The organism is Vibrio sp. THAF64, from assembly GCF_009363455.1.
Lineage (GTDB): Bacteria > Pseudomonadota > Gammaproteobacteria > Enterobacterales > Vibrionaceae > Vibrio > Vibrio coralliilyticus.
The window spans coordinates 1,440,913-1,556,255 of sequence record NZ_CP045356.1 but is presented as its reverse complement, the minus strand read 5'-3'; the positions used below and the strand labels follow the sequence as shown (position 1 = coordinate 1,556,255).

Genomic DNA, 115,343 nt, shown 5'->3' with positions numbered 1-115,343 from the left:
AAATTTGATAACTAATTGAAACAGCTTAATTGCATTCACAACAGCGATATATCCAAATATGTGAACCGATGCACCAAAGTAAACAAATATCAAGTGTCTCACTTTTGAGCCAGCGCACTATATAAATATGTAACAATATGAATACAAAATATTCATGACAGAAATCAATTTTCAACTTTGGAACATTGAATAGCCTTTCTACTCACCTTCAAAATCAAAACATAAACTATAAGAATGGCTTAACGATGAAACTCAGCGATCTCACCGTCAAATATAAACTGGCGACCATTGTTGCCTTGGCAATAATTTTTATTGCGATGGCGTGTACCTATAATTTGATCCAACAACGGACAAGCTCCCTGAATGAACGAGAAGACAAACTCAGTGCTCAAGTGGAAGCGACCGTGAGTTTGGTTCAGCACTATTACGATCAGAGACAAACTCTTGGGGAGGAAGCTGCAAAGCAGCAAGCATTGGACGCGATTAAAGCGCTGCGTTATGACGAGTCCAACTATTTTTGGATTCTCGACCAGAAGATGCAGGTGGTCATGCATCCGATTAAACCAGCACTCAACGGGCAAAATGCCGAGAACTTTAAAGACGGTGCTGGTAAATTTCACTGGCGAGAAATGGTCGCTATTTCTCAAACAAGCGCGCAGAAAGGGTTCCTTGACTATCAGTGGAAGAGCCCGCAAGGCGAGCTTAAAGATAAGATTTCCTACGTTCAACTTTTCCCTGAGTGGGGCTGGATTATCGGTTCAGGTCTACTAGTGGCTGATATTCAAGAGGCATTTTATGCACTTGCCTTAAAGGAGGCGTTTGTTGCTTCTATCCTGTCAGCCATCTTGCTCGCCATGGGCTACACAATTTCAAACAACATCATCACACCATTGCACCGATTGATCGATAACACCCACAAGATCGCGGATGGCGATCTTCGTGTACGTATGAATATGTCGAGGAAAGATGAGCTGGGCGAAATGAGCCAGCAAATCGACAAAATGCTGAGCAAGCTTCAGGATACTTTACGCACTGCGCACCAGTCTGCAGAACAGTCCAGTGCTATGGCATGTAATATTGCTCAAGCCAGTGAAGAGGCCGCAACCAGCGTAAATTCTCAACATGCACAGTTAGAGCTTTTGTCGACAGCAATGACTGAAATGAGTGCGACGATTTCAGATGTTGCAACCAACGCAGAGAACACCGCAGTAAGTACTAACAAAGTGGTCGAACACGCTCATCGCAATGATCAAACTATGCAAACCACTTCAAATACGATTGCGGAGGTGTCTCGCAATATTTCTACGGCTCATGATTTGGTGACGGATCTCCAAACTGGCGTCAACGAAATCAGCAATGTGGTCGGTGTGATTAGAGACGTTTCTGAACAAACAAACTTACTCGCCTTAAATGCCGCCATTGAAGCAGCCCGTGCAGGTGAACAAGGCCGTGGTTTTGCGGTAGTCGCTGATGAAGTGCGTAATTTGGCTAGCCGAACACAGAATTCCACAAACGAAGTCCAAGTGACGATTGAAAAGCTTATTGAGCAAGCTGGCAGAACCTTTACGGCAATGCAAAGCAGCAATGAAAAAGTTGACGAAAGCGTCTCGGCATCGAACAAAACTCGCGAGCAGCTTGATGTAATAGTGTCAGAGATGCAGAATGCCAACGATATGGTGGCACAGATTGCTGCTGCTTCGGAACAACAAAGTACTGTGGCCACAGAAATGAACGAAAATGTGTCTGGCATTCACTTGGCAGCCAATGAGGTACTTCAGGCTTCTCACTCTCTAGCTGAAGACAGTCAACTGATGGCTAATACAGCTGAGCACCTCACAGACCAACTAAAATATTTTAAAGTTTAATCCACCGCGATCAAAAAGCCGCTGCCAGATGAATCTGGCAGCGGCTTTTTATTGTTGGCTATTTTTACTTTTTAGCGTTCACTGCTTTTACGAAGATTTCCTGAGCACCTTCAACATTAAGTGCCTTCGCTTCTTCCAACAGACTGATTGCCTTGTTCAAGTCATTCGACTCAACCGCAGCGGTAATTGCCTGATGATAGTATTTTTGAGTTTCAGGCTGTACAACTTCAACACTCTTTGCCATTACTGGTTTGGTGTTGGTCTCTGCTGAGCTTGAAGAGCCCAACTGCTTGAAGAAGCCTAAACGATCAATAGAAACTTCCACTTTGCCGTACTCAGAGTTTGGAATGGCAATATCTTTTACTTCTGGTAGATAGTTTCCACGCCCCTCTGCATCTAATCTTGCAGGGTGGGCAACCATGGTCGCTTTACCCAATTCACTCTTATCGGTGTAGACAATCAGGTAAACAGACTCAGTATGAGTTGGCGGAAAGAAATCAACTTCTGCAACTAAGCGGTTACCAAGATTCAGGCGAGGCTTAGTGTATTCAAATTTTTCGCTTCCGTAGTTTTCTAGCTCACGACCATTTTTATCGACAATTAGCGCTCTAGGAACAAACGCCGTATCCCCAATCATACTAGTGATGGTGATTGAGTACTCACCACGGTCTGCAGGTAATTCAAACATCGCAACAGGGCTGTTGATGTCTTGGTACTTTAACGTCTGAGACTTAGGGGTAATTTCTACGATGGTGCTACTTGGCAACTTCATCGTCACAGCCTGCAACGCAGAGATTGAGTCTACTTGCTCAGCTTGTGCAGTTTGAACTTGTTGGATTACTTCAGGAGATTGGCAGCCTGCTAGTGCAACGCAGCCACTAAGGACGAGGGCACGAAAATACATAGGGTTTTCCTTATTTTATTTTTTTAAATACTCAGGGGGAAAAGTGCTTAAAAAAATAGCCGACAATTGTCGGCTATCATAATCGGACTTAGACAATTAGGACAGTAATTTGTCTATTACCACCAAGCTTCTACCTGAACACCAACAACGTATTCAGAATCTTCGCCTGTACCAAATGCGTTGTCGTTTTCTGTATCAGTGATGTAAGAACCGTACACGCGTAGTTCTGGACGAGCCCAGAAGCTGTCACCCATCGCCCAACCTTGAGCAACAGTCAGTTTAGTGTTGCCGAAGTCTTCAGTCGCAGTACCTGCAGAGTTGATCTTCTCACCTGAGTTTACACCCGCTTCAAAGATAGTACGCATTGTGTCGTTCCACTTATACATAGGGCGAACAACTACCGAGTACTGGTCAATGTCAAACTTAGAAGAAGTTGTCGTGTTACCGATATCGCTACCTGCTAGGTATGCTAGTTGGTGGCCCATTTCCCAGTTTTCACCAAGGTTCATTACACCCCAGTTGATCAAGCGGTAACCAGATGCGTCATTCTGTGAATCATTACCACGGTTGTAGTATGCGCCAGAGCCGAAGTTAGCAACTTGAGTACCGTAACCATTTGTACCAAATTGAAGCACAGTCTGGTTGAAACCGTTAGACATACCTTGGTGGATAATTGCAGACGCTAATAGACCGTCGTCTGCCGCTTCTGTACCGTCAGCTGTTTCTGTAGAGAAGTTGTAAGCTAGTGCTAGTTCAAGAGATGCATCTTCCCAAAGGCCAATGTTTGCAAGACGTGTATCTAGAATGTAGCCAGCAGACTGTTTTACATTGTTTGCCGTGACTTCGCCGTCTTGAATAATCGCAACAGAAAGCTTCTGGTTACCTACTGAAAGGTTTTCAATACCACCACCAGTACCAGATGTGTTTAGGAAGTAGAAGTCAGTGATGTGGATATCTTTACGTTGGTAGTACGTTTTACCCGCCCACATGGTTGCTTCTTTATCTGAAGCAATCAGGCCTTTTGCTTTAACAGCGAACTGAGCGACGTTTATATCTCCAGCTTCCCAGCCTGATTTACCATCATCATTACCTTTCGCTAACATTGACTCAACGCGCCAAGTTTGTTCACCCGTTTTCAGCTCTTCCGCAAAACCAAACTCGTAGTAGTTGTCGTTTTCGTTACCTAGACGACCAATACCGTTTTTGCTTACAGAGACATCACCACCAGTGTTGTCACTGATACCAGTGCCAGCACGGAAGTAACCATTGAAATCTACTGCGAAAGCAGAACCAGCCGCTAATGTCGCAGCCACTGCGGCAGCAATTACACTTACTTTTTTCATTTTTAACTCCATTTAGGGTTTATTATTCTTTTAACTCGCTCGTTGATTCGCTCTGAAAAGGCAGGAACAGAACCCATCAAAAAGAGAGGTAAGATGGGCCAAGCTATATTGCCTAAACCCCATTTGCTTCAACTGCTGACAAGATTACCGATAAGGCTCAAGGATGACTTCCTCCACCTAAAACTTATTTTGGGGGGATGAGAAGGGATGAGAAAAATAACCGCACGACGTACATTAGGCTTATGTCACAAATATAAGGGGGAGGAGGTATAAGATTCTTTTATAGCTACCTCACAAAATGTCACATAGCTCACCTTTTAAACAAAAAAACATCTCCGCCATGAAATAAAATTACATTTTTATTTTATACATAAGGTTCTTGACGTCTCTTCGACAAAGCTATTTACTTACTTGTAGTTACTAAATTACAAACTAATACCAAATATTAACGATGCCTTGTTCTCGCCCCTATCCTCTTGGTGCTACGTTGAATCACGAAGGCTGTAACTTCGCGATTTACGCACCTAAGAATAAAGATCTCCAACTTGCGCTTTTTGATGAAAAAAATAATTACCAAACCTTTTCACTCACCAATGAATATGCAGGGATAAAACACACTTTTATTCCCGGAGTGAAGGCTGGGCAAAGATACGGTTTTATAATTGGTGACGAAGATAACCTTCAGTTAATTTCAGACCCGTATGCAAAAGCGCTGGATAAGCCACTTTTTTACGAAACCCCTTTTAATTCAGCAAAGAGCTTTGATTTATCCAAATGTGTGGTCATTCAAAATGAGTTTGATTGGCAGGGCATAGAGAAACCATATCGACCACGCGAAGAAATGGTGTTATTTGAAACTCATGTTAAAGGAGTCTCAAAGCTAAACCCCAACGTACCAACGCAATACCAGGGGAGCTATCTTGGTTTAGTTAGCGATGCAATGCTTGCGTTCTACAAAGAGCAGCAGATTAATACTTTACAACTGTTGCCCATTGCCGCTTGTATGCACGAGCCGCACCTACTCAAGATGGATAAGGTCAATTACTGGGGCTACAACCCTTATGTGTTTATGGCTCCGGACCCTCGCTACGCTGCTCAAGATGCAGTAACTGAACTCAAAACAGCGATTCGTGAACTTCACCGACATGGTATCGAGGTAATCCTCGATGTTGTGTATAACCACACTGCAGAAGGCGATGAAAAAGGCCCAGTGTTTAACTTAAAAGCACTGGATGATCGTTACTACTTTAAGTACGGTGAGCATTTTGCAAATTTTACAGGTTGTGGGAATACCCTCGACTTATCCTACCAACCAGCTCTCAATCTAGTGATGGATACCCTTAGGTATTGGGTTGAAGAGTATCAAATCGATGGTTTCCGCTTCGATCTTGCGGCAACTTTGGGGAGAGAAGGCGAAGACTTCAATCCAAATTCTGGCTTCTTCAAAGCGGTGGCTCAAGACCCAGTCCTCAAAGAAGTCAAGCTTATCGCTGAGCCATGGGATATCGGCCCTAACGGCTATCAAGTGGGTAACTTCCCATTTGGCTGGAATGAATGTAACGACCGACTACGGGATATTACTCGCAGCTTCTGGCGAGGCGATCAAGGTTACCTGAAAGAGTTTGCGACGCGGCTGATGGGCTCACGTGACCTATACAGCGCTGCAAACTGGCCATACAAGCTGACCGTTAACTACATTACTTATCACGATGGCTTCTCGATGCAGGATCTGGTGTCTTACCGTCACAAACACAATGAGGCCAATGGTGAACAAAACCGAGATGGCCACGGAGACAATCGTTCCGATAACTATGGCGTTGAAGGTGACACTGAAAACCCAAGCATCATCGAAAAACGTGAGAAGCAAAAGCGTAATTTTATGGCCAGCCTACTATTCGCTTTTGGTATTCCTCATATACTGACCGCTGACGTGCTTTCACATAGCCAAAAAGGCAACAACAATGCCTACTGTCAGGATAATGAACTGAGTTGGCTGAATTGGCAGTCCTCTCATGAAAAAGACGAATTCAAAACCTGGCTAGCGAATATGGTTCAGGCACGACAAACTTACATGGTGCCATTTATTCGAGCATTTAGTGGGGAGAACAGAAACGACAATCGCATCCATTGGCGACGCATTGACGGCACATTCATGGAACACGACGATTGGAATCAGCTTAGTTCGGTTGCCCTTCAGTTGGGTATCGGCAAACATGGTGACGAGTTATTCTACTGCATCAACCAAACCAACGCGCCAGCACGCTTCAGTTTACCTAGCGAGAATCAGCAGCAATGGACCATGGTATGCAATACTGACAATCACGAATTGCATCAGACCATAGATCACAAGCAAGTCCTAATCGCTCCCAGTTCAATGGCCATCTTCCACGCGAAAGCTTAATCCTTCGCTGTTCTGATAAGTCACCATCAGAACAGCGACTATCTACTTGATTAGATAACCTTTTTCTCCAACAATATCCCTAAGCTGGTAACACTGGCAAAGGAGGACACATGGCTGAAAAAATCTCTACAACTGCACTGGCAAAATTGCGTCAAACTGATGCTAAGCAGTTGTTTCAGGAGCTTAAGCTGGCGGGTTATATCAATCGCTCAGAGGATGCGTGGGTATTGACGGAGCTTGGGGAAAAGTTTGGCGGAGAGTATGTCCAGCACCAGAAGTTCGGTCAGTTTATCGTCTGGCCAGAAAACCTCCTGATAGATACCGCCGCAACGAGCGGTAAGTCTTTAAGTGCGACCCAAATTGGCGAGCGTTTCTCGCTCAATGCTAAGAAGATCAACCAACTCCTTCAGGAGCTGGGTTGGTTGCAAAAGGTCAACGCAGGCTGGGAAGTTACAGCTAATGGTCTCAAAGTCGGTGGCTACCAGAGAGAAGACAAAGAGAGTGGTAATCACTTTGCTGTCTGGCATGACTCCATCATCCGCAACAAACGCCTGAAACAGTCGGTAATAGAATTTTCCGGCCAAGATGCTGAAGCTCACGCAACAGACAAATCCATATCGAGTTTTCGACAGAAGTTCGAAGCTAAACACCGCACGCTGGATGGGCACTACGTACGCTCAAAAGCAGAGTTGAAGATTGATAACTGGCTCTATATGAATGGCATTGTTCACGCCTATGACCGTCAATTACCTATTGAAGAAGATGTCCTCAGCGATTTCTATCTGCCCACGGGCAAAGTCTACTTGCAATATTGGGGGCGTGATGCCGGAGCATTCCCCGAGAACGAAAAAGCCGACATCAAACGAATATACGAGCAACATCAATTTGATTTGATTGAAGTCGAGCCTGAAGACATCGACAAACTTGACGATGTCCTCCCTGCTAAATTAAGAGAGTTTGGCATTTCGGCATACTGAGCGAATACCTACCTCAGGCAGCCAACTTAATATCCTTACTCAGAACGTAAAAATCCGATATTGGTCACCCAATATCGGATTTTAAAATTCAATCAAATACTATTTATTTTGAAAGATTAGCCACGGTAGTAACGTTGAGGAACAAATGGCATTTTTTCAATAGTCATAGGCAGCTTCTTACCACGAACATCTGCGAACAATTCAGTGCCGATTGCTGCAAGATCTGCACGTACATAAGCCATTGAGACAGGCTTACCTGCGTTTGGACCCGCTGTACCACTGGTCACGACACCGACTTTGTTGTCATCAGCATCAAACAGCTCAGCACCCTCACGTACTGGCGCTTTCGTCTGACCTACTAGACCAACGCGCTTACGTGATACGTCTTTAGTTTCAATCTGCTTAAGGATGATATCCGCACCAGGGAAACCACCAGCGCGCTCACCATCTGTACGACGAACTTTCTGAATACCCCAAAGAAGGCTTGCTTCTACAGGTGTCGTCGTTGTATCAAGATCGTGTCCGTATAGGCACAGACCACACTCTAGACGAAGTGAATCACGTGCACCAAGACCAATCCACTCCACTTCTTCTTCCGCTGTTAGCTTCTGCGCAAGTTCTTCAGCATGCGTGTTCGGCACAGAGATTTCATAACCGTCTTCACCTGTGTAGCCACTACGGCTAACGATGCACTCAACACCTAGGATGTCTAACTTCTTCACATCCATAAATAGCATCTCGGCTACTTCTGGGTTGAAACGCTTAAGCACATCGACTGCTTTAGGACCTTGAAGAGCCAGCAATGCGCGATCATCGATGATCTCTAGCTCAACACCCGTTGGTAAGTGAGCTTCAAGGTGGTTGATGTCCTGCTCTTTACACGCTGCGTTAACCACAACAAATAGGTGGTCGCCTAGGTTTGCCACCATTAGGTCATCCATGATGCCGCCTTCTTCATTAGTAAAGAAAGCATAGCGCTGGTTGCCCTGTGGTAGGTCAATGATGTCAACTGGAACTAACGACTCAAGAAACGCTGCGGCACCTTCACCGTGCAAACGAAGTTGTCCCATGTGAGACACATCAAAAAGACCCGCAGCGTCGCGAGTATGTAAGTGCTCTTTCTTTACACCCAGTTTGTATTGGACTGGCATGTCGTAGCCTGCGAAAGGAACCATTTTCGCACCAGCTTCTACGTGAAGCGTATGAAGTGGTGTTTTGAGTAGATCTTGAGTCATTGTTGTCTCCATTTAATCAGGTTCGTTTCCCGTTCAAGGAAACCTTGTTTCCAATAATAAACACGAGTGGAGAATTTTTGCACCATTAACAACAAGGGAACAGTCTAAAGTGTGACATTTAACATCATATTCACATTCAAAGGGGCAAAAAGAAAGCGCCATCTCAGACTGATTCTGTCCGAGATGGCGCTATTGTACTCATCTAAATCGCAAAAGCAAACGTTTGCCTTCACTATACGAAATTCTTTATAAATCGTGTTATTTAGCGGTCACCCACAAAATATTGGCATCCTGCTCACTGGTTGAGATGAGCATATGGCCCATGTTTGCGTCATAATAAACACTGTCACCTTCACTCAATTCTACCGGTTCGTAAAACTCCGAATAGAACATGACAGAGCCAGACAAAATCAGCAAAAACTCTTCACCGTCATGACGTACCCAATCACCGTACTCTTCAAAGTTTCGCGCATGAACTTGGCTTTTAAAAGGCATCATTTTCTTATTGGAAAGCTGAGTCGCCAAGAGCTCATGTTCGTAGGTCGGTGTCGGGTGTGGTTTTCCCTGCTTATTCTTAGTGATATCCCTACGTCCTGTTGCCACCTTTTTTCTAGGCGGTTCAAATAGTTGAGGCATATCTATCTGCAATCCAAGCGCCAGTTTCTGCATCGCCTGAAACGTAGGAGAAATCTGCTCATTCTCTATCTTACTTAGGGTCGAACGAGCGAGGCCAGTGCGTTGACTTGCCTCTTCAAGAGTAATCCCTAACTTACCGCGAATATCCTTGATTCTCTCACCCAATTTTAGGGGTTCGATGTTTTGATCGACGGCCTCTTTTGCCAGAGTCAAAGATGGGTACTCATCATAGATATCTTCGGGCATGCTTCCCTCTTATTAAACGTCCACTTCCTGTTCCATTTTCATTGTGCACGAACCCATTCAGAGAGGAAAGATAACAATAGGAAATAAAGCGTGCTCTCGGTAACAGTTTTAGAAACCATGTTTCCAATAGGAAATTTTTGGTTGATTGTTCCTTCGACAACCGCTATGTTACCAACTTGTTAGTTGTAGAGATGCTATTTCCGAACTGACTGATAAAGTGATTTAACAGTGAGATTCGGCTTTTCCCCAAGATTTGACACATCGCTTAGGGGTATAGAATTCACCCTGTCTTCGTTTTTGAGGGCAGTAAATAGAAAGAGGACTAACGAGAGCGATAACCCTATTAATAATCTCGTTAGCACGAATGGAAGGTCATCTACCATGAACAACACTTACCAAAATCACAGCCTAGAGAACTTTTTCTCGACTAATCTTGCTGCTACAGACGACGCGGTTTTCGCAGGTATCCAAGCGGAGAACACTCGTCAGAACGAACAAATCGAGCTCATTGCTTCAGAAAACATTGTTTCAAAAGCAGTGATGCAAGCTCAAGGCACTTGCCTAACCAACAAATACGCAGAAGGCTACCCTGGTCGTCGTTACTACGGCGGTTGTGAACATGTTGATACCGTAGAAGCAATCGCGATTGAGCGCGCTAAACAGCTGTTCAAATGCGATTTCGCTAACGTTCAGCCTCACTCTGGTGCACAGGCAAACGGCGCAGTTAAACTTGCTCTGCTTCAACCTGGCGATACTATCCTAGGCATGTCTCTGGATGCTGGCGGCCACCTAACTCACGGTGCGCGCCCTGCTCTTTCTGGTAAATGGTTCAACGCTGTTCAGTACGGTGTGGATCGTGAATCACTAGAAATCAACTACGAAGACGTTCGTGCTCTGGCACTTGAGCACAAACCAAAAATGATCATCGCAGGTGGTAGTGCTATTCCTCGTACTATCGACTTCGCAAAATTCCGTGAAATCGCTGATGAAGTTGATGCGATTCTAATGGTCGATATGGCGCACATCGCAGGTCTGATTGCGACTGGTGCTCACCCTAGCCCACTGCCACACGCACACGTTGTTACAACGACAACGCATAAAACATTGCGTGGCCCACGCGGCGGTATGATTCTGACCAACCACGAAGACATCATCAAGAAAATTAACTCAGCGGTATTCCCAGGCCTTCAAGGTGGCCCACTGATGCACGTGATCGCAGCTAAAGCCGTCGCTTTCGGTGAAGCTTTAGGCCCTGAATTCAATACTTATATTGATTCAGTGATCAATAACGCAAAAGTTCTGGCGGAAGTATTGCAAACTCGCGGTTGTGACATTGTGACTGGCGGCACTGACACGCACCTGATGCTGGTTGACCTTCGTCCTAAGGGCTTGAAAGGTAACAAAGCAGAAGAAGCGTTGGAGCGTGCAGGGATCACATGTAACAAAAATGGCATCCCATTCGATTCAGAGAAGCCTATGATTACATCGGGCATCCGTTTAGGGACGCCTGCGGGGACAAGCCGCGGCTTTGGCGCTGAAGAATTCAAACTCATCGGTAACTGGATTGGCGATGTACTGGACGGATTGGTGAACAACCCTGAAGGTGACGCAGAAGTAGAACAACGCGTTCGCAAAGAAGTGAAAGCGCTGTGTAATCGCTACCCACTTTACCAATAAACAATTTAATCAAAGTTATATTTTTGGAGATTAAGCAATGGACAACACACTGAAGTTTGCAGATAGCCACGAGTGGGTACGTGACAACGGTGACGGCACAGTAACTATCGGTATTTCAGAGCATGCACAAGAAATGCTAGGTGACGTTGTATTCGTAGACCTACCTGAAGTTGAAGCAGAAATCGAAGCGGGTGATAGCTTCTCTTTGGTTGAATCTGTAAAAGCAGCTTCAGATATCTACGCGCCAATCACTGGTGAGATTCTAGAAATCAACGAAGAGTTAGAAGATAGCCCAGAGCTAATCAACGAAGAACCTTTCGAAGGCGGTTGGATTGTTAAAGTGAAGATGTCAGATGCATCAGAGCTAGACAATCTGAAAAGCGCAGAAGAGTACCTAAACTCGATCGAAGACGAGTAATTAGGACGAGTTTAAAGCTGCCCCCAAACGGGAGGCAGCTTTTTTTCAAAGTTCGGACGTATAATTATTTATATCAGTAATGATATCCGATACCCGAATGATGGAGTAGGTAAAGGACAATGACTGAATTACTTCAAAGCCTCAGCACACAAAATGAGTTCGTTGCTCGCCACAACGGCCCAAATAAATCTGACCAACAAAAAATGTTGGATGCGATCAATGTTGCCAGTCTTGACGCACTGATCGACGAAACCGTACCAGCTCAAATTCGCCTAGAGCAGCCAATGACAATGGCTGAAGCATTGAGCGAAGCAGACATGCTGGCTGCGATGCGTGAATTCGCAGATCAAAACCAAATTAAACGTACATTCATCGGTCAGGGTTACTACAACACCTTTACGCCAAACGTGATTCTACGTAACGTATTGGAAAACCCAGGCTGGTACACAGCTTATACCCCTTACCAACCAGAAATTTCTCAAGGCCGTCTAGAAGCATTGCTGAACTATCAGCAAATGGTGATGGACTTGACGGGAATGGATATCGCGAACGCATCTCTTCTTGATGAAGCGACGGCGGCTGGTGAAGCGATGACGCTTTGTAAGCGTGCCGGCAAGAGCAAGAGCAACGTCTTCTTCGTAGCAGACGATGTTCACCCACAAACGCTAGAAGTGGTTAAGACTCGCGCTAAATACATCGGCTTTGACGTACAAGTTGGTTCTCTCGAATCTCTTCCTGAGCAAGATGTCTTCGGTGCATTGGTACAATACCCAGGTACTACGGGTGAAGTGCGCGACCTAACGGACATCATCGCCAAAGCACAAGCCAACAAAACACTAGTTGCCGTAGCCACTGACCTACTTGCTTCAGCGCTATTGAAGCCAGCAGGCGAAATGGGTGCAGACGTTGTCATCGGTTCTGCTCAACGTTTCGGCGTACCTATGGGTTACGGTGGTCCACACGCAGCCTTTATGGCAACACGTGAAAAGCACAAGCGTACAATCCCAGGCCGTGTTATTGGTGTGTCTATCGATACTAAGGGCAACCAAGCTCTGCGTATGGCTATGCAAACTCGTGAGCAGCACATCCGCCGCGAGAAAGCGACATCAAACATCTGTACGGCTCAGGCGCTACTGGCAAACATGGCTTCATTCTACGCGGTTTACCACGGCGCAGAAGGTCTACGTACTATTGCTCGTCGTACTCACCACATGACAGCTATTCTTGCAGCTGGTCTGACTAAGTCAGGCTATGAGCTCGCGCACAACAGCTTCTTCGATACCATAACTATCAACACTGCTGGTAAGACAGAAGAGCTGTACGCGAAAGCACAAGCAGCAGACATCAACCTACGCAAGCTAGACGGCAAGCTAGGCGTGAGCTTCGATGAAACAACGACAACGGGCGACATCGAAGCACTATTTGCCGTATTCGGCGTAAAAGAAGAAATCAACGCGCTTTCTTCTGAAATTGCAGGCAACGAGTTCGCGGCCATTCCTGAAGCGCTTCGTCGTACTTCAGAATACCTAACTCACCCAGTATTCAACACGCACCACAGCGAAACGCAGATGATGCGTTACCTGAAACAGCTTGAGAACAAAGACTTCTCGCTGACGCACGGTATGATTCCACTGGGCAGCTGTACAATGAAGCTGAATGCTGCGGCTGAGATGATCCCTGTAACTTGGCCTGAATTCGGCTCAATTCACCCATTCGCGCCAATCGAACAAGCTGCAGGTTACTCAGCTCTAGCGAAAGACTTGAAAGAGAAACTGTGTGAAATCACAGGTTACGATGCATTCTCACTACAACCAAACTCTGGTGCGTCTGGTGAGTACGCTGGTCTTATCGCGATTCAGCGCTACCATGACAGCCGTGGTGAAGGTCACCGTAACGTTTGTTTGATCCCAAGCTCTGCGCACGGTACTAACCCTGCGACAGCATCTATGGTGTCAATGAAAGTAGTCGTGGTGAAATGTGATGACGACGGTAACATTGATATCGACGATCTAGCGGAAAAAATCGAGAAGCACAAAGATAACCTTTCTAGCATTATGATCACTTACCCTTCTACGCACGGTGTGTACGAAGAGCAAGTGAAAGAAGTGTGTGAAATGGTTCATGCTGCTGGCGGTCAGGTTTACCTAGACGGCGCAAACATGAACGCACAGGTTGGCTTGACGTCTCCAGGCTTCATCGGCTCTGACGTTTCTCACCTGAACCTGCACAAAACCTTCTGTATCCCACACGGTGGTGGCGGTCCGGGTATGGGTCCTATCGGTGTGAAATCGCACCTAGCGCCATTCCTTCCTGGCCACATCGAGAACGGTGTTGAAGGCGATGACTTTGCTATCTCGGCAGCTGACCTAGGTAGCGCTTCTATTCTGCCTATCTCTTGGGCTTACATCGCCATGATGGGTGAAGCTGGCCTTACAGATGCAACTAAAGTTGCGATTCTGAACGCGAACTACATGATGGAGCGCCTACGCCCTCACTACCCTGTTCTTTACCGTGGTACGAACGGCCGCGTAGCACACGAATGTATTATTGATATTCGTCCGCTAAAAGAAGAAACAGGTATCAGCGAAGAAGATATCGCGAAGCGTCTGATGGACTACGGCTTCCACGCACCAACTATGTCGTTCCCTGTTGCAGGTACGCTAATGGTTGAGCCAACAGAATCCGAAGATCTAGAAGAGATCGACCGCTTCTGTGAAGCAATGATCGCAATTCGCGAAGAGATGGCTAAAGTGAAGAATGGTGAATGGCCACTAGAGAATAACCCTCTGGTTAATGCACCGCATACTCAAGTTGATCTTTCTGCTGCAGAATGGGATCGCCCATACTCGCGCGAACTTGGCTGTTTCCCTTCACCTGCCACTAAGTCTTGGAAGTACTGGCCTACCGTTAACCGTGTAGATAACGTATACGGTGACCGTAACCTAATCTGTTCTTGTCCTAGCATCGAGAATTACGAAGACTAAGTTCATTTTTCCTATACAGATAAATCAAAGGCGAACCTCAAGGTTCGCCTTTTTATTTTCTTTTTATCACCCTGCCAATACACCACTAAAAACACATTCATCACTTAAATATATAAGTTCTGTGCTTTAGAGCTAAAACTCACCAAATTGCATATAAAAACACATAACTCATTATTTTATAAAGTGAATCTCATCAATATAATCCCACTCAATTTATATTGAGAGAAATATTTAATGATGAAATCTAAAGCCTATTTATTACTTTCGATTCTCACCTGAACACTCTCTTTCGAAAAAACACCCTTGTCTATTCACTAGTGTTGTTTCAACTCAAAACTATCTATCAGGAAAAATAACAATGAAAACATCAACGTTAGCCAGAAAGGCTTTGCTAAGTTGCGCTTTGCTTGGAATAAGTAGCACAGCCTATGCAATCGACATTGCGGTAAAGTGCCCCGATGCACCCGTTAACTCAGTGATCCTTGATAAAGGATACGTGTACGTAGTGGTTGATAACCAACTAATCAAAAATAAGACGTTATTGGATAACCTAGAAAAAGGCCATATCCGTTTCTGTACCAGTCAAGTCACTGATATGTATGAACTCTTCAAAGATCGCCAATCTTTCAATGGCGAAATCAGTGATTGGGATACATCTAACGTAACTAACATGAGTAGAGTATTCATGAATGCAAAGAGTTTCAACCAAGACATCGGCCACTGGGATACGTCTAGTGTCCGAAGTATGGCGTATACGTTCTCGGGTGCATCCAAATTCAACCAAGATATCGGGCATTGGGATACCTCCAGTGTAATAAGTATGCTGGGCACGTTCAGTTTCGCTTCAAACTTCAACCAGGATATCGGCCATTGGGACACGAGCAACGTATACGATTTTAGAACGATGTTTCAGGGTGCTTCATCATTCGATCAAGACATAGGCCACTGGAATACATCTAACGTAACTGACATGGGCAGAGCATTCATGAATGCAAAGAGTTTCAACCAAGATATCGGCCATTGGGATACCTCAAACGTCACTAATATGTTGTGGATGTTCGGTGGTGCTAAGACGTTCGATCAAGACATTGGCTACTGGGACACATCAAAAGTAACCAATATGATGCATATGTTTTATGAGGCTAAAGCGTTTAATCAAGATATTGGAAGCTGGGATACCTCTAACGTCACAGATATGACTAACATGTTCGCTCGAACAGCGGCATTTAACCAAGACATTGGCCGCTGGAATACCACTAAAGTAAAAAATATGAGAGGTATGTTTAATGCTGCAACAGCTTTTAATCAAGATATCGGTCACTGGAACACTTCAAGTGTGACTAATATGTCGAGTATGTTTAGCTCAGCTAGAGCTTTTAATCAAAACATTGGCAGATGGGACACTTCAAAAGTAACTAATATGATAAGCATGTTCAACTATGCAAGGAGCTTCAACCAAGATATTGGGAATTGGGACACATCAAAAGTTACTGATATGCGAAACATCTTTTACTATGCTGATGTTTTTGACCAACCTATTGGGCAATGGAACACATCTAATGTTACTACCATGTCTAACATGTTTTACCACGCTGAAAGCTTCAACCAGAGCATAGCTCAATGGGATACATCAAACGTCACTGATATGAGCAATATGTTCAGGTACGCAAAATCGTTTGACCAGGATATTGGGCAGTGGAATACGTCTAATGTGACCACCATGTCGAACATGTTTGACAGTGCTGAGAGCTTCAACCAGAGCATTGACCAATGGGATACATCAAACGTCACAAGCATGATCCAGATGTTCAGAAATGCATACAGATTCAATCAAGATATTGGCCGCTGGGACACCGCTAATGTGACATCTATGTCTTCCATGTTTAACTTCGCTAAAAACTTCAACCACAACATTGGCCAATGGGATACGTCAAATGTCACGGATATGAGCCAGATGTTTAGCACTGCACATAAATTTAATCAAGACATTGGGCAGTGGAATACCGAAAATACAACCAATATGTTCCGTATGTTCAGCAGCGCAAGTAGCTTTAACCAAGATATTAGCCACTGGAATACCTCAAACGTCACAAATATGTCTTTAATGTTCACTTACGCCACCGAATTTAATCAGGATATTGGTCGATGGGATACTTCCAATGTTACTGATATGGGGCATATGTTCTATTTCGCCAAAAACATGCATCAGGATATTAGCATTTGGGACGTAACCAGCGTCAGTGAGCACAGCAACTTTGCCAAAGCTAGTGCCCTTACCGAAGAACAACTTCCAGTCTTTGTTCACTAGATAACAAGCCCTATATCGAATAAAAGGCTAGTTCTTGACTAGCCTTTTCTACATGCTAGCACTACGGCACTAACAGCAGTTTACCCATTACTTTTCCTGCTTGAAGTTGTTCATGGGCTGTGCCCGCCTCCGATAGAGGTACTGTCGAATAAATAGGGGTCACCAACCCTTTATCCAGTAGTGCATAGATAGATTCCATAGATCGTTTCACTAGCGGATAGTTACTAAAGTAAGTCGCATAAATTTCTGAGTACGAAATGGTTGGAGCTTTGGCAAAATGCTTAACGACTTCAGCCTGAGTGTTTGTTTCACCCACTCCCGCCAGAAAACCAAAGATCACGATATGGCCTAACGTTGCCAGCACTTCTAAATCATCAGAGATACTGTCTCCTGCCACTGGATTGAAGATATAGTCCACTCCATGACCGTTAGTGACTTCTTTAACTTTATCAACCCAGTTGCCAGTCGAATTAAACGCGAAATCTGCGCCTAAACTTAGCGCCTGCTCTACCTTGCTATCTTTTCTGTCAAGTGCAATAACGGTAATCCCAGCAGCCTTTGCCAACTGAATCAGTGCCGTCCCCACCCCGCCAGTAGACGCATAAATCAATGCTGTTCGACCCTGCTCAGCTCGCACAACATTGTGTAGCATGTGATAAGCCGTAAAGTAAGTCACTGGCATGGAGCCCGCTTGCAACAAATCGGCAGATTCTGGCAACGCAATTAACTTATCAGCCTCAACCGCAGTGTATTCCGCATATGTTGACAAACCTATTGGGCCAAGAAACGCAACTTTTTGCCCTTGTTCCAATTCAGTATCATTGGCATCAACAACAATGCCACTACCCTCTACTCCAGAAATAAATGGAAGTTCTGGCATCATACCAGGAGGCATATTCCCTTCTCTGATTATGGTATCGATGAAATTCACTGGTGCGGCATGTACCTGTACCAACACTTGTCCCGGCTTTAGCTCGGGTTTTGCGACCTCTTTGTATAAAAGTTTTTCGCTGCCACCAGTCTGTTCAATTACAATCGCTTTCATGCTTTCTCCAAAATTCGTTTAGCTTTTGCTCGCAGGAAAATACTAAGTGATATTTTTAAGCTGCGTAATTGGCATAACCGGATAACAGAATTGCAAAAGTGGGATTATAAAGATTAACTGATCTCTGAATAACGCTCTTTTATATAGCTGACAATGTGCTTAATTTGGCTTTGCGCATGTCGCCTACCAAAATAATAAGCATACATCGAGCGTGTCCTTGGCTGAAGAGAATCAACCTTTACTTCGAGTAAGGATTGGTTTCTTATCATTGAAGTTGGCAAGTATGCCAAGTACCTCCCACTCATAACCGCATGGAGGGCTAATTCCAAATCATCTACGAGCAACTCAGCCATAGGGCTGAGGCTAACTTCTCCTTTCTCCTGAGTAACAAATGCCCATTGTTTTGCGGGCAAAGAAACAACCGCAGGTAAAGACTCAATCAGTGCTGAAGATACATACCCAGTGAGTTGGTGTTTTTCAATAAATGAAGGGGTTGCACAAACACTGTAAGGTATGTCCCAGAGGTGAAGTGCTATTGCTGAAGAATCCACTAAGGGACCAACTCTGAACGCAAAATCAATATCATCTTGTATCAGGTTTAAATTGGTATTAGACAGAGAAACGTCAAGTTTGAGTTCAGAGTGCTGACTAGCGAAATCAATGAGCCAAGGCCCCAGAAAGTCTAGGCCCGCTCTAACTGGCATAGATACTTTTAAACTACCTTGAAACGACACCTCAGCATCAACCGCGTGATTGATAGATTGTCGAATGGAACCAAACATTGGCGCGCAGTCTCGGTAAAGCTCATACCCACGGGACGATACCTTGACTTCTCGTGTTGAACGATGAAGGAGCTTTAACCCCAAATTATTTTCTAACGCATCAATACGTCTACTGACGGTACTGTGTGGCATGGACAACAACTCAGCCGTTTTTTTCAAACTACCCGTTTCGACCACACTAAAAAAAATGTTCAAATCATCCAATACTCGTTTCATTCTGGCTCCATGAATTAAACAACTAATTAGATATTATCCCATTTTTGCGCATCTAGGGTTAGTTATACCTTGGATATCAGTTCGAAGGTATGCCTTAGATCTTCATCACTTATGTTGAGCAGATTATCGCCCACATACCACTCAACAACCGACTGGTGTGGGTGACCTGTAACCTGCGGATGCCCAATCCAGATCCCCTTTTCTTTCGCCAGCTGCTTTTGCACTTCTAACGCTTTTTCATGACTAAACGGCAGTATCAAATGCAGCATATTCGATTGTGGTTGTATCGGATTGGCGACAAGCGTCGGATACTCTTCAAGGATTCGGTAGATTTGTTTGGTACGCTCAAACAGAGTTGGGAGCTGCTTAAGCCTCTGATCAAACTGCATGGCCGCTGAGACAACATAAGGGGTACGATGATAAACATTGCCTCCCTGACGCTTCATCCAAATCGATGCTCGCTCAACAAATTCCTTTGAGCCCAGCAGCATAGAACCACCTAAACCATTGATACCTTTGTAAAGAGAAACATAAGCCGTATCAAAACCTTTAGCGATTTGATGGTGCTCTTTCTGATAGTAGGCCGCGGTTTCCCAAAGCCTTGCACCATCCATGTGTAGATGAATGCCATTCGTCGCGCAGTAGGACTTAATCTCCTCCAGACTTTCCCAATCAGGCAATTGCCCGCCAATTTCACGCATAGGCAGTTCATACAATACCGCCGCAATTTCATCAGGCCACGCTTTCAGATCTTTCAGTGACCATGTTTGATATTGGTTACCAATCGGAAGAATACTGAAACGATTTTGCAACTGATAACCTTGCCTTTCATGGATATAGATATGGCTGGAAGGATGCATTGCGACCACTGGGTTGCGCTTCTCTTTAGTGACCAATTCCAATACGGTGGGCTGCGTCATCGTCCCCGTAATCACGAACAAAGCCGCCTCGTAACCAAGCAAGTCCGCAATTTTTTGTTCAAACGCCTGAATGGTTTCTCCTTCGCCATAAACGTCGTGAGCCACATTGTGTTCTTCACACCATGCGGCCATTTTGGCAAAGTGCTCTGCCGGCGTGTCTTCTTTGTTACCGGGGAAAATCGTATGACAAAGCTGTTTCAACTGACTGCTCATTATTATTCTTTCCTTGAGGTTGTAGAGGTATTTGTCTTTCTGCCGTCACCTATGGCTAAGCGTTATCGGTCCATATGCTTAAACTGCAATTCAACCAAACGCTGGTAGAGCTCACAGCTTTGCAGTAGCTCATTATGGTTACCCACATCCACAAGCTTGCCGTGGTCTAACACGGCAATCTGATCGGCATGCTGAATTGTCGACAAGCGATGAGCAATGATGATGGTGGTTCGGTTGCGCATCAGCTCTTCCAACGCCTGTTGAACATGATGTTCACTTTCGCTGTCCAGTGCGCTGGTCGCTTCGTCTAACAACAAAATATTCGGGTCTTTGAGAATGGCCCGTGCAATTGCAATACGCTGGCGCTGGCCGCCAGACAAGCGCACTCCACGCTCACCAAGGAAGCTATCGTAACCTTCTGGTAATTTCATAATGAAATCATGAGCGTGTGCTTTTTTCGCCGCTTCAATCACCTGCTCATCGGTCGCATCTGGGTTGCCATAACGGATGTTGTGAAGGACATTATTACTGAACAATGCAGGTTGTTGAGGCACGAGAGCCATTTGCTGGCGCAGTTCATTAGGATCCATTTGGCGAACATCAACGCCACCCAAAGTCACTTGCCCTGATTGCGGATCATAGAAACGCTGAAGAAGTTCGAACAACGTGGTTTTCCCTGCCCCAGAAGGCCCAACCAATGCCAGTACTTTTCCTTCTTCAGCCTTGAGAGCTAAGTTCTCAATCGCGGCATGTTCAGGTCTCGAAGGGTAATGGAAAGTGACATCATCAAATATTACTTCGCTGGCGAGTTGTTGGGTCGATACCACCTTATCACTAGGAGCAACAATGTGGCTCTCAACCTGCAGAATCTCAATAAGCCTTTCGGTTGCCCCTGCCGCTCGTTGCAGTTCTCCCAACACCTCAGAAATGGTTGCTAATGAAGAGGCTACCATAATGGCGTAGAAAACAAACGCACCAAGATCACCACCAGACATAGTGCCATTGATGACATCACTACCGCCTACCCAGAGCATACCTGAGATCGCGCTGAAGACGATGACAATCACACCCGAAATCAATATCGCGCGCTGCTTTACTCTTTGTCGGCCAATCTCGAACGCTCGCTCGACTTCCGTAGCAAATGACGCTCTTTCCTGGGCTTCATGGCTGTAGCTCTGGACGGTTTTGATATGTTCAATCGCTTCACCTGCATAGCTACCTACATCAGCCATTGAGTCCTGACTTTGACGAGATAAGGCTCGCACCCGTCGGCCATAAAACAAAATAGGTACAAGGATAAAGGGGACCGATGCTAAAACAATGAGCGTCAGTTTGATGTTAGTGGCGAACAGCATGATCACTGCGCCAACGCACATCAACGCGCTACGCATCGCCATTGAAAACGACGACCCAATGATGCTTTGCAACAATGTCGTATCTGTTGTGATTCGCGACATAATGTCGCCGCTGCCATTGGTTTCAAAGTAACTAGGGTGAAGGGTAATCACATGGTTAAAGACCGCAAGCCTGATGTCAGCACTCACCCTTTCCCCTACTGAAGAAACAAGGTAGAAGCGAAAGAAAGTGCCGATAGAAATCATCACCGTCAGTGCAAGAATGAGTTGAATGGCGCTACTGAGCTCTTGCGTCGACTGCTGAGCAAAACCTTCATCGATCAACAGGCGCACACCTTGGCCAACAGACAGTGTTAATGACGCAGTGAAGACCAATGCCACCAACGCGGCGATGACCTTCCATTGATACGGTCTGATGAATTTAATCAGTTCTAGAAGAATACCGAGATTCTTACTTTTTCCTTGAGAAGATGAGCTGGTTTGTTGATTAAGAGTGGAACTCGTCTGATGCTGCTCAGCACTTTGCATAAATACGCCTTGGTTATTGGGCAGTTCAGGTCAAAAGCAAAGGCTTGCTTCCACCATACTATGCGAGAGAACTGTCTCTGAGATTACCACTGGCTCTCGATATCATTCAATACCTGTCACCTAGGTAACCAAGCTCAACGCCAGATCGCTACCTCTTCGAATAACCATCATTTCTTCGCGTATCACGTATTATTTTGTTACATCCGGTCTGAAAATCTATTCGTTTTTTGCATAAAAACCACTTGAATATGGATGCAACTACCTGACTGAGAACAAATATCATTTCCCTAATAAGCCGTTACAATTGTGTGCTGGCGAATACGTTTCTTGATTGGTTAAAATTTACCCAACACCAAGGAGGTATGTATGAAACGATTCGAGAACATACTTTTTGCTACACAGGGATTCCCCGGCCACAGCGACGCCTTAGGTCAAGCTCTTCGTATTGCCGCCAGCAATCATGTTCATGTCTCAGGCTTAGTTGCCTGCCCTGAGTTTCCAGATGACATGCAACAATACCAACAAACCTACCAGCAAGCTCTGCACAATTCGGTACAACAGAGCATTGAACAGCTTCGAGACCAACAAGACATTTCAGCTGAGCAGGTTCCATTTCCGCTCACCATCCGAAGCAGCGAGCAGCCCGCGGTTTGTGTTATTAAAGAAGCCATTGCAGCGCATCATGATTTGGTTATTAAGGAAGCAGAGCCTCTCAACGAAGGCGCTGAAGGTTTTAAAGCGATAGACATGACACTACTGCGTAAGTGTCCATGCCCGGTCTGGCTACAAAGGCCAAGTGAAAAGCCAAGAGGCGCAAGGCGGGTAGCTGTCGCAATTGATCCCATGACCGTAGATGCAGATCATCACGCCCTCTCTCTACGATTACTGGAACTCTCCCGTTCAATTGCAGATACATGTGATAGTCGACTCCATATCATTTCATGTTGGGAACATTACCTAGAGAGTTACCTCGACAATCATGTCTGGATCCAAGTAGATGAGGCACAACTTGCCAGCGACGTGCTAAGTGCGAGAAGAAACCATGAGCAGGCTCTTCAAGTTCTGATAGACGAAGCAGGAATATCGGGAGAAATGGTTATACACCACATTCACGGCAAGCCAGACGAGAAGATCCCTGAAAGCGTCGATGAACAGGAAATCGATGTGTTAGTCATGGGCACATTGGCAAGAACTGGTATTTCAGGTTTTGTCATCGGCAACACCGCGGAGAACATACTGCAATCCATCAATTGTTCTTTGGTAGCACTTAAGCCCGAAGGCTTCATTTCCCCTATAAGTTAGAACGCACCAGTACTGTTATTGATGAAAACAACCCATTTCGTGTTTTGAACATTAGCTTACTAAAGCTATTCAGGAGGAAGGTATGAAACCATTATGCCCACTTTGCCATACGGAAATGCTTGAACGCTCAAACATCCACATCTGTCCAAGAAATGACATCGGTGATTGCTCATATGATGCACTTGGTATGGAAGAGGATGAGCCAGCGATTATCTTCAATCAAGAAACAGCCATGAGTGAATTGCGCTCGTACTCGGTATCCGAATGTAAGTAATTCTTAGCGAGGAGTACAACGTAATTGGGCCGCCCGCAACTCGTTTCGGCGGCCCTGAGGTAAAGCAGATTAAACGTTCTTAATCTCCATCATCAACTCAATGGGTGGTGCTATTGAATAAGCTAATTAACGGTAATCACACTCATAGTTTGACAAGCCAATCTCTCGTTTGGTTGCTGTTCCCCTTACTGCCGATAGCCATTTTTTCTGCGCTCATCAGCCTCTATCAATCGGGAGGAGTCAACTGGCAAACGAACTGGGTTCCTGGACTGGGTATAAACTTCAGTTTCAAGTTGGACGGATTATCGTTCTTATTCGCTTGCTTGATTAGCGGTATCGGTGCACTTATTCAGATATACGCACTAGCTTACCTCAAGGACAACCCCTCTCGGTTTTCATTCCATGTCTATCTAACGCTATTTATGCTCGCAATGCTAGGTGTGGTTACGAGCGATAACGTTCTTCTTCTCTTTGTTTTCTGGGAGTTGACGACCATTACCTCTTACCTCCTGATTGGCTTTAATCATGAGAAAGAAAAATCACGCAAGAACGCACTGCAATCTCTGATCGTCACTGGCGCGGGGGGCCTTGCCCTATTAGCTGGCTTGATCCTACTTGGCGAAATGGCAGGCAGTTACGAGATAAGCGAGATTGTGAGAAACAGTGCAGCGATCGCACAACATGAGTGGTTTATTGCTTCACTGTTACTGATTTTGCTCGGCGCATTTACTAAATCAGCACAATTCCCGTTTCATTTCTGGTTACCCAATGCCATGGCAGCCCCAACACCAGTGAGCGCCTATCTACATTCGGCCACCATGGTTAAAGCCGGTGTTTACCTGCTTGCCCGTGTTTCGCCCGTTTACTCACACAGTGATATTTGGTTTTATACGCTGGGCATAGTTGGTGGATTCACTGCCATTTGGTGTGCGCTACTTGCACTCAAGCAAACCGACCTAAAGCTGATGCTAGCGTATAGCACTAACGTTGCACTGGGAAAATTAGTCCTTCTGATTGGCATGGGGACCGAGTTTGCGATCACAACGGCGCTGCTGTTCATATTGGCACATTCGTTCTACAAAGCAGCCCTGTTTATGGTCGTGGGTAACATAGATAAAGCGACCGGAACTCGCGACATTCGACGACTTCACAGCTTGAAAGCTGTGTTGGTACTGAGTTTCAGTGCTGCCGTTATCGCGGCACTATCAAAGTCAGGCGTCCCTCCTTTGCTCGGTTTTTTGAGCAAAGAGTACATGTACAAGTCGGGGCTAGAAGTAAATATTCTCATCACCACCGTATTTCTTATTGTTAACATCACTATGGTGGCGCTTGTGCTTGCTTTACTCGTAAAACCCTTTTTCAGCAACCATGAAGAAAACCCTATTCCAGCGAAGACCGTAGAAGTAAGCAAAGGGTTATGGATACCAGCAATGCTACTTGCCATAGGAAGTGTGCTCGTGCCGACGCTGGGTTTAGATTGGATCAACAACAAGATTGTCATACCTGGTATTTTGTCGAGTTTGCCAAATTCAACACCAGAAGCGGCCAAACTGTGGCAGGGGGTTAACCTACCTCTGGTATTGAGTGCTTTCACCTTATTGCTGGGTTATGCCTTATATCGTGTATACCCAAGGTTATTGGAAAGTTGGCACCACAAAATACCCCCATTGCTCAAAGCAGAGTCTGTGTTCGATAAGATCATGTCGAGTATGATGCACTTCGCGAAATGGCAAACGCAGTTACTGCAGCAAAAACGGTTGAGTCACTACGTGCTAATGTTCTTTTTTGTATTGGCTGGTGTGTTGTTAAGTAGTCCGCTGTCGATACCACAAGAACGCTTCGCCGCTTTGGGTAACATCAGTTTTTATGAGAGCAGCATAGCTTTGCTGCTCATCTCAGCAGCCTTGGTATGTACGTTTACCACGTCTCGCTTATTGGCCGTTTCAGCACTAGGCGTGGTGGGCTTTATGACAACGTTGGTTTTCATGCTTTATAGCGCACCAGATGTTGCCAAGACCTTGCTGCTGGTGGAAACCTTGATGGTCGTATTTGTAGTGCTCTTGATACGTCATATTCCAGGCTTACTCACAGTCCCCCAGCATCCAATCCGCCGTAAGCTACTGCACGGTGCTATTGCGATTGTTATTGGTGTATCAGTAACAGCACTACTCATCCACATTACATCACAACCTCTAGATTCGACACTCGCAAGCTTCTTTGCGCAGAACAGCGTACTAGGTGGACATGGTCGCAACATAGTAAACGTGATTCTAGTGGATTTTCGTGCCTTTGATACGTTAGGGGAAGTGATCGTCGTCGTCATGGCTGGCATTGCTGCCGTGAGCTTAGTAAAAACGCATTATCACAAACGCAACCGAATCCACTCTCTCATCTTTGCAACGACAGCACACATCGTAGCGGCGTTGATGTTGGTGTTCTCCCTTTATCTCTTATTACGTGGTCACAATGAACCCGGCGGAGGTTTTATCGGTGCACTGATTGCGGTAATCGGTTTTGCACTCTTGATGTTTGCAGAATCTCCACAGTACGTGCGAGACCGCTTGTATTACTCACCATTTAGGATTGCTCTGTTTGGTATCTTTATTAGCTTTATTGCGGGCTTGATGAGCCTTGCTTTCAATTTACCCTTCTTAACCGGTTTATGGTGGAAAGACATTTTGCCACTCGGCACACCGTTAATATTCGATGTGGGCATTTATCTCGCCATCTTTGGTGGCGTCATGGGTATGTTGCTGCGCATTAATGAGGAGCTAGAGTAATGGAAATACTATGGAGTCTCGTTGTGGGTGTGTTCGTTGCCGCCAGCATTTACCTCATGCTGGAGCGACACATACTGCGCTTGCTATTCGGTTTGATCTTATTAAGCAGCGCTATAAACATCGCAATTTTCACCGCAGGACGATTAACACCAGGATTGCCTCCGCTGATAGATGCGCATTCCGTACTGCCACCAGAAGGAGCTGCAAACCCTCTCCCTCAAGCCTTAATCCTGACTGTAATTGTGATCGGCTTCGGGCTGCTGGTTTTTGCATTGATGCTATTTTACCGCGCCTATTCAGAGGCAGGGTCGGCGGATATCGATGCTATGAGACGCTCAGAGGAGGATGAATGACCACGATTTGGCTGACATTACCCGTAGTAGTATCACTCCTCACTGCTGTCGCTATATTTTGCGCAAAGCGCAGAAACGATCTGGTCGATGTGATAAGTAGCACGAGCGCAGTCTCTGTTCCAGTGATTGCCGCCTTGCTGACACATGACGTGATTCAAAGTGGGCCGCAAGCAGTAGCTTTTGGTCAATGGGCGGCTCCATTTGGCATCGTCTTTGTTGCAGATTATCTAGCTGCGGCCATGGTGATGGTAACGTCCATCATTGGTGTTATCAGTGTGTTTTATACAAAGGCCGATCTTCAAGATAAGCGCTCATACGGCACTTTCCATGCGCTCATACACGTATTGCTTGCAGGCGTGTACGGTGCGTTTCTTACAGGAGATATTTTTAATCTCTATGTCTGGTTCGAGGTGATGTTGATTGCATCATTTGGTTTAATGGTGTTGGACGGTTCAAAGAAACAAGTGGATGGAGCCGTCAAATACGTGATGCTCAACTTGATTTCAACGTTAGTCTTTTTACTGGCGATCGGCTTGCTTTATGGCGCAACAGGTACTCTGAATCTCGCCGATTTACACGCCAAAACTGGGCTAATACCACCAGATACAAAAACCTTACTCGCGGCACTATTTTTATTTGCTTTTGCTATAAAAGCGGCTCTGTTCCCTGTTTTTGCTTGGCTTCCAGCCTCTTATCATACCTTGCCGAGTGCTGTTGTCGCCCTGTTCGCTGCCTTACTAACCAAGGTTGGGGTGTACGCTCTAATCCGTACATTCACTTTAGTTTTCCCATTATCAGAAAGTGGTTGGCAACCCACGTTGATGTGGGTTGCAGGGCTTACTATGCTGACTGGCGTGTTAGGCGCAGCGAGTCAGCAAAATATCAAAAAGATCCTATCATTCCATATCATTAGCCAAATTGGTTACATGATCATGGGGTTAGCCGTCTACACCCCGATTGCAATCGCGGGTGCGGTTTTCTATATCATCCACCACATATTAGTTAAAGCAAACTTATTCCTAATTGGTGGGTTCATAGAGCGTAAATATGGCTCTAGCAACCTTAGGCAATTAGGTGGCGTATATAAAGCGATGCCATGGCTCGCCTTTCTGTTTCTTATATCTGCGTTTTCTTTGGCGGGCTTTCCACCTCTGTCTGGGTTCTGGGGGAAGTTTCTTGTTATCAAAGCCAGCTTGCAAACCGAGCATTATTGGCTGGCTGGGTCAGCGCTTTTAGTTGGTCTTTTAACGGTATTTTCTATGACCAAAATCTGGAACGAAGTATTTTGGAAAGCCGCGCCACAAGGTGTAGAAGAGAAACCAATAGCTCAGCCCACAAAATGGCTCTACTGCGCACCCATCGCAATATTAACAGCGCTGAGTCTGACCATCGGTTTAGCCGCTGAACCACTGTATCAGTTTGCTGTTGAAGCAGCAGAACAGCTACTTGATCCGCAAGACTACATTCACGCCGTCCTTGGGGAAAGCCGAGTCGAACATGATTCTGGACTAATACGTTTTGTCGAGAGTACGACGGGAGGAAACCAATGATTTACCTTTTTTTGAATCTCTTCCTCGCTCTGGCATGGATGTTACTCAATGGCGACTACACTAGTTTTAACTTTATTGTAGGGTTTGCTGTCGGCTTCGTTGCATTGAGACTAAGCCAACCTTTCGGTTTGAAAACCAGTTACTTCCGGCGTTTTCGGGCCTTGGTTGGTTTACTTCTCTACTTCTGTTACGAGATGGTGATATCCGTCGCCAGGGTCTGTTGGGATGTCATCACTCCGACGCATCTAAGTGATCCAGATATTGTTCATGTACCGCTGGATGTTTCCACCGATTTAGAGATATCCCTACTGGCGAATATGGTCTCACTTACACCGGGTAGTTTGAGCCTAGATATCACCGCAGATAAAAAGCATATGGTGGTGCATGCGATGTTCGCTCCTGAACATGAAAAGGTGATCAGGGAAATTAAAGATGGTTTGGAGAAGCGAATTTTGGAGGTGACTCGTGGCTGAATGGTTACAAATAAGTGACTGGCTACAAACCAGCACGACGATAGCTTACACAGGGTTACTACTCAGCGTCGTCATGGCGTTCATCCGTTTGATTCTTGGGCCAACACTGGCAGACAGAGTTATCGCACTTGATTTGATTGCATTTATCACAGTGGGATTCATTGCCGTTTATACGTTGGATAGTGGACAACAGTCATTGTTGGATGTCGCAATTACACTCGGTCTGGTTGCGTTTCTGGGAACTATCGCGTTTGCAAGACTGATTTTCAAAAGAAAAGGAGAGGCATCATGAACATTATCGTGGGTGTACTGCTTTGCCTCGGTACCCTGTTTATTCTCATTGCGAGCCTGGGTATTTTGCGAATGCCAGACCTTTATATGAGAATGCACGCAGCTACAAAGGCGGGAACAGTCGGGTTGGCCTCGCTTCTACTGGCTGTGGCAATAGCGATTCCGGATATCACCGTCATTTCCAGAGTAATCGGGACCATGTTGTTTATCTTTATTACCGCTCCCGTCGCTGCACATTTGCTTGGTAAGGCAACGAAAGAAAGCGGTTATCAAATCTGGCGCAGGATGAAATAGGCGGATAATCTAGGGCAAGCGTTTTGGCAATCGGATCGTAAAACTCACACCTTGGTTAGAGGTAAATTCCAGCGTTCCTTTGAGCTTCTGAGTCACCAGATTAAACACCAAATTCAAGCCAATGCCCGTCCCACCGCGTGCTCTTCGGCTGGTATAGAAAGGCTCAAATATCTTTTTGTGTAGCTCTGGTTCCACACCGCAACCATTATCGTCAAACTGAAACACCACCATGTCGCCTTCAAGCCGCACATCTATGTCAATCCGAGGATTAGGCTGCTGTTCAAACGCATGGTGGATACTATTGAGAATCAGATGAGAAAATACTTGTGTCAACGCACCAGATAAACTGTGCATCGTAAGACCTGGTTCAACAATTAGTTCCGGCTCTACCCCAGCTTTATGAGTCTCTGGATGTAGGCTTGCGAGAAGCGCTTGAAGCACTTCAGTAACCTCGAAATCCGTGCAATCTTCAGAAACCTGATTCACTGCCGTTTGCTTAAAGCTCTGCACCAGTTTAGAAGCCCGATTCAAGTTATCCATAAGTAATTCGATGGCCTGTGCCTGCTGCGTCACATAATTATCAAACTGTTCGCTGGTCAGAGACTGAGCTTCGAACGCAGCCTTGAGCTTGGTATTTGATTCGTGGATTAGCGACGATGACGTGATCGCGATACCTAATGGTGTATTGACCTCATGAGCAATCCCCGCGACTAATCCACCCAACGCCGACAGCTTTTCTGATTCGATTAACTGCTCTTGCGTTCTCTTCAATTGGTCCATGCTTTGCTCTAAAGCCAGAGTTCGTTCTGTGACTTTCTCTTCTAGTGTCTCATTGAGATTTTCTAGCTTACTCTGAGCATTGACCCTCTCTTGAATCTCCTGATAAAGCTCTTGGTTTGATTTTTCCAGCTCCGAGAGAAAGTGATTAAAGTAATTTGCCAACTGAGCTAACTCATCATTCGAGCCCGAATTATCTTCCACTCGCACGCTATAGTTACCATCAGAGGCCTTACCTATCCACTGCATGACATTTTTCAACGGCAATACGATAGAGCGACTGAGAAGTAAGTTAGACGGTACGATGAGCAAAATGGAGACTAACAGCACAATGGCATGAATAACCTTAAGGTCGAACAGCGGTTGGTTAAGTTCTTGAACATAAGTAGAGGAAACGATGTACCATTTGTACTCGGGCAAATATCGAAAAACTGCGATTTTCTCACGATGTTCCGGCTCTTGTGGGTTCTTCCACGTATATTTAATTGTACCGTTTTTTTCTTTAAGCATTTGTTGAACGAACAACTGACCTCTTGAGTCACGCACGTTATAGAAGTTGCCATCGTAATAAGGGTGAACAATGGCGTCTCCTTGATCGTTGAGCACGTAAGAATACCCAGTTTCATCAAAGTGAAGCTTGGATATTGATTCACTGAAATCCTCGATGTCCACCAAACTGGCAAACTCTTCACGATAAGAAGATGAAGTGATGATCCAATCCCACGGCTCAAAATACACCATGTACAGCGCCTTTGGTCGCTCAACGAGCTCATCAGGGTTTTTCCACTGATATTCAAGATAACCTTGTCTGGCCGCTACTTGCTTCTGAATAAATTCGTACTTCATCAAGCTCACGTCAAGCAATGGCTGCTTTGGATGGACTCGGATGATCCCTTCGGAGTCGACAACATAAGGATACCCTGTAACACCGATTTGTTGATTTAGTAGGAAATTAGCGGCGCGTTGCTTCGCTTCTTGCTCAGACAGATTGCCTGACTGATATTGACGATACTGCTGCTCTACATATTGCAGATTGAACTCTGAGATACCTCGCAAGTAATTCCTGATCGTAATATCGACCGTAGTCGCAATATTATTGGTGATAGACTCAGTTGCCGTTGTGAGCTCTTTCTCTACGCCTTTTTCTACAAGATCTCGCATCAAGACGTAATTCGAGAGATTGGCGATGTTAAGGACGAGCAAAAACAGTAGCAGATAACCGAACATGAGTCGGTTTCTAATAGAAAGTTTACGAAAAAAGGTCTGAAGCAGCTGCATAACCATCCGCTATTGGCATATCGGTTAATAAAGCATAGACCTGATTCTACCGAGCTGTGTACACAAGTCAGTGGTAAAGCGCCAAAGAATCTAGGTTAACGATGTTCACCAGCGAAGATGCCAAAAGTCAGAACATTGAGCGTATCGGTCACACTTTCCAGTGAACTTAGAATTTGCCGAGTCGGCTCATTATCGAGGAGAGCTTGTCCATCAATACCCTTGCCTTTTGACTCAGGTTTGTCTGCGGTCGTTACTTCTTTGATATCCGTTGTTTCTTCAACGATATGTTCTTCTGTCACTTTATCTGAAGAGATATCCTCAGTACTTGCACAGGCTGTAGCCGTACAACAGAAACTACACAAAAGAAAGAACTTAGTACGAAACATAGCGGCTCAACAGAAATAAAACATCGTTCAATTGTATTGCAACAAATGCTTTCTATCCAGTGTATTAACCAAATACCTCACAGCAGTTGCTGCAGAAAAGCCAGTTGCTGCTTTTCCTGCTCTGTCATTTGGTACTCTTCATCCGTCAGCGTACCGGAATCAAATCGACCAACTGGATAACTCTCGGCATCGCTCTGTCCATAACCTGCTTTTTCTCCAGGGTGACCTGACATACGTTCAATCACCACATCACGTAGCTCTAGATCGATCTCGCCCTCTGGCAAGACTCGTTTAAACGCTTTTAACTCCACTGTTTGCTCACCCTCTGACAATCGTTGCTTCTCAACTAAAGACGCAATGGCTTTACCGCCTTGCTGATAGAGGTTCGCGCGGAGTCTGAATATGCCTTCTTTATCGATTTGTAACGTGACCGGAATCTTCATATCAGGCCCCTGAGCATATCCTTCTGATACTGACACCACGCTCGCTACTGAATGATATAAACGCACATCGGCACTAACAATATCTATTCCTCGTTCAAAGTCGACACGTGCTATTAGTCTCAGTTCTTCTGGCCAATCGTTACCCGGCGTGATTTGCCACTGCATTTCATCCGAAGGCAATGTCGTTAGGACTTGCTGCGTGGCAACAGAAACGACATCCAATGAAGCGCCAAGAACGGTCTGCTGCGTTTTGAGCTCAACCGCAATCTGTTCGGGGTAAAAATGCCGAAACTTTTTAATGCTCAACGAAGCCGTAGACTTGCCGTCCAATATCGGAGTCTCTACCACTTCAAATGCATTCCAGTTCAAGTAGGGACTGCTCTCATTAACTATCGGTTGAGAGTATGATGGGTATTGAAGAATTTGTTGATGTTTGATGGCCACTTGCTTTAACTTCAATGCCACTGCCTTCGTCTCGATAGAGTTTGCTCTCTCTGTCGAGGCCTGCTTTGAAACAACCAAGCGATTGTCCGCTTCAGGAAGGGGAACTGCATCATGACCCACTTTGCCCCTAGGCTTGGCGTATTCGGATGTCTCAACGGGGTTTGGCCAAAAAATGAAGCCTGCTGCTGTCAACGCAGTGATGAAGCTGAATACCCATAACTTAGTCTTCATAAGGTTCTCCAGAAAATCAGGGCTGAGTCGTCTCACTCAGCCCTGCATACGATCAGTTTAGGCCAACCGCAATTTCGGACATGGTGTCTTTATTAGACCCTTGTACGTACAGATATTTGGTTCCCCACCAGCCGTTTTCCTTGTAAGTTGTTACCCCGACAGATTGGCCATTGGCTAGCGTCACATCCGTCACACTGGAGGTAACTTCTCCTTTGTGTTTCGGACCCACTACATCACTGTGGCTGTAGTCGTCTCCCATGATCAAGGGATAGTGCTCAGGCATCAAGTTAGAAACGCCTTTGCTTTGAGAAGCTATCTTACCGTTCATCGCTAAACTTGTTGAACAGCTGTCGTAACTTCCTGACTCTGCTGCGCCACAAGCGGAATGCGCCGCCACAACACCGTCATCATTGCCGGGAAGAAAAACCGACGTCGTTTTGAAATAGTCAGTCCCGTTCCCAATAAACCGAATTCGTGGGATGCGGTGCTCTGACAGACGTGCTATCTGGCGCGCATTGGAAACTTTTAGATCATTGAGTACACCTGAGTTTTCCTGATTAGGCATTTCCCCCAACCACAGTGAAATAGCGTAGCGCATCGCACTGTTTGCCCAGCCTCCCCCTTCGATGATGTTGACCACAATATCCCCAAGCTCAGAGCCACCACCAGCACCAGCAAAATCGTAAGTAGCGACAACATTGAGAGGCTCTAATCCAGCGTTAGTCAGCCAGTTTTCCTGATTATCTAGCAGGTATCGTGCAACAAGATCGCCAGCGGAGTGCGTCACAAAAATACACCCTGACTGGCAGGTCCCGTTGCGGGAAAGCTCCTGGAGTTTAGGCCAAGCGTATTCGCTGGAGATTTTGCCTTCAACACGTTCATAAGCAGGCCAGTCAATCCGAGCGTCAGCGTATTGGAGCCAGTACTCTTTCCAGTAATCTTCACCTTCCAGCTCAACCTGAGCGGCATCAGGTTTGGACTGTAATTGATCCGATTGAAAGCCGTGAATCAGCACGACCTTGTAGTTTCCTATGGCAGCATGTGTAAAACTAGAAAACGCAATTGCCACTGCAATGGAGGCAATCTTTGTCATTATTTTCATGATGTTATTAACCTTTTCGTCCTGAAATTAGCGTTATTTGCTTTGTCATCAGCGAGCAAAATTCCAAACATCGAAACCACTTTTGCTCGTTAAATAGGATTAGTCTTCGGCTCTCTTTTATTCAACTCATCCGATGAGAGCCTTTGCACTAGGTTAAAAAAACAACACATAAATGTTAACAATTTGAGATCTAAGACAGATTTACAATAACTATTGATATGAATTTTATTGCTTATCGTTTAGGTGTCACTAAAACGACATGTTTTACTGATATGAGGATCAACCCACGAAATGCTTAACTATCCGGAATGATTGACTTTTTATACTACACTGATAAGTAAGAGCACTTTGCTAGGTTACCGTGTTATCACGTAGACTGTTTAGTAAACCCTAAATTAAATATGCCATGATTACTTGGAAACAACCGCTGCAAGATTTCGAATGGTTAATACATCAAGTCTGGTATCTGGAGCTAGAGGCTGACGATGTCATCACGCAACAACCAAGGCTCATTCCCAATCCAAGGGCTCATTTGCTCTTTACGCCGGATGAACAAAAGTACAGTTACGACAGCGGCATAACTAAATTTGAAGGTAAAGGGAGTCACCTGCTTTCGGTGAGCGATCAGTTACTGTTATTAGACGACTCTGCTCCACTAAAACGTATCGGTGTCACTTTCAGGCCCGAGGGGCTGTACCTACTCAATTCTTCTGTCGGTCATCATCTTAACCAATGCAGCTGGCCTACTTGGTTGGATACGTTTTTCGGGCCCGCACTCCACAACCAGCTATGGCAATCGAATGACAAATCACACCTGCTTGATGTGTTTCATCACCATTTCCATCAGCTCAACCTAAACCGCAAAAAAGACCGCGCTTTCTCTATTACACACCAAGCGACCAAAATAGTAGAAAATCGCCTATCCGACTGGAGTATCGAGCAGATTGCCGACCAATGTGCATGTTCTAGAAGAACCTTAGAAAGGCACTTCAAACAAGTTACAGGGCTCAGCGTTAAGCAATATCTCATGATAATGAAACTGGAAGAAATTGTGTTGTCTATCTATGAGCAAGATGCCGATCCCGACTGGGCTGAATTTGCACAAGCATTTGGTTTTAGTGATCAGTCCCATTTAATCCGCCAACTCAAAGATCAGCTCAATCGGACACCAGCTAAGTACCTCAAAGACCGAGACCTCACCATCGACATCTACGGGGACTTCGAATAACACTTGTCGCAAATATCCAATTTTCGGCGCAGATGTTGATCTACCATGCTGAGCAAATTGAGAGGTACACAATGACATACAAAAAACTAAAACGTGGTGAATCAATCTCCTTTGGCGACTCACTAAACATCAAACTGATTCAACGCGAAGATTTAAACGACATCATCCCAATGCTTAACGACCAAGAGGTCAACGCCTACTTGTTCTTTGCTCCCGCAGAGGAAAGTATGTTTCACGCGTTTTTTACCCCAATCATTGAAAACACTGAACACGCAATAAACAAAGGTAATTGGCCAGACAGCCCAACATTTGTCATTCGGGACAAACAAGGCCACTACATGGGTATGTGCGGATTATCTAAGGTGATGTTTCTCGAAGGTAACTACGAAGTCGGGTATCAACTTCCCGTCCACGCATGGGGCAAAGGGATCGCTACTCGTGCCTGTCGCTTGCTCACCGATATTGCATTTAACGAGTTAGGTAGCCACAAAGTCAGTGCTGACTGCTATGGCGCTAACACAGGTTCATACAAAACTATGGAGAAATGCGGTTTTACCTTTGAAGGTCGCCAAATTGACTACTACAAGGTTGAATCTGGATTCGACGATAAAGTGTATTACGGTATAACGGCTAAGCAGTACTTCCAAAAATCACCAAACCAATAGTTTTTACTCTGATGGGCCATAAAATATTGCCAGACAGGCTATGTTTTCGAGAGATTACACTAGACCACACAGGAAAAGCTCTCCTACAATCTCGACATTGGGCCCATCAAACTAATATAAGGAGGAACCCCATGACTAAGTGTGAATTACATTTCGCGCGCTTCTTCAGCAATCACGCAAGCTCAAGTTTTACTGGTATCGTGCTGCGATAACCTTTGCTTGAGCGAAGATTAATACATACAGACTAGAGTCTCTTCTCTCTGGCTTACCGGGTTATCGTCAGCAATGTTTGACGAAAGGCATCTTCATGCCTGTAATTCTTGAGTAAGTTATGAGCACTTTACTATCTGCACAATCTATTTCTTATCAAACGACTTCAGCTCCTTTGCTTGAAGACATCTCATTCACCCTAAAAAAAGGCGACCGAATCGGCTTAGTCGGTCACAACGGTTGCGGTAAAAGTACCCTTCTAAATCTACTCCATGGTGGAATTCAAGCAAATTCCGGAACTATTACAACAGCCAGTCATTGCCAGTTAGAATGCGTGGAGCAGCATCTTCCACAATCTCTGATGCACCGGTCGATGATTGATGCGGTACTTGATCGTTTACCTGACAATGAGCGAATCAGCCAGCGCTGGCGTGCTGAACTCATCCTTTCCGATATGGGATTCGATTCATCACATTGGGCATTAATTACTTCTAGCTTAAGTGGAGGCCAACATACCCGTTTGCTGTTAGCCAGAGCATTGATCGTGGAACCTGACCTACTCTTGCTGGATGAACCTAGTAACCACCTCGATCTGACGACATTGCTGTGGTTAGAGCAATTCTTGCTAGGTTGGAACGGCAGCTTTGTGCTTGTATCACACGACCGGAGATTGCTGGACAACACCACCAATTGCACCTGGATACTGCGTGACAATAGCCTGCACTTCTTTCAACTGCCCTGCTCCGAAGCTTTGGAAATGCTTGAAGCACGTGATGAAGCTGACATGAAGCGTCATCAAGCGGAGCAAAAAGAAATTGACCGTATTGAGAAGAGCGCGAAACGCCTCGCTGTTTGGGGGCATGTTTACGACAATGAAGACTTGTCGCGAAAAGCCAAGAACATGGAAAAGCGAGTCGAGAAGCTCAAAGACGATCAGACGACACTCACGTCTGGGGCACCCTGGAAGTTGGAGTTAAAAGGCGAACGCTTAAAAGCGGACCGCTTACTGCAAATATCCGATCTGGATGTCTCTCCATCGTCCGAAGGTCCATGCTTATTCAATATCGTGGCTAACCAATTGAAAAGTGGCGATCGGGTGGCCATTGTTGGCAAAAATGGAGGGGGTAAATCAACCTTGCTGAAAACGCTATGGCAAAGCTACCAGCAGGAAGACGCGGTGAAACAAGGTATTGTTTTTCATCCTAGAGCGAACGTTGGCTTTTACGATCAGAGCCTTAAGCAACTGGACGATAACAAAACCTTATTGGACGCTCTGGCGAGCTTCACTTCTGCACCAGAAGAAAAGCGTAAGATGGCGCTGATCAGCGCTGGATTCCCGTACCTTAGACACAATCAGAATGTTCATCAACTGAGTGGTGGCGAACGCTCACGCTTGTTGCTTATCGGGTTAACTCTGGCGAACTACCACCTTCTCCTGCTCGATGAGCCAACCAATCACTTGGATCTCAAAGGCAAAGAAGAACTGGCAGAAACGCTAACTAATTTTGCAGGCGGACTATTACTCGTCACGCATGACAGAGAGTTAATTGAAGCAAGCTGCAATCGTTTTTGGTATATCAAGGGAAATTCTCTGGAGGAGTGGTTAGACCCGCAACAGCTGTATCAAGCAATGAGCTCCGAGTCATCCCTTACCTCAAATGAAACAGTAACCAAGGAAGCGAGAGTAGCGTCTCATTTACCTCTAACGGACGGGCTTACTGATGAAGAGCAATTGATTGAAAAACTCTATGACCTCGAAACGAAACTCGAGGAAGATGTATCGAGAAAAGCCAAACATCAAAAACCAAAGCTTCAGGCTTTGTGGCGCGATGAAATAGCTATCATTAACCAAAAACTCGGTATTGAGTGATACACCGTTTGGTGAGCTACAACCTAATGCAAGGCCGCCGACTCCGGCGGCTTTCTCATTCAGTTCAACCACTTCTATTTGACGAAAACCCGTGCTCATCGCTAGTATCAGCCTCACAAATACTAGAATGATAAAAATTAATATGACAGAACAAAAAGTACGTTGGGGCATTGCCGGGCTGGGTAAAATTGCACATCGATTTGCCGCCGATCTCACTCAGCATGTCGACAACGCTTGTCTATATGCCGTCGCAGCCAGAGATGAACAACGCGCTGATGCTTTTGCCCAGCAATATCAGGCTGAGCACGCTTATTCTTCTTATCTAGCCATGGCAGAAGACCCAAATGTTGATGCCGTATACATTGCGACTATCCATCCGTTTCACAAAAGCATGGTTGAACTGTTCTTGAACCACGGCAAGCATGTTCTGGTTGAAAAGCCAGCTTTCACTAATACCCAAGACTGGGACGACATGAAGGCACTGGCAGATAAACAAGGCCTAGTGCTCATGGAAGCAATGAAGTCAGTGACTTTCCCAGCTTACCGAGCGCTACGGGATTTCATTCAAAAAAACAGTATTGAGATAGAATCAATCGAAGCGGCGTTCGGCAACTGGCATGAATTTGATGTTCAACAGCAGATTTTCAACCCTAATTTATGCGGCGGTGCGACTTTAGATGTCGGCGTTTATGCGCTCTGGCTATACGCGGATCTTTGCCAGCTCAAACAGAGTGAGATCCAACCGCCATCGGTGTCCTATCAGAAGCACAACAATGAATCCAAGGTCGATGAAACTGTAGAGTTTACGTTTACTCACGGTATCAAGGGGAAGATTGGCGCTTCAATCAGCCAACGCCTAAAACGTGTCGCGACAATACGTGGGCCCGAGGTCGAAATTGTTATCCAAGATAAGTGGTGGAATCCAACCATCATTGATGTAACTTACAAAGGTGAACATACCCAGATCTCACACTTACCTGCAGGCGGTGGATTTGAGTTTGAAGCTTCTCATTTATCCCAGCTGATCATTGATGGTAAATCGAGCTCGGACTTCGTTCCTCATGAAACCAGTCGCCAGGTGATTGCTCTCATGGAACGAAGCCTGAAAGACAATGGATTCTCGCACTTGCTTCACGCCTCTCATCATTAAACATCACCGTAGCGCCGATCTTTTGCTTGGCGCTTTTTATTCATAAAGGCCGAGCGAAACTCGGGTTGCAATCGGATCCTCATGAACTAGAGGAAGGGGACTACATTTCGTACCCTGGAGACTTACCGCATATGTTTGAAGCGCTGGAAGAAGATACACGGGCAATGTTGATTTCAGAATATCGGTAGAAATGAAAAGGCGAGCAACATTGCTCGCCTTTCGCATTAGCCATCAGTTCGATATCAAATTTCATAGAACCAAGAATCTTGCTGCAAATCTAGGAGTTCTGGCTCGCCACCCTCAAGCTGATACAAATGGAACTGTTGTAACGGCGGAGAGTAGACATGCAGCGTAACCAGAGGCTCATCATCAGCCTGCAAATTGGATATCTGGTGAATATCGTTGTCTTTGCTGACAGTCACGCTACCTTGCTGGTAATGGGAGGATTGAGACGCGTAAATATGACCGTTCGCTGCCGTTTCAAATAAGGTCTCTGTCGCTTCACCATGCAGCACACGCACGCCACAGGCGGTATTTAAGTGGTCATGAATTTTGCTTCTCTGACCATTTAGCCAACTCAAGATGAGCACTTCACAGTGGTCATTTTTAAATAGTCGCTTTCGACAGTAACTGTCTTCATCAAAGCTGGCTAATGCCTTTATTTCGGTGTCATTCAAAGCCACGTTTTCAAGTATGAATCTTATCGTTGCAAGCGACAGTGGTTTGTTAGACAACTTAATTTGCTCCATAAGCTCCTGAAAATTAAGTCGGTAGTCACTATCAAGTAACGCAGCCAGTGCTGGAGCTTGCTGCTGAGTTATCGCTGAATGTCGCAAATTGTCCTCCTCACACATCCTGTTATGTTTTGGCAAGCACGCCTAATTGCCTTTAGATGTTGCATGAGTAGACAATTAGCTGCATAAAAAGTGTCACATAGAAATGTCATTCGTAGAAGGTCATCACGATTTTACAAGTAATTAACAATTGGACGAGTTACTTTATAAAATCGAAAAAATTAAGAATCTGCTACGACCTCTGAGACATCGCTTACGCCGCACTGAGAATCGCTGTACAGTATGCACAAACAAAAACAGGACATCGTCAATGACAAAAACGACTTTAATCACCGGTGCCAGTCGAGGGATTGGTAAAGCACTATCGCACTACTTTGCTAAACAAGGTTACAACTTGGTATTGATTGCAAAGCAAGAAGCAACTCTTAAACATGTGTTTGATGAGTTAAGTGAAGAGTTTCCTCATCTCAGCATCGAAACCCACAGTCTAGATTTCGCGCAGCCTGAAGTTACTGCGAATTCTTTTAAGGTGATTCTAGATCAGCTTGAATCCATTGATGTCCTGGTAAACAGTGCTGGCGTCCTAAAAGCAGGTCATATTGATCTGACGTTCCAAAAGTTGTCTGAGTTAATGAATGTCAACCTACTTTCTACCATTGCAGTGTGTAATGCCGTGGCAGAAAAAATGAAACAACAAGGAATCGGGGAAATCTATAATCTAGGGTCGACCGCAGGGCTATCTCCTGTACCAAAGATTGCGGCTTACTCAGCCACTAAAGCAGCAATGGTAAGCTATAGCCAGTCCCTTTATCAGGAACTACTGCCGCACAATGTTCAAGTGTGTTGCTTGTGTCCAAGCGTTGTAGATACAGATATGACCAATGATGGACGAATCAAAAACGAACTAAAAATCGAACCTGAAGATTTAGCAAAAGCGATAGATTTTGCCCGCAGCCTGTCAACAGGTGCAGCGATGTCGATCTTACCTATTCGTTGTAAAGTCATCGACTTAGAAAATAGCTGATTCGCGATGAAGCAATAAAAAAGGGCTACCAATGGTAGCCCTTAGCATTTTCCTTTAACTTATTAGCGACTTTCTAGCTCTTCGAAAATCGCTTCCGCATCAACAACACCACCAGAGATTGACAGTGTGCTGAACGGTACAAGTTCTTCTGGAGTAGAAGGTTTCTTAACCAATAGTTCAGGGTAAGTACGCGCTTTACTCATCAGCAGTTCTTTAAGCTCAACGGCAGACAGGTCTGGATAGTGCGACCATACCATTGCAGCTACACCAGAAACGACTGGCGCTGCCATACTTGTGCCGCTGTACGCTGCGTAGTTGTTATCTGGAGTTGAAGACAGAACACGGTAACCCGGAGCAAAGACATCAACCGTCTCCTGACCAAAGTTACTGAAGCTTGCAACCAGTGAGTCATCTGCATATTTCGCTGATGCACCAATGTCCATCCATGTTGAGATTGGCTTAGACCAAGAGTGCTTAGCGAAACGGTTCGGGAAGCTTGGCTTGATGTCGTTATCGTTGCGGCTGTTACCGGCAGAATGCACAATCAGTACGCCTTTACGTGCTGCGTAACGGAATGCGTGGTCCACGATGTACTTACGTGGCGAGTAGCTCTTACCAAAGCTCATGTTGATGATCTTCGCACCGTTATCAACAGCGTAGCGAACCGCGTTAGCGATATCTTTATCCCTTTCGTCACCATTTGGTACCATACGTACCGCCATGATTTGAGCGTAATCAGCAAGGCCATCAATACCAATACCATTGCGACGTTCCGCGGCAATAATACCTGCTACGTGAGTACCATGAGCGCCAACAGGACCTTTCACATCGTTGTTACCGTAGCCCTTCTCCCAAGGGTTGTGGATGTTATCCATCACGATGTCACGACGCGTGTCTAGCTCTAGATTGTAGTGGTAGTCCAGAGACTCTTGGTAGCGGCTTCTGCGTGATTCTAGGTAATCGAATGAGTACCAAGATTCAAATACGCCAAGCAGGCCTTTAGCGGCTGCAACCACTTCAGGGTTTGAGTGCTCAAGTAAAATTTGTAGGCCGTCGACAGTAAAGTCTTTGTGGTCCGTTAACTGAGTGATTTGATCTTTGTACTGATTCGCTTGCTCAGTCGCTGCCGTCACTTGATCAAGAGAAGTCTGGTTGTATTCAACTGATTCTAGATAGTCTGCTTCTACGCCCTTGTAGTATTCACGCTTCTTACGCGGAATCCAGTGATTACCTTCTTTCAGCTTCAGATATTTTTTGTACTCACGAGTCACTTCTAGTGTGTCTTGATCCACATTGACACCAAGAGAGTTACCAAGGAAGTTCCAACCGTGAACGTCATCGATATATCCGTTACCGTCATCATCGATGCCGTTACCTGGAATTTCGTCTTCGTTAGTCCAAAGTTTGTTTTTCAGATCTTCATGGTCAACATCAACACCTGAGTCAAGAACCGCAACAATCACAGGCTGTGGCTTTAAAGGTGGCAGTAGTGATTCATAAACATAATCGGCACCCACACCCTGCAGGCTAGAGTAGTTTGCAGAAGCATTAAACCAGTCTCCACGATCATCTGACGGGTTGCTCATCATGCGCATTGAGAACAATGCGAAAGGTTTAACTGGCTTAGGCGAGTAATCTTCAACAATGTTACCTTTCACATCTTTGATGAAAGGCGAGTTTGCTGGAACTGGTTCAGCACTGACGCTGACTGAAACCGACGCTGAAGCCATCATAGCGACAGCAAGCGCGGAAAGCTTATATCCGTTTGTCATTCTGTTACATCCTATTTAATTATACGCTTACAAAGCGCACAAAAGATAAAATGCAACTCAATTAAGATCATTCACAAAATCAATTAAATGAGTATAAGATCTCACTAAGAGAGATATTTATCGCTCAAAATTTGAGATAAATTCTATTAATAATATCAACATTTATATAACGCATGATGTATATTAATTTAATCTTTTAATTCATAAGCTTAAGATCATTAATTAAATAGATATCTATTCATAAATATCCAATAAATTATTATCAAATAACTCATTAATAATTTAAAATTTTATTTATTCCGAGATACCTCAATATTTATTAATATCATTATCTACAATAAATAATGGAACACCGATCATGAAAAATTGGAAACTTCAGAAAATACCTACGTGTGACATTGTGGTATCCGTTGGATTATTGATTTATTTTAGTTGCTCATCATTACTAATAGGTAAGAGACATGTCCCAGCTAATGCCACAACTCAACTTATCTCATCTGCCACTGCAACAAGCTCTAGTCGATTCGATCTACCACGCCTTTATTGACCACGAAGATGTTCTTGCTGCGGTATTGCTAGGTTCCTTGGCCGCTGAGACAGGTGACAGGGTTTCTGATGCCGATGTTATTGTCTTCACGACCAATGGTTTTCATAGAAAATCGGATCTAGCTTACCGAGCATTTGAAAGCAACAAAGAGATCTTTTACTGTCTCGAGGGCTTCCACAATGACCATGCTTTTTTCAAGAAATATATCTTCAACGATATGACCAGTGCAGAGATTCACTGTCTCGATCTAGAAGAACCTTTCATGCTCTCAAAACCTTATAAGGTACTATTTGATAAATCAGATATCGTCACCTCCCGCCTTACTGATGCGCCAGCACCCAAGCATAAAGACTTCCCAGCTTATACTAGCGGTGATCAAGGGCTTATTTGGGAGTTATTCGACTGCATCAAATGGCTCAGCCGTGACGACACCAACTTAGCAAAAGAATACATTAAGAAGCTGGCTAACAAGCTTTAAGTACGTCCAGTCCCACACTGGTATGGAGACTCTTTGAATCGTCCAATTTTATACATCTTTTCTGGATTACCAGCCTCTGGTAAATCAACACTTGCTCAGCGCCTCGCTCAACATACATCATCAATATATGTGCGTATTGATACGGTCGAACAAGGCTTGCGAGACCTATGCAGCTTTAAAGTAGAAGGGGAAGGCTACCGGCTCAGCTACAGAATCATTGAAGACAACCTTCGACTAGGTATTAGCGCGATTGCAGACTCTTGTAACCCCATAGAACTCACACGACGTGAATGGCGTGATGTCGCCACCAGTGTAGACGCCCGCTTTGTCGACATTGAAATTTGGTGCTCGGATAAAGAAGAGCATAAACATCGTGTTCAAACACGACCTAACACAGTTAAAAACCTTGTCTTGCCAAATTGGGAACAGGTTGAAAATCGCCACTATGAAGCATGGCCTGATGACGTTATCAGGATTGATACCGCTGGAAAAAGCATTGAGCAAGCCTTCACAGAATTGCTAGATAAGCTTGAAGTCTGGTCATCTCCTGCTTAACTAGACTGTGTATAACTCTTTGAAATCTAAAAATACTAATGTCTCAGGAGCCAGTATGGAGCAGAACAACGCCTTTCAGGAACAGATCCCCAATAACCATTGTTTTGGCTGTGGAGCCGAAAATACGATGGGGCTACAAATCAAAAGCTACTGGAATGGAGACAATGAATCTGTTTGTACTTTCACTCCTTCTGCTCATCACAGTGCTGGCCCTTTGCATTTCCTCAATGGTGGGATCATCTCTACCATCATTGATTGCCACTGTGTCTGTACTGCCATAGCGAAAGGTTATTACATGCAGGGCAGAGAGATTGGATCAGGTGAAGCGATTTGGTTTGCAACCGGAAGTTTAGATGTCAAATTCCTCAGACCGGTTCCCATAGACGATGACGTTCAACTTATCGCTTCTATCATTGAAGCGAAAGACAACAAAATAGAGCTCCAATGCGAGCTGTTTTCTGGAAACACACTTTGCTGTCAAAGTCGAGTTGTAGCCGTCAAAGTGCCTAATGAGTGGTTTGAAGGCCGATAAACACAACTAAAAAAGCCAGCGACTCGCGTCACTGGCTTTGCGTAAACCATTCAACTTATAATGTCGAACCAGTCATTAGAACTTGTAACCGCCACCGATCATAAATACCCACGGGTCAATTTGTACGTCTGTTGAGAACTCCGTAGAGCCAGCTTTGTACGTCGCTGTTGTATCGATATCGGCATACCAAACAGAAGCATTCAGGAACCAGTCTTCGTTAAGCATGTAGTCCACGCCAAGGTTTGCAGCTAGGCCCCAAGAGTCATCTAAGGAAAGATCGCTCAAACCCGCACCAGTCCCCGTACCATTTAGCTCTTCGTCAAAGAAAACTGTGTAGTTGATACCTGCACCAACATAAGGACGAATCTCACTGCTCGCATCACCGAAGTAGTACTGAACCATAAAAGTTGGTGGCAGATGCTTTGTCTCAGCAATGTCACCTAAGTTACCAAAGTTAGTTGAAATTTTGTGTGAGAAAGGGGTCGCAGCAAGTACTTCTAGGCTGATGTTGTCAGTCAACATATAACCAAAAGTCAGGCCAAGCTGAGTGTTGGAATCTACACCGAACTCAGAACCTGCGTTATTTAGTACGTCACCACTGCTATCATTTGGCGCTACGGTTGCGATACCAGCGCGGACAATAAAATCACCTTCTTGGTGAGCTAGAACATTACCGGAAACAAGGGCAGCAACGACTGCCAAACCACATACTGTTTTTTTCATTGTTGATTTCCTTACGTAGGGCTTTCTTTTAATTAATGATTGAGGGAATCTTATTTATTGTGGCGTGCAAGTTAACACACAAAGACCTTACTCTTTTGATGGAAATCAATTTGTGAATTTTATTGATTAGCGATTTACATTTGTTTCGACTTGATCACCTTTTCAATGCAAAACAATGACATTTATGTAATGCAGCCTTTGCGTGTGTCACAGACAAAAAAAGCTCCCGAAGGAGCTTTTTGTTTAGATATGTTTGCGGTTAGCCTGTGGTTTCAGGCTCACTTTGTTTGGCAAGTTGAATCTCTTGTTGTCGCAACATCGCGTCAAGTTCATCTCGACGTATCTTAAATGCGGTCATTTCACTTTTCGGAACTGAGCTCGCCATTGGTATATTAGCCGTCATGGCATTAACAGGCCTGCCACGGTCAATCAATTCATAGTGAATATGAGGACCAGTCACACGGCCAGTCGCACCAGACAAGCCAATTCTTTCACCACGTGATACTTTCTGCCCTTTTCGAACGAGGATTTTACTCAGGTGCAGATAACGCGTTTTGTAGCGGCTACCGTGCTGGATCACAACATAGTTACCCGCATATGGGTGTTTACGGGTCATGACAACCACACCGTCACCAGTTGACACAATCGGCGTACCTGTTGGCGCAGCCCAGTCAGTACCATTGTGCGGAGCAATTCGCCCAGTGACTGGGTGTTTCCGCGTTGGGTTAAAGTTAGAACTTAGTCGGTAATTTGCGTTGAGCGGTTTACGTTGGAATGCGCGTTGCAGGCTATTACCATTCTTATCGTAGTACTGTCCATCAGAGTGAAGGTAAGCCGTCACTTCTTTACCGCGATTATAGATTTTCACCGCTTGAAGCTCTTTGTTACCCGTTAGTTGCTCGCCAACATATTGCTTCGACAAGACCACTTCAAACACATCCCCAGCACGGAGATCGCGGGCAAAGTTAAGCTTGTCTTTGAGCAGCGATACGATCTGTTCGTTTTCACTACTTCCTAACCCCAATCGGTGCAGAGATTGAGAGAAGCTGCCTGCGATTTCCCCAACTAGCGCTTGTTCTTTCCAAGTGCCAGGAATCTTCACATCCTCAAAGGTATAACTGCCATCATCGTGACGATTATAAACAGCGCGTTCTACGATGCTGAACTCAAGCTCCATTTTCGCTAAGTTCTTAGTTTCAGCATCTCGCCAAAATCTTAGAGTATTTCCAGGTTTTAAAGTATCCAGCGCAAGATAGTTAAGATCTGTTTCCATAATCTTCATCAGCTCGCTATAACCAAAGCCTAGCTGGCTGAAAATGGAACTCAGATTGTCGCCTTTCTGAATCACGTACTCATAGTTTGGCATGTCATGAATGACTTCAACATCAGTAAGCAAGTCATTCACAATGCTGGATTCAGGAAGCGAAAGATCAATAGTGCGCTGATACTGGTTGCTTTTGTTTGTTGCAGATAAAACCAATGCGGCAACAACAGGAAGGCTCAAAAGCATCATTTTTCTCGACTTGGAGAGCTCTCGAAAGCGAGATGTCAATCTTTTGGATTGCACAGTTTGACCTTATTGCTTGAATTTCAGAAAGGCCTAAGGGTACGAATTTATGCCTAGCTTGTCACCTATGGAATGTCAGGTTTGGATCAAAAAAGGCGCAAACGCGCCTTTATAAATATGACTTATGGTTGATAGTAATCACCCACTTTCACATGCATTCAGATTACTGATAAGTGGAAACTAAACCATTATCTGAGCCGAAACCGTTTGGCTGATATTGGTCCGCATTCGGATCGTTTATCCACTTTTCATTATCAACCAAATAACGAAATTCAAATTCACTGTCTTTCGGCAAACGCGTTTTAAACTTGTAGGATTTACTCTTAGCCACCTTCTTCATTTCGGTTGGTTGCCAATCCAGAAAATCCGCTACGATAGCCACTGACTGTCCAACTTGTTCCGCAGCAAGTTCGAACGTTACTTCTACTTCATCTTTAGTTTTAAAGAATCGCTTATTGATCATGTTTAACTCCATTAACGACAAAAACAAATCCATCTCATAACTTGTCAGGCCAAATAATAAGCAATCCGTACTCCATGCACAATACCGTATTGAACACTGATTATTCGACACGTTCCAGGCTATCCTGCCCAGTCAACTCGAAAAGTATAGTAGTTGAAATGGTAGGCTCATGTGACATGGGTTGATCAGCATCACGTTGTTTAATACTCACACTAATATTGTGCTGCTGTTTTTCTAGTGCATCGACGACGATCCGGTCCCCCAGAAATTGAGCTTCTTTCGAAATCATGCGTTTTCTAAAATCATCATAGTGAAACGTGGCTAGATAGTAGAACACGCCGGAGCCCTGATTTGAGACAGTCATAATCGAGGCAAACATCGTGGGGGTAATCTGAAGCAACTTGCTTGTATCAACAGTGACGACGCCACGCTCTTCACCATCTTCATACGTGCCACTTGCCAGACCTTTCGTTGGGTTTAGCTCTTCCATAAACGTATAAGCCTGACTTTCGGGCACTTTCACCGTCCAAGGGTTTGTAGTCGAAAGACCAAAAACAGACTGCATAACCACATCACTGCTTGCAGCATGATTAGGAAACTTTGCCATTATCTCTTCATCAGAAAGACTGAATCGGTACAGGCCAGCGATCGTGACTACTATTAATAAGAGGATCGGAATCAAAAGAATCAGAGGAATTGGTAAAAGGCGCTTTTTCATCTTGTAGTATGTCTTATCAGATACATGAACATAGTGACGTCATGTTAGCAGCAAGGACAAGGAGATAAAATGGAACACGAGCAGAAAATACGTATGGCCGATTGCAGTTGTGGGCAGGTCAATCTGGTTTGTCGTGGTGAACCAGTCAGAACGTCAGTCTGTCACTGCTTTGAATGTCAAAAGAGAACCGGGAGCGTTTTCGGAGTCCAGGCTAGATTTAATCAAGAGCAAGTTTCTTTCAGCGGTGATCTTGTCGAATACACTCGTATCAGTGATTCAGGTAATGAAGTCACCTACTCTTTTTGCCCTAGGTGCAGCACGACAATGTCACTCAAACTCAGTGCCGCCCGAGATTTCATTGTTATACCTGTCGGTATTTTCCAAGAGCAGGATTTTCAGACCCCAAGTTTCTCTGTTTACGAAGAAAAGCAACACGGCTGGGTCAAATTTGACTGCCAGATGGAACATCACCATTAACAGAATGAGATATTGATTCACAAACCTTCTCTTAATTTGGGCTGTACTCTGTATTCAGCTCTCACAGTGACGGACAATGATATGAAGTTTGTGGTTTTACTTTCAGGATTGATGTTTCTTTCCACAGCACACTCCACCGAAACGGAAAAAGCGTATGAATGGGTGACCGATCTCGACTTGATGTTTCAGTTGGATGATACTCCCGATACCGTTGAAACATTCAACGATCAGGGCATGGAGTTTACTCACTACTTTTACAGTAGCCTGAACCATTCTTTTCTAGTCAACATTGAAACCGGTGAAGTGTGCCACGCCTATATCGGACCCGAAAGAAAAAGCTGTTTTCCATGCGGTGAAAATGAAGTCAGTGACGTCTGTCCGTAGCGGATAGCGATTTGCCTCAAACCTTTTCGTTCTTCAAACAAAGAGACCATTCTATGCAGATCACTCTGGTTCAGAACAAGGTGTTTTATAAAGACAAAGCACGCAATCTTGACCATATTTCCTCATTAGTCGCTAACCAAAAAGAGGTTGGTGAAATTCTGCTTCTTCCTGAGCTTTCAACGACAGGTTACATTTTTAACACCACAGAAGAAATTCATGCGCTTTGTGAGGACTTTTCTGACAGCGAAACGATAGCCACACTGCAGAATCTGGCTAAGCGGCACAATACCTTAGTTGTTGCGGGGCTGGCGGAAAGGCATAGCGATCAGTTTTATAACAGTGTGGCTGTAGTAGATGAACATGGGCTAAAAACTCGCTTTCGCAAGGTCAGCCAAACCAATATCGATAAGCGTTACTTCTCACGAGGTGACCAGCTAACCTGTTTCGAACACAAAGGAGTGAAGTTTGGTATCGCTATTTGCTTTGATCTCTGGTTTCCAGAAATCACTCGCGAATATGCCAAGCAAGGTATCGATGTACTGCTGCATCCAGCGAACTTTGGTGGCGAATACAGCTTGCATGTCGCGAGAGCAAAAGCACTCGAAAATGGTTACTACATAGTGACCTGCAATCGTGTGGGCGAAGATGTGACTGAAGAGTTGGTTGGAGAATATCGTGGCGACAGCCGGATTTGCACACCTAATGGGGAGTTGATTGCCCCTTTCCACCAAGAAGAAGCCATCTATACTCTCGACATTGAATGCCCGTTGCCGACACCACGCAAAGTACTCGGTGTGGAACTGCTTCCTGAAATGGCCTCAGTGAGTGACGTGCTGAGCTAAAAAAAGAGCCAGCGTAGTCGCTGGCTCATGTCGTATTCAAAAGCAAACCTATCTATAGCGCATGATCCAGTTGGTATTTACCGATCATTTCCCCTTCGTTATTTAGGAAACGCTGGTAGGAGAAAGGTGAAATATCAACACAAGTCGGTAAACTTCTCACCAACTCATCGAGAATTCGACCCGTAATCGCTGAGGTCAGCATACCGGTACGGAAATGGCCGCATGCATTGAGGTAACCTTCTACACCCGGAACCGGACCAAGAATCGGTAACTCATCTGGTGAGCCAGGACGCAACCCCGCCCAACAGCGCTTGATGTTCATGTCCTTGAGAGCAGGGATGGATTTCATCGCCCCCTGACCTAACTGCTTGATGTACTTAATATCATTGCTGGTATCAAATCCACGTTCTTCGGTCGTAGAACCAATCAAGATCTCACCGTTGTCTTTCTGCGCGATGTAACAATCACTGGTCGTCAAACAGCCGTTAAGTAACTTCGGTAGCTTCTCTGTGATGATCACCTGCCCTTTAACCGGGAAGACTGGCAGCTTATAACCTGTTGCCCATTGGCTGATAGTTTCTGCCCAAGCACCTGCAGCATTGACCATCATTTTACACGGTAAAACACCCTGTTCTGTTTTCACTGCTGTAACGCGATTACCCTGCCTCTCAACTCCTGTCACTTTAGTATTGAGATAAAGTTCAACCCCGTTCTGGCGAGCGGCTTCCAAATACGCTTCATTGAGGCGATACGGATTAATTTGATGGTCACAATCAAACTCCATCGCGCCAATGGCGTCTTTGGATACATTCGGTTCTTCGGAATGCAATTCTTCTTGAGAAACCCAACGAACATGATTGTGACGATTAGGCACCGCTGCTGCGATTTGTTCAGCGTACATCCGGTCATATTTATCGAACATCACAAACTTCAGGCCAGTGCGTTCAAATTTGAAGTCGACACCGTGGTTTTCAACCAGCTCCTCGTATAGTGCCGGGTACATCGCATTCGACATCATCGCCATATCAAAAAATGGTTCTGGCATAATATGCGGGTTCATTTCCGGTGCTTCATTTGCTCCTGACTCCTGCATTTGCTTCGATAATGTTTTAAATAGAATGACGCCACAGCCGAGACCAGTCGATTCACCCATTGCCCATAGTCCACCGGCAGATGCACGAGACGCATTTCCCGGGTATTTGAAATCAACGACAGCAATCTTGAGATCTTTCTGACGACTCAGGAAGTACGCAATGGACGCACCTATAACACCACCACCACAAATGACTACATCATACGCTTTCATTACTCTTCCTCCAGCGCTGCAAATGGGATTGGATCGAGTGGGAATCTAGGGCGAACTAGGCCTTGTTCCTGACTGAATCCTTCTTTCTTCAATCGGTCGTAGCAATAGTGGGCACAGGTTTTGCCTTGGCAATCCCCCATTGTCACGCGGGTGCGCATTTTTAAGGTCACAATGTCTCGGCAACCTTGAGCTATCGCTTCATCTATCGCTTTTTTCTTCACCTGTTCACAGCGACAAATTACGGTATCTTCCTCTGGTAGAGAGAGCAGGCCGAGTTCGCGGAAACCCGCATTATCAAAGGCCTGACGGAAGCGATAGAGACGTGACAACTTACGCCGCATTGCAGCAATGTACTGCTCTGCGTCTGCACTACCCAGTTTGCCAAGTTCACAAGCAATAGCTTTTGCGGCGATCTTACCTTCCAGCATGGCAGCATCGGCACCCGCAATTTTAGCGCTGTCACCTGCACAGAAAATGTTCTCCTGACTGCTTCGCTGCCATTTATCGACAGCAGGGATTGCCCCACTCATGTGGTCATATTCAATATCGAGGCCGATAAGCTGAGCGAGTTGCGAGCGAGCCGCAAAGCCATAGCCCACCCCTAGCGTATCCACAACATGAGTCACAGCTTGAGAGTGATCTGGGAACCAGTTGTCATCGTAAGGCGCAACGGTTACTTCATTGAGCTGGCGGACACCTTCTGCTTTCACCAACCCCCATCCATAGTGGAGCGGGATATTATGTTGCTTGAGGTACCACATCATCGATAGCCCATCCAACGCTTGTTGAGGGCGGTTGAGCATCGCCAGCGTTTCTTTGGCTACCGACGAAAACTTCGCAGCTTCATAAATAGCTTCAACCTGACAACCCGCTTTATGTAGTTGGCAAGCGACCAGAACTAACAGCGGGCCACTCCCTGTAATCACGACTTTGTTACCCGGTCTGACTAGCCCACTTTTGAGCTGAAGCTGTATCGCACCTAAAAGCATCACACCCGGAAGCTGCCATCCCGAAAAAGGGATGCTTCGTTCCTGACACCCCGTCGCCAATAGCAAATGGTCATACTCGATATTAGACAGTTCGTGGTCATGGGTAACCAATAGATTGTTGTCACCCAAAGGCCCTAAGACTCGTGTCTGAGTCCGCAAGTCAATGAAAGACGCATTGCTTTGATAGTCCTCTTGAAGCTTGTCCATCGCATTGGTCAGCTTTTCGTCCAGATGGGGCATGTCCGCCGTTTTTCGCCATGGTCCTCGATAAATAACACCACCAGCTTTAGGTGCTTCATCAATCACAGTGGAATGAATACCAAAGCGTGCAAGTTCAGTTGCTGCCGACATACCTGCCGGTCCACCACCTACAATCACGACTTTCTTAGTCATATCTCACCCCCTTGCTCAAGTACCAAGTTTCGGCTGGTCTCAACCTCCATATCTGGCTTGACGATAGTCTGGCAGGCTCTCTGCTTGTGGCGACCATCAATGTGCAACAAACAACAGTGACATACCCCCATCCCGCAGTATGGGCCGGATTCAGCACCGTAATCATTTGTCATCAACTGACGAATATTTGAAGCCAACAAAGCGCTTAGCACACTTTCACCTTCAACCGCCGGAATGGGTTTCCCGTCAACATTTATGGTGAAGGGCTTATCGAGCACCTTAGTAATATCTTGGTTTCTTTTTGTAATAGAATTCATATACCTCTCCAATGCAACAAAGCGCATACGCATCATACCCATAAAAAAAGTAAGGGAAATGATCAAAAAAGACGCATTTTCAATTTAAAAAGAACCATCACAATTATTAAGGGAAATACTTGTGCTACTACTCAGTATCTCATCAGACCACTGCAAAAATATGGAAGATAAGAACGAAAGTTGGTTCAAAGAAGAACAGAAATATATGTAATATTTATTAAATGGAAGGGTTTTATTGGATTAGAAAAATTAATTTAGATGACATAAACAAAATTCTGACTTTCGAATTCTTCAAGCTCGAACAACCGATCTAGCATCTCCTGATTAAGCCTGCTCCCTCTCTTAATTAAGACTTTTCCGTTTGGCAGGGAGACATCACGTTTTATTTCAATCCCTGGTTTTAGATCGCCAATACTGACGCAATATTCAAATGTACTTGTATTATTTCTGCGCTTATCTTCTAGCATATGAAAATAAGTATTCAGAATGAGCGGATCATAATGACTCTTAGATTTTTCTTTCATTAAACTTTCAGCAACCGCAGGCAAACGAAGCTTTGTTCTATCAACGTGATTGACCGTTAGATAATCGTAATCCTTCACCACTCTTATAATTCTCGACAATACAGGGATTTGCTCTCCTTTTAATCCTTCAGGAAACCCTGTTCCATCCATATTTTCATCCTGATATTGGATTCCCGCGAGAAGTGGTTGGAATGACGCATTATGCAGAAGTAAGTCAGCGGCTTTATGACCTGAGCCACACGGGCCAATGTGATGAGCTGTGTACGCTGAAGATAACTGCTGTTTAGACTGACAAGAGACCATGCCAATAAGATGGAGCAGAGCCGCTTGATAAGCTTGATCATTTGATACTTCAGATGACGTTATATGCCCTGCAAGCTCCTTGACGTGTTCAGCGATTCTCAGCAAATCTTGCTTTTCAACATGAACACTTTCAGAGATCACGTTCACCAACAAACTCAACGTATTATTCATCAGTTCTTTGTGCCTATGGCTTGCACTTTTGTACTTTAGATCGAGTTGTTTAATGTGTTTATTCTTCTCCTCTATCTGCCCTTGCAAGCTTTCATTATCTCGGAGAAGCTTAGCGTTGATGGCTTCCTGATGTTTCGCATATTTTTCTATGCCTCCCGTCATTTCAAACTGGGACTTGAGCCGAAGCAGCGTTTTCTTTACCTCTTCGTTTTCCCATGGTTTAGGTAATACATAGCTAACATCCCCTTCGTTGATAAACGCTGTTAAATCATTCTTCTCCGCATTACTTGATAGTGCGACACGTATAGCCCCAGGTTGGACATACCTAGCCTCATAAAAGAATTTGGAACTACTCATGGACGGCATATTGGAATCCGCAACAACGATGGAGACTTCGTAGTCATTGAGATATGTCAGGGCCGAAATCGGGTCATTAAATGTCACAACACTGAAGTCTTTCCTTAGCAGTCGTGACAGTGCACGAGTGATTTGAACTTCACTATCAACGATAATGAGTTTTACTGCGGTGTCTCCATCCATAAGAGCTCCCTGCCACTAGTGATGGTTTGATATAGGTAAGCGCACAGTGAATTTGGTGCCTTTACCGACTTTACTCACTACATCGATTTTGCCCCCATGATTATTCACCACCCCATGGCAAATAGATAACCCTAGCCCTGTGTTGCTCATGTCCATGCGAGTGGTGAAAAAGGGATCAAAGATTTGAGGCAGATTTTCTTCAGCAATACCGATCCCACTATCCACAATATGAACGACTACGTATTTGTCACAAAGGCTCGTCATCACTTTGATTACACCGAGTTCACGGCCAATTGCCTGTAACGAATTCTGCAGTAAATTAACAAAGAGCTGTTCAAGTTGATGTGCACTACATGAAACTAAAGCATTTTCAGCATCGTAAGACTCAATAATCCGACAGTTCGACTCAATACGATCTGAGAGGCTTTCAATTGATGATGACAAAATGACGTTAATATCTCTTAAATCGAATTGCTCATCACTGTAATCTGCAAACGTCTTGATATTAGAAAGTATGCTGTCAATTTTCAAAGCCCCTTCTGACGTTGCCTTGATAAGCTCATCGCTGTCTTCGAAGACAAAGTCGAGATCTTCTTCTTCACAAATTCGATCAATTCGGCTCAACACTTCCTTCGCAACCACAGGATGTGCCGACGCAACCGCAGCAAAGGTTTTGTACTCTGTCACTAATACCTTGAAAAAGCGATTGTAGTCTCTAAGCGTATTAATGTTGCTCAAGACATAGCTGATAGGTTCATTGATTTCTCTGAGAAGCCCAGAGCTTACCTGACCGAGATTCGACAGCTTCTCATCTCTCTCTAGCCTAGCTTCCATATCCTTGATACGTTGGTTCGACTCAACAAGAGAATGATGCTTTTTTGTGACCTTAACTAATGCTTCTTCGAAGCGTGACAACACCCGATTGTATTGACGGGCAATCATTCCAATCTCAGATGTCGGATCGTAATCGACTCGCTGTGTAAAATCACCGCTCGCCTCCTGATGCTGCATGACAGCGACGAGATCATAGAGATCACTGCCCGCTTCATGAGAAGAGATATTAAGACCGATAACCTCTTCTTCCTGCTTCACTCGCAAAGAAATCACTTTGTTAAGCAGGTAGAAACTCAAATAGCTGATAGGAAAGACGAATGCACTGGTCGCGCTAATACCGAATATTTGAATCAGTAACTGGCTGGTTCTATCTTCTGCTATCAGTGCTCCAGAAAATGCGTCTTGAGGTGCGAATAAAGCGACAGCCAAGGTCCCCCAGATACCATTTGCCAAATGAACAGGGATTGCTCCAACTGCATCATCAATTTTCTTTCGAATTAACAAATGGTTGGTCAAGGTATAAATCAGTGCAGCAACCATACCTATCACAACCGCACTAGGTGCATTGACTAAGTTACAGTTCGCGGTAATTGCCACCAGTCCCGAAAGAATACCGTTGCAGAAATGAGGAACATGCACTCGCTTAATCAAGTGAAGCGAGACCAATGCGGACGTTAATCCGCCCATCGCTCCAGCGAGTATGGTATTGAGGATAATATTGAAAGTATTTGAACTGAATGCAAGCGAGCTGCCCGCGTTGAATCCCAACCATCCAATCCATAGGAATACGACACCTGCGACCGTCTGTACCAAACTGCTGTGATTAAAAGCCTGCCCGTCTTTGAAACGGTTCAACCTTGGTCCAATCACAATCACTGCGGCTAACGCCGCCCAGCCGCCCACCGCATGCACCGCTGTCGAACCAGCAAAATCGACAAAGCCGTATTGCGATAACCAACCTTGTTCCGCCCACACCCAGTGACCCACAACAGGGTAAATAAAGGCAGCAACCAGAACAGAAATCGCAATATAGCCCTTCAGGCTACCTCGCTCTGCGATAGCACCGGAAATAATCGTAACCGATGTGGCACAAAACACCATTTGATAAAAGAAAAATGCACCCTCATCAATAGCATCAAATTTCGGGATCATGAACTGATTAGTGCCTGCCAGTCCTTGCCAAGATTCACCAAACATAATGCCGTAACCAACCAGCCAATACAGTCCCAGAACCACAGCTAAGTCGATTAAATTCTTAGCCGCTACATTGACCGTATTTTTTCGTCGTACAGTGCCAGCTTCAAGCAGCAAGAAGCCGACCTGCATCAGCAGGACCAGCAACGTACACAAAAATACGAACAATGAATTCATAACACCTATATGTTTTCAGCGCCTTATTAAGCAACTGAACTTACATCCATGTAATTGCATATGAGTATAAATATAGATCCAAATTCAACAGATTGGTTTACGGCGAAGCAGCCTTCACACGAGTCGAAAAGCGCAAATGGTGACTTAAGTGTTCGTTACCTATACTCAACATGGGCCCCAGGCACATGGAGGTTTGTATGAGTATTGCAACACGATTAGACCAATATCTAAGCGAACACGATATCCCGTTCCAGACAGTCAGGCATAGCCACAGCCAAAGCTCACTTCAGAGCGGTGTTGCTGCAGGTATACCTTTGGTGTGTCTGGCAAAGGGCATCGTTCTGGAAGATCACGATGGTCATCACATGATGGCTGTTTTACCCGCCAACAATAAGATCAGCTTGTCCCGGCTAAATGACGAGCTAAATGCCAATTTCCATCTTGTTAAAGAGCGACAGATTTATGAGATGTTCGACGATTGTGAGAATGGTGCCATACCACCTGTTGGTAGCGCCTACCATATATCGACCACTTATGATGAAGTGTTGACTCGCCAGAACTACGTCTACTTTAAAGCAGGCGATCATGAAACCTTGATCAAACTCGATCAGGAATCTTTTCGCCAATTAATGGGCCAGAGCAAAATGATGAGATTCAGTAGCCAGATCTTCCATTAACTTGCTTTAAACCGAAATCCGGTGACGATTCATCATCAAAAGAAGTCCACCAATTGGTGGACTTCTTTACCTTACTATTGCTTCTGATCCTGAGCGTTCTCAGGACTAAAGCTAGCCACAATATCTACTTCATCAAAGTTGCGGTAACCACGAATCATAATGTTGAACTCACCAGCTGGTTTGTTAAACACGCACTGTTCGTTGCTGCCATTCTGGAACGGACGACAGTCATATTCTGTTTTCGAAACCGGACCTTCATAGGTCACGTATAGATCCGCATCGCCACTGCGTGGGCCTGTAATGGAAATCGTTACTTCGCCCGGCTCTGTAGTGCGGAAAACAAAAAACTGTTCATCGAAATAACCGGATGTCAGGTTCTCCACTGGTGTACCGTTTTCCAGCTCCTTCACTGGCGACTCTGCGTCATCCAAACTGGTTTCCACCAAGTATGCGATGGCTAACTTAGCAAATTTAGTCGCATGGCTTGCGGTTGGGTCGGAGTTCTCCAACGTGTCGTGCTCAGTGTGGATATGCGGGTTGTAATCATTGAACATGGTTTCAAATGGCATTGCTGACGGGTAACCAGCGTTATGCCAAGAAGCGTGGTCAGAACAGGCGTAGCCACAGCGGTCAAAATCATAAGTAATTTCACTCGCGTAGGTATCAATCAGCTCGCTGAGAAATTCCGTTAAATTCGCGTCTGTGTAATCGTTGATGAAAGTAATGTCATGAGCCGAACCATTGTAGTTGGTCATATCCAGTTGCAGAGCAGAGACAACATCCGCCTGCTCGCCTTTCAGCGTTTGAGCGATGTCCTGAGAACCTCGCAAACCCACTTCTTCTGCAGCATAGCCATAGAACTTGATGGTGCGATCTGGCTGGATACCGCTAGCAATCATAAGACGCAATGCTTCTGTCACGGTTGCAATACCCGAAGCGTCATCATCGGCTCCCGGTGATATTGTACCTTCGGTTGTCCATGACCCAACTGTTGAATCTAGGTGACCACCCACCACAACGATCTCGTCTGGATGCTTGGCACCGACTAAAGTTACTTCAACCGATTTCTGTGGGTAATCACTGTGTGAGATTTGCTGAGCGGAGGCATAAGGTACATCCTTAATCTCTTCTTGCCAGCGCTCTAGCAACCAGTCCGAAGCAGCGATACCCGTAGAAGTGGTATAAAAACGGTTAGTAAAGCTGGTTAGGTTTTCAATGGTAGTAACCATGTTGTTTGGCTCAACCTGCGCAATCAACGACTCGACCGTATCGTGGTGGCTAATCACCGGCTTCTCAAACGTACTCATCGACAGTGGCATACCCGCCGCTTTCATTGCGCTTGCCTTGTCCTCATGCACCATGTAACCACCACAACGGTGTTTCGCTTCATGCATATGACTGGAGAGTGCCGCCAGCTGCTTCTCATTGATTTTGGCAACCACAGCATTTGGATTTGCTGCAAAGCCGCTAAATACCGCTGCACCATGCTGCGTTATCAAATGCTGAGCATCAGCATCCGTCGTAATCCATACTTCCCCATCTTTCAATACGTTGGCATCTGATGCTGCAAAAGCAGAAGCGCTCCCAAATAGAGCTAAAGCTAATAATGTCTTTTTCATAGCAGAACTGAGTTCCTTGTAAATTCTGTAGACGTGATACAAAGCAGGGCTCCATTCGGAGCCCTGTCGTTTTTAGAATGGATTAGTTGGCTTTGATGAAGCGGTAGCGCTTCGTTTCAGAACAAACGTCACCTGAGGTACATACTTGGTACTCAACATCAATCGTGCCGTTGTGACGGAACTTATCGACGTAAGAAGTAAATTCAGTTGCACCCACCACTTTGCCGTTACGTTTCACAACAAAGTAGTCGTCTGTTAGGTATTCCCAAGCCAGCTTAACGCGTGCTTTACCGTTAGGCTGTTTGTTACCAAATTTCAGCTTAAGTGGGAATGCGTCTGTTGCCGTATCTTCAATTGTGATGGTCTTGTTGGTAGTCGTTGCAGCACCGGCATTATCCGTTACCGTCAGAGTCACAACGTAATCACCAGCTGCCGCGTAAGTGTGGCTAACCACTGCACCTGACTGAGAGTTACCGTCACCAAGGTTCCACTGGTAAGAAACAATGTCCCCATCGCTATCACTACTTGTACTGGTTAGGTCAACTTTCTTGCCTGTGACAACGTGATCGAATGAAGCGACTGGTGGAACGTTAGTGCTACCAGAATCAAACGATGCTTTTAGGTTTGCATCAGCATACTCTGAGTAACCGAATACGTTGACGGTGTAACGACCAGCCGTTGGGTTTTCGATGACACAAACTTCATCAGTCACCGACTCACTCTTACAGATGTTTTCCTGCGAGCTTGGCGCATAGTCAAGGCCAACATAGATGTCTGGGTCACCGGTTGAAACACCAAGTTCTACTGTTAGCTTATCTTTACCTTCAGGCACTTCGATGTCGAAGTAGGTCTTCGAACCTGTACCGCCGGCAACAGTAACAGCTTGGCCATTTTCTAGACGCTGATACTCTGGTTCTGGCGGTAGCGGTGGCTCTGCACATGGCTCAACACCAACAACACCAAACGCTGCTACGACATCTTCTGAGTTGTAACCTAGGTCATCTGCTGCGTTTTTCACACCACAAGCACCTTGCCAGAAGTCACTGTCTTCTGCCCAGTAGATCTGGTTAGCCAGAACAAACAGTTCGAACGCCTTCTTAGTATCCCAACCCTGAGTGGTAGCGATGTGATAGAAAGCTTTATTGAATACACCCGAGCTGTAGTGAACATTCAGCCCATCGTAGTAATCAGAAGCGTGGTTGATAGAAGAACCGTCACGTGAAGGATCGTCCATGTAGCGCAGTGCACCGTCTGCTTTGAAGATGTCACGACCGACCATCCAGTCGTTGGTCCCTTTCATGTAGTATTCAGCAGCTTCACCAGCGATATCTGAGAAGGCTTCATTCATACCACCAGATTGATTCGCGTAGATAAGACCTGAGTTTTGCTCAGTGAAACCATGGCTGACTTCGTGCGCAGACACATCCAGACTCACCAATGGGTAGAAGTAACTTTCACCGTCACCGAAGGTCATCGCCTGACCATCCCAGAAGGCATTTTCATAGCCGTTGCCGTAGTGAACACGCATCATCAGTTTGAATGTAAGCGGCGCTGTATCAAACCAATCTTTGTACATGTCGAATACAACGTTACCGAAGTAATGCGCATCGTTCAGTGGAGAATAAGCACCGTTAATTTCTTTGTGCTCGTTGCGCGGACATTCGTAGGAATAAGGCGTGGTACCTGAAGTTGCACCGTTTAGATCCACAGTTACAACGTTATCGGATTCCATTACACATTCAGTGCCGTTTTCCGTCACATCAAGATAGTGGTAATCAGTACCGTATTCATATTGACCCGTTTTCTCGTTACCACCAGGACCAGTACCGATTTGGGCATGGGCAATACCTTCCCAGCGGTCGATGATTTCACCGCTGTGTGCATCCAGCATAGTAAACGGACGCGATGGGTGTGCTTTACCTTCAATCAGATAAGAGATTACGTAAATCAGACGAGTTTTATCACCGTCTTGATATACATAAAGATCGTCTTTTGCGTTCGCTAAAGATGGGCTCGCAGCAACACCAGCTTTAAGATCTTTGCTCGCTAACTCTAGTGCTTGTGCGCGGTTTAAAGAAGGTTTTACGAACTTACGATCAACGCCGGCCATCTTAACGTATTTGCCCTGAACAGCTTTTAGGGCACCGCCTTTGGCACTTTGCGTTGCGTTTAGGTAGTGGCCCCACACAGGCACTCCCCAGATGTTTTGCTGGACTTTAACTTTGTAGATGCCACGCTTTTTCAGATTCACTTCTTTTACCATTTTGAAGCTGGAAGCATTGTCGACACCAAGCTGAGAATTCAGCCCAGAAAATGATGTAAAGTTGATTGGTTTGCTTAAATAAACTGACTCACCGGCATGTGCAGATAGTGACATCGCACTCGCCACGGCTACTGCCAAAAAACGCTTGGCTATTTTCATTATGATTCTCCTTATCGTGGCATTTTATAAATGCCGGGGAGAAACATATCATTAACAATTAGAATTAATACTCACTATTCTTAATAATTATTTAATAAACCAAACAAGCGCACAATATGATTAGTATTTATTTTATCAATCATAAAATAAATTAATTAAATTCAACCTAAAAACAAATAGTGTTAAATATATAGATTATAACGTCACGATAAGAATAATAGTTATTTGTATAATACAAATAATTATTATAGATAGAACTATCTAATTCCAATTCAATCAATAAAATCAGTTAATTATTGAATGCAGTAGGAGATTAAACGACAAACCATCATAAAGGGATAATTATTTGAATATTAATCTCATTAAAAATAAATGAGTAAAATAATATTTATAAGCACGTAAATAGCATACTGCATTCAAAATATAAACCACACAACAATGATGATTATTGAATAAATCGAACTCGGCTGAATAATAAGATTAGTGCGACCAAGAGCTGAAGTATAAAGCATGAAACGAACACCGCTTGCTCACCAAAGCTAGCAACCATATACCCTGACGCTGCTAAACCAAACGGCATGAGCAACTTAAACAACGAACCCGTAATTCCCGTTAGCCTGCCGAGGCATTGCTCATCGAACGCTTCCTGGCGGTAACTCCAGATGCAGATCGAGCTGTATAAGCCAATGGCAGAGATCCACAAGAAGGCAAAGACCAGACTCCACACTCCGGGAAGCACCAGAGGAATGAGGAAACCAAACGCCTCCAACGCAATTGAGGCAATCAATAACTGGCCTAAACCAAACTTGGTACGTATTTTATCTGCGGTAAATGAACCCAATAAGCCACCCACACCCGAAGCGGCAATCAAGTAGCTCACTTCAACTGAATTCAGACTGAGAGTGGATTTCGCATAGAAAATCGACTGAATCCAGAATATTGCACCTGTAGTGTTAATTACCATCACGGCCAAGGTGATGTACCACATATTGGTTTCAGCACGCAGTATCGCCCACCCTTCCGCCAATGCTTTTAGCACGGGGGGATGCGATTTCGGCTCTGGTTTCACTAAAGCTAACTTTTCCAGTTGCCAATAGGCCAGCACCAGCATCGCTGCCACTCCAAGAAAGACATTATGAATCGCTGACAAGAGCATCAACGCACCAGAAAGTACCGGTCCAACCGTTTCCATAAAACTACTCAGCGAACTCATGCGCGCAATAGCAGTATTTTGCAGTTCATGAGGAATACCGTTTTTCATCATCGCCATGCGTGCATTGTGATAACCGTAATTACACGCCATCATGAAAAACGCCGACGGAAAAAGAACCCAGAGCGGGTTATCCAACCATTCCACCGCAAAATAACAACTCAATACCATCAGCAACTGGCCTAACAACATCATTTGAGACCAGCGCTTTTTGTCGACTCTATCGACCCATACACCAATAAACAGCGCCAGCAATAAATTAGGTAGGAATTCAACTGCTCGCATCCAGCCCATCATCTGAGACGACTGAGTCAATTCATACACCAACAAAGGCAATGCCAAATTATAAATCTGGGCACTAAACGCCACGAACAATGCGCTGGAAAAGAGCACCACAAACGATCTATTTTTCCACACTGAATTTTGAGGGTGAGATAACGTCTCCATCGAATAATCCTTTCTTCCTGATAAGAATCCACTATTATCCGAATCAAAAGATGAAGAAAAATAGAAATAAGAAAAAGGAATTTCACCTTTATGCGTTACTGGAAATCCCTCGCGTTCTGCCGTGATAATCTGCAGTTTGAGCAGTGGCGGCCAATGTCCTTGGATAATTTCAGCCAATCACTGGACTGCACAAGACGCAATGCCCAATTGCTCATTAAGCGATTGATTAAAGAACGCTTCCTGGAGTGGCAGCCGGGGGTAGGCCGAGGTAATTTACCCAATGCAAAGCTATTGAAGTGCCCAAACGAACGATTGGAGCAACAAGCTTTTCGTCTATTAGAAGAAGGAAAAGTCGCGCAGGCTCTATTGCTGGTCAAGGATTCACATCGTGATAATTTTTTGGAAAACTATCTCGCTCAGTTTCAGCCGAAAGATGCGTCAAAACATATACTAAAGATCCCTTTCTACCGCGGCACCCATTGCCTAGATCCCGTTCTGATCACGCGGCGAACAGAAATCCACCTTGCAAGCTATCTGTATGCCAATCTGCTTACCATCAATACCGATCATCTCGGCATACAAGCTGATCTGGCACACTCATGGAAACTGAGCGGCCATACACTTGAAGTAACATTACGCAAAGGGCTTAAATTTCAAGACGGCAGTCCTTTGCTCGCTCAAGATATCAAAGCTCACTTTGAACGATTAATGAACTCAGACGCTAGCTGCAAAGCTCTGTTTGAATGTATCGATGACGTCGCCGTAATCAATGACCTATCTATTCACTTTGTCAGCAATTCAATGTCGAGTCTACTGCCTAAGCTGCTGATACACTCTGCCATGGGTATCACCAAAACAAGCAAAGGTGCGATAGTCGGAACTGGCCCATTCTGCTTAGAAGAGCAATCTGAGTGGCGAACACTAATGACCATTAACCCGCACTATCACGGATTCAGACCTTGGATAGACGGTATTGAGATCTGGAACATTGGTGATAAAGCTAAAAACTTTGACCTAAACAGTCATGTCGTACATGGCAGCCACATACGTGAAGGACACGCATCTGGCTTCCGTGCACAAAATCAATGGGAGGAAGGTTGTGTCTACGCAACATTCAACGTGAATCGTAATGGCTGGATGACCAAACGAGCTCACCGGGCTGCGCTGCAAGAGGTTTTATCTCATATGGGCGCGCCGCAATCGCAACAGTGCGAAGCGCTCGCTGGAGCGAGCGGCATGATGTCTTCTCCCGAGTCACTCAGACCATCAGCGTTAGATTTAATTGTAGAATATATTCGTTCGCTCCCTAAGCCGGAAGCGCCTCTCTCTGTCGTCACCTACCAACTTGCAACCCATATAGAAACCGCTCAGCTAGTTGTCGAATCGCTAGAAAAGTTAGGTATAGATGCCAAACTGACCGTTCATGAATACCCCGTGTTTGACCAACTCAGCACCTTATCTCAAGCGGATGTCATCATTTGTGGCGAAGTATTCGGTGAAGATACTGAAATGTCTTGGTTAGGCTGGTTATTTAACACCAGTGCTCTTACCGCCTGCCTGACCAATAAAGAGCAACATTGGATCAAGCAGAAATGTACTCAAGCAATGGCACAACCTAAGCTAGCTGCGAGACTCAAACAGTTTGAAAAGATTGAGAAAAGCTTAATCAGAAATGGCATTTATCAACCACTCTTTCATGTAGAGCAGGACCTCAATATCTCAGACACCGTGACAGCGCCTGCACTGCTTGCCAACGGTTGGATAGACTTCAATCAGGTGGTGATGAAATAGGTGGATCGACTAACGTCACTTTACCCTGTTTGTCGATTCGATAGCGCAGTAAGTCTTGTGCAAGGAATAAGTTGCCAGAGTATACCTGCTCAGCCTCTGAGCGAATAATCTCGACTGACAGCTCTGCTTCAGGGTGAAGCTGATAACGTGGGCTGAAATGGGTGAGAATCAAGTTAGGGATACCAGCGACTTCGGCAAACTCCGCAACCAACTTTCCGTAGCTATGGCCAAACTCTTTCGCCTGTTTGGCGAAAGCTTCGGCATAAGTCGACTCATGTACCAGCAAATGGCACTCTTCACATAAGTGCTTGAGCAACTCAGGATCGGCATTGTCACCGGCGATAACAAGCTTTCTCGGCCCGTGTTCCAAATAAGTGAACTCTTCGCTGATCAGCGTTTTGCCTTCATGTTCGACATTTTGCCCTTTGACTAATTGCCCCCATAGCGGGCCTCGAGGAACACCTTGCTGTGCCAGCTTGTCAAAATCTAGATAGGCTTTAATCGTACTTTCCGTAAAACAATAGGCGAAGGAAGGCACGCGATGCTCTAATTCACACAATGAAATGGTGAATTGGCCGATCGTCATTGAGGGTAAAGATTCAGCAGAGACAAACTGAAGATCGTAAGGCAGGTGAAGCTTAGTAAATTGCATTGTCGCTTCAAGCCACTCTCGAATTCCTTTCGGCGCAATAATGATTAATGGGTCTGAACGACGATTCATACCAGCGCTGGCAAGTAATCCCGGTAAACCGTAGCAATGATCACCATGTAAGTGAGTAATGAAAATCGCCTTAAGGTAATTGAGAGACAAAGGCGTATGCAGCAATTGGTGTTGGGTGGCTTCACCACAATCAACCAGAAACCAGCCTTTGCCCTTGCTTTCCATTACAGCCGTTGCAGAGACATTTCTGGCTTTGGTTGGAGTCCCTGATGACGTCCCTAATACACAGATTTCCATAACTTACCTTATTGTTGCTCCAGCCAGTCAGATAACGCTTTGACCGATTCATTCGGCTCTTGATTGGCCGAAAGCAAAAAGTAACTATTGCCAGATCGGATACGTTTATCAAACGGGCAGAGCAAGCGATTTGACTTTATGTCCTGCTCCGCCAAGGTCACGTCCCCCACTGTCATCCCAAACCCCTGTTGAGCCGCGTTCATGGCCTGATCTAACGTAGCAAACGTCTGATTCCCTTTCCCTTTAAGTGTAGATTCGTCACAACTGTTGCACCAAAGCATCCAGTCAGATTGCTCTGGGTTTGCATGTAACCAAGTAAAGCGATTAACCAAATTGTCGTGTATAGATTCATCTGGCTCAACGAATTGTGACCACAGCTGAGGAGAACAAACGGGCGCAAGAATTTCGTCAAACAACAAGGTTTGGGAAACCTGCTTACTTCGCACTGGCTTACCATAAACGATCACCATATCAAAACTATCAAAGTCCGGATGAAACTGGTGCTTAGTGGTTGAAGTCAGTTCTACATTCACTTCAGGGTTGGCTTGCTGAAAATTAGCTAAGCGCGCCAGTAACCAAGTGGTAATACAACTTGGTGCCAGCAGTTTCACACGGTTGGCACTTTCGGACACTTCTCTCACCGATCTTTGTAAGCGCTTGATGATGTCCTGCGCGAGTGGAATGAACATACTCCCTTCAGGCGTCAGGGCAAGCCCTCGAGCGCGGCGATAAAACAAGCTCACTCCCATCAAAGATTCGAGAGACTGAATCTGCCGACTTACCGCGCCTTGCGTCATGTTGAGCGACTCGGCGGCATGGGTCAGGTTAAGGTATTCGGCGGTTGCCAAGAATGCCTGTAAGTTTTTCGTCGAAGGTAAGCGCATCATTACCACCATACTAGCTATGCATTTTTTGCATAGCTAGTATGCCTTTATTTCGATTCTACTCAAATAGGTTTTTGACTACATTTTTATCAAATAAGAAATTCTAGTTATTAATTTGATTTCTATTCGATTAATTATGCAGTAAAGGAATATTGAAATGGCGTCACTGGCAGACAAGATTGCACCAGATAACATAAAAAAATTAATACCTTATCAATCCGCACGGCGACTTGGAGGTTCTGGTCGACTATGGCTCAACGCCAACGAGTTAGAGCAACCACTGCATTTCAGTGACCAACAAAATGCTTACCATCGTTACCCTGACTTTTTGCCTCAGGACATCGCTTCTGCTTATCAGGATTACTGCCACACCCAAAAGCCCGTTCTCGCAGTGAGAGGCGCTGATGAAGCGATTGACCTTCTCGTGCGCACTTTCTGCCAACCGGGTAAAAGCCGTATCGCTATCTGTAGCCCTACGTATGCGATGTATGAATTTTGTGCTGATTCACTTGCCGTTGAAACCATTGACGTCCCTTTGCTTGCGCCGGATTTTGCTCTGGATGTGGACGGTGTTGTGAAAGCGGCAGAGTCGGCAAACTTGGTGTTTCTTTGCTCACCCAATAACCCGACAGGCCAGATGCTTAGTCGACAAGATGTGCTATCTGTTCTCGATCAAACACAAGATCAGGCTTTGGTTGTTGTGGACGAGGCATACATTGAGTTTGAACTTGAAAAAAGCGTTGTCAGCTTAATCGAGCAATACCCTAATCTAGTTGTTATTCGTACTCTCTCTAAAGCCTTTGGCCTTGCGGCAGTGCGCTGTGGCTTCATCATCGCTGATACATCCGTCATGAACTACCTATATAAAATGGTTCCCCCTTACCCAATGCCAGACAGTTCAGCCGAGATCGTGTTAAACGCACTGAGCCCAGAAGGGTTGGCCAAAGTGACACAAAGTACCCAACAGTTGATCGCCACTAAAAATTGGTTTGTTGACCAGATCCAGTCATTAAGCTGGATTGAAAAGGTCTACCCTTCTTCCACCAACTTCGTGCTGATTCGCACTCGACCGGATGTCGATCTGTTCAACTACTTGCTTAAAGCTGGAATTGTCACCCGCAATCAATCACATGAACCGAGCCTGAAACACTGCGTGAGAATCACGATTGGCTCACAAGAATCTATGCAGGAAGTCGCTACCATCATTAGCCACTTCGCTGACCCAGTATCAACGAAAAACGAAGATAAGGATTTCGAACATGAAAAAAGTGCTTAGTGTCATTGCTTGTACTGCTACCCTTCTGTCTACACCCACTTTTGCAAAGCAAGTACGTCTGGCATCTGACTTCACTTACCCGCCGTTTAACTACAAAGATCAGAGCGGCAACCCAACGGGATTCGACATTGAAATTGCCGACGCGCTGTGTGCTGAAGCCAAACTGGACTGTACTTGGGTCGCCCAAAATTGGGACTCGCTCATTCCGAGCCTACTGGCACGAAAGTCAGATGTCATCATGGCTTCGATGCGCATTACGGAAGAGCGTAAAAAGCGTGTACTGTTTACCAACAAGTATTACCAGACTCCGGCTCGTTTTGTCACAGCGACGGACGCTAAGGTCGACATTTCAGCACAAGGGATGAAAGACAAAGTTATCGGTGTTCAAGGTGGCACAATTCACGATCGCTACGTAACGGACAAGTTCGGTGACGTCGCAGAGATCAAACGTTATACCGGTCAAGATGAAGTCTACATTGATATGGTAAACGGTCGCTTGGATCTGACTTTTGGTAATTCAGATCAGCTAGCCTTAGCGTTTCTGGCCAAAGACATTGGTCAGGGGTTCAAGTTTGTCGGTCAACCTGTTACCGACAAAGCTTACATAGGTGAGGGAACAGCGTTAGCATTACGTCAGAATGACAAAGCATTGGCTGAGAAATTCAATAAAGCCATTGTCGCCATTCGCGCCAACGGTACGTATGACAAGATTGCGAAAAAGTACTTCTCTTTTGACATCTACGGCGAAGAGCTGTAAATCCATTCGGGCCTGTCTTCAGGCCCTTTTTTATCGCTTAGCCGCCTGTTTTCGATAACGAAGCATCACCGCGCTATCCGGCTGATAAGCGTCAATCAAAGCCGCCAGCTTCCCTTGTTTTTTCAACGTTTCAAAGCTGTGGCTTAAAGCGCTCACCACCTCTGGTGATGTTTGTTTCCCCGTAACTAACCACAGCGCTTTGCACAATTGCTTTACTTTCATTACTTCGACAAAGTTATCGGGATCAAAGCCATATTGTTCCATACGATAGGGGTAACTGACCGTTACTAAAGGTGCGTAGTCGACCCGATTCGCACGCAGCAAACGAATCGCATCTTTACCGTAGTTAACAGGGATAATCCGCTGAAAGCCCAGAGACTCGATCAACTCTTCAAATGAACCCTCGGTTTGTGCACCAAAACGATAGCCTTTGAGCGCCTGCAGCTCATCCGTTTCTAATTTAGGCCCAGTAATATGACGATAGATCCCGACTTCATAGGGAGAGACTTCACCAATCCAATGAAATTTATCCTCTCTCACGGGCGTACGCGATACAGAGAAGAACAAGGCGTTCGCGCGATTCTGCGTAATTCGCATTGCCCGTTTCCACGGAGTGAAGTGCACCTGATGAACTTCCATCGGCAGGGATTGAGCAGCGTCTTGTACCACAGCTTCGACAAACTTGACCACATAACCTTCTGCCACACCATCTACTTCCACCTGTAGCGGCGGAAATTCCTGAGTGTAGAGTTCCAGTTCCACGGGATGGGGATGCGCGTCACTGGCAGTGGATACGATCAAGCTTGACGCGCAGAGGAAGGTTTTTATCTTTGTTATCCAGCGCAGCATTGAGTGTTTATTCTATTTTTATAGCAGCAAATTTAGCGAACTACTATAAATGACAATTATGTCGGGTCAATGCCATACAGGTCCAATTTGTCGGATGACACTGTCTCTTTTATTAGAGGAGATATAAGAATTTCTCGCTAGTCTTTTCGAACTAGGCTGAAGTTGCTTAATAATTGACGGACAAAAGAAAAGCCCCAATTGGGGCTTTCATTATTTAGAATATCTTGCCATTGCCGCTTGCTCTTTAGGCACCACGGTTTTACCAATAGGAGCCAGCGAGATGTACGCCAGTTTGAGGTGCTGAATAGCAAATGGAATACCAATAATGGTCACAAAACACGCCACCGCTGACAGGATGTGGCCTATCGCTAACCAGATACCTGCAAACACAAACCAAATGACGTTGCCGACCAAACCGAGCGGGCTGGTTCCAATATCCATTTCATTGGTCAGCTCATCTCGAGCAATCGCTTCCTGACCAAATGGGAAGAAGGAAAAATTCCCCATTACAAAACAGGCACGTCCCCATGGAATACCCACGATGCTGATGAAAGCCAGCAGACCGAAGAACCACCACATCAGGCCCATCACAACGCCACCGAGCAAAAACCAAATTATATTACCTATCGTTCTCATAACCTGTTGTTTCTCCTTTTAGAAAACCTTAACCGAACACACTCTCATAGTGTTCTACGGTCGGGAATGGATCATAAAAATGATGTAAAAGTGCTTTCCATTCCTGGTACTCAGCAGATTGTCTGAATCCGATTTCATGGTCTTCCAATGTTTGCCAGTTCACTAGCAAAATATAGCGCCCCGGATTTTCCATACAGCGTTGCAACTGATGTGAAACATAGCCTTTCATACTTGAGATGATGGCCTGAGCTTTTGCAAAGTTTTGCTCAAACTCTTTCTCCATATCCGGCTTCACATCCAAGATTGCGACTTCTAGTATCATGGTTTTTCCTTAACCTAAGATGAACATCAATAAAAATAACTTATATTAAGCCCTGCCAGACTGCCGTCGCACCACTGACGGTACACAGCATCAATGCTCCAAGACGAATCTTCTCTTTGGGTAGAGATTGAGTCGTTGCTAAAGCGAGTTTATAACCCAACCACGCAGCAGGAAGAAGAGGAATACTGATCCACAGATGATGTGTCGTCAAAAAGCCCGCAGGCATTTGGATAATCAATGAAATGATTGAGCTGAACACAAAAAAGGCCGACAAATTGCCTCTCAACTGATTCGCTTCCTGATGTTGTAACAACAAGGCCATCGGCGGTCCACCTATACCTGAACTTGTGCCGAAAAAGCCAGAAAAGAAACCGGCAACGCCCATGCGGGTTGGTGTCGGTTCAATACGAAAAGGAAGTAAGCTCACTGCGACAGCAAACAGCACCAATAGACCAAGCCAGAGTGCCAACAAGTCGGTAGATACCATCACCAATAGCACGCCTCCCGCTATAGAGCCAGGGACACGGCCAATCAACGCCATCTTAAGCCCACCAATCTCTACGCTATCACGGTGCTTCAAAGCATTCAGAATTGAGATATAGAGCGCTACCAAGCAGATAGGGGCGGGAACATAATCTGGCGAGACAAGAAACAGTAGAGGCGCGGCAACAATCGCTAAGCCAAAACCGATCGCTGTCTGTACGAACGAGCCAAGGAAAATCAGGAAAGCAGCAAGCAATGCCTCTGTCGTTATCCATTCAGCAAACATATAAAGAAAGACCGTTGGGAACAAAGGTCTTCATCATAATCTAATTTGTTCTCAAGCGGTCCCAAAAATACCTTCTGGCACGTTTTTATTTTCCACCACGCTAGAGATTGAATTACAAGGCTTCAATATGCTCCAAATAATACTCTGCCTTTTGCAAAATCTCACTTTGTGCATGGTCATCAAGATTGTCCCAAGATCGATAAATAACGCCAATACGTGGGTTCTGCGTTAGCATTTCTCTGTGTTTATGCATGAAGCGCCAATACAAGCTATTCAACGGGCATGCGTTGTCCTGCGTTTTTTCACTATGGTTATAATGGCACCTTTTGCAGTAGTCACTCATTCGATTGATGTACGAGCCACTCGCAGCATAAGGTTTAGTTCCCACAATGCCTCCATCCGCGAACAGAGCCATACCTCGGGTGTTAGGCATTTCTACCCATTCAATCGCATCCACATAGATACCGAGATACCATTCATCAACCTGGGCTGGATCAATCTCTGTTAACAAACAAAAGTTGCCCGTCACCATGAGTCTTTGAATATGATGCGCATAGGCAAAATCCAACGACTGCCCGATGGCTTCCTTCATACATGCCATCTTCGTCTCTCCAGACCAAAAATACTCAGGCAAGTGGCGTTTAGCGTCGAAGTGGTTGTGCTCAGCATAATCTGGCATATTGGCCCAATACACGCCTCGGATGTATTCCCTCCAACCGAGTATTTGACGTATAAAGCCTTCTGCCTGAGAAATATCAATGTCTGGGTTTGACTCATACGCTGACAACGCACTATCAATGACTTCGAGAGGGTGAAGCATTTTGCTGTTTAAGGCGAAGGACAATCGACTATGGTAAAGCGACCATTTTGATTCATGCGCCTGCGTCATTGCATCTTGAAACCGACCAAAGTTAGGTAGGCATACGGAGCAAAAGTGGGCAAGCAATGTCAGACTTTGATTGCGGTTAATCGGCCATAACAACGGGCCTTCAAGTTGCCCTATGGTGCTGATATTGTGCCGCTCAAGCGACGCTCTTATCTCGGTGACATCATTACCAAACATTAGAGGGGTCGGCAAACGATCTATATCCGCTGCTTTGAGTTTGTTGCGATTGTTCGCATCGTAATTCCACTTTCCACCTTTAGGTTTTCCATCATCCATTAAGATGCTGAAATTTTTTCGCATTTTACGATAGAAGTGCTCCATCATAATGTGCTTTCCTTGAGGAAAGTGCTGCTCAATCTGCTCAAAAGGAAGAAGGAAGTGTTCACACTCTGTACGTTGAATACGGCAGCCTTGTATCTCTATTTCATCGAGGAGCGTTGCTAAACGAAACTCATCTGGTCTTTGATACTCGAACACTGTTGCACCAAACTTTTTGACATAGTGATGAACGAGTTGCGAGACATCAGAAAATTCCAAAGTTTGGTCCAGATTGAGATGCAACACTTCGTGCCCATCTTGCTGAAGCTCATGCGCAAAGGCCTGCATTGCAGCGAAAAATGCACACACCTTTTGTATGTGATGCCTAACATAAGTTGCCTCTGGATGGAGCTCTGCAATCAAGTACAACACTGATTTGTCTGACTCTTTAAACCAAGAGTGACGCATATTGAGCTGATCGCCGAGAATAAGGCGGATAGTGTTAAACGTCATCTTACTCATCCCCTTTTAAACAAGAGAGTGGCCAGTCGACCATATCAACATGATCACTTGGTATAATCACTTTGTTTCCATGCCACCGCTCTATGAAAACCTTATCTGGATCGTACATTTCCGTTTGTTTCGCTAAATTAAAACGACGAGAATCTCTAGGATCCGCACCCACGCCCGCCAAATATTGCCAGTTCCCCCAGTTCGAAGCGACATCATAATCAACGAGTTGAGTCTCGAAGTAGGCGGCCCCGTAGCGCCAATCCAAACCAAGTTCATGAATCAAACAACTTGCTACGAGCTGCCTGCCTCTATTGGACATGTAGCCCGTCGCTTTAAGCTGATTCATGCAAGCATTGACGATTGGGTATTGAGTTTCACCATGCTTCCATTGCTGAAAACGGTAGCTGTAAAAACTTGTCAATGGTGTAGCATCTTTCAAGCCGGAAAACTTAAACAGACGTCTTCCCCATAGTTTTCCGTACCAATGGAAATACTCACGCCACAACAGCTCAAAGAAAATCCAGTATGTTGAGTCATTTGCCCCCTCCCTCTGCTCATACTCTTGAAGCAATACAAAGATCCTCTTCGGACTCAGGCATCCTACGGCTAGCCACGGAGAAAACTTAGTAGAAAAGTCAAAACCATCAAGCTCGTTGCGAGTTTGTTTGTAGTGACTTGCTAAAGATGTAGCAAAGTAACCTGAACAGTGAGCAAGCCCTAAAGTTTCTCCGCCAGCGAATAGCTGACACGATACCTCTTCCATGTTTAATGTGCTGATTACCTGCGCAGGTGGTTCTGGCAATGCAGACAGGCTTGAATCTACACCGATAGGAAGGTGCTCGACTTGCTTTCTGAATTGAGTAAAAGTGCTTGGCAATTCACCTAACGTAAAAGGGAGAAGGCGTTGGCTGAAGAGTGTGTTAACTGGCTCTTGAATGCAGGTGAGATCCGAGTGTAGCTGAGACAACCTATCGACTACGCTTTGCTCATTGACACCGGAAAAAAGATCACAGTAAAAATGCGTGACGCCGTAATCTTGGATAAAACGATTGAGAACATCCAGGGGACGGTCATCAAAAACGAGCAATTTCTGGCCCATGTTTTCGAGAGACTGCGATAAACAGGCCACGGATTGTTGCAGAAATGCCAATCTCTCAGAGCCTAAACTCTGCTCTTGTGAATAACGAACCAGATATCTGTCCATTTGAGGCAAGCAATAGACGCAAAGCAGGCTGTCAACTTCGCAACTCGCCTGCCATAGCAATGGGTTATCTTGGATGCGAAGATCGCAAGTGAACCAGTAAAGACCAACTTTTTGTTTCAAGTCTCAGCTCCTGACTTTTCTCTTTCACGTTAGTACGTGAAAAACAGGAACTAAGACTTGTGGCGAATAAATTTATTACGCTACTGCAAAGCGTCGAACAGGCTTGTCGTTGATTGGTAGGTGAATAATCACCGCAGCAAACGCGAGAACAACCGTCGACCACCAAATGGGCTCATAAGAACCGTAGTAATCGTAAATACGGCCACCAGCCCAAGCGCCTAAGAAGCTACCGACCTGATGTGTGAAAAAGACCAGCCCATAAAGCGTCGACAGATACTTAGCACCAAAGATCTGCCTCACTAAGCCAGACGTCAATGGCACCGTACCTAGCCAACAAAAACCAATGGCCGCACCAAATATCGCCGCTGTATGCTCTGTGACTGGCAACGTCACAAATGCGCCAATCACCATGGTACGCATCAGATACAGAGCCGACATCACATGGCGTTTGCTGAATTTATCACCCATCACTCCCCAAAAGTAAGAGCCGAAGATATTGAAAACCCCGACGTAGGCGAGTGCCATCGCAGCCGTTGATGCTGGTAACTGTTTGTCTGCTAAATAGCTAGGTAGGTGCGTCGCAATGAACATCACATGGAAGCCGCAAACGAAGAAACCAAGATGGATCAGCCAATAGCCTCTATGAGAAAACGCCTCTCTTAACGCCTGCTTAAGCGTTAAATGATCTTCCTTTGTTTCACTGACAGAGTTTCCTTGGCTGGCCGTTGTTTTCGGCGCTCGCATAAACAATGCAAATGCAATCATTGTTGAGCAGAGAATAGCGAAGCTCTGTAATGCCCCTTGCCACCCCAAATCACTCAGCAGCATCTGCGCTCCGGGAATCGTAGCAAACATACCAAAGGAGCCTGCAGCAGTGGTCAAGCCAAACGCTTTTGCTGCGTGCTCCGCAGGGACAACTTTAGCAACAGCACCAAGGACAATGACATAGCTGGTTGCGCTCAGGCCCAAACCAACGAGAACACCAAGTGTCCAATAAAGTGTTGAAGGTTCGACAGCGATAGAGGTCAAATACAGGCCGACGCCATACGCGATAGCACCTGCAATGATGATGCGTTTAGCACCAAACCGGTCGGCAGCCATACCGACAAACGGCTGAAAGACACCAAACAACAAATTTTGCAGCGCAATAGCAAAGCTGAAAAATTCACGTCCTGTGTGAAAGTAATCGGAAACTGGCATCATGAAGATGCCAAATGATTGCCTGATACCCAGGCAGATAACCAGAATGGCGATGCCTAACCAGACCATTGCTGGAAAACGGAAAATGCTCATGAACTTACCCTAATGATGGTGATGATGAGAATGGTCACCGGACATATCGTGGCTTTGCTGGTGGCAACCGCTATTGATGGCCTGCTCGGCTAACAATTCCATAAGACGTGGGGACTGATGAACGGCCAACAGAGTTAGGCAAAGCAATACAGTCATTCTCACAAGCTGAGCAAAAAGTGATTGAGAAAACATGATTCATAGTCTCAGCAAGAAAATAAAGAGCGCGAAGTGTATTGAGCCTCTCGTTATGACTCAAATGACATTTTCACAATGACTCTATGCATGTTAGTCATAGAGTCATTGTAAATTCCTCAATCACCCGTTACGCCACTCTGTGGCGGCTTCAATCGCACTGGTCAATCCGTGCCACTCAAGCAAGCTTCTTTGGTAGTCCGCCGCTTTGCCTTGAAGAGAAAGGCCGTAACTCTCAAGCCGGTAAGCTAATATCGCATAGAAGGCGTCAACCATGGTTGGCTCATCGTACATAAACGGCAACCGAGCCTTGACAAAAATGGTGTTGATACGCGTAAGATCAGAGGACAGTTCTTGCATAGGAAGTGGGTCAACATCCGGTTTATCCAGAGTAAACGAACAATACGTTCTCAATGCAACAAAGCCTGAGTGCATTTCACTGCATAAACTCCGTGCTTCTGCTCGTTGAGACTCGCTTTGAGGTAACAATTTCCCTCCCGATAGCTCGTTTAAATACTCACTAATAGCAAGCGAATCATGGATTACACAGTTGTTATCCGTAGTGAGTGCTGGTACGAGCCCTGTCGGAGACATCAGTTTAAGCTGTTCTTTCGCCTCAGGTTTCGTTAGATCGATCACCTGAGTTTCCATCTCTATTCCAGCAATATAAGCACATATCCAAGCGCGCAAAGACCACGTAGAATCTGTTCCAACAATTAAACGCATGTTTCAACCTCCTGTTTAACCAGCTCAAACCCTTCATCAAGCCAGCCAGTGACTCCCCCAATCATTTTTTTCACAGATCTACCAAGTTTTGCCAAACGAATCGCCGCCTTCTCGGTGCCATTACAGTGTGGCCCCGCACAATACACCACAAACTGTGCATCTGGTGGAAAGGCACTCAGGCCCTTTTCATTCAACCTCGGGTGAGGAATGTTAATCGCTCCCTTCACGTGTCCTTGCGCAAACAGCTCTTCTCCTCTGACATCAAGCAACACAAAATCCATACGATCATTGCTGATGGCATGATGAACATCCCAGCAGTCTGTCTCAAACTCCAATAGCCGACTGAAATGCGCCAACGCGCGCTCACTACTGGCGGCTGGAACTCTAGTTACTGCACTTGTCATAACGTCTCCTTGTTTGTCTTTTGAATCATTATTGCGTTGAAATGAGCAACTCAACACTGGCCTAAAAGTCAATATTCGATAATAATCAGCCAAAGACTATTGCTCACTAACGAGTTTCCAGATGATCAAAGTTGCCATTCTTGCCCACTCTCACATCACCTTGTTTGAAATGTCCTGCGCTGCGGAACTGTTTGCCTTGCCTCGACCAGAGTTCGATCCTTGGTATGACTGCGAGATCATTAATATGGAGAATAAAGATTTTGACAGCACAGGCGGTGTTACTCTCAGGACGAAATTCGTAGAGAGTTTAAAGAGTTACCACACATTGATCATTCCCGGCTGGCCGACTGGAGACTACGCGATTCCTCCCCTGATTCAGCGCGAGATTCGTCAGTTTGTCGCTGATGGTAAACGCGTTTTGTCGCTCTGTTCAGGCTCTTTTTTACTTGGGAAACTCGGACTGCTTAAAGGACGTAAAGCCACCACACACTGGATGTATGAAAACGCATTTCGTGAGCAGTTCCCCGATGTCGAATACCAGAAAGATGTACTTTACGTATTGGACGGGCAGATTGGGTGTTCGGCCGGAAGTGCATCTGCTCTCGACCTTGGTCTGGCGATTATCCGTCACGATTATGGCTATCAGATTGCCAATCAGGTCGCGAAAAGGCTGGTCATATCTTCCCACCGAACAGGCGGACAAGCGCAGTTTGTTGAAACACCCATGCTCAAAGTTCCGGGCACATTTTCACAAGCTATCGCCTGGGCGTCTGCGAATCTGGATAAAGCAATCACTGTCGAAGACTGGGCTCAACAAGCCAGCATGTCTCGACGTACTTTTGATCGTAAATTTCGCGCCAGTTTCAGCCTTTCCCCTAAAGAATGGCTAATCCAACAGCGCATCGAAAGGGCAAAAGGGTTGCTGGAAACCGAGTCCCTACCAATCGAACAATTGGCTAACCAAGCAGGGTTTGATAACGCCGTCACCATGCGCCATCATTTTCGCCGCTTGGTGGGCGTTTCACCGCAGAAGTACAGAGCGCAGTTTGGTCAAAACTGAGAGAGAAATTGACCTTAATCAAACGTATGGCGTTTCTATCCTTTGTGACGATGTGAAAACGACAACGCGCTGATAGCATGGCTGACGTCGTTCACTACCGAAGTCAGCTATGGATGCAAAAATGAATCAGGTGCTATTGGAAATAGCCCTCAACCTGAGCTCTAACCTCAACAGCGAAGCCCAGTATCAGCATTTGATTGATGGTATTGATCGGGTATTTCCATGCGATGCCAGCGCACTATTCATTTTGGATCAGGATGGATTTCTCACCCCCGTTGCGGTGAAAGGCTTGTCCACCAGCGTCCTCGGTCGACGGTTCTTTCCTCAAGCGCACCCGAGGCTGGAAGCAATCATGGCAAGCAAGCAACCGGTTCGGTTTAGCGCCGATTGTGATCTACCTGATCCCTTTAGTGGTGTACTACTCAGTGAAGAAGCTGAGCTAGATGTGCATGACTGCCTCGGTTGCAGCTTATACGTGGATGGGCAACTGGTCGGCATACTGACTCTTGATTCTCTCAACATCGGCGCGTTTGATGCCATAGAGCCAATGACCATTGAGACATTCGCAGCACTGGCGGCTGCCACGTTACGCAATATTGGCCAAATTAAAGCGCTCAAAGCCCAAAATCGCAAACAGCGCTCTGTCACCCAAACCCTGATTCAGCAAGCTCGCTCAAAACAGGGTGAGATGGTCGGTCTTAGCCCTCAAATTCAACAGCTTAGAACCAATATTGCCACCGTCGCTCAATCAGATTATGCCGTTCTAATCACAGGTGAAACGGGTGTAGGGAAAGAGTTAGTGGCTCACAGTGTCCATGCGCAATCAAGCCGCCGAGACAAACCAATGATTTACGTCAACTGCGCCGCTTTACCCGAAGGCTTGGCAGAAAGTGAGCTATTCGGCCATGTCAAAGGGGCATTCACCGGTGCCAACAGCTCACGAGCAGGTAAATTCGAGCTGGCCGATGGTGGTACCATTTTTCTTGATGAATTGGGAGAGCTACCTTTAGTTCTGCAAGCAAAACTGCTGCGTGTGATTCAGCAAGGTGAGCTGCAGCGTGTCGGTAGTGACAAGCATTTACTGGTCAATGTAAGAATTATTGCTGCGACGAACCGTTTACTTGAAAATGAAGTCGAGCAAGGGCAATTTCGCGCCGACTTATTCCACCGTCTAAATGTGTTCCCGATTTCCGTTCCAGCGCTACGTAAGCGCGAGGGTGATATTCCTGTTCTTGCAGGCTATCTTCTGGAAAAAGTCCGTAGCCAGTTCAACATCCCTAACTTGCATTTACACCCCAAAGCCTTGGTGCTTTTGGAAAAACAGAACTGGCCCGGTAATGTACGAGAACTGGAACATACACTAACCCGCGCAGCGTTAAGAGCCATTCAGGAGCAACAGCAGATTATTCACCTCAATCACTTTGACGGCGGTTTTGAGAATACGGATGTAAAAAGCACATCACACTACCTGCCGCAAAGTAGCCAAGGAATGAGAGATCTCGTCGAATCTTACCAGAAAGACCTCATTGTTCACGCACTGAAAAAATCGAACCGTACTTGGTCTAAAGCGGCGGAGTTTCTACAAATGGATCGCGGCAATTTATACCGAATGGGGAAAAAGCTAGGCGTTGAAGCCTAAGTTCAATAACACATAGGTAGGCCCGCAGGCCTACCTGATCTCTCACAATCGTCTAACAAGACTAAGCCAAAGAAAATGTCGCCTCCGAACAGCCCCCTTTCTGGTGTGACTGTCTTAGTTTTTCCTTGAGATAAACAATGAGTTCATCAACAGCTACCTGAGTAATTGTCCCCTCCTCACGACATTTTATCGCTAGACTGTTTTCAGTTAGCTCTTTGTCTCTCACTGTAAGCACATATTTCAGCCACGTTGTTGAAGTTTCAATCTCCCAACGACTGAGTTGTATCGATCATTTTCAGTGCCTGCTGATAGAACACTTCGATCAAAACCAGAATCGAGTCATGCTCTTGCCATGTAAACCTTGAGATACGACCTTGGTTTTGAATGAGTCCACACTGCTTCGAATATTCAATTGTAGGAAGTGAACACTCAATAAATTGATAAGGGCTACGCTTAACCGATTGATAGGAGAAAAGCAGTTGCTCTCCCAATGATTGACCTTCCAAGCCGCAATACGCAGCGACTGTCTTTTCATGTTTAGAAAACAAAGTTGATTTGGCCCAAACCAAAGGCAAAGCGCCATCACACAGTATCACTTCCCGAGTGTAAATCGGGCTTTGACTGACCACACGTAACGGTTGAATCAGGAAATCTTCACTCGCAGAACGCAAAATCTGTGTCAGTGAGCCCAAGTCTTTCATTGCTTGAGGCACACCTGCTGAGTCAATCACGCGGAAATTCATGCCACTTCCTCCACAACCGTCTCTCTGAGGTCAGGGACGAACTTGAAGCACAATAGGCTTACCACACCAATTAAACTACCCAGCAATAGGAAAAAACGCTCTGTACCAAACAGGTTTTGCAAATCGAGCACGAAGGCGCTCAACGCCTGCCCCAGAAAATAGAACATCACAAAACCGCTCAGCACGGATGTTCTCAGCGCTGGTATGCTCGTCTGAATAATCAGGTGAGTGAGCACTGGCAGCAATAATCCAAACCCAATACCTGTGCTGACTAATACTATGTACGCGCGCCAATCATATTGTGTTTGCGACAACGCCCAAAATGAGGTGGTGAAACACATGAGACAAAGTGCCATGACAAGTTTCTCACCATAGTTGATGACGCCATGTCTAAAGAAATACGCTACGAAGGCTGACAACAGACTCATCGCCCCCATCGCCAACCCCGTTTCAGAGCTGTTGAAACTTTGAGACGTTTTCAATAGATAAGGTAAGCCAAGCAATACTAGGTAGTATGACAACATACCCACACACCCAAGTAGATAAAACGGCAAAACCGACCTAAAGCCCAACCAGCCCAGTTTAGGCCGAAATTGAGTACGCACTTTTTTACTTGAGGGAATTCCTTTTAACGACAGTGCGAGTGTCAGCAAAGCAATCAGGTAAATAGTAAAAGGCAGTCGCCAATGCAAAGAGGCTAACCAACCGCTGGCAACGACAAAAGCAATCCCTCCAAGGTTTACCGCAATGGCCTGTTGAGAGATGAAATGCACTCTTTCCTGACCTGAAAAGTAGTCGCTAATCAACTGGTTGATAACCGTCATGCAGATGACGATACTTGCCCCGAAAATGACTCTTCCAACAAGCAACGCTGCTAATGAATCCAGCCACAAGCCACTACTACCCGCGACTCCATAAAATCCAAGCCCTAACATTAAGCTTTTCTTCTCCCCCAAGTGGTCAATCATACGACTCACAAATGGCGCAAAGCCAATGACCGCAATGGAGGGAAGCGTCATTAACAGTGAAACGCCGAACGGGTCATCAAACACATGGTTTAGTTCAGTCAAAGACGGCGCAATCGCAGCATTGGCCATGACGAGTAAGCTGCTACCAAGTAGTAAACAGGCTCGGGTTAAGTTAGGAACTGATGAGGTTTTCATTATTGGCCTTAAGTAGGGCTGACATAGGCCAAAGGTTAGAAGTTTTCACTCAAGCCAAATAGCGCAAAATTGGCAACACAGCGTTGCTTTGGATATAGGTTTCAATGTGTTATTAAAGAATCAAATTGAGAGAGAAAGCAGATAGTATGGACTGGAACCTAAACGATCTTCCGATATTTATTGCCGTCACAGAAACTGGCAGCGTTTCAAAAGCAGCAAAAAGGCTTGGCAATCAAAAATCCAGTGTCAGCCGAGCCATAAACAGATTGGAAGAGTCGTTGAATATTAAACTGCTTGAGAGAAACAGCCGACATCTGAACCTGACCTCAGACGGAGAACAGCTATACAATCAACTTAAGCCGCTGATGCAGAACCTGTCTGCAATCAAAGAGCAAGTTCCATCGCAAAGTCTATGCGGCACTCTCCGCATCGCCACTACGTTCGCCTTTTCTCGGGAAATATTGTCACCTAACCTTAAGGCCTTCACCGAACGTTACCCCGATATACAGCTATCTATTCGCAGCATGTCGCACCGTGCTCACTTACTGGAAGACAAACTTGATCTCGCGATTCAGCTCGGTGATTTAGCCCCTTCTGGTTTTTATGCCAAAAGGCTCACTGTTGTGAAATTACTCTGGTTCTGCACACCTGAATACTTGCTGGCGAATCCAGAGCTCCAATCGGCTACGTTGGAGACTTTGCAACAGCACGTCAGTTTTTATCACGAGCAGGAGAATAACCAGTCGGTGCTGTACTCAACAATGACTGATGGCAGTAAACAAACCATAGAATTTAAACATGCCAACCAACTGGATGATGTTCTTCTGGTGCGAGATATGGTCGCATCTGGTAGTGGCGTTTCCCTGCTACCTGACATTTACTGCCGTCAATTATGTCGTGACGGCAAGCTAGTGCAAATCGCCCATGAACTTAACGTTTTACCGCATGTGAATATTTCAGCCGTTTACGCTAGCAAAACCACTCATTCTCCTCGTTTAAAAGCCATGCTCAACTTTATGGAGGAAATCACCGCACAGTACGTTGGCGAGTGTTAAACGTAAACTCGCTCAGAGCTCGGTATTGAGAAAACATCAAAAACGCCACGTATGTAACTAATTTCATTATATAAGTCATGCCATAATAGTGCTTCACACCACCATTTTATGGACTGAAATGACTGCAACTCAATACCTCAAAGATCTTAACCAGCGTTACCTAGACGTTCATCGTACCAAAGAAGATTTGTTCTGGGACACCTACATGGGGATCAGTAACGAACATGATCGTTTTGCCACTGCGCAAACCGCATGGACTCACTTCCTGAGTAATGCCGATCAGATTTCTGACATCGAACAACAGCTCAGCACGCTCAATGAAATAGCCGACTTAGAAAAGCGTAAACAAACTCAGATAGGGCTTGAAGGCTGGCTAGCCACTTTCCGCTCACACGCTATCGAAGGAGATAAAGCTCAGGCACTCAAGACAGAACTGATAGCATTTGAAACGGAACTATTTGAGAAAAAACAAAATCATGCACTGGTTTACGTCAACGAAGAAGGAGAACAAGTTGACGCCTCTTTACCAGCACTACGCTCAACCATAATGGCAAACGATAATGAAGCCGTGCGCCAGTCAGCACATCAAACATTGTTAGATCTTGAGCAATGGTTACTTGGCAATGGCTTTATCGATTTAGTCAAACTGCGTAACCAGTTTGCCCGCTCGTTGGGGTACGATAATTTCTTCGATTACTCAGTACTGAAAAACGAAAAAATGACCACCACTGAGTTGTTTACCATTCTGGATGATTTCGAGCAGCGGACCAGACAAGTTAATCTCACCAGCTTAGATAAACTCGCCAGTGAGAAAGGCCAAAATGCGCTCACAGGTTACAACTTCAATTACTCTTTTTCTGGCGATTCGATGCGTGAGTTGGATCCATACGTTCCGTTTTCCAAGTCACTCAGACGCTGGGTAGAATCTTTTGGCCGGCTGAACATTGATTACTCTGGTGCAGAACTCACTCTGGACTTGCTGGATCGTCAAGGTAAATACCAAAACGGTTTTTGCCACGGCCCGATACCTTCGTTTTATGACGACGGGCGATGGATAGCAGCCAAGGTCAATTTCACCAGTAACGCAAAGCCTGATCAGATCGGCAGCGGTTATGATGGCATCAACACCCTTTTCCATGAAGGGGGACATGCCGCCCACTTTGCTAACGTCAAGATGAACTCACCTTGTTTTTCTCAGGAGTTTGCACCGACGTCCATGGCTTATGCCGAAACTCAATCCATGTTCTGTGACAGCCTGCTGAATGATGCTGACTGGCTGAAACAATACGCTCTGGATGCGAATGGAAATCCAGTTCCAGACGAGCTCATTCAATCGATGATCAATAGCAGCCAGCCGTTTAAAGCGTATCAGGAACGTAGCATTTTGGTGGTGCCTTACTTTGAGCGAGCCTTGTATCAGCTTAGCGATGAGGAACTGACGGCAGAACACATTACAGCATTGGCTCGTCAGTGTGAAAAGCAGATTCTGGGACTAGAATGCAGCCCTCGCCCATTGATGGCGATTCCTCATTTACTTTCTGACGAAGCGTCCTGTGCTTATCACGGTTACTTGCTTGCCAACATGGCCGTCTATCAGACACGCGCTTACTTCCTCAACAGGTTTGGGTACCTGACTGACAACCCTGAAATTGGCCCTTTGCTGGCAGAGCATTATTGGCGTGCAGGCAATCACTTGTCTCACAATGACACCATCAAGAGTCTGACGGGGGAAGGCTTCAATGCCAAATATCTTGCCGAGGCATGTAGCCTCACCGCCGAGCAAACGTGGGAAATTCAGAAACAAAAGATTACTGATTTAAACTCCCGTGAACGACCCGATGCCGCACCGTTGAATGCAAAGATCAGTATTGTTGATGGTGCTGATTGCTTAGCTGACAACGCTACATCCGATGAGCTGATGTGCAAGCAGTTTGAAGACTACATAGCAAAAACGTACGGCTGTTAATCTTCTCTATGAGCCAGATTCAGGTCTGGCTCATCTCCCATTTAATGGAATTGATGTTAAAAGCACATCGCGCGTTCCAGCTCACCCCATCATGATAATCATCATCTAACTTTCTGTTTTACTCACTTATCCTCAGCTCAAAATTCATACATTTTAATGACTATCTTATTTACTGTTTAGCTCTTTGCAGCATTTATTGATGTGTTATTTACATCATCACCGTTGTCATCTAGACAACATCCCCATATCCAAATAAAGGTAAATTCTTTAAGTATCAAATATTTAAATAGTGGCACGCTCTCTGCAGTTATAGCGCTAAACAAATCCAAGCGGCGTGACCGCATAAAGACTATTACTGGAGAAGCGCAATGTTCTGTATTCAATGTGAACAGACTATTCAAACCCCAACTGTTAAAGGTTGTTCTTTCGCCCAAGGCATGTGTGGCAAAACATCTGAAGTTTCCGATCTACAAGATGTACTGGTCTATACCCTTGAAGGTGTTTCGTACTGGGCAGAACAAGCTCGTCGCTTTGACATTATTGATGACGAAGTTAATCAATGGGCGCCAAAAGCCTTCTTCTCGACCTTAACCAATGTGAATTTCGACCCCGAACGTATTCTTGAACTCGCTGCACAGGCTGCGCAGTTTAAATCCCGACTAAAAGAGCAGACACTCGCTGCGGCAAAACTGGCTGACGTTGAACTTGAGCCCGCACCTAAAGTCGCTAATTTCGAGTTACCAGCGAGTGCTGAAGCGATCCTCGAATTTGCTCCTCAGGTTGCGGTCAACCGTGGCTATCAGGAGATCAGTGAAGATGTGATTGGTTTACGTCTGCTGTGCCTTTACGGCCTGAAAGGTGCTGCCGCTTACATGGAACACGCACGCGTCTTGGAGCAAACCAATAACGATATTTACGCTGAGTATCATGAAATCATGGCGTGGCTAGGCACTGATCCAGAAGATCTTAACGCTTTGCTTGAATGTTCAATGCGTATTGGTCTGATGAACTACAAAGTTATGGAAATGCTAGACCTTGGTGAAACCACTACTTTCGGCCACCCAGAGCCAACTCAGGTCAACGTTAAACCAGTTAAAGGCAAATGTATTTTGGTTTCGGGGCATGACCTGCATGACCTAGAGAAAATTCTTCAGCAAACCGAAGGAACCGGAATCAACGTTTACACCAACGGTGAAATGCTCCCTGCGCACGGTTATCCTGAGCTGAAAAAATACCCGCACCTGGTCGGCAACTACGGCAGCGCATGGCAAAACCAGCAGAAAGAGTTTGCTAACTTCCCTGGCGCGATTGTCATGACGTCTAACTGTCTGTTGAACCCGAACATGGGTCAGTACTCAGATCGCTTGTTCACGCGTAGCATCGTTGGCTGGCCGGGTGTTGCACACATTGAAGGTGATGATTTTAGTCAGGTGATTGAGTGTGCACTGGCGCAAGACGGTTTCCAACACGATGAAATTGAACACATGATCACCGTAGGCTTTGGTCGCAATGCGTTGATGAGTGCAGCCCCAGCAGTGGTTGAGCAGGTCAAAGAAGGGAACATTAAGCACTTCTTCTTAGTTGGTGGTTGTGACGGCGACAAAGCAGAACGTAGCTACTACACCGACTTCACCGCTAGCGCGCCTGAAGATACTCTGATCCTGACACTGGCCTGTGGTAAGTTCCGCTTCAACAAAAATCAGTTTGGCGACATCAACGGTATCCCGCGCTTACTGGATGTTGGCCAGTGTAATGACGCCTATTCAGCCATTCAGCTTGCCCTAGCATTGTCGAAAGAATTTGACTGCGACATCAACGAACTGCCGCTAACACTCGTGCTGTCTTGGTTTGAGCAGAAAGCCATCGTGATATTGCTGACTCTGTTTGCTTTAGGTGTGAAAGGCATCTATACAGGCCCAACCGCACCTGCATTCCTGACCGATAACCTCATCCAAATCATTCAGGACAAATTCGACATGCGCAGCATCGGCAATGTTGAAGACGATCTGAAAACTATCCTAGCAGCTTAATCCCTGCCTTTTGATAGCCCAGTCAGTTTGTTTGGCTGGGCTCTTTTACTTGTGAGGAATTATGATTCGCGAATGGCAAAACAACCAACCCGCCCGACTTCGTTGTGTTGATAAATGGCAGGAAACATCGGATACCGTCAGCTTGACTCTGACCTCTGATACTCCCCTACCAAATGGATTTGATTTCAAACCGGGTCAGTTTATTTCGTTAGGTTTTGAGTTCGACGGCAAGGTGGAATACCGCGCGTATTCTGTTTCTTCGTTACCGGGGGAATCGCATCTTAAATTGACCGTCAAACGAGTCGAGAATGGCTTGGTATCCAACTACATCATTGACCACTTCAATTCCGGAGATAGCGTCTTGGCACTGGCGCCGACTGGACCATTCAACAGCATCGATTGCCCACCGATGCATAAAGTGGCTTTGCTCAGTGCAGGTTGCGGCATCACACCTGTCATGTCGATGGCAAAACATTGGCTGAAAACCAAAGCAGACGTCGAGATAACCTTTATTCACATGGCGAAAAGCGCTGCTCAGACTATCTACTTTGATGAGCTGGAGTCCATGGATGCGCAATACCCAAATTTCCACCTGAAGTTACTGCTTAAAGACAATACAGGCACACGCCACCCGCAAGGACGGCTCGACAGAGAGTGGTTAGCCAAACTCTGCCCAGACCTTAACCAACGCACAGTTTATCTCTGCGGACCAACTCTGTTTATGCAGGATATGGAGAGCAACGCGTTGGCACTGGGCGTTGAGGCGGCGCAATTCCATCAGGAAAGCTTTACCCCTATCGAAGCTCATAATGAAAGCTCGTCAGATGGTGTTGTTCAGTTCGAAGTGCCAGCGTTTGGCGTATCAAAAGAAATCAGCCAAGGCGCTACCTTAGCTGACGTGCTGGAAGAAAACGGGGTGCCAATTATTATCGCCTGTCGCAGCGGCATGTGTGGATCCTGCAAATGTAAAGTGATTAAGGGCGAAGTCAGCCGCACCAGTACGGAAACGCTGACTGAAGAAGATCTCGCCAATGGTTATACCTTAGCGTGTTCGAGCCAAATTCAGTCCGACGTCGAAGTTGAGTTGTGTTAATCAGCGCGATTTAACCAGATCAACAAAGCGAGACACCAGTGGATTGCTATTGTCTCGCTGCCAAACCAACCCAACCTGCCAACTGGTATACTCACCACCTAAGGGTATATAACGTACGCTTGGGCTATGAATTTGCTGAGCACTTTTCGGCATAATGGTGTATCCAAGCCGCGCAGACACTAATGCCAGCAAAGTTAAAATATCATCTGCTTCTTGATCCGCGGCTAAATTTTGGTGCTGACTCATCAAGTAACGTTCAATCTGAAGATTGAGCCCGGGGCCACGATTGGAGGCCAATTTGAGGTAATGCATGTTTCGCAACGAACACCAGAGATTGCCTTCATCCAAGTGCTCACTCTCGTGGACAGCCACAACCAACTGATCAGAATAAAGCGCTACTGCATCGTATCTGCCTTCATCAGGTATTCGATTGAAGCTCAAATCCAATTCACCGCTATTCAATTTCTCCAACTGAGTTTGAGAAGGAATGTCATTGAGCGTCATGCTGACATCGGGATAACGTTGTTTAAATTGTGCCACCCAGTGCGGTGCCTGATGATATGTCGAAATACCAAAGCCAATGTTGAGATGTCCAGCTACGCCCTGAGAAACGAGCTCAGACAGTCGGTGAAACTGCTCGAACCGTTCGACCAGTTGTTTAGCTTCAGGCAACAGGGTCTGCCCCGCGGCACTCAGTACTGCACCATGCCTGCCTCGTTCAAACAGACGAGCAGCCGTCTTCTCTTCCAAGCGCTGAATCTTTTTCGTTAGCGCTGACTGGGTGATGAACAGACGCTCCGATGCCAAGCGGTAGTTCTTGCTCTCTGCCAATACACAGAAAGCTTTCAGGTGCTCCAAATCCATTCCAATTACTCATTGAATGTCGAATATCTTTCATTATATGGAATTGATAAAGATATCTAAACTCGATGTCAGTTACTTAACTGGAGAGATCACAATGAAGAAGCTGAAAGTGGCATCGGTTCAATTTAACCATCACGCCGGAGACAAAGCGTACAATTTTTCGACAATCAAAAAGTTTGTTTATGATGCTCAAACTCAGGGCGTAGAACTTATTACCTTTCCAGAAATGTGCATCAGCGGCTACTGGCACCTCAACACACTGGAACGCCATGAGATTGAACAACAGGCAGAAGCTGTGCCTAACGGCCCATCCAGTCAGGCTTTGCTGGAGCTATCACGAGAAACGGGAATCACCATTGGTGCTGGCCTGATTGAAATTGATGCCGACGGCAATTTGTACAACACCTTTATTCTCGCCATGTCAGATGGTCAAATCACTAAACATCGTAAATTGCATACTTTTGTTAGCCAATACATGAGCAGTGGCAACGAATACACGGTAGTCGATACGCCTCACGGCTGGCGAGTGGGTATTTTGATTTGCTGGGATAACAATCTGGTTGAGAATGTTCGCATCACGGCTCTTAAAGGCGCTGACTTGTTGTTAGCCCCCCACCAGACAGGCGGCTGCCATTCGAGAAGCCCGAACGCTATGGGGCTCATTGACCCTCAACTATGGCACAACAGAGATTCCAACCCGCAGGCGATCAAATCGGAGATGCAAGGCAGAAAAGGCCGAGAGTGGTTGATGCGCTGGCTACCCGCCCGTGCTCACGATAATGGCCTTTTCCTAATATTCAGCAACGGCGTTGGCGTCGATGTTGATGAAGTGCGTACTGGCAATGCGATGATTCTTAACCCTTATGGCGAGATCATCACTGAAACGGACAGTGTCGAAGACGATATGGTGATAGCGGAACTCGACCCAACAGAGCTGGAAATGTGTACTGGTCGACGTTGGATTCGTGGACGACGACCGGACTTATACACCGATCTGACCCAACCTCTTGGGCATGAGCTGGATCCGTACCATGCCCGCTTTGATGATAAATAGCCCATATACAAGTTAGCCCGCTAAGTCAGACTTAGCGGGCTAATTCATCAAGCAATGTCAATCAACGTATCAAAAGATCCAATGTGCGACCAATACAATGATTGGCAGCGTAACTAGCGTTCTTAGCAGGAAGATGGCTACCAACTCCAAAAAGTTCACAGGGACTTTACTGCTTAGAATTACAGAACCAGTCTCTGACATGAAAATCAGCTGAGTTACAGACAACGCTGCCACAACAAACTTGGTCAGATCAGCATTAATCGTCGACGCTGCAATGATCGAAGGTACGTACATATCAGCAAAACCAACAAGCATAGTTTCTGCCGCCGCAGCCGCTTCCGGAACATTCAACGCATTTAGCAGTGGAATGAACGGTGCACCCAGCAATGAGAATAATGGTGTCGTTTCAGCGACAACCAGACCTAAAGTACCGATCGCCATAACCACAGGTAGCACGCTGATTACCATGTCCAGTGCGTTGTGCACACCTTCTTTAGCTACCGCTCCAAGGCTTTTCACTTTGCTTGCTCTGTGCAGTGCCAACTTCAAGCCAAAGCCCATAACCGACTGACCCGCAGGCACCAATTCGTCATTACGATTAGGCTTAGTACCATCAATGTACAGGTCTTTCTTATACGATAATGGTGGCAGATACTGAATCACCATCGCGGCAATCACGCCAGACAAACAGATAGAGAAGTAGAACGGGACAAAGAAATTCTCTAAGCCAACCTGAGTTAATACCACCAGTGAGAAAGAAATCCCAACCGGAGAAAACATAGTCGCGACAACCGCTGCTTCACGCGCAGTGTATTTTTTGTCTTCATATTGTTTACTGGTCAGAATCACCCCAACGGTGCCATCACCTAGCCAAGAAGACATACAGTCAATCGCAGCACGACCTGGCAAACGGAAAACTGGGCGCATAAAACGGCTCAGAACAGTACCCAGCAACTCAAGCAAACCAAAGTTGAGTAACAGTGGTAGCAGCAAACCGGCTAGGAAGAAAGTCACCAGTAAAGAAGGCAGAAGGTCATTAAGAACCAGCCCACCCGTATTGCCGTTCCAAATCACTTCAGGCCCGATCTGATGCAATGCCATAAGAGTGAACACCGCACCTAAAACTCGAACGACCAGCCAAACTGGCGTCAGAACAAACAGCCTTGTCATCAATGCAGATTGAGTCACAAAAGTTGGCTTGATGAGACTGGCAAGAATAGAAGCGACCGCAGAGAAGCAAATCACAGCGGTGACTGTTGGTAAAATCGCATCCCCAAGGATAGCTTTGACGCCTTTCGCCATCAGCGCTAGCGGAAAGGTGAAGTTGCCATCAATGGTTAACGGTGCAAGGAAAAAGAAAAGGCCCAACAAAGACGGAATTGCGAACATCAATATGTTGCGACTGTTTTTGTGGTTCTCTTCGGCTAAAAGTGTATCACTCATCTGACTGCTCCCTAGATGATTATATTTTCACAATTAGTGAATAAGTTCTCTTTGCCGAAATTATAACGACAAAGATTTCACACTCAAGCAAATAATGAAAAATAATTCACTAAAAACGCATAACAATATAAATCAATACGTTATGGAGCTAAGGTAATTGGTGGCATTTTGTACGCACGTGCTTTAATAATAACCACAGACTCTTTAATTACTTACTTTTATATCGAGCATAAATATGACTATTTATGCATCAACCATAAGCAAAGTGATTCGAGTAGCCCCGATGAATAGAGTTAGCGGATAATAGGTATCTGAAATGAAAACGTTGCCCCCCCTGTTAAGGTCAACTCAATATCACGAACCATTTCAATCAAAAAAGCACTGCCATCAATTTCCAACTTCTGCTCGTCTACAATCTCAAACAGCGCTTCTAAAGCCGCACTGTAAGCAACATCAGAAATCAGATACACCTCAGCGCACAGGTAGTACCCTTCAGGAATCACAAAATCGTAGAGAGCTTCGTCGACTTGCCAATCACCAATGAACGTCTCAATTTGATCCCATACTTTTTCAAGTTGGTTTATCGGCGTTGCACCGAGCAAATTGACTGTTCTTTTGCCGTAGAGCTCGATAACCGAATCCCAATCAGGATCTTCCAGAGCAATCTTTTTCATGCCTCTTTTGGGATACCAAATCAATTCGGTCGGCATTGATTCTGCCAATTCAGTTTCAATCGATTGTTGAGTACCAGGGTGAGCAAGCTTAGCAATAAACTCAGACGTCTCTCGCGGTGTAGATTCGTAACCCATTTTGCGAATTTGTTTCGCGGTAACCCCAAGCTCTCTTTTCAAAGCCTTACCTAAAGCTTGTGAGGAAGAGAAGCCACAGTAGTGAGCAATTTCCATCACACTCCAAGGTTCATCATTGAGCAGCAAATTCACCGCCACTTGCAGGCGTAAGCGACTAAGATACTGCCCCGGTGTCTCATGAAACAATTCGCTAAACTGGCGATGGAAATGATAAGGAGAAATCGCGCTTTCGGTTGCTATTTGCTCCCACGACCTGTGCTCAGCCAGTTCTTCATGCATTAGCTTCAATGCATGTGCAAAGCGCTTTCTGAGATGCTCAGGTAATGGCTCCAACAAAGCAATTTCAGGCACCAGTTTGAATGCAGGTTTCTCTTGTTGTGACATTGATACGGACCTCACTGGGGCGACAGGATCACTATCGCCCGCCAACCGAATAAAATCAATTACGCTCAGCATTATGCAGGCTCAAGCGCCAACTCATCTTCCATCACTTTAGGCGCCTTACGACTGGTCATCCCCAACAATATAGGGATCAGCAGTAACGTCACCGCAGTAGCGAACAATTCGCCAAACACCAGAGAAACCGCAGCAGGTTTAAGATACTGAGCCTGCTCAGCCGTTTCACTGAGTAGTGGTAACAAGCCACATACTGTTGTTATCGTGGTGAGAAAAATGGCCCGCAAGCGACTGGTTCCAGCCGTGACTAATGCCTGCTTTAGCGGTACACCACTGCGGTATTCTGCATTAAAGCGCGTGATCAGTACCAATGAGTCATTGATCACTATTCCCGTCATTGCCATCATGCCAAACATAGACAGCAAACTGATTGGCAGATCCATCAAGTAGTGCCCAAAGATCGCCCCAGCAAAACCAAATGGAATCACCGCCATGATGATGAATGGCTGCCAATAAGACTTCAGCGGAACCGCCAACAAGATGTAAATCAGCAGAATGGTCAAAATCATCGCTGAGCGGAAGCCGTCAGAGACTTCACCAATCTCTTCAAATTCGCCGCCTGCTTTGATCCGAACTCCTGGATACTGCTGATGCAGCGTTTTGATCTCAGAGCTGAGCTGAGCCATTGTCTGCTCAGGCGCCTGAACGTCTCGGTTTTGCTTCCAATAGAGGTTTACCACTTGCTCACGATTACGTCGGTAGAGTATCTGAGGCTCCTGCTCATGACGAAATTCAGCAATATCACCGAGTAAGACACTCTTCCCTTCAGACAGCAACACCATCGTCTGCTCAAGCTGAGCGAGGGTTTTACGCTCTGAACGAGGATACTGCAACAGCACCTTAGTTTCTTGGCCTTGTTCTAACAGGCGGTGAATTTCTCGCTCACCAAATGCCTCACCCGCCAATCGCGCCAACTTGTCTTGCGTCAATCCGAGCTGTTGACCGTATTCATTCAGCACTAGCCGCACCTGAGGCTGGCCGCTTTTACCATCATCATAAATATCCGCCACGCCAGGCAAAGCAGCCAGTTTGTCCACTAACTGGCTACTGACGCGCTTAGCAAGTTCACGGTCGCTGGATGATATCGAGATGAATGTTCCACCAGCAGGCGCTTCAGCCGCACTAAACTGAACTGAATAGGCTCCTTCAATGTTCCCAGTATGAGTACGCCAACTATCGGTCAGTAAATTACCCGGCAAGAGGCTCAGGGCTTCACTGGTTAGCTCGGCGGTCACTTCCACCTCTCCATAACCACCCGACCACGCAAGCAGGTTTACCACGGGTGGCTGGCTCAACGGGTAGTCTTGCATCAGCTCGTCTTCGACGTTGATCATCGCCTGTTCGATTTGATCTAAGGCTTTCTTTTGTAACGGCAAAGGGGCACCGTCTTCTAGCTCAACTTTCGCGGTAACGTATCGACCGGGGATTTCGGGGAAAATGGCACTTCGAATCGTCCCAGTAGACCACATGCCATACGCCAGTACGATAGCGGCGACAAAGCCCAGCAGTGATGCCAGTTTGTAATCCAACACCTTTTCCAAGGTGGGCTTATACACTCTGAAATTGAACCACTCCAAACCACCTTGAGCCACAGACTGAATGCGAGAGAAAATGCCATTAGATTTTTTACTCACGGACAACTGCGCTAGGTGTGATGGCAGAATAAACTTACTTTCAATCAGAGAGAAGATCAGCGCAAATATCACCACAGCGGAGAACCCAGCCAGAATCTTGGCAAAATCGTTGTTAATCCAAAGCATTGGCGAAAATGCCGCAATAGTGGTCAAAACACCAAATACCGTTGCAACGGTAACCGAGTGTACACCGTGCCATGCCGCTTTGCGCCCACTCGCATGTTTGCCTCGCTGCTCGTGAATGGCCTCGCCAACAACCACGGCATCATCGACTAGAATCCCCAATACCAGAATAAAGCCAAACAAAGTGATGTCATTGATGCTGTAGTTAGCCAGTTGCATCGCTCCTAAGGTACCTGCGATAGCGACTGGTATACCCACGGCCACCCAAAATGCCAGTTTCAGCTCAAGAAAAATGCCCAGTAGCACCACAACAATCAAAAGGCCTTGCCACGCATTATCACCGAGCCTGAACAGTTGCTCTTCAATATAGGGCGCCATATCTGCCATGGTATTCAGCTCAATGTCTGAAGGCAGGATTTTGCGTTGCTCCGCCAAGGTATCCTTAATTGCATCACTCACTTTGAGCAGGTTGTCGGTCTGGCTGGTGCTGATCAGCAGAGCGATAGCATTGATGCCATTATTGCGCACAATGGAGCCACTACGCTCATAGCCACGACTCAGCTTAGCGATGTCACCTAAATAGACGGTACCAGATGGGCGAGAGACGATCGCCAAACGACGCAGCTTCTGTACGTCATCGGCGTAGCCATCACCACGGATAACCATGCGGCCCTTGTCACTGATCAGCTCACCTGTGCGAGATTCAAGTGACATCTGTCCGATGGTGCTGGCTAAATCTTCCAGACTCAAACCCAGTTTCTTGAGCTGCGCTGGATCTGGTTCAATGATAAGTTGTGGCTTGCGACTTCCCCAGTTGGATACTTTAGAAATCTTTGGATTACTTTTTAGCGCTTGCTCGACCTGTCTTGCGATGGGTTGAAGTTGCTCATCGCTGCGTGGCCCCGAAACGACAACAAAAGCGGCCAAGTTAGTAAATTCATTTCTAACCACCTGAGGCTTTTCAGCTTGAGCAGGAAAACCATTGATGGCGTTCACTCGGTTACGTACATCATCCAGCAGCTTATTGAGGTCGGCGCTGCTGGTTTTGCGTACAACAACACTCGACATTCCTGCGCTAGACTGGCTGGTCACCTGTTTAATACCGGAAATGCCACTGATGGACTCTTCAATTCGCTGTGTAACACTCTCATCAATCTGTTTAGCTGTACCTCCCGGGTAGGCAACATTGATCACAACCGATGACGGCGCAATCTGCGGAAAAGACTCCACACGGAGTTGACCAAACGCCATAACACCACTGGCGATGATCGCAAGCATCAACAGATTCGCCCCTACTGGGTTGTTGATAAACCACTTAGTCAGCCAGCTCATTGATTACCCTCCTGCTTCGCAACCAATATCTGCGCAGCTTGAGGAGCGACTTGCTTCCCCGGTAGCATCGACAGCAGTGGGTACACCACCACCTGACGTGCCTTAGCGCTGTCCTGATCAAAGCGGGCATATACCTGTTTACGTGCTTGTCCTATTTGCGTAACCCACTCTTTCTGCAATCGGTTCTGCTCATCAAGTGTCCAGACGTATCCATCTCGTGTGATCGCACTGAGTGGCAAGGTCACAATTTCAGGCCGTAAGCCGAGACTAACGATGACTTTCACCTGTTGATTAGGCAGTAAACGAGTCATTCCTTGATAAGGTTCGCGAACAGACAAAACCACTTGTCGCTGACGTGTGGTTGGATCAGCCTGAGGCGAGAGATATCGAACCTGTGCCTGCCACTCGCTGCCATCTCGATTCACAATTTTAATCTCAGGCTGACGCAACGCGGATTGCACCTGCTGCCAGTGAATTTCCGAAACAGGCAGCTCGACATCCAGTGAGTCGCTGGCGGCGAGTTCAAAAGTCACCTGCCCGGCTTCCAACCATTCACCGGGGCTGATGTTACGACGCATGATCACAGCATCAAACGGCGCTGCAATACTTGCTTCCTCAAGCAACTTTGCTGCACTGGTGTAAGCCTGTTTTGCCTGCGCCAACTCTGCCTTGGCTGCCAACACCTGTGGCTCACGGCGAGCAAACGGTGAGCTTTTGGTCGGTGATAACATTTTTAACGCGACCGTTTGTTCGTGCTGTGCCTGTTTCAGGTTTAGCTCTGCCTGCTTAACACTGCTGTTTGCCTGAGCCAGATTAGACTCTAAAGCGCTCGTATTGAGCTTCGCCAACAAGGTCCCTTTTTTCACCAGTACGCCCGGTTCGATATCGGGATTCAACCACTCTAATTGAGCGCTGCTTGAAGCCTTAAGTTGAATCGGCCAACGCGCGGTGGTTGTTGCCAGCAAAGTCAAATTGGAATCGTGATCTTCCGGCGTCACTTGCAGTACCGAAACGGGGGTTTTGCTCGGCGCTTTTTGCTCAATCACAACTGGCTGAGGCTCTAAAACATCTACAACCACTAATGCCGCGAAAATTGCCCCACAGCCAGCTAATATTGCAAGAGTCTTTTTAAATTTCATAAGGCTTCTCCTCTACAGCCAATTGAGCGGGGTTTTGATTTAGTCGTTGGCTGATCTCCATCAGACGCGACAAGGTTTGCAGTGTGATAGGCAACATCACTGCCGTTTCCACGAATTCGAGTGAGTAAGTTACGATGGAAAAAACCTGACCCACAGTAGGATCAGTAAGAATACTGACCATCCAAAGGTTGGTTAGGACTGCGGCAAATAAAACAATAAAGATCAGCCCATACACCAGCGCTTCGGTATCGGACAGTTTGATTTCACAGCGTTTCAAGCGTTCGAAGTGCGTTCTAATCGCCGCAAAAGGCTGACCGCTGAGCACGCGAACCTGTTGCTCTAACTGATCGTTTAACGCGCCGTTAAGTCGCGTAAAGGTTTGATGGAACAGAGCATAAATCAGCAGCATACTCAGCCCTGCGATCAATACGCATAATGCAAGTTTGATATGAAAAGTGGCGAGAATGACAACGGTAGCGACCAACTGCACAACGGCAGTAATCAGCGATGGTAAATCTTCTTCTAGAAAATCTACCAGCTCGCGGGACATGGACAGTCGGGCGTCTTTGACTGATACCGATTGACCGCGCAAATTACGCTCAACCAAATTGGACAACCGCACTCGGATCCCGCCATAAACGCGAGTATCGTAAAAACGACGTGCAACGCTGATGACCACCAGTACAAACAAGATCGCTGCAAACATAAGCAACGGCTGCAAGTTTTGCTTAAGCACACCATCAATAGCAAAACCGATAAACAGCGGCAGCAAAATCATAAATACGTTCTCAGCCAGAACCATCAGCCAAGTAAACATGACTTTAATGGGACTCAGCCGGATAACGGACCGAAGTGTGATGGGTTGATTGAACAGCATTATTGACCCCACAAATGAATGTGGCGCCAGTATTACCAATTATTAACCAGAAAAAGTGTCCCAGATTGCTGTTTTGGGCAGTAACCTTTTGTTAACCCCTTCGCGCTTATTCTTCTCGCCATATTTAACACAACAGTAAATATGGGACGGAGATGAAATGAAACTGTTCGCTTCAATACTGGCCACTGCCGTGATTACTGGCTTTGTTTGGGGGCTGGTTGTACTTCAGCCAGCGATGGCTGACAGCAAGCAGCAAGCGCAGATCAAAAATGAATCAAGCGATGTTTCTCGTGACATGAAACGAGGCGATACGCCGCAGCAATACTTACGTGGAGTGACCAAAACAATCTCCCTTGAGTCCTTACCTTCGCTGTGGCGAGAATTCGATCGCAAGCTAGTTGAGCCCGATAAACTCCCAGACAACTTAGACAGAATCGTTGTCTTGTATCAAGACCTCAATAGCGACTTTACTGAAGCTCAAGTCACCATAGGCTACCCAACCGAAAAGAGCCCATTGGCGAGCGACTTAGTCACACTCCCTGCCATTGAAGAGGCAGAGCTACTGATGCATAGAGGTCAGCATTCAGAATCGGAACTCATGGATGCTTGGAGACGCATTAATTTCCAAAAGTCCGTCGATGCTTTAGTGGAGATCCACTACCTCAATTCACAAGGACAACCGGAATCCAGCCAGTTGTCTGTCTACTATAAATAAAGAGGCACAGGAGATACGTTATGGAGTTTATGTCTCAAATTTTCTCTGAGGCGACCATTATCTTCACCGAAACTTGGGTGGACGATAACTTTGTTCTCATTGCCGTTGCGATCTTTTTGATCGAGCTGATTCGATACGCGTTCAAAAAGAAACTAAGCTGGAATATGTTGGGTGACAGTGCGACCAACTTTGTGACACTGTTTTTCCTCTTAGTGACGATATTCTTTGTCGGCTTAGCCTATGTTGCAGCGTTTGTCTTTGCTTATGAGAATCTTAGCATGACCCATCTTCCTATCACCGGCTGGACCATTCTGGGTTGCTTGATACTGGCAGATTTAGCCTACTACTGGGAACACCGATTTTTGCACAGCAACGGCTTAGCGTGGGGGACACATTCCGTGCACCATAGCTCTCCGTATTTTAATATTTCCGTGGCTTACCGCTTCGGGCCGCTAGACTGGTTTTTCCCATTCTTTTTCCATTTGCCGTTAATACTGCTTGGTTTTAATCCTTTTGTGGTCCTGATGTGCGAAACCTTTGTTCAGCTATTCCAGACGCTGCTGCATACCGAAACCGTGAAGAAGTTTCCGAGACCGATAGAAGCCATCTTCAATACACCGTCACACCATAGGGTTCACCATGCGACGAATAAGCAATATCTGGATAAGAATTACGCGGGTATTCTGATCATTTGGGATCGTATGTTTGGTACCTTTGCTCGCGAAGACGAAGAGGTGAAATACGGAGTTTACCCACGGATTAATTCCGTCAATCCATTTAAAGTATACTTCCACGGCTATGCCAAACTGATTCAGCAATTGTGGCATGCACCAAGCTGGAGTTATCGCCTACAGCTTCTGGTCAAGCCGCCCATCTGGGCATGGAAACAAGAACAACAAAGGAAATAGAGCATCATGAGTATTAACGCCCTGCTAATCGAAGACGATAGAGATCTGGCCGAAGCCATCAGTGACTATATGGAGCTAGACGGCTTTGAGTTTGATTTTGCCTACAATGGCGCAGCAGGGCTTAATCTAGCGTTAACTAATCAATACGACATCATACTCACCGACATCAACATGCCCAAAATGGATGGTATTGACGTCTGTCAGTCACTCAGAGAGCAAGGCGTCAGTACTCCTGTTCTGATGCTCACCGCAAGAGATACACTCGATGACAAAGTCACGGGGTTTGCTGCTGGATCTGATGACTATTTGGTTAAACCTTTTGCCATGGAAGAGCTCAAAATTCGTCTGCAAGCGCTGATTCGGCGCTCACAAGGTACCGTCACCTATCTTAAAGTCGGTGATCTGAGTATCGACTTGGATAAGCATCAAGCCACTCGTGCGGGTCAAACCTTAAAGCTTCCACCTGTGTGTTGGAAAATGTTGGTTTGTCTGATGCGCAATAGCCCCAACGTCGTCAGTAAAACCAAACTCGAAGAAGAAGTCTGGGGAGATGAGCTTCCTAGTCCAGATAGCTTCAAAGTCCACCTATTTAAACTTCGTCAGGCTATCGATGCCCCTTTTGAGAGTAAGCTGGTTCATACCGTGCACGGCGTAGGGGTAACAATCAGAGAGGAGGAGGCATGACTCGGGTCAGTATAAAGCGCGATATCTACCTCTACCTTTTTGGTATCGTCATCAGCCTCACTGCCATTTATGGACTGATGATCAATCAGAGTTATCAAACGGGGCTGTATGAAGCCGCCAAGTATGGCTTTCTTTACGAGCTTAAAGCGGCGGAAAGCGAGTACCTCAAATCTGGGCAACTTCCTCAATCTCAAAGCAGTACGCTTCAGGTCTACCTCGATTTCAATCAAGTCCCGCAGAAGTTTCTGACCGCCTTCGACTGGAACAGCTTTGAGAACGACGCCATCTACGAACGCTATATCCCCGCCACCGATGCAGCGTCGGGCGAATATCTGTATGCCGCCTACCATCATATCCCCAGTATCGATGCCACCTTGTATGTGGTGTCTCAGTATGACGAGTCCATTTATCTGGAATTGTTTGAGCTCAATCCTCCCGAGTCGGTCAGCCAATTTAACTCTGCCTTTATCATGATTGGCGGCTTACTGTTGCTGGTCTTTCTGATCATTCGCTTATTGATCTATCGCCTGACGAAACCCATTCTCGTGCTTTCCCAGTGGTCGGAAACGCTGGATCTAAATCAGACAGAGAAACTAGAACGCTTTCGCTATCGCGAGGTGGACCTTCTCGCCAACCAGTTGGTCGAAAGTGTCCGCAATGAAAGAGATGCCATCGACCGCGAGGAATTCTTTCTCAGAGCCGCCAGTCACGAATTAAGAACACCCGTCTCGATTATGTCTGCCAGTGGCGAAATGCTTGGGCGCTTGTCTGATTCGATGCCGCGAGGCGGGCAAAGAGCGGTTGCTCGTATCCAACGTTCGGTGGCGACGATGCAAACCCTCATCACCACGTTGTTATGGATGAGCCGAAATACCCAGACGGAACTCGAAGCCAGCCGCGTCAACTTCAATCACCTTGCCAGTGAGATCATCGAAAGTCATCGCTATCTGATTGAAAGCAAAGACATCAGTGTAGAGTTGGACGCCAGCTCAGACTCTTTACAAACGCAGGTTCCACTCGCGCTAATCCAAATTGTCCTGAACAATTTAGTACGCAATGCTTTTCAACACAGCGCTGACGGCATTGTCCATATTGAATTGTCTGAGGAGCACATTACCATCTCCAATCCCGTAGAGCTGTCGGATAGTCAACAGTCCACCGAAACGTCCTTTGGAATTGGCTTGGCTCTGATTGAAAAAGTGTGTCGAAATCAGGGCTGGCACTTCATTCATCAGCAGAAAGATGACACCTATTTAGCCAAAGTCGATTTACAGAAAGAGTATGAATCGTAGACGGTAACCAAAAATTAACCTGCCATCGACTATCCTTGTTCCCAAGTTAAACAGCAGGAGTCAAACATGGGAACCTGGATTTTAGAAACATTACTTTGGGCAATCGTGACCGTTGCGGTTTGTGTCGCTATCTGGGGATTCACCCTACCTAATATCCTGATTGCATTGGGAGTCTCTGTCGGTGTCTCATTGCTACTCGGTAATAGCTGGCGCAGTTAACGGGATGTGTAAGACATCGAACCAAACGATGTTTACTTAATCATCCGAACAATGAGAGACCCCGGAGAACGCAGTGCTTCTAGGTTACAACTAAGGACAGTGCCAGATTCCGGGGCATAGTAACTTGCGACATCAAACCCTAGACTGTTGTATTGAATCGCAAGCAACTCACCCTTCTCAACCTTCTGCAACAAAGACACCTGTGGCTCTACAAAACCACCTTGCTTCGCCCGAATGCTGATGACTTGCTTCCCTTCTAGACACGAGTCATTTTCAACAACCTCACCTGGTAACACCTTATGATAACGCAGCACATTCAGAACGCCTTCTGCGGCGCGCTCAACCATTTCAGCATCATGGTATCGGCCAGAACCGACCTCCACAGTAATACTTGGTACACCATGCTGGTTCCAAGTGGACTCCAAAACGCCTGACTCACCCGGATCGTTCAAAATAACATCTGGATTCATTAGCTTAGCTAATGTCCTGGCCTGTTCAAGGCGGTAGTCAGCAAACACGTATAACGGGTAGCTGGTGCCGGTGGTTTGAGTATGCAAGTCAATCGCGATTTCGGCATTAGGCTTAAGTACATGCTGCCAAAGGTTACCTAAATAACGCGCTGCTTCATTGCCCGCTTTATCTCCGGGGAAAAAGCGATTGAGGTTGGCGGAAGAGACATCCGGATCAACGGTGTGAAAGTCACGACTATGGTGAAGAATGCCGCTTAGGTTGATGGTCGGGACGATAGTAACGCAACCTGCCAGCGATTGCCCTACCAGCGCTTTTGCTACTTTCAGAGCGGTAACAATACCGTTTTGCTCATCCCCATGAACACCTGCTGTGATCATGACTTTTGGACCAGGCTTCGCACCTTTAAATACTCGGACAGGCATTTGTTGCCACAAGCCAAGTGCGTCCGTAGCAACGGCAAATAAAAACGCATGCTCACCCGCTTGCAGTGAATCAACATCAAGCGAATGAATAATTGGAAAATGTTCCACCACAGGGGCAACGTCAGACATACCCAAACTTCCTTATAGAACAAAGGCGAGCATACACTCGCCTTGAAAAAACAGCTTACTTTAATCTCTGTTGCTAGTTGTGAATAGCACCAGATTAGAATTTTGTTAGGCAAATCCCGCCATGTGCGCGGCAACCACGACGATGCTGGAAAGCCCGAACAAAATCAACATAAAGCGACCACAGAACTTGACCCAAACGCCCCAGTCAATGCGACACACACCCAGCGTAGCCATTAGAGAGGCTGAGGTCGGAACGATGATGTTGGTAAAGCCGTCACCCAGCTGGAAAGCCAATACCGCAACTTGACGTGTCACACCTGTGATGTCAGCCAGAGGAGCCAACAACGGCATAGTAAGTGCTGCCTGACCAGAACCAGAGGTCACAAAGAAGTTAAAGATGGATTGGAACACATACATCAGCCAAGCCGCCATCACATCTGGCAAACCGCTGATCAAGCTTCCTGCGCTATTTAAAATCGAGTTTAGGACACTGGCTTCATCAGTTGAACCTCCGCCAAGGATCAGCAATACACCTTTGGCACAGCCAACCAGTAACGCAGGTGCCAGCATGATACTTGCACCATCTTTAAACGCCGCCGACGCTTCGTTTAACGTCATCCCATTAAGGCGGAAGATCGTGCCAAGAATCGCCACAATGAAGCCCATAGTGAAAAACTGAGAGGCAATTTCTGGGATATACCATGCGTGAGCGACAACCCCCCAAACAACCCAAGCTGTTGTGCCAACCACGGTTAGCAGCACTAATGTATCACCAAATGTCCATTTTACCGCTGGTTGGTCTGATGAATCCTGCTTTCTAAAGTAAGCATCTGTGTTGTAGGTGATCGATTTGCTTGGGTTCGCTTTAATTCGCGATGCATAAGCCATGGTAAAACCAATAGCTAGTAGGGTGAAGCCTGCCCACATGACCATTCGCATCGTCATCCCAGACAGCACCGGAACTCCGGCAATACCTTGTGCAATTGCAACGGAAAATGGATTCATCCAAGACGTCGCAAAACCAATTTGGGTCGCGACATAGGTGACCATTACGGTAGTGATGCTGTCATAACCCAATCTCACCATTAATGGCGCGATAATAATGGCAAAAGCGACCGCTTCTTCGCCCATACCAAAAACGGCTCCGCCCAAAGAAAACAGCAGAAACAGCACTGGAATGAATAAGATCTCGCTGCCCTTTGTTTTGTCGATCAGATAGAGGATACCGTTGTCTATCGTGCCAGTGCGGATGACCACACCAAACGAGCCACCGATAAGCAACATGAACATGATAACGCCAATAGCACTGCCCCATTTAGAACCTGAAACCAGCCCTTCAAAGGGGAAGTTCATCAGGCCAATACCGCCACCCGATGCAAAAAAACCAACGCTGTTGTACACCAGTTCCCCTTGCTCATCCCTCTCATAAGAGAAAGATTCAGGGTCGATGACTGAACGTGTTTTTTCTACTCCGTCCGCGATGTAGGCCACTTCCTGGCTCTCAAATGAGCCAGCGGGTACAAAGTAGGTGAGAATGGCAGCGAAGATACCGATAATAAAGATGAGAACTAAAGTGTCCGGCATCTGCCAGGTTTGGGCTTTTTCTACCCCAGATTGTTGTGTTTGAGCGTGTGACATTTTATGAATATTTATAGTTTAAAAACGCATAAAACATCACACAATTAGTTAGTATGTTCAACTATAAAAGAACTAAAAATCGCCCTTTGAAACAATTTAATACGAAAAAACAGCAATTCTTAATAATATAATTTCATCACTGTTAAATATTGTCGTTCAGGCAAAAACCACATAAATGGTAAGACCCTCATTGATAACTAATCAATCAACCGAACAACCAATGACCCCGGAGCACGAACCGACTCAACATTGTGGCTAATCACAGTCGCTTTGATTGGTGAGTAATACGTCTGGATCTCATCACCAAAGCTGTTGTATTGAGTGGCCAGCTTCTGCCCTGCTTCAACCAAATCCATCAGCTCAACATGGCAAATAACGAAACCGCCTTGCTCAGCCCGAACACTGGTGATTCGCTCGCCTTCCACACAAGGGTGATCCAGATCGACAACATCGCCTTCTATAAGCTGATAATCCTTGAGAACATTCTGTACTCCCGTGGTCGCGCGCTGAATCATCTCCAAGTCAGTGTATCGACCTATCCCAACTTCAATGGTGATGGATGGAATATCAGCTCGGTTGTAAACCGTTTCCAAAATCCCCGGGTCTCCGGGATCATTGAGAATCACATCGGGATTGATGAGTCTTGCCATTCGAATCGAATCATCCAATCGATAGTCAGCAAAAGCGTATAAAGGATAAGCCGAACCACTGGTCTGAGAATGGAGATCGATGGCCAAATCCGCATTGGGTTTCAGCAAGTTCTCCCAAAGGCTATTGGCATAGCGGCTAGCGTCATCGCCATTTGGATTACCTGGGAAGACGCGGTTAAGGTTAGCGGATGAGCTATCGGGGGCAGCAGAATGAAAGTCTCGACTATGCCTTGCTATTCCAGAAAGGTTAACAGTAGGCACTATGGTAATGCAGCCTGAGATAGACTGACCTTCCAACTCACGCGCCAGTTTTTGTGCCGTTAGAATTCCGTTTTGCTCATCACCATGAACACCTGCGGTAATCATGATACGTTTACCCGGTTTATCACCTTTAAACACACGTACAGGCAATGTCTGTGGATGACCAATGGCATCTGTGGCAACCGCAAACCAGAACTTATGCTCTCCCGGCTCCAATGCATTAACGTCCAACGCTTGTATCGTTGGATACATAGGCACAATGCACTCATTTAGTGGCTTCGTCATCAGTTCTCTTCCCTTAAACAGCGGCGACCATTTTTTGCAGCAGGCGGATGATTTCATCACGCTCTTCAGGATCAAGCGAGCTAAGCAGCTTTTGATTGATCGCCATAGGGATAGGAACCAAGGTTTCCTTTAACGCTCTTCCTTCATCAGTCAGATAAATACGAAAAGCGCGACGGCTATTAGGATCAGGCTGACGCTTAACCAGACCTAAATTTTCCAACTTATCAAGAGTGCGTGTCGTAGTTGAATTTTCCACTTTGGATTTCTGAGCGATATCGCGCTGGGTCACGCCTTCCTCTTCCCACAAACACATAAGCGTTGGCCAAAGGGCAAGTGTTAATCCATGCTTTTTTAGTTCCGTATCAAAGGTTTTTGCAGCATCATTCGCCACCACATTGATCAACCAGCCAAAGCTGCTTTGTCTATCAAACGTCTCACTCATCGACGAGTTCTCTCAACCAGTAAATTTACAAAGAAAAGGCAATAATTGTCATGGTAACTGATGTAGCTATAACTAGCACTAGCAAAGCTCGAAGTTGAGAAACAAACAGAAGAGCCGGATACTCAAACACGCCTTTCTGAACACCAGTGACCATCGCCCAAGTTAACGGCTTAGCACGCAGTTTATAAACAATAATTGCCCCTACATGCAGCGCGATCAAAACCGGAAGAACATTAGCCAAGGTTAAATGCACCACTTCCAGCATATTGAATAAGCCATCCGTTAGCCAAATCTCCGCCAGAGGCAAATTGTCTAACATCCCAGCTAACGCCAAACCAGAAACGCACTGTAGAAGCAATGCCGTGATCATAGCCACAACCATCCACCCACCCGCTGGATTGTGGCCAGGTTGTGCACTTGCCCTACCCATCATATAGCGGACAACTACTTTAGGTGAACGTAGAAACTGCCTGAAACGGCTGGTTTCGCTACCCACATAACCCCAAATTAATCGCCAAAGAATAAGGGTGAACAAGGCTAACCCGAGTTGTACATGCGGGCCGTTACCTGAAAACCCAGACGCCATTAATGCAATAAACAAAACAGCTTGTAACCAGTGATAAAGGCGTGTCGCCAGATCCCAAACTTTCATTTTCCACCTCGACGGTATTGTTGATGAACTAATCTTTGCATAAATTTACACAGCAATAGTTGCAATTGCAACTATTGCTGTGTAAATTTAATTTCATCAACGAAGAAGATCCCTTTCGGATCGATTAATCAGGAGAGAGTCACATGAAAAAGATACTCATCGGTTTAGCAGTGGTGCTGCCTTTAACTGCAATTGCACAAGACTTTAGTCAGCAGATAACAGAACGCCAGAATGCCTTTGAAGGCATTGAATCGACCAGCAAACTGGTCAACAAAACCTTGAATGGCCGTGATACCGATTGGAGAAAGCTTGAAAATCAAAGCCAAAAGTTAGCAAACCACAGTCAAACGCTGCTGACTCTTTTTCCGCAAGGTAGCCATGTAGATAGCAAAGCAAAGCCTGAAATCTGGAGTAAACCAGACAAATTCAATCAATTGCTCACACAAATGGATCAAGGCTTTCAAGACCTCTATCAAGCGAGCCAGAACAAAGACATTAAGATGGCCGAATCAGGTTTTGAAAGCGCTCAAGATACCTGCCGCAGTTGCCATCGCAGCTACCGTTCTCGCTGGTAACTTCATTTAATAACAACAGACAGCAATAACAAATACAGCCATTTTCAAACTATTAAGGAAATAACATGAAATTTATTCGCTCATCCGTACTCTTAATCTCTCTTTTTATTTCAGGTACCGTCTTCGCTGCGGACTATGGCGTCGAGCTATCATGGAACACAGACAATGCTGAGCAAGTATTAAAAACGCTACCAGAACAAAAAGCCGCATTTGGCGAGTTAATTGAGCAAGGAGCTGTCAAAGATATGTTTGTTATTCGAAGCAAAGTGGATGGCAAACCGATTCAGTTATTGAGGTTCGTACTTGAGGCAGACAGCGAAGCCGATGTACAGCGTAAGCTAAAAGACTTGCCTATGTACCAAAAGGAGCTGGTCAAGATCAGTAACATCCGCATGTTGGGATCTAAATGGCTAGATAACACGCCTGTCTACAACAACTACGGTGTTGTCATCACTTGGAAAGAAGGCATAGAAGCGCTTGAAATGGACAGAGTATTAGGCATCGACTTGCAGCGTGTCATCAGCCTCAATCAAGCTGGGTTTATTACCTCCTCTTATCTTGATACGCAGAAACTATCTAATGGTGTCGTACGCCCCATTTACTCAGTCTCTTTCCTTGCAAAAGATGCACAGCATGCTCGTGAACTCAGTAACCAGTTTGAAGCGGTAACTCTAGGTTATGCCACTATCGAAATTCAGCACTTAGGCCACAAGATTAGCTTAAGTCGATAATAAAAAAGCGGACTGTAAAGTCCGCTTTTATTTAAGATTCTTTGGTCGACGTGACCACAACACTAAACAAAATTAACACCCCACCAATAACCTGCATTGTAGTGAACGACTCCTGCAACCAAGCCATAGCAAATAGGGCGCCGAATAACGGCTCACTCCCCATCAGCAAGGATACGCGCGTTGGAGACGTACGGCGCACTGCATAGTTCTGAACATAAAAGGCAAACAAGGTACAGAACAAGACGAGATAGATGACCGTTAGCCAAAACTCCCATGAAGCAGGAACAACAAACTCAGATGTAGGTAAGTAAGTGACGGCGCATACAATCGCCACCAATGCCACAACTAATGATTGGAGCGATGTTAAGGTTGATGTGGTGATCACCTTACCTTCCGTAAACCGCTTGGTCATAGTAACCATTAATGCACGGAGCAGAGCTGCCGTTAAAATGAAGTAATCACCACTGTTTAGGGAAAACTCAACACTCTCTTCGCTCGTCAGTAATAAAACGCCAGCCACACTGCAAGCCGTTAGCCCCCATAAGGTATTACTGACCTTCTTTTTATTGATCAACAGCTCTGCGAAAGCGGTCAGAATGACAGACATGCTGATCAAAAACGCCGCGTTTGATGCTGAGGTTTGGGAAACGCCAAACACTTCACAGAAAAAAATCGCCGATAGAATAAAACCAGTGGGAATCGCTATCTTCCAGTCTTTATTCAATCCCCGGCGAAAGTCTCGAATCACCACAGGTAACAGACATAAAAAGGTGATCGAAAATCGTATCGAGATAAACACCAGAACACTTGTGTATGCCAAGGCACTTTTCGTCAGGCCGTAACTCGTCCCCCAAAATATCGCAACCAGCAACAACAATGATTCCGTTACGGGGAACCTCACATTCCCTTTTTTTAGCGAATTTGCAGCTGTTGTCATTTCATTCCTCCATCCTTGTGAATGCTATTGCGAGTACGTCCCTGTACGCGCACTTGTCCAAATAAATAAGTCCTTTGTAGTTGGTGATAAAAACACTGAATCACGAGATTTGTTTTAATGGTTCAGGCCCAAATCTCGAAAAAGATTAACGTTGAATAGTTTGATGCAGTACTACGGTGTTGTTTAATGACTGAATGCCGTTAAACGACTCTATTTCGTTACACAGGGTATATATCGACTGAAGATCTGGCGCTTCAATGAGAGCAATAATGTCATAAGATCCTCCCACGATACTCGTCAGCCTTACCTCTGGAATCTCTCTAAGAGCTTCCGTCACATTATTCTTTTTGCCTTTCTCACATGAAATCAGCAAGTAACTTGCTGCTGTTCTGCCTTCTTGCTCAACTCTGATCTGTGCGGTGTAGCCTTTAATGATACCGGTTTTTTCCAACCGGTTGATGCGCTCGGTAACTGCGGTGCGCGACAAGCCAATGTTACGCGATAAGTTAGCGATTGACTCGCGGCCATTAGATAAAAGGTTAGAGAGAATTTTCCGATCCAGTTTATCTAGGCCCTGAAGGTTAGTCGTTGACATCATATATCCTGCCTTACGTTGTTATTATTCATTTGCTTTTTATAGGTTGATGGTTTTTGGTAAAGAGAGTCGATACAACTCTACTGGGGTAAAGTCGGTTGTTTTTCGAGAGTGGAGCTATCCGTCATAACCATCAAAACCAGACAGCTCACCCTTGTTCACAATGATTCGACGCTCTAGTCACGAGCTAACTGGATAATCATTGAGATGCATCACCAGCACTTCTTATTTGTTCATACATCACGTATTGAAAGCACTGGGGATACTGTCAATTGACTTGCTCAGTATCCATAAGTAACTTGAGCGAAACAATACAGCCAAAATGCAAAGGATAATTGCACTGTGGACACAAATAAATTAATCCCTCTCTTATCAGAGATGGCAATTTTCGTCAGTGTTGTCGAGTCAGGAAGTTTTTCAAAAACCGCCCAGAAGTTAGGTGTCTCACCGTCTTCCGTTAGTCGTTCTATTACTAGGCTGGAAAGTGCATTGCAGGAAAGGCTACTGGAAAGAACTACCCGAAAAATGCGCCTGAGCACCACAGGGCAAGAAGTTTATAGCCTTTGCAATGACATGATGAACTCAGCCAAAATGGCGATATCCGCCGCTCAAGCTGACAAAACGAATGTATCCGGCGCGTTACGAGTCGCAGCACCAAAAGCCCTGTCACGACAAGTTTTGATGCCGATGATTTTGGATTTCATCGACTACTACCCCAATATCTCATTGCAGCTAAAAGCCGCCGATCACTATATCGATCCAATAGGTGATGAAGTAGACATACTCATCCATATCACTGACAACCCCACAGAAGGCCTAATCGCCAAACAATTAAGCCAGTGTCGTCTGATCATGTGTGCCAGTCCTTCCTACATTGAAAAGCATGGTATGCCCACGCACCCAAAAGATATATCTGAGCATAACTGCCTGTGTTTAGGGGAGAATCCAAAAGATCGAATATGGGACTTCACCAATAACAATAAAAAACTATCGATAAATGTGATTGGTTCATTCGCGGTAAACCACAGTGAAATTCGCCGAGAAGCGGTATTACGTGGAGTAGGAATTTCTGTTTTTCCTGAGTTCGTGATTCAGCCTTACATCGATTCAGGAGACGTAGTTGAGGTGCTAAAAGACTGGCATGTCGGTGGAAACTACCAAGGCAAAATTATTGCTCAATATGCTCAATCTAAATACATACCCAGCCAGATTAAGACTTTTATCGAGTACTTGCAAAGTCGCTTCAATGAACAGCAGCAAATAAAAAAGGGCAGCTAAACTACTTAGCTACCCTTTTACTCATCATCAAAAGCCCTATGCGTTGTCGATATCTGCCACCATGGCTTTGGCCAGCGCCTCTGCCACTTTAATACCATCAATGCCCGCAGATAGGATACCACCTGCGTAGCCCGCACCTTCACCAGCAGGGAAGAAGCCTTTCAAATTGATGCTCTGGAAGTCTTTGCCACGTTTAATGCATACTGGCGAAGAGGTACGAGTCTCAACACCTGTTAGTAAACCGTCTTCTGACGCGAACCCTTTAATCTTCTTATCAAAAGCAGGAATAGCTTCACGAATCGCTTCGATTGCAAAATCCGGTAGCGCTTTAGAAATATCTGTCAGATGGATACCTGGCGTAAATGATGGTTGAACGTCACCGATCTCACTTGGATCGCGACCTTTCAGGAAGTCACCAATTTTCTGCGCTGGTGCATCATAGTTTTCGCCACCTAGTACATAAGCACCTGACTCAAGCTCACGCTGGAAACGGATACCAGCCAGAGGATCACCAGGGTAATCTCGCTCAGGATCAATACCTACAACAATTGCACTGTTTGCGTTACGTTCTGAGCGCGAATACTGGCTCATACCATTAGTCACAACGCGGCCTTCTTCTGACGTTGCCGCAACCACTGTGCCACCCGGACACATACAGAAGCTGTAAACGGTGCGGCCATTCTTACAATGGTGAACCAGCTTATAGTCCGCAGCACCCAAAATAGGGTTACCTGCATTAGGACCAAAACGTGCTTCATCAATCATCGATTGCTTGTGCTCAACACGGAAGCCGACAGAAAACGGCTTAGCTTCCATATAAACACCACGCTCATGCAGCATTTCAAAGGTGTCACGTGCACTGTGTCCAACCGCTAACACAACATAACGAGATTGAATCTCTTCACCGTTTGATAGTGTTAGACCTGTAATTTGCTCTCCGTCCATGTGGATATCATCGACGCGAGTGCTAAAGCGGATCTCACCACCCAGCTCGATGATTTTCGCGCGCATTTTCTCAATCATGGTCACCAGTTTAAAGGTACCAATATGTGGCTTACTGACGTATAGAATTTCTTCTGGTGCGCCCGCTTCCACGAACTCAGTGATCACCTTTCTGCCGTAGAAGTTTGGATCTTTAACCTGACTGTAGAGTTTGCCGTCGGAGAACGTACCTGCCCCGCCTTCACCGAACTGTACATTGGACTCTGTGTTCAGAGTACGTTTACGCCAAAAGCCAAAGGTATCTTTGGTACGCTCACGAACTTCTTTACCTCGCTCAACCACAATCGGCTTAAAGCCGCTTTGCGCTAGAATCAATGCAGCAAACAAGCCACAAGGGCCGAAGCCGATAACCACCGGACGTTCAGTGATGTTCTCTGGAGCCTTAGCGACAAACTTGTACTCCATATCTGGAGTCTGTTTAACATGCGGGTCATCCGCAAATTTCACCAACAATGGCTCATCGTTTTCAACGACAACATCAAGTGTGTAAATCAACAGAATATTTGTCTTTTTACGAGCATCGTAACCACGTCGAAATACATTGAAAGAGATCACTTGGTCTTCAGAAATACCGAGTTTTTTGGTGATGGCGGCAATCAGTGCCTCTTCCTCGTGGTCGAGAGGGAGTTTAATTTCAGTTAAACGTATCATGTTGATGTCTCGTAATATCAGGTGTCTTAGCCAGAGTCGCTCAGCGACCAGCTCACAATGGCGCGCATTTTACGAGAATTTGAATTGTCTGTCATACTAAATCAGGCGAGAACAAAACATTCACGGTAGAGGATGTTGAATTTTGCCTTGGGATGAGTATTATCCCCATTCCTCAATTTTTGATTAACTTAAGAGCGGATCATCATGGCGTTCGTCGTAACCGATAACTGCATTCAATGTAAATATACTGACTGTGTAGCAGTATGCCCTGCAGATGCCTTCCACGAAGGGCCAAACTTCATGGTGATCAATCCGATTGAATGCATTGACTGCGGCTTATGTGTCGATGAGTGTGACGCGAATGCTATTTTTCAGGAAGACGAAGTGCCTGCAGACCAAACGCTTTACGTTGAGCTAAATGCCCAACTTGCCGAACTATGGCCTGTGCAAACCGAAGTTAAGCCAGCTATGGATGAAGCCGAGAAGTGGAATGGTGTGCCAGATAAGCTGGGTATGCTAGAGAAATAAAGCACTCTACCTTCAGATACAAAAAAGCGCAGTAAATCACTGCGCTTTTTTTGCATTCAGGACTTTTTATTCACCATGCTGACGACGCAAGTTATCTAAAATAATTCCCGTCGCCATCGCCACGTTGAGTGACTCTGCACCACCAAAAGCGGGAATGGTTATCTTGTCGGTGACAAACTTAGCGGCTTGCTCACGTATACCATGAGATTCACTGCCCATCAGAAGAATACCCTCAGCGTTAAATTCCGTTTTGTGGATACTTTCGCCTTCCAAGAACGCGCCATATACAGGAATGCTTGCCTGCTCTAAGTAACTTGGCAGATCCAGTTGACTGACTGTGACACGGCCAAAACTGCCCATAGTGGCACTGATGGTTTTCGGGTTGTACGGGTCCGCGCAATCTTTACTCGCGACAATATGCTTGATGCCATACCAGTCAGCAACACGAATGATGGTGCCGAGATTACCGGGGTCTGACACGCCATCCAGAGCAATTATCAAGCCCTGAGCTTGAGGTACTTTAACCGAAGGAATTTCTACCACCGCAATTGCTGCGTTATTGCTGACCAGCGTACTGGCTTTGGTCAAATCATCTAATGACGCCTCAATGCATTCAAAATCATTTAATTGACTTTGGTTTGCGGTCAAAAATTCGCCAGTAGCGAAAATCTGTTTTACTTGAAGCTCACTGTTCACCAATTCAAGTACGTTCTTCTCACCTTGGACCAAAAACAGACCGTGCGCTTTGCGCTGTTTCTTTTGGCCTAAAGCACGTAGTAATTTGAGTTGGTTTTTCGAAATCATAATGTATCCAAGGTGAAAACGGGATGTCCCAGATAAAAGCGCGGCAATTATAGAGTAAAGCACCTCAGAGCTAAAGAGTCTCATCCCCTAATCCACAATCATAAAAAAGCGAAGGCTAAACCTTCGCTTTACCTCTAACTCCAGCGGAGAACTCGCACTTCATTACCTTCTTCAGGCTTGGCGGGAATATTAAGCGACAAAATGAACGAAACGACCGCCATTGCCGCGCCAATGTAGAATACGGCTGACGGGGACACTAACCAGATAAGGCCAAAGGATACCGGGATAAATACCGCTGCAATATGATTGATGGTGAATGACACACCCGCTGTCGAAGCCATGTCTGCAGGATCGGCAATTTTTTGTAGATAGGTTTTGATCGCTAACGCTAAAGCGAAGAATAGATGATCAATAACGTACAAGGCTGCCGCCCATTCCGCACTTTGCACCAAGCCGTAACCAATAAAGACAAATATCAAACCTGTGTATTCAAACAACAAAGCTTTACGTTCACCCACTTTACCGATGAACTTGCCAATTCTTTTCGCGAACAGGAAGTTAAACAGGTAGTTGATCAGAAATAGCATGGTGATATCTGCCGCCGAGTAACCAAACTTCTCCACCATCAGGAAGCCTGCGAAAACAGTAAAGATTTGTCGACGTGCACCACTCATAAACGTCAGAGCGTAGTACAACCAATAACGCTTGCGCAGCACCAGTTTTTTATTCTGCTGGACTTGGGTTTGGAACTGAGGAAATGCAAACGCCATCCAAACCACCAGTAGAAAACCAATGCCACCAAAAGTCAGATACACCCACTTGAAGTCCATTTGAAACACTTCCAGACAGACCCATAGCGCACCATAAGTGATTAGCGATGCCAAAGCGCCCACAGAAATAAACTTACCCAGCATCTCTGGCGCTTCGTCTTTTGAAAGCCATTGCAAAGAGAGAGACTGCTTTAGGGTTTCAAAATAGTGAAAACCAGTAGACATTAACAAAGTCGTTAATAGCAATCCAAACAATGAAGGGAAAAAGCCAGTAATTGCGGTACCCAGAGTAAGCGCCCCAAGCGCGAGTAGCATGAACTTCTGTTCGCGAATGAACATCAGAACAAATACGGCGGTGAACGCTAAGAAACCCGGAATTTCACGGACACTTTGAAGAAGACCAATATCAGCACCATCAAAGTTCGCTTTTTCAATAACAAAGTTGTTAAGCAGCGCCATCCAACTAGAGAAAGCGATGGGCACCACAATAGAAATGATGATCAAAAAATTCTGAGGAGTTTTCCAGCCAGCCGACGTGTTCATTTTTTATTCCTTTTATGAGCTCTCAAACACCTTAAGTCTTCGCCAACAAATAAACAAACTTATTTACAATTTATACGTCTTCGCCAACGTTCAAGCTTCAAACGTGTCAGAATTAAATTTAGACCTATTAAAACAAGTGAAAACAATGCTTTATCTTTGGTTACTTGCTCGTTATGGTTGAGTCATGTTTAACCAGTCGAGAAGGTAATAATATGGAAATAATAATTCGCCCTACTCTAGTGAGCGATGCAGCCGCAATGTGTGAAATTTTTTCACAACCTAAGGCGCAGCGTGAAACCCTCCAACTCCCTAAGCCATCTGTGGCAATGTGGACACAACGACTGGAAAACATGCCTACTGGAGTCTATAGCTTTGTCGCGGAACTAGACGGAAAAGTAGTAGGGAACATCGGTTTTGAGCACTCTCAGCGACCGCGTACCGCTCACCGCGGCACTTTTGGGTTAGCAGTTCATGATGATTATCATGGAATGGGCATCGCCAGTAAGCTGATCGAAACTGTCCTTGATTTAGCGGATAACTGGCTGCAAATAAAGCGCGTTCATCTCGAAGTTAATACCGATAATGGCGCGGCCATCGCGTGCTATAAGAAATTTGGCTTTGAAATCGAAGGTGAAGCGAAGAATGCGGTATTCAGAGAGGGCAAATACCAAAGCACTTATTATATGGCAA

At 45.7% G+C, this 115,343-nt stretch carries 103 protein-coding genes and 1 pseudogene (1 of these 104 running past the window's edge); 48 read left to right on the top strand and 56 right to left on the bottom strand.

Annotation, left to right across the window (positions count from 1 at the left end; translation table 11 throughout):
* Positions 1-245 precede the first annotated feature (245 nt).
* The gene (locus tag FIU99_RS23510; protein ID WP_006961438.1) at positions 246-1,865 is read left to right on the top strand and encodes a methyl-accepting chemotaxis protein; all 1,620 of its coding nucleotides are present in this window, start codon (positions 246-248) and stop codon (positions 1,863-1,865) included.
* Between the two features lie 64 nt (positions 1,866-1,929).
* Here FIU99_RS23510 and FIU99_RS23505 read toward each other — a convergent pair whose 3' ends face one another.
* Together FIU99_RS23505 and lamB are read right to left on the bottom strand one after the other, a co-directional pair.
* Positions 1,930-2,769, bottom strand: coding sequence for a MalM family protein (locus tag FIU99_RS23505; protein ID WP_006961439.1), 840 nt, complete (start codon positions 2,767-2,769; stop codon positions 1,930-1,932).
* Between the two features lie 116 nt (positions 2,770-2,885).
* Positions 2,886-4,112, bottom strand: a complete 1,227-nt coding sequence (gene lamB / locus FIU99_RS23500) for a maltoporin LamB (RefSeq protein ID WP_006961440.1) — start codon at positions 4,110-4,112, stop codon at positions 2,886-2,888.
* 451 nt (positions 4,113-4,563) lie between these two features.
* Here lamB and glgX point away from each other — a divergent pair, with 451 nt between their 5' ends.
* Both glgX and FIU99_RS23490 read left to right on the top strand, forming a co-directional pair.
* Positions 4,564-6,513 carry a glycogen debranching protein GlgX gene (glgX, locus tag FIU99_RS23495; RefSeq protein WP_039952163.1) on the top strand — a complete coding sequence of 650 codons (1,950 nt, stop codon included), beginning with the start codon at positions 4,564-4,566 and terminating at the stop codon, positions 6,511-6,513.
* 110 nt (positions 6,514-6,623) lie between these two features.
* Positions 6,624-7,490, top strand: a complete 867-nt coding sequence (locus tag FIU99_RS23490) for a hypothetical protein (RefSeq protein WP_006961442.1) — start codon at positions 6,624-6,626, stop codon at positions 7,488-7,490.
* A gap of 116 nt (positions 7,491-7,606) precedes the next feature.
* On the opposite strand, the gene gcvT is transcribed toward FIU99_RS23490, so the two are convergent.
* The gene (gene gcvT, locus FIU99_RS23485) at positions 7,607-8,725 is read right to left on the bottom strand and encodes a glycine cleavage system aminomethyltransferase GcvT (protein WP_152472571.1); all 1,119 of its coding nucleotides are present in this window, start codon (positions 8,723-8,725) and stop codon (positions 7,607-7,609) included.
* A gap of 258 nt (positions 8,726-8,983) precedes the next feature.
* Positions 8,984-9,607: a helix-turn-helix domain-containing protein gene (locus FIU99_RS23480; RefSeq protein WP_006961443.1), complete on the bottom strand. Its 624-nt coding sequence runs from the start codon at positions 9,605-9,607 to the stop codon at positions 8,984-8,986.
* Between the two features lie 381 nt (positions 9,608-9,988).
* Here FIU99_RS23480 and FIU99_RS23475 point away from each other — a divergent pair, with 381 nt between their 5' ends.
* From FIU99_RS23475 to FIU99_RS23460, 4 genes are all read left to right on the top strand, one after another.
* On the top strand, positions 9,989-11,284 hold the full coding sequence (locus FIU99_RS23475) for a serine hydroxymethyltransferase (protein WP_006961444.1): 1,296 nt from the start codon (positions 9,989-9,991) through the stop codon (positions 11,282-11,284).
* 37 nt (positions 11,285-11,321) lie between these two features.
* Positions 11,322-11,702: a glycine cleavage system protein GcvH gene (gcvH, locus tag FIU99_RS23470; RefSeq protein WP_006961445.1), complete on the top strand. Its 381-nt coding sequence runs from the start codon at positions 11,322-11,324 to the stop codon at positions 11,700-11,702.
* A 119-nt stretch (positions 11,703-11,821) separates the two neighbouring features.
* Positions 11,822-14,686 (top strand): aminomethyl-transferring glycine dehydrogenase, encoded by a 2,865-nt coding sequence (gcvP, locus tag FIU99_RS23465; protein WP_040121887.1) that lies wholly within the window; start codon positions 11,822-11,824, stop codon positions 14,684-14,686.
* 358 nt (positions 14,687-15,044) lie between these two features.
* A complete protein-coding gene (locus FIU99_RS23460; RefSeq protein ID WP_006961447.1) occupies positions 15,045-16,994 on the top strand; it encodes a BspA family leucine-rich repeat surface protein in 1,950 nt (649 codons plus the stop codon).
* Positions 16,995-17,055: 61 nt separating this feature from the next.
* Here FIU99_RS23460 and FIU99_RS23455 read toward each other — a convergent pair whose 3' ends face one another.
* The 4 genes from FIU99_RS23455 to FIU99_RS23440 form a co-directional block, all read right to left on the bottom strand.
* Positions 17,056-18,039 carry a zinc-binding alcohol dehydrogenase family protein gene (locus FIU99_RS23455; RefSeq protein ID WP_006961448.1) on the bottom strand — a complete coding sequence of 328 codons (984 nt, stop codon included), beginning with the start codon at positions 18,037-18,039 and terminating at the stop codon, positions 17,056-17,058.
* A 113-nt stretch (positions 18,040-18,152) separates the two neighbouring features.
* The gene (locus FIU99_RS23450; RefSeq protein ID WP_006961449.1) at positions 18,153-19,037 is read right to left on the bottom strand and encodes a LysR family transcriptional regulator; all 885 of its coding nucleotides are present in this window, start codon (positions 19,035-19,037) and stop codon (positions 18,153-18,155) included.
* A 62-nt stretch (positions 19,038-19,099) separates the two neighbouring features.
* Positions 19,100-20,170 (bottom strand): low specificity L-threonine aldolase, encoded by a 1,071-nt coding sequence (locus FIU99_RS23445; RefSeq protein ID WP_006961450.1) that lies wholly within the window; start codon positions 20,168-20,170, stop codon positions 19,100-19,102.
* A 62-nt stretch (positions 20,171-20,232) separates the two neighbouring features.
* On the bottom strand, positions 20,233-22,053 hold the full coding sequence (locus tag FIU99_RS23440; protein ID WP_006961451.1) for an ABC transporter ATP-binding protein/permease: 1,821 nt from the start codon (positions 22,051-22,053) through the stop codon (positions 20,233-20,235).
* A gap of 366 nt (positions 22,054-22,419) precedes the next feature.
* On the opposite strand from FIU99_RS23440, the gene FIU99_RS23435 reads away from it, so the two are divergent.
* From FIU99_RS23435 to mnhG, 8 genes are all read left to right on the top strand, one after another.
* Positions 22,420-23,355, top strand: coding sequence for a universal stress protein (locus tag FIU99_RS23435; protein WP_006961452.1), 936 nt, complete (start codon positions 22,420-22,422; stop codon positions 23,353-23,355).
* Positions 23,356-23,437: 82 nt separating this feature from the next.
* The gene (locus tag FIU99_RS23430) at positions 23,438-23,629 is read left to right on the top strand and encodes a hypothetical protein (protein WP_006961455.1); all 192 of its coding nucleotides are present in this window, start codon (positions 23,438-23,440) and stop codon (positions 23,627-23,629) included.
* Between the two features lie 173 nt (positions 23,630-23,802).
* Positions 23,803-26,409, top strand: a complete 2,607-nt coding sequence (mbhE, locus tag FIU99_RS23425; RefSeq protein ID WP_050778643.1) for a hydrogen gas-evolving membrane-bound hydrogenase subunit E — start codon at positions 23,803-23,805, stop codon at positions 26,407-26,409.
* On the top strand, positions 26,409-26,762 hold the full coding sequence (locus FIU99_RS23420) for a Na+/H+ antiporter subunit C (RefSeq protein WP_152472570.1): 354 nt from the start codon (positions 26,409-26,411) through the stop codon (positions 26,760-26,762). The genes mbhE and FIU99_RS23420 overlap by 1 nt, the downstream gene beginning before the upstream one ends.
* Positions 26,759-28,312, top strand: a complete 1,554-nt coding sequence (locus FIU99_RS23415) for a Na+/H+ antiporter subunit D (protein ID WP_006961462.1) — start codon at positions 26,759-26,761, stop codon at positions 28,310-28,312. Before FIU99_RS23420 ends, FIU99_RS23415 begins: the two co-directional genes overlap by 4 nt.
* Positions 28,309-28,785, top strand: coding sequence for a Na+/H+ antiporter subunit E (locus FIU99_RS23410; RefSeq protein ID WP_006961464.1), 477 nt, complete (start codon positions 28,309-28,311; stop codon positions 28,783-28,785). Before FIU99_RS23415 ends, FIU99_RS23410 begins: the two co-directional genes overlap by 4 nt.
* Positions 28,778-29,077 (top strand): cation:proton antiporter, encoded by a 300-nt coding sequence (locus FIU99_RS23405; protein ID WP_050778635.1) that lies wholly within the window; start codon positions 28,778-28,780, stop codon positions 29,075-29,077. The genes FIU99_RS23410 and FIU99_RS23405 overlap by 8 nt, the downstream gene beginning before the upstream one ends.
* Positions 29,074-29,370 carry a monovalent cation/H(+) antiporter subunit G gene (mnhG, locus tag FIU99_RS23400; protein WP_006961469.1) on the top strand — a complete coding sequence of 99 codons (297 nt, stop codon included), beginning with the start codon at positions 29,074-29,076 and terminating at the stop codon, positions 29,368-29,370. Before FIU99_RS23405 ends, mnhG begins: the two co-directional genes overlap by 4 nt.
* 9 nt (positions 29,371-29,379) lie before the next feature.
* On the opposite strand, the gene FIU99_RS23395 is transcribed toward mnhG, so the two are convergent.
* From FIU99_RS23395 to FIU99_RS23380, 4 genes are all read right to left on the bottom strand, one after another.
* Positions 29,380-31,374 carry a cache domain-containing protein gene (locus tag FIU99_RS23395; protein WP_006961470.1) on the bottom strand — a complete coding sequence of 665 codons (1,995 nt, stop codon included), beginning with the start codon at positions 31,372-31,374 and terminating at the stop codon, positions 29,380-29,382.
* Positions 31,375-31,520: 146 nt separating this feature from the next.
* Entirely contained in the window at positions 31,521-31,811 is a 291-nt protein-coding gene (locus tag FIU99_RS23390; protein ID WP_006961471.1) for a hypothetical protein, read from the bottom strand.
* 77 nt (positions 31,812-31,888) lie between these two features.
* Positions 31,889-32,929 carry a hypothetical protein gene (locus tag FIU99_RS23385; protein ID WP_152472569.1) on the bottom strand — a complete coding sequence of 347 codons (1,041 nt, stop codon included), beginning with the start codon at positions 32,927-32,929 and terminating at the stop codon, positions 31,889-31,891.
* 52 nt (positions 32,930-32,981) lie between these two features.
* Positions 32,982-34,031 (bottom strand): hypothetical protein, encoded by a 1,050-nt coding sequence (locus FIU99_RS23380; protein WP_039952167.1) that lies wholly within the window; start codon positions 34,029-34,031, stop codon positions 32,982-32,984.
* 406 nt (positions 34,032-34,437) lie between these two features.
* Between FIU99_RS23380 and FIU99_RS23375 the strand changes: the two genes are divergently transcribed.
* The 5 genes and pseudogenes from FIU99_RS23375 to FIU99_RS27575 form a co-directional block, all read left to right on the top strand.
* Positions 34,438-35,259, top strand: a complete 822-nt coding sequence (locus FIU99_RS23375) for an AraC family transcriptional regulator (protein ID WP_006961474.1) — start codon at positions 34,438-34,440, stop codon at positions 35,257-35,259.
* Positions 35,260-35,330: 71 nt separating this feature from the next.
* Entirely contained in the window at positions 35,331-35,924 is a 594-nt protein-coding gene (locus FIU99_RS23370; RefSeq protein ID WP_006961475.1) for a GNAT family N-acetyltransferase, read from the top strand.
* A 331-nt stretch (positions 35,925-36,255) separates the two neighbouring features.
* A complete protein-coding gene (locus FIU99_RS23365) occupies positions 36,256-38,004 on the top strand; it encodes an ABC-F family ATP-binding cassette domain-containing protein (protein WP_006961476.1) in 1,749 nt (582 codons plus the stop codon).
* Positions 38,005-38,146: 142 nt separating this feature from the next.
* Positions 38,147-39,154, top strand: a complete 1,008-nt coding sequence (locus FIU99_RS23360) for a Gfo/Idh/MocA family protein (protein WP_006961477.1) — start codon at positions 38,147-38,149, stop codon at positions 39,152-39,154.
* A gap of 32 nt (positions 39,155-39,186) precedes the next feature.
* A pseudogene (locus tag FIU99_RS27575) lies at positions 39,187-39,342 on the top strand (DNA-binding protein); the annotation flags it as partial.
* A 54-nt stretch (positions 39,343-39,396) separates the two neighbouring features.
* Here FIU99_RS27575 and FIU99_RS23350 read toward each other — a convergent pair.
* On the bottom strand, positions 39,397-39,990 hold the full coding sequence (locus FIU99_RS23350) for a cysteine dioxygenase family protein (RefSeq protein WP_006961479.1): 594 nt from the start codon (positions 39,988-39,990) through the stop codon (positions 39,397-39,399).
* A 268-nt stretch (positions 39,991-40,258) separates the two neighbouring features.
* Between FIU99_RS23350 and FIU99_RS23345 the strand changes: the two genes are divergently transcribed.
* Positions 40,259-40,972, top strand: coding sequence for an SDR family oxidoreductase (locus FIU99_RS23345; RefSeq protein ID WP_006961480.1), 714 nt, complete (start codon positions 40,259-40,261; stop codon positions 40,970-40,972).
* Positions 40,973-41,034: 62 nt separating this feature from the next.
* Here the strand turns inward: FIU99_RS23345 and FIU99_RS23340 are convergent, their stop codons facing one another.
* Positions 41,035-42,744 (bottom strand): S8 family peptidase, encoded by a 1,710-nt coding sequence (locus FIU99_RS23340; RefSeq protein WP_006961481.1) that lies wholly within the window; start codon positions 42,742-42,744, stop codon positions 41,035-41,037.
* A gap of 461 nt (positions 42,745-43,205) precedes the next feature.
* Here FIU99_RS23340 and FIU99_RS23335 point away from each other — a divergent pair, with 461 nt between their 5' ends.
* From FIU99_RS23335 to FIU99_RS23325, 3 genes are read left to right on the top strand one after another with little or no spacing between them, the layout of a single operon-like run.
* Positions 43,206-43,769, top strand: a complete 564-nt coding sequence (locus tag FIU99_RS23335) for a hypothetical protein (protein ID WP_006961482.1) — start codon at positions 43,206-43,208, stop codon at positions 43,767-43,769.
* A gap of 33 nt (positions 43,770-43,802) precedes the next feature.
* Positions 43,803-44,324, top strand: a complete 522-nt coding sequence (locus FIU99_RS23330) for an AAA family ATPase (RefSeq protein ID WP_006961483.1) — start codon at positions 43,803-43,805, stop codon at positions 44,322-44,324.
* Between the two features lie 55 nt (positions 44,325-44,379).
* The gene (locus FIU99_RS23325) at positions 44,380-44,856 is read left to right on the top strand and encodes a PaaI family thioesterase (protein WP_006961484.1); all 477 of its coding nucleotides are present in this window, start codon (positions 44,380-44,382) and stop codon (positions 44,854-44,856) included.
* A gap of 75 nt (positions 44,857-44,931) precedes the next feature.
* Here the strand turns inward: FIU99_RS23325 and ompW are convergent, their stop codons facing one another.
* The 4 genes from ompW to FIU99_RS23305 form a co-directional block, all read right to left on the bottom strand.
* Complete coding sequence (gene ompW / locus FIU99_RS23320; RefSeq protein WP_006961485.1) at positions 44,932-45,579, bottom strand: outer membrane protein OmpW; 648 nt, start codon at positions 45,577-45,579, stop codon at positions 44,932-44,934.
* Between the two features lie 259 nt (positions 45,580-45,838).
* The gene (locus FIU99_RS23315; RefSeq protein WP_006961486.1) at positions 45,839-47,092 is read right to left on the bottom strand and encodes a peptidoglycan DD-metalloendopeptidase family protein; all 1,254 of its coding nucleotides are present in this window, start codon (positions 47,090-47,092) and stop codon (positions 45,839-45,841) included.
* A gap of 217 nt (positions 47,093-47,309) precedes the next feature.
* The gene (locus FIU99_RS23310) at positions 47,310-47,609 is read right to left on the bottom strand and encodes an isoamylase early set domain-containing protein (protein ID WP_006961487.1); all 300 of its coding nucleotides are present in this window, start codon (positions 47,607-47,609) and stop codon (positions 47,310-47,312) included.
* Between the two features lie 100 nt (positions 47,610-47,709).
* Complete coding sequence (locus FIU99_RS23305) at positions 47,710-48,216, bottom strand: hypothetical protein (protein ID WP_251768436.1); 507 nt, start codon at positions 48,214-48,216, stop codon at positions 47,710-47,712.
* 180 nt (positions 48,217-48,396) lie between these two features.
* Here FIU99_RS23305 and FIU99_RS23300 point away from each other — a divergent pair, with 180 nt between their 5' ends.
* From FIU99_RS23300 to FIU99_RS23290, 3 genes are read left to right on the top strand one after another with little or no spacing between them, the layout of a single operon-like run.
* Positions 48,397-48,804: a GFA family protein gene (locus tag FIU99_RS23300; RefSeq protein WP_039952169.1), complete on the top strand. Its 408-nt coding sequence runs from the start codon at positions 48,397-48,399 to the stop codon at positions 48,802-48,804.
* Positions 48,805-48,816: 12 nt separating this feature from the next.
* Positions 48,817-49,188: a hypothetical protein gene (locus tag FIU99_RS23295; protein WP_227495732.1), complete on the top strand. Its 372-nt coding sequence runs from the start codon at positions 48,817-48,819 to the stop codon at positions 49,186-49,188.
* 53 nt (positions 49,189-49,241) lie between these two features.
* Positions 49,242-50,030 (top strand): carbon-nitrogen hydrolase family protein, encoded by a 789-nt coding sequence (locus FIU99_RS23290; RefSeq protein WP_006961491.1) that lies wholly within the window; start codon positions 49,242-49,244, stop codon positions 50,028-50,030.
* Between the two features lie 52 nt (positions 50,031-50,082).
* Here the strand turns inward: FIU99_RS23290 and FIU99_RS23285 are convergent, their stop codons facing one another.
* The 5 genes from FIU99_RS23285 to amt all read right to left on the bottom strand — a co-directional run bounded on the left by FIU99_RS23285 (position 50,083) and on the right by amt (position 56,778).
* Positions 50,083-51,336 carry an FAD-binding oxidoreductase gene (locus tag FIU99_RS23285; protein ID WP_006961492.1) on the bottom strand — a complete coding sequence of 418 codons (1,254 nt, stop codon included), beginning with the start codon at positions 51,334-51,336 and terminating at the stop codon, positions 50,083-50,085.
* Complete coding sequence (locus tag FIU99_RS23280; RefSeq protein WP_006961493.1) at positions 51,336-52,718, bottom strand: NAD(P)/FAD-dependent oxidoreductase; 1,383 nt, start codon at positions 52,716-52,718, stop codon at positions 51,336-51,338. The genes FIU99_RS23285 and FIU99_RS23280 overlap by 1 nt, the downstream gene beginning before the upstream one ends.
* Positions 52,715-53,035 carry a (2Fe-2S)-binding protein gene (locus FIU99_RS23275; RefSeq protein WP_021455536.1) on the bottom strand — a complete coding sequence of 107 codons (321 nt, stop codon included), beginning with the start codon at positions 53,033-53,035 and terminating at the stop codon, positions 52,715-52,717. Before FIU99_RS23275 ends, FIU99_RS23280 begins: the two co-directional genes overlap by 4 nt.
* Positions 53,036-53,289: 254 nt before the next feature.
* Positions 53,290-54,573, bottom strand: a complete 1,284-nt coding sequence (locus FIU99_RS23270) for an HD domain-containing phosphohydrolase (RefSeq protein WP_006961495.1) — start codon at positions 54,571-54,573, stop codon at positions 53,290-53,292.
* A 15-nt stretch (positions 54,574-54,588) separates the two neighbouring features.
* The gene (amt, locus tag FIU99_RS23265; protein ID WP_152472568.1) at positions 54,589-56,778 is read right to left on the bottom strand and encodes an ammonium transporter; all 2,190 of its coding nucleotides are present in this window, start codon (positions 56,776-56,778) and stop codon (positions 54,589-54,591) included.
* 197 nt (positions 56,779-56,975) lie between these two features.
* Between amt and FIU99_RS23260 the strand changes: the two genes are divergently transcribed.
* Positions 56,976-57,455, top strand: coding sequence for an aminoacyl-tRNA deacylase (locus tag FIU99_RS23260; protein WP_152472567.1), 480 nt, complete (start codon positions 56,976-56,978; stop codon positions 57,453-57,455).
* Between the two features lie 74 nt (positions 57,456-57,529).
* On the opposite strand, the gene FIU99_RS23255 is transcribed toward FIU99_RS23260, so the two are convergent.
* The 3 genes from FIU99_RS23255 to FIU99_RS23245 form a co-directional block, all read right to left on the bottom strand.
* Positions 57,530-59,074 (bottom strand): M28 family metallopeptidase, encoded by a 1,545-nt coding sequence (locus FIU99_RS23255; protein WP_006961498.1) that lies wholly within the window; start codon positions 59,072-59,074, stop codon positions 57,530-57,532.
* 82 nt (positions 59,075-59,156) lie between these two features.
* The gene (locus FIU99_RS23250) at positions 59,157-61,496 is read right to left on the bottom strand and encodes a M4 family metallopeptidase (protein WP_006961499.1); all 2,340 of its coding nucleotides are present in this window, start codon (positions 61,494-61,496) and stop codon (positions 59,157-59,159) included.
* Positions 61,497-61,941: 445 nt separating this feature from the next.
* On the bottom strand, positions 61,942-63,153 hold the full coding sequence (locus FIU99_RS23245) for an MFS transporter (RefSeq protein ID WP_006961500.1): 1,212 nt from the start codon (positions 63,151-63,153) through the stop codon (positions 61,942-61,944).
* 90 nt (positions 63,154-63,243) lie between these two features.
* Here FIU99_RS23245 and FIU99_RS23240 point away from each other — a divergent pair, with 90 nt between their 5' ends.
* On the top strand, positions 63,244-64,944 hold the full coding sequence (locus FIU99_RS23240) for an ABC transporter substrate-binding protein (protein WP_006961501.1): 1,701 nt from the start codon (positions 63,244-63,246) through the stop codon (positions 64,942-64,944).
* Here the strand turns inward: FIU99_RS23240 and FIU99_RS23235 are convergent.
* Positions 64,922-65,902 (bottom strand): ribonuclease Z, encoded by a 981-nt coding sequence (locus tag FIU99_RS23235; RefSeq protein ID WP_006961502.1) that lies wholly within the window; start codon positions 65,900-65,902, stop codon positions 64,922-64,924. The genes FIU99_RS23240 and FIU99_RS23235 overlap by 23 nt on opposite strands.
* An 8-nt stretch (positions 65,903-65,910) precedes the next feature.
* Positions 65,911-66,786, bottom strand: coding sequence for a LysR substrate-binding domain-containing protein (locus FIU99_RS23230; protein WP_006961503.1), 876 nt, complete (start codon positions 66,784-66,786; stop codon positions 65,911-65,913).
* Between the two features lie 157 nt (positions 66,787-66,943).
* On the opposite strand from FIU99_RS23230, the gene hisC reads away from it, so the two are divergent.
* Together hisC and FIU99_RS23220 are read left to right on the top strand one after the other, a co-directional pair.
* The gene (gene hisC / locus FIU99_RS23225; RefSeq protein WP_006961504.1) at positions 66,944-68,062 is read left to right on the top strand and encodes a histidinol-phosphate transaminase; all 1,119 of its coding nucleotides are present in this window, start codon (positions 66,944-66,946) and stop codon (positions 68,060-68,062) included.
* Positions 68,046-68,819: an ABC transporter substrate-binding protein gene (locus tag FIU99_RS23220; RefSeq protein WP_006961505.1), complete on the top strand. Its 774-nt coding sequence runs from the start codon at positions 68,046-68,048 to the stop codon at positions 68,817-68,819. The genes hisC and FIU99_RS23220 overlap by 17 nt, the downstream gene beginning before the upstream one ends.
* Positions 68,820-68,849: 30 nt before the next feature.
* On the opposite strand, the gene FIU99_RS23215 is transcribed toward FIU99_RS23220, so the two are convergent.
* The 10 genes from FIU99_RS23215 to FIU99_RS23170 form a co-directional block, all read right to left on the bottom strand.
* Positions 68,850-69,668, bottom strand: coding sequence for an ABC transporter substrate-binding protein (locus FIU99_RS23215; RefSeq protein WP_050778637.1), 819 nt, complete (start codon positions 69,666-69,668; stop codon positions 68,850-68,852).
* 210 nt (positions 69,669-69,878) lie between these two features.
* On the bottom strand, positions 69,879-70,304 hold the full coding sequence (locus tag FIU99_RS23210) for a YccF domain-containing protein (RefSeq protein ID WP_006961507.1): 426 nt from the start codon (positions 70,302-70,304) through the stop codon (positions 69,879-69,881).
* A 28-nt stretch (positions 70,305-70,332) separates the two neighbouring features.
* Complete coding sequence (locus FIU99_RS23205) at positions 70,333-70,626, bottom strand: antibiotic biosynthesis monooxygenase (protein ID WP_006961508.1); 294 nt, start codon at positions 70,624-70,626, stop codon at positions 70,333-70,335.
* Positions 70,627-70,666: 40 nt separating this feature from the next.
* On the bottom strand, positions 70,667-71,395 hold the full coding sequence (locus tag FIU99_RS23200; RefSeq protein ID WP_006961509.1) for a sulfite exporter TauE/SafE family protein: 729 nt from the start codon (positions 71,393-71,395) through the stop codon (positions 70,667-70,669).
* 112 nt (positions 71,396-71,507) lie between these two features.
* Entirely contained in the window at positions 71,508-73,052 is a 1,545-nt protein-coding gene (locus FIU99_RS23195; protein WP_006961510.1) for a cryptochrome/photolyase family protein, read from the bottom strand.
* A 1-nt stretch (position 73,053) separates the two neighbouring features.
* The gene (locus FIU99_RS23190; protein ID WP_006961511.1) at positions 73,054-74,376 is read right to left on the bottom strand and encodes a DASH family cryptochrome; all 1,323 of its coding nucleotides are present in this window, start codon (positions 74,374-74,376) and stop codon (positions 73,054-73,056) included.
* A 75-nt stretch (positions 74,377-74,451) separates the two neighbouring features.
* Positions 74,452-75,669, bottom strand: a complete 1,218-nt coding sequence (locus tag FIU99_RS23185; protein WP_006961512.1) for an MFS transporter — start codon at positions 75,667-75,669, stop codon at positions 74,452-74,454.
* Positions 75,670-75,678: 9 nt separating this feature from the next.
* Positions 75,679-75,861, bottom strand: a complete 183-nt coding sequence (locus FIU99_RS23180; RefSeq protein WP_006961513.1) for a hypothetical protein — start codon at positions 75,859-75,861, stop codon at positions 75,679-75,681.
* A gap of 123 nt (positions 75,862-75,984) precedes the next feature.
* Positions 75,985-76,587, bottom strand: coding sequence for a glutathione S-transferase N-terminal domain-containing protein (locus FIU99_RS23175; protein ID WP_039952172.1), 603 nt, complete (start codon positions 76,585-76,587; stop codon positions 75,985-75,987).
* A complete protein-coding gene (locus FIU99_RS23170) occupies positions 76,578-76,991 on the bottom strand; it encodes a rhodanese-like domain-containing protein (protein ID WP_006961515.1) in 414 nt (137 codons plus the stop codon). The genes FIU99_RS23175 and FIU99_RS23170 overlap by 10 nt, the downstream gene beginning before the upstream one ends.
* Before the next feature lie 121 nt (positions 76,992-77,112).
* Between FIU99_RS23170 and FIU99_RS23165 the strand changes: the two genes are divergently transcribed.
* The gene (locus FIU99_RS23165; protein WP_006961516.1) at positions 77,113-78,051 is read left to right on the top strand and encodes a helix-turn-helix domain-containing protein; all 939 of its coding nucleotides are present in this window, start codon (positions 77,113-77,115) and stop codon (positions 78,049-78,051) included.
* A 109-nt stretch (positions 78,052-78,160) separates the two neighbouring features.
* Complete coding sequence (norR, locus tag FIU99_RS23160; RefSeq protein WP_039952174.1) at positions 78,161-79,690, top strand: nitric oxide reductase transcriptional regulator NorR; 1,530 nt, start codon at positions 78,161-78,163, stop codon at positions 79,688-79,690.
* Between the two features lie 260 nt (positions 79,691-79,950).
* Here norR and FIU99_RS23150 read toward each other — a convergent pair whose 3' ends face one another.
* Both FIU99_RS23150 and FIU99_RS23145 read right to left on the bottom strand, forming a co-directional pair.
* On the bottom strand, positions 79,951-80,433 hold the full coding sequence (locus FIU99_RS23150; protein ID WP_006961518.1) for a hypothetical protein: 483 nt from the start codon (positions 80,431-80,433) through the stop codon (positions 79,951-79,953).
* A complete protein-coding gene (locus FIU99_RS23145) occupies positions 80,430-81,596 on the bottom strand; it encodes an MFS transporter (RefSeq protein WP_006961519.1) in 1,167 nt (388 codons plus the stop codon). The genes FIU99_RS23150 and FIU99_RS23145 overlap by 4 nt, the downstream gene beginning before the upstream one ends.
* A 146-nt stretch (positions 81,597-81,742) precedes the next feature.
* Between FIU99_RS23145 and FIU99_RS23140 the strand changes: the two genes are divergently transcribed.
* The 4 genes from FIU99_RS23140 (at position 81,743) to FIU99_RS23125 (ending at position 87,740) form a co-directional block, all read left to right on the top strand.
* Positions 81,743-82,651, top strand: a complete 909-nt coding sequence (locus FIU99_RS23140) for a LysR family transcriptional regulator (RefSeq protein WP_006961520.1) — start codon at positions 81,743-81,745, stop codon at positions 82,649-82,651.
* Between the two features lie 118 nt (positions 82,652-82,769).
* Positions 82,770-84,617, top strand: a complete 1,848-nt coding sequence (locus FIU99_RS23135; protein ID WP_006961521.1) for a M3 family metallopeptidase — start codon at positions 82,770-82,772, stop codon at positions 84,615-84,617.
* Between the two features lie 368 nt (positions 84,618-84,985).
* A complete protein-coding gene (gene hcp / locus FIU99_RS23130; RefSeq protein WP_152472566.1) occupies positions 84,986-86,647 on the top strand; it encodes a hydroxylamine reductase in 1,662 nt (553 codons plus the stop codon).
* 61 nt (positions 86,648-86,708) lie between these two features.
* Positions 86,709-87,740 (top strand): hybrid-cluster NAD(P)-dependent oxidoreductase, encoded by a 1,032-nt coding sequence (locus tag FIU99_RS23125; RefSeq protein WP_006961522.1) that lies wholly within the window; start codon positions 86,709-86,711, stop codon positions 87,738-87,740.
* On the opposite strand, the gene FIU99_RS23120 is transcribed toward FIU99_RS23125, so the two are convergent.
* Positions 87,741-88,604, bottom strand: a complete 864-nt coding sequence (locus FIU99_RS23120) for a LysR family transcriptional regulator (protein WP_006961523.1) — start codon at positions 88,602-88,604, stop codon at positions 87,741-87,743.
* Between the two features lie 94 nt (positions 88,605-88,698).
* Here FIU99_RS23120 and FIU99_RS23115 point away from each other — a divergent pair, with 94 nt between their 5' ends.
* Complete coding sequence (locus FIU99_RS23115) at positions 88,699-89,658, top strand: nitrilase family protein (RefSeq protein WP_006961524.1); 960 nt, start codon at positions 88,699-88,701, stop codon at positions 89,656-89,658.
* A gap of 69 nt (positions 89,659-89,727) precedes the next feature.
* On the opposite strand, the gene FIU99_RS23110 is transcribed toward FIU99_RS23115, so the two are convergent.
* The 5 genes from FIU99_RS23110 to FIU99_RS23090 all read right to left on the bottom strand — a co-directional run bounded on the left by FIU99_RS23110 (position 89,728) and on the right by FIU99_RS23090 (position 97,471).
* Positions 89,728-91,101 carry a YjiH family protein gene (locus FIU99_RS23110; RefSeq protein WP_006961525.1) on the bottom strand — a complete coding sequence of 458 codons (1,374 nt, stop codon included), beginning with the start codon at positions 91,099-91,101 and terminating at the stop codon, positions 89,728-89,730.
* A 293-nt stretch (positions 91,102-91,394) separates the two neighbouring features.
* Positions 91,395-92,294 carry a helix-turn-helix domain-containing protein gene (locus tag FIU99_RS23105; protein WP_006961526.1) on the bottom strand — a complete coding sequence of 300 codons (900 nt, stop codon included), beginning with the start codon at positions 92,292-92,294 and terminating at the stop codon, positions 91,395-91,397.
* A gap of 71 nt (positions 92,295-92,365) precedes the next feature.
* Complete coding sequence (locus FIU99_RS23100; protein ID WP_006961527.1) at positions 92,366-95,455, bottom strand: efflux RND transporter permease subunit; 3,090 nt, start codon at positions 95,453-95,455, stop codon at positions 92,366-92,368.
* The gene (locus FIU99_RS23095) at positions 95,452-96,594 is read right to left on the bottom strand and encodes an efflux RND transporter periplasmic adaptor subunit (RefSeq protein WP_006961528.1); all 1,143 of its coding nucleotides are present in this window, start codon (positions 96,592-96,594) and stop codon (positions 95,452-95,454) included. The genes FIU99_RS23100 and FIU99_RS23095 overlap by 4 nt, the downstream gene beginning before the upstream one ends.
* Positions 96,584-97,471, bottom strand: a complete 888-nt coding sequence (locus tag FIU99_RS23090) for an ABC transporter six-transmembrane domain-containing protein (RefSeq protein WP_085058165.1) — start codon at positions 97,469-97,471, stop codon at positions 96,584-96,586. The genes FIU99_RS23095 and FIU99_RS23090 overlap by 11 nt, the downstream gene beginning before the upstream one ends.
* Positions 97,472-97,628: 157 nt before the next feature.
* Between FIU99_RS23090 and FIU99_RS23085 the strand changes: the two genes are divergently transcribed.
* From FIU99_RS23085 to FIU99_RS27395, 5 genes are all read left to right on the top strand, one after another.
* Entirely contained in the window at positions 97,629-98,186 is a 558-nt protein-coding gene (locus tag FIU99_RS23085) for a hypothetical protein (protein ID WP_006961530.1), read from the top strand.
* Between the two features lie 20 nt (positions 98,187-98,206).
* The gene (locus tag FIU99_RS23080; RefSeq protein ID WP_006961532.1) at positions 98,207-99,094 is read left to right on the top strand and encodes a sterol desaturase family protein; all 888 of its coding nucleotides are present in this window, start codon (positions 98,207-98,209) and stop codon (positions 99,092-99,094) included.
* Positions 99,095-99,100: 6 nt separating this feature from the next.
* A complete protein-coding gene (locus FIU99_RS23075; protein ID WP_006961534.1) occupies positions 99,101-99,778 on the top strand; it encodes a response regulator transcription factor in 678 nt (225 codons plus the stop codon).
* Positions 99,775-101,070, top strand: coding sequence for a HAMP domain-containing sensor histidine kinase (locus FIU99_RS23070; protein ID WP_006961536.1), 1,296 nt, complete (start codon positions 99,775-99,777; stop codon positions 101,068-101,070). Before FIU99_RS23075 ends, FIU99_RS23070 begins: the two co-directional genes overlap by 4 nt.
* A gap of 66 nt (positions 101,071-101,136) precedes the next feature.
* The gene (locus tag FIU99_RS27395; protein ID WP_006961538.1) at positions 101,137-101,289 is read left to right on the top strand and encodes a hypothetical protein; all 153 of its coding nucleotides are present in this window, start codon (positions 101,137-101,139) and stop codon (positions 101,287-101,289) included.
* A 32-nt stretch (positions 101,290-101,321) separates the two neighbouring features.
* Here FIU99_RS27395 and FIU99_RS23065 read toward each other — a convergent pair whose 3' ends face one another.
* The 5 genes from FIU99_RS23065 to FIU99_RS23045 all read right to left on the bottom strand — a co-directional run bounded on the left by FIU99_RS23065 (position 101,322) and on the right by FIU99_RS23045 (position 106,239).
* Entirely contained in the window at positions 101,322-102,311 is a 990-nt protein-coding gene (locus FIU99_RS23065) for a succinylglutamate desuccinylase/aspartoacylase family protein (RefSeq protein ID WP_006961540.1), read from the bottom strand.
* Positions 102,312-102,416: 105 nt separating this feature from the next.
* Positions 102,417-103,895: a putative basic amino acid antiporter YfcC gene (yfcC, locus tag FIU99_RS23060; protein WP_039952265.1), complete on the bottom strand. Its 1,479-nt coding sequence runs from the start codon at positions 103,893-103,895 to the stop codon at positions 102,417-102,419.
* Between the two features lie 251 nt (positions 103,896-104,146).
* Positions 104,147-105,145, bottom strand: a complete 999-nt coding sequence (locus FIU99_RS23055; protein ID WP_006961545.1) for a succinylglutamate desuccinylase/aspartoacylase family protein — start codon at positions 105,143-105,145, stop codon at positions 104,147-104,149.
* Between the two features lie 13 nt (positions 105,146-105,158).
* Positions 105,159-105,587 carry a MarR family winged helix-turn-helix transcriptional regulator gene (locus FIU99_RS23050; protein ID WP_152472565.1) on the bottom strand — a complete coding sequence of 143 codons (429 nt, stop codon included), beginning with the start codon at positions 105,585-105,587 and terminating at the stop codon, positions 105,159-105,161.
* Between the two features lie 25 nt (positions 105,588-105,612).
* Positions 105,613-106,239, bottom strand: coding sequence for a cytochrome b/b6 domain-containing protein (locus FIU99_RS23045; RefSeq protein WP_006961547.1), 627 nt, complete (start codon positions 106,237-106,239; stop codon positions 105,613-105,615).
* 143 nt (positions 106,240-106,382) lie between these two features.
* Between FIU99_RS23045 and FIU99_RS23040 the strand changes: the two genes are divergently transcribed.
* Positions 106,383-106,814, top strand: coding sequence for a cytochrome c (locus FIU99_RS23040; protein WP_006961549.1), 432 nt, complete (start codon positions 106,383-106,385; stop codon positions 106,812-106,814).
* Between the two features lie 65 nt (positions 106,815-106,879).
* Entirely contained in the window at positions 106,880-107,545 is a 666-nt protein-coding gene (locus FIU99_RS23035) for a hypothetical protein (RefSeq protein ID WP_006961551.1), read from the top strand.
* 31 nt (positions 107,546-107,576) lie between these two features.
* Here FIU99_RS23035 and FIU99_RS23030 read toward each other — a convergent pair whose 3' ends face one another.
* Complete coding sequence (locus FIU99_RS23030) at positions 107,577-108,482, bottom strand: DMT family transporter (protein ID WP_152472564.1); 906 nt, start codon at positions 108,480-108,482, stop codon at positions 107,577-107,579.
* Positions 108,483-108,627: 145 nt separating this feature from the next.
* Positions 108,628-109,080: an Lrp/AsnC family transcriptional regulator gene (locus tag FIU99_RS23025; RefSeq protein ID WP_019274291.1), complete on the bottom strand. Its 453-nt coding sequence runs from the start codon at positions 109,078-109,080 to the stop codon at positions 108,628-108,630.
* Between the two features lie 339 nt (positions 109,081-109,419).
* Between FIU99_RS23025 and FIU99_RS23020 the strand changes: the two genes are divergently transcribed.
* Positions 109,420-110,355: a LysR family transcriptional regulator gene (locus tag FIU99_RS23020; protein ID WP_006961559.1), complete on the top strand. Its 936-nt coding sequence runs from the start codon at positions 109,420-109,422 to the stop codon at positions 110,353-110,355.
* Between the two features lie 36 nt (positions 110,356-110,391).
* Here FIU99_RS23020 and FIU99_RS23015 read toward each other — a convergent pair whose 3' ends face one another.
* Complete coding sequence (locus FIU99_RS23015) at positions 110,392-112,008, bottom strand: NAD(P)/FAD-dependent oxidoreductase (RefSeq protein WP_006961561.1); 1,617 nt, start codon at positions 112,006-112,008, stop codon at positions 110,392-110,394.
* 204 nt (positions 112,009-112,212) lie between these two features.
* Here FIU99_RS23015 and fdxA point away from each other — a divergent pair, with 204 nt between their 5' ends.
* Positions 112,213-112,536, top strand: coding sequence for a ferredoxin FdxA (gene fdxA / locus FIU99_RS23010; protein ID WP_039952177.1), 324 nt, complete (start codon positions 112,213-112,215; stop codon positions 112,534-112,536).
* 66 nt (positions 112,537-112,602) lie between these two features.
* Here the strand turns inward: fdxA and FIU99_RS23005 are convergent, their stop codons facing one another.
* Both FIU99_RS23005 and FIU99_RS23000 read right to left on the bottom strand, forming a co-directional pair.
* Positions 112,603-113,340 (bottom strand): RNA methyltransferase, encoded by a 738-nt coding sequence (locus FIU99_RS23005; RefSeq protein WP_006961565.1) that lies wholly within the window; start codon positions 113,338-113,340, stop codon positions 112,603-112,605.
* A gap of 134 nt (positions 113,341-113,474) precedes the next feature.
* Complete coding sequence (locus FIU99_RS23000) at positions 113,475-114,653, bottom strand: MFS transporter (RefSeq protein WP_006961566.1); 1,179 nt, start codon at positions 114,651-114,653, stop codon at positions 113,475-113,477.
* A 212-nt stretch (positions 114,654-114,865) separates the two neighbouring features.
* Here FIU99_RS23000 and FIU99_RS22995 point away from each other — a divergent pair, with 212 nt between their 5' ends.
* Positions 114,866-115,343, top strand: partial view of a GNAT family N-acetyltransferase gene (locus FIU99_RS22995; RefSeq protein WP_006961567.1) — the 5' portion only. 17 nt of this gene lie beyond the right edge of the window; 478 of the gene's 495 nt are visible here — the first part of the coding sequence; its start codon is at positions 114,866-114,868; its stop codon lies beyond the right edge, outside the window.

Coding starts and splice junctions, on each gene's coding strand:
- FIU99_RS23510 (WP_006961438.1), top strand. CDS start 246: ATGAAACTCAGCGATCTCACCGTCAAATATAAACTGGCGACCATTGTT.
- FIU99_RS23505 (WP_006961439.1), bottom strand. CDS start 2,769: ATGTATTTTCGTGCCCTCGTCCTTAGTGGCTGCGTTGCACTAGCAGGC.
- lamB (WP_006961440.1), bottom strand. CDS start 4,112: ATGAAAAAAGTAAGTGTAATTGCTGCCGCAGTGGCTGCGACATTAGCG.
- glgX (WP_039952163.1), top strand. CDS start 4,564: ATGCCTTGTTCTCGCCCCTATCCTCTTGGTGCTACGTTGAATCACGAA.
- FIU99_RS23490 (WP_006961442.1), top strand. CDS start 6,624: ATGGCTGAAAAAATCTCTACAACTGCACTGGCAAAATTGCGTCAAACT.
- gcvT (WP_152472571.1), bottom strand. CDS start 8,725: ATGACTCAAGATCTACTCAAAACACCACTTCATACGCTTCACGTAGAA.
- FIU99_RS23480 (WP_006961443.1), bottom strand. CDS start 9,607: ATGCCCGAAGATATCTATGATGAGTACCCATCTTTGACTCTGGCAAAA.
- FIU99_RS23475 (WP_006961444.1), top strand. CDS start 9,989: ATGAACAACACTTACCAAAATCACAGCCTAGAGAACTTTTTCTCGACT.
- gcvH (WP_006961445.1), top strand. CDS start 11,322: ATGGACAACACACTGAAGTTTGCAGATAGCCACGAGTGGGTACGTGAC.
- gcvP (WP_040121887.1), top strand. CDS start 11,822: ATGACTGAATTACTTCAAAGCCTCAGCACACAAAATGAGTTCGTTGCT.
- FIU99_RS23460 (WP_006961447.1), top strand. CDS start 15,045: ATGAAAACATCAACGTTAGCCAGAAAGGCTTTGCTAAGTTGCGCTTTG.
- FIU99_RS23455 (WP_006961448.1), bottom strand. CDS start 18,039: ATGAAAGCGATTGTAATTGAACAGACTGGTGGCAGCGAAAAACTTTTA.
- FIU99_RS23450 (WP_006961449.1), bottom strand. CDS start 19,037: ATGAAACGAGTATTGGATGATTTGAACATTTTTTTTAGTGTGGTCGAA.
- FIU99_RS23445 (WP_006961450.1), bottom strand. CDS start 20,170: ATGAGCAGTCAGTTGAAACAGCTTTGTCATACGATTTTCCCCGGTAAC.
- FIU99_RS23440 (WP_006961451.1), bottom strand. CDS start 22,053: ATGCAAAGTGCTGAGCAGCATCAGACGAGTTCCACTCTTAATCAACAA.
- FIU99_RS23435 (WP_006961452.1), top strand. CDS start 22,420: ATGAAACGATTCGAGAACATACTTTTTGCTACACAGGGATTCCCCGGC.
- FIU99_RS23430 (WP_006961455.1), top strand. CDS start 23,438: ATGAAACCATTATGCCCACTTTGCCATACGGAAATGCTTGAACGCTCA.
- FIU99_RS23420 (WP_152472570.1), top strand. CDS start 26,409: ATGGAAATACTATGGAGTCTCGTTGTGGGTGTGTTCGTTGCCGCCAGC.
- FIU99_RS23415 (WP_006961462.1), top strand. CDS start 26,759: ATGACCACGATTTGGCTGACATTACCCGTAGTAGTATCACTCCTCACT.
- FIU99_RS23410 (WP_006961464.1), top strand. CDS start 28,309: ATGATTTACCTTTTTTTGAATCTCTTCCTCGCTCTGGCATGGATGTTA.
- mnhG (WP_006961469.1), top strand. CDS start 29,074: ATGAACATTATCGTGGGTGTACTGCTTTGCCTCGGTACCCTGTTTATT.
- FIU99_RS23395 (WP_006961470.1), bottom strand. CDS start 31,374: ATGTTCGGTTATCTGCTACTGTTTTTGCTCGTCCTTAACATCGCCAAT.
- FIU99_RS23390 (WP_006961471.1), bottom strand. CDS start 31,811: ATGTTTCGTACTAAGTTCTTTCTTTTGTGTAGTTTCTGTTGTACGGCT.
- FIU99_RS23385 (WP_152472569.1), bottom strand. CDS start 32,929: ATGAAGACTAAGTTATGGGTATTCAGCTTCATCACTGCGTTGACAGCA.
- FIU99_RS23380 (WP_039952167.1), bottom strand. CDS start 34,031: ATGAAAATAATGACAAAGATTGCCTCCATTGCAGTGGCAATTGCGTTT.
- FIU99_RS23375 (WP_006961474.1), top strand. CDS start 34,438: ATGATTACTTGGAAACAACCGCTGCAAGATTTCGAATGGTTAATACAT.
- FIU99_RS23370 (WP_006961475.1), top strand. CDS start 35,331: ATGACATACAAAAAACTAAAACGTGGTGAATCAATCTCCTTTGGCGAC.
- FIU99_RS23365 (WP_006961476.1), top strand. CDS start 36,256: ATGAGCACTTTACTATCTGCACAATCTATTTCTTATCAAACGACTTCA.
- FIU99_RS23360 (WP_006961477.1), top strand. CDS start 38,147: ATGACAGAACAAAAAGTACGTTGGGGCATTGCCGGGCTGGGTAAAATT.
- FIU99_RS23345 (WP_006961480.1), top strand. CDS start 40,259: ATGACAAAAACGACTTTAATCACCGGTGCCAGTCGAGGGATTGGTAAA.
- FIU99_RS23340 (WP_006961481.1), bottom strand. CDS start 42,744: ATGACAAACGGATATAAGCTTTCCGCGCTTGCTGTCGCTATGATGGCT.
- FIU99_RS23335 (WP_006961482.1), top strand. CDS start 43,206: ATGTCCCAGCTAATGCCACAACTCAACTTATCTCATCTGCCACTGCAA.
- FIU99_RS23325 (WP_006961484.1), top strand. CDS start 44,380: ATGGAGCAGAACAACGCCTTTCAGGAACAGATCCCCAATAACCATTGT.
- ompW (WP_006961485.1), bottom strand. CDS start 45,579: ATGAAAAAAACAGTATGTGGTTTGGCAGTCGTTGCTGCCCTTGTTTCC.
- FIU99_RS23315 (WP_006961486.1), bottom strand. CDS start 47,092: ATGATGCTTTTGAGCCTTCCTGTTGTTGCCGCATTGGTTTTATCTGCA.
- FIU99_RS23310 (WP_006961487.1), bottom strand. CDS start 47,609: ATGATCAATAAGCGATTCTTTAAAACTAAAGATGAAGTAGAAGTAACG.
- FIU99_RS23305 (WP_251768436.1), bottom strand. CDS start 48,216: ATGGCAAAGTTTCCTAATCATGCTGCAAGCAGTGATGTGGTTATGCAG.
- FIU99_RS23300 (WP_039952169.1), top strand. CDS start 48,397: ATGGAACACGAGCAGAAAATACGTATGGCCGATTGCAGTTGTGGGCAG.
- FIU99_RS23290 (WP_006961491.1), top strand. CDS start 49,242: ATGCAGATCACTCTGGTTCAGAACAAGGTGTTTTATAAAGACAAAGCA.
- FIU99_RS23285 (WP_006961492.1), bottom strand. CDS start 51,336: ATGAAAGCGTATGATGTAGTCATTTGTGGTGGTGGTGTTATAGGTGCG.
- FIU99_RS23280 (WP_006961493.1), bottom strand. CDS start 52,718: ATGACTAAGAAAGTCGTGATTGTAGGTGGTGGACCGGCAGGTATGTCG.
- FIU99_RS23275 (WP_021455536.1), bottom strand. CDS start 53,035: ATGAATTCTATTACAAAAAGAAACCAAGATATTACTAAGGTGCTCGAT.
- FIU99_RS23270 (WP_006961495.1), bottom strand. CDS start 54,573: ATGGATGGAGACACCGCAGTAAAACTCATTATCGTTGATAGTGAAGTT.
- amt (WP_152472568.1), bottom strand. CDS start 56,778: ATGAATTCATTGTTCGTATTTTTGTGTACGTTGCTGGTCCTGCTGATG.
- FIU99_RS23260 (WP_152472567.1), top strand. CDS start 56,976: ATGAGTATTGCAACACGATTAGACCAATATCTAAGCGAACACGATATC.
- FIU99_RS23255 (WP_006961498.1), bottom strand. CDS start 59,074: ATGAAAAAGACATTATTAGCTTTAGCTCTATTTGGGAGCGCTTCTGCT.
- FIU99_RS23250 (WP_006961499.1), bottom strand. CDS start 61,496: ATGAAAATAGCCAAGCGTTTTTTGGCAGTAGCCGTGGCGAGTGCGATG.
- FIU99_RS23245 (WP_006961500.1), bottom strand. CDS start 63,153: ATGGAGACGTTATCTCACCCTCAAAATTCAGTGTGGAAAAATAGATCG.
- FIU99_RS23240 (WP_006961501.1), top strand. CDS start 63,244: ATGCGTTACTGGAAATCCCTCGCGTTCTGCCGTGATAATCTGCAGTTT.
- FIU99_RS23235 (WP_006961502.1), bottom strand. CDS start 65,902: ATGGAAATCTGTGTATTAGGGACGTCATCAGGGACTCCAACCAAAGCC.
- FIU99_RS23230 (WP_006961503.1), bottom strand. CDS start 66,786: ATGCGCTTACCTTCGACGAAAAACTTACAGGCATTCTTGGCAACCGCC.
- hisC (WP_006961504.1), top strand. CDS start 66,944: ATGGCGTCACTGGCAGACAAGATTGCACCAGATAACATAAAAAAATTA.
- FIU99_RS23220 (WP_006961505.1), top strand. CDS start 68,046: ATGAAAAAAGTGCTTAGTGTCATTGCTTGTACTGCTACCCTTCTGTCT.
- FIU99_RS23215 (WP_050778637.1), bottom strand. CDS start 69,668: ATGCTGCGCTGGATAACAAAGATAAAAACCTTCCTCTGCGCGTCAAGC.
- FIU99_RS23210 (WP_006961507.1), bottom strand. CDS start 70,304: ATGAGAACGATAGGTAATATAATTTGGTTTTTGCTCGGTGGCGTTGTG.
- FIU99_RS23205 (WP_006961508.1), bottom strand. CDS start 70,626: ATGATACTAGAAGTCGCAATCTTGGATGTGAAGCCGGATATGGAGAAA.
- FIU99_RS23200 (WP_006961509.1), bottom strand. CDS start 71,395: ATGTTTGCTGAATGGATAACGACAGAGGCATTGCTTGCTGCTTTCCTG.
- FIU99_RS23195 (WP_006961510.1), bottom strand. CDS start 73,052: ATGACGTTTAACACTATCCGCCTTATTCTCGGCGATCAGCTCAATATG.
- FIU99_RS23185 (WP_006961512.1), bottom strand. CDS start 75,669: ATGAGCATTTTCCGTTTTCCAGCAATGGTCTGGTTAGGCATCGCCATT.
- FIU99_RS23180 (WP_006961513.1), bottom strand. CDS start 75,861: ATGTTTTCTCAATCACTTTTTGCTCAGCTTGTGAGAATGACTGTATTG.
- FIU99_RS23175 (WP_039952172.1), bottom strand. CDS start 76,587: ATGCGTTTAATTGTTGGAACAGATTCTACGTGGTCTTTGCGCGCTTGG.
- FIU99_RS23170 (WP_006961515.1), bottom strand. CDS start 76,991: ATGACAAGTGCAGTAACTAGAGTTCCAGCCGCCAGTAGTGAGCGCGCG.
- FIU99_RS23165 (WP_006961516.1), top strand. CDS start 77,113: ATGATCAAAGTTGCCATTCTTGCCCACTCTCACATCACCTTGTTTGAA.
- norR (WP_039952174.1), top strand. CDS start 78,161: ATGGATGCAAAAATGAATCAGGTGCTATTGGAAATAGCCCTCAACCTG.
- FIU99_RS23150 (WP_006961518.1), bottom strand. CDS start 80,433: ATGAATTTCCGCGTGATTGACTCAGCAGGTGTGCCTCAAGCAATGAAA.
- FIU99_RS23145 (WP_006961519.1), bottom strand. CDS start 81,596: ATGAAAACCTCATCAGTTCCTAACTTAACCCGAGCCTGTTTACTACTT.
- FIU99_RS23140 (WP_006961520.1), top strand. CDS start 81,743: ATGGACTGGAACCTAAACGATCTTCCGATATTTATTGCCGTCACAGAA.
- FIU99_RS23135 (WP_006961521.1), top strand. CDS start 82,770: ATGACTGCAACTCAATACCTCAAAGATCTTAACCAGCGTTACCTAGAC.
- hcp (WP_152472566.1), top strand. CDS start 84,986: ATGTTCTGTATTCAATGTGAACAGACTATTCAAACCCCAACTGTTAAA.
- FIU99_RS23125 (WP_006961522.1), top strand. CDS start 86,709: ATGATTCGCGAATGGCAAAACAACCAACCCGCCCGACTTCGTTGTGTT.
- FIU99_RS23120 (WP_006961523.1), bottom strand. CDS start 88,604: ATGGATTTGGAGCACCTGAAAGCTTTCTGTGTATTGGCAGAGAGCAAG.
- FIU99_RS23115 (WP_006961524.1), top strand. CDS start 88,699: ATGAAGAAGCTGAAAGTGGCATCGGTTCAATTTAACCATCACGCCGGA.
- FIU99_RS23110 (WP_006961525.1), bottom strand. CDS start 91,101: ATGAGTGATACACTTTTAGCCGAAGAGAACCACAAAAACAGTCGCAAC.
- FIU99_RS23105 (WP_006961526.1), bottom strand. CDS start 92,294: ATGTCACAACAAGAGAAACCTGCATTCAAACTGGTGCCTGAAATTGCT.
- FIU99_RS23100 (WP_006961527.1), bottom strand. CDS start 95,455: ATGAGCTGGCTGACTAAGTGGTTTATCAACAACCCAGTAGGGGCGAAT.
- FIU99_RS23095 (WP_006961528.1), bottom strand. CDS start 96,594: ATGAAATTTAAAAAGACTCTTGCAATATTAGCTGGCTGTGGGGCAATT.
- FIU99_RS23090 (WP_085058165.1), bottom strand. CDS start 97,471: ATGCTGTTCAATCAACCCATCACACTTCGGTCCGTTATCCGGCTGAGT.
- FIU99_RS23085 (WP_006961530.1), top strand. CDS start 97,629: ATGAAACTGTTCGCTTCAATACTGGCCACTGCCGTGATTACTGGCTTT.
- FIU99_RS23080 (WP_006961532.1), top strand. CDS start 98,207: ATGGAGTTTATGTCTCAAATTTTCTCTGAGGCGACCATTATCTTCACC.
- FIU99_RS23075 (WP_006961534.1), top strand. CDS start 99,101: ATGAGTATTAACGCCCTGCTAATCGAAGACGATAGAGATCTGGCCGAA.
- FIU99_RS23070 (WP_006961536.1), top strand. CDS start 99,775: ATGACTCGGGTCAGTATAAAGCGCGATATCTACCTCTACCTTTTTGGT.
- FIU99_RS27395 (WP_006961538.1), top strand. CDS start 101,137: ATGGGAACCTGGATTTTAGAAACATTACTTTGGGCAATCGTGACCGTT.
- FIU99_RS23065 (WP_006961540.1), bottom strand. CDS start 102,311: ATGTCTGACGTTGCCCCTGTGGTGGAACATTTTCCAATTATTCATTCG.
- yfcC (WP_039952265.1), bottom strand. CDS start 103,895: ATGCCGGACACTTTAGTTCTCATCTTTATTATCGGTATCTTCGCTGCC.
- FIU99_RS23055 (WP_006961545.1), bottom strand. CDS start 105,145: ATGACGAAGCCACTAAATGAGTGCATTGTGCCTATGTATCCAACGATA.
- FIU99_RS23050 (WP_152472565.1), bottom strand. CDS start 105,587: ATGAGTGAGACGTTTGATAGACAAAGCAGCTTTGGCTGGTTGATCAAT.
- FIU99_RS23045 (WP_006961547.1), bottom strand. CDS start 106,239: ATGAAAGTTTGGGATCTGGCGACACGCCTTTATCACTGGTTACAAGCT.
- FIU99_RS23040 (WP_006961549.1), top strand. CDS start 106,383: ATGAAAAAGATACTCATCGGTTTAGCAGTGGTGCTGCCTTTAACTGCA.
- FIU99_RS23035 (WP_006961551.1), top strand. CDS start 106,880: ATGAAATTTATTCGCTCATCCGTACTCTTAATCTCTCTTTTTATTTCA.
- FIU99_RS23030 (WP_152472564.1), bottom strand. CDS start 108,482: ATGACAACAGCTGCAAATTCGCTAAAAAAAGGGAATGTGAGGTTCCCC.
- FIU99_RS23025 (WP_019274291.1), bottom strand. CDS start 109,080: ATGATGTCAACGACTAACCTTCAGGGCCTAGATAAACTGGATCGGAAA.
- FIU99_RS23015 (WP_006961561.1), bottom strand. CDS start 112,008: ATGATACGTTTAACTGAAATTAAACTCCCTCTCGACCACGAGGAAGAG.
- fdxA (WP_039952177.1), top strand. CDS start 112,213: ATGGCGTTCGTCGTAACCGATAACTGCATTCAATGTAAATATACTGAC.
- FIU99_RS23005 (WP_006961565.1), bottom strand. CDS start 113,340: ATGATTTCGAAAAACCAACTCAAATTACTACGTGCTTTAGGCCAAAAG.
- FIU99_RS23000 (WP_006961566.1), bottom strand. CDS start 114,653: ATGAACACGTCGGCTGGCTGGAAAACTCCTCAGAATTTTTTGATCATC.